Annotated in this window: 100 protein-coding genes (1 of these 100 running past the window's edge); 63 read left to right on the top strand and 37 right to left on the bottom strand. The window is 64.1% G+C overall.

Annotated elements, in window-relative coordinates:
* Positions 1-137 precede the first annotated feature (137 nt).
* Complete coding sequence (locus tag BLR71_RS02565) at positions 138-587, bottom strand: MerR family transcriptional regulator (protein ID WP_092522852.1); 450 nt, start codon at positions 585-587, stop codon at positions 138-140.
* Positions 588-893: 306 nt separating this feature from the next.
* Here BLR71_RS02565 and BLR71_RS02570 point away from each other — a divergent pair, with 306 nt between their 5' ends.
* The 8 genes from BLR71_RS02570 (at position 894) to rimI (ending at position 9,253) form a co-directional block, all read left to right on the top strand.
* Entirely contained in the window at positions 894-2,249 is a 1,356-nt protein-coding gene (locus tag BLR71_RS02570) for an OmpP1/FadL family transporter (protein ID WP_092522854.1), read from the top strand.
* Between the two features lie 180 nt (positions 2,250-2,429).
* Positions 2,430-3,528 (top strand): peptide chain release factor 2 gene (prfB, locus tag BLR71_RS02575; RefSeq protein WP_139172528.1). Its coding sequence is split into 2 segments (ribosomal slippage): positions 2,430-2,504 and positions 2,506-3,528, totalling 1,098 coding nucleotides; the frame shifts between segments, so codons are not numbered across the junction.
* 66 nt (positions 3,529-3,594) lie between these two features.
* Positions 3,595-5,103, top strand: coding sequence for a lysine--tRNA ligase (gene lysS, locus BLR71_RS02580; RefSeq protein ID WP_092522856.1), 1,509 nt, complete (start codon positions 3,595-3,597; stop codon positions 5,101-5,103).
* Between the two features lie 260 nt (positions 5,104-5,363).
* On the top strand, positions 5,364-5,750 hold the full coding sequence (locus BLR71_RS02585) for a hypothetical protein (protein ID WP_092522858.1): 387 nt from the start codon (positions 5,364-5,366) through the stop codon (positions 5,748-5,750).
* Positions 5,751-5,973: 223 nt separating this feature from the next.
* Positions 5,974-7,359 carry an MFS transporter gene (locus BLR71_RS02590; RefSeq protein WP_092522860.1) on the top strand — a complete coding sequence of 462 codons (1,386 nt, stop codon included), beginning with the start codon at positions 5,974-5,976 and terminating at the stop codon, positions 7,357-7,359.
* Between the two features lie 66 nt (positions 7,360-7,425).
* Positions 7,426-7,737 (top strand): BolA family protein, encoded by a 312-nt coding sequence (locus BLR71_RS02595; RefSeq protein WP_092522862.1) that lies wholly within the window; start codon positions 7,426-7,428, stop codon positions 7,735-7,737.
* Complete coding sequence (locus BLR71_RS02600; RefSeq protein WP_092522864.1) at positions 7,734-8,765, top strand: hypothetical protein; 1,032 nt, start codon at positions 7,734-7,736, stop codon at positions 8,763-8,765. The genes BLR71_RS02595 and BLR71_RS02600 overlap by 4 nt, the downstream gene beginning before the upstream one ends.
* Positions 8,762-9,253 carry a ribosomal protein S18-alanine N-acetyltransferase gene (gene rimI, locus BLR71_RS02605; RefSeq protein WP_245696321.1) on the top strand — a complete coding sequence of 164 codons (492 nt, stop codon included), beginning with the start codon at positions 8,762-8,764 and terminating at the stop codon, positions 9,251-9,253. Before BLR71_RS02600 ends, rimI begins: the two co-directional genes overlap by 4 nt.
* Positions 9,254-9,420: 167 nt before the next feature.
* On the opposite strand, the gene BLR71_RS02610 is transcribed toward rimI, so the two are convergent.
* Positions 9,421-9,630, bottom strand: coding sequence for a cell division protein ZapB (locus BLR71_RS02610; protein WP_092522866.1), 210 nt, complete (start codon positions 9,628-9,630; stop codon positions 9,421-9,423).
* Positions 9,631-9,723: 93 nt separating this feature from the next.
* Entirely contained in the window at positions 9,724-10,389 is a 666-nt protein-coding gene (gene rsmD / locus BLR71_RS02615) for a 16S rRNA (guanine(966)-N(2))-methyltransferase RsmD (protein WP_092522868.1), read from the bottom strand.
* A gap of 92 nt (positions 10,390-10,481) precedes the next feature.
* Here rsmD and ftsY point away from each other — a divergent pair, with 92 nt between their 5' ends.
* From ftsY to rpoH, 4 genes are all read left to right on the top strand, one after another.
* Complete coding sequence (gene ftsY / locus BLR71_RS02620) at positions 10,482-12,062, top strand: signal recognition particle-docking protein FtsY (RefSeq protein ID WP_092522870.1); 1,581 nt, start codon at positions 10,482-10,484, stop codon at positions 12,060-12,062.
* Between the two features lie 11 nt (positions 12,063-12,073).
* Positions 12,074-12,742 (top strand): cell division ATP-binding protein FtsE, encoded by a 669-nt coding sequence (gene ftsE, locus BLR71_RS02625; RefSeq protein WP_092522872.1) that lies wholly within the window; start codon positions 12,074-12,076, stop codon positions 12,740-12,742.
* Positions 12,739-13,731 (top strand): permease-like cell division protein FtsX, encoded by a 993-nt coding sequence (gene ftsX / locus BLR71_RS02630; RefSeq protein ID WP_092522874.1) that lies wholly within the window; start codon positions 12,739-12,741, stop codon positions 13,729-13,731. The genes ftsE and ftsX overlap by 4 nt, the downstream gene beginning before the upstream one ends.
* A 215-nt stretch (positions 13,732-13,946) precedes the next feature.
* Positions 13,947-14,816 carry an RNA polymerase sigma factor RpoH gene (gene rpoH / locus BLR71_RS02635; protein WP_092522876.1) on the top strand — a complete coding sequence of 290 codons (870 nt, stop codon included), beginning with the start codon at positions 13,947-13,949 and terminating at the stop codon, positions 14,814-14,816.
* 173 nt (positions 14,817-14,989) lie between these two features.
* On the opposite strand, the gene slmA is transcribed toward rpoH, so the two are convergent.
* The 5 genes from slmA to coaBC form a co-directional block, all read right to left on the bottom strand.
* Complete coding sequence (gene slmA, locus BLR71_RS02640; RefSeq protein ID WP_092522878.1) at positions 14,990-15,607, bottom strand: nucleoid occlusion factor SlmA; 618 nt, start codon at positions 15,605-15,607, stop codon at positions 14,990-14,992.
* An 86-nt stretch (positions 15,608-15,693) separates the two neighbouring features.
* Positions 15,694-16,596: an acetylglutamate kinase gene (argB, locus tag BLR71_RS02645; protein ID WP_092522880.1), complete on the bottom strand. Its 903-nt coding sequence runs from the start codon at positions 16,594-16,596 to the stop codon at positions 15,694-15,696.
* Positions 16,597-16,712: 116 nt separating this feature from the next.
* Positions 16,713-18,101, bottom strand: coding sequence for a phosphomannomutase/phosphoglucomutase (locus tag BLR71_RS02650; RefSeq protein ID WP_092522882.1), 1,389 nt, complete (start codon positions 18,099-18,101; stop codon positions 16,713-16,715).
* Positions 18,102-18,172: 71 nt separating this feature from the next.
* The gene (gene dut, locus BLR71_RS02655; protein WP_092522884.1) at positions 18,173-18,670 is read right to left on the bottom strand and encodes a dUTP diphosphatase; all 498 of its coding nucleotides are present in this window, start codon (positions 18,668-18,670) and stop codon (positions 18,173-18,175) included.
* A complete protein-coding gene (gene coaBC, locus BLR71_RS02660) occupies positions 18,667-19,998 on the bottom strand; it encodes a bifunctional phosphopantothenoylcysteine decarboxylase/phosphopantothenate--cysteine ligase CoaBC (RefSeq protein WP_092522886.1) in 1,332 nt (443 codons plus the stop codon). The genes dut and coaBC overlap by 4 nt, the downstream gene beginning before the upstream one ends.
* Before the next feature lie 400 nt (positions 19,999-20,398).
* On the opposite strand from coaBC, the gene radC reads away from it, so the two are divergent.
* The 9 genes from radC (at position 20,399) to BLR71_RS02705 (ending at position 28,753) form a co-directional block, all read left to right on the top strand.
* Positions 20,399-21,073: a RadC family protein gene (gene radC, locus BLR71_RS02665; protein WP_092522888.1), complete on the top strand. Its 675-nt coding sequence runs from the start codon at positions 20,399-20,401 to the stop codon at positions 21,071-21,073.
* A gap of 358 nt (positions 21,074-21,431) precedes the next feature.
* Positions 21,432-21,668 (top strand): 50S ribosomal protein L28, encoded by a 237-nt coding sequence (gene rpmB, locus BLR71_RS02670; protein ID WP_092522890.1) that lies wholly within the window; start codon positions 21,432-21,434, stop codon positions 21,666-21,668.
* Positions 21,669-21,693: 25 nt separating this feature from the next.
* The gene (gene rpmG / locus BLR71_RS02675; protein ID WP_092522892.1) at positions 21,694-21,849 is read left to right on the top strand and encodes a 50S ribosomal protein L33; all 156 of its coding nucleotides are present in this window, start codon (positions 21,694-21,696) and stop codon (positions 21,847-21,849) included.
* A 121-nt stretch (positions 21,850-21,970) separates the two neighbouring features.
* Positions 21,971-22,825 carry a bifunctional DNA-formamidopyrimidine glycosylase/DNA-(apurinic or apyrimidinic site) lyase gene (gene mutM, locus BLR71_RS02680; RefSeq protein ID WP_092522894.1) on the top strand — a complete coding sequence of 285 codons (855 nt, stop codon included), beginning with the start codon at positions 21,971-21,973 and terminating at the stop codon, positions 22,823-22,825.
* Between the two features lie 87 nt (positions 22,826-22,912).
* A complete protein-coding gene (locus BLR71_RS02685; protein WP_092522897.1) occupies positions 22,913-24,103 on the top strand; it encodes a class I SAM-dependent rRNA methyltransferase in 1,191 nt (396 codons plus the stop codon).
* A complete protein-coding gene (locus tag BLR71_RS02690; RefSeq protein ID WP_092522899.1) occupies positions 24,103-24,423 on the top strand; it encodes a putative signal transducing protein in 321 nt (106 codons plus the stop codon). The genes BLR71_RS02685 and BLR71_RS02690 overlap by 1 nt, the downstream gene beginning before the upstream one ends.
* 226 nt (positions 24,424-24,649) lie before the next feature.
* Complete coding sequence (gene ald, locus BLR71_RS02695; RefSeq protein ID WP_092522901.1) at positions 24,650-25,765, top strand: alanine dehydrogenase; 1,116 nt, start codon at positions 24,650-24,652, stop codon at positions 25,763-25,765.
* A gap of 176 nt (positions 25,766-25,941) precedes the next feature.
* On the top strand, positions 25,942-26,955 hold the full coding sequence (gene trpS, locus BLR71_RS02700; RefSeq protein ID WP_092522903.1) for a tryptophan--tRNA ligase: 1,014 nt from the start codon (positions 25,942-25,944) through the stop codon (positions 26,953-26,955).
* Positions 26,956-27,082: 127 nt separating this feature from the next.
* Entirely contained in the window at positions 27,083-28,753 is a 1,671-nt protein-coding gene (locus BLR71_RS02705; RefSeq protein ID WP_092522905.1) for an NAD-dependent malic enzyme, read from the top strand.
* 214 nt (positions 28,754-28,967) lie between these two features.
* Here the strand turns inward: BLR71_RS02705 and acnA are convergent, their stop codons facing one another.
* Positions 28,968-31,706: an aconitate hydratase AcnA gene (acnA, locus tag BLR71_RS02710; protein ID WP_092522907.1), complete on the bottom strand. Its 2,739-nt coding sequence runs from the start codon at positions 31,704-31,706 to the stop codon at positions 28,968-28,970.
* Positions 31,707-31,954: 248 nt separating this feature from the next.
* Between acnA and BLR71_RS02715 the strand changes: the two genes are divergently transcribed.
* From BLR71_RS02715 to trxB, 3 genes are all read left to right on the top strand, one after another.
* Positions 31,955-32,164, top strand: coding sequence for a zinc ribbon domain-containing protein (locus tag BLR71_RS02715; protein ID WP_092522909.1), 210 nt, complete (start codon positions 31,955-31,957; stop codon positions 32,162-32,164).
* Between the two features lie 224 nt (positions 32,165-32,388).
* Positions 32,389-32,991, top strand: coding sequence for a peroxiredoxin (locus BLR71_RS02720; RefSeq protein WP_092522911.1), 603 nt, complete (start codon positions 32,389-32,391; stop codon positions 32,989-32,991).
* Positions 32,992-33,230: 239 nt separating this feature from the next.
* Positions 33,231-34,184: a thioredoxin-disulfide reductase gene (gene trxB, locus BLR71_RS02725; protein WP_092522913.1), complete on the top strand. Its 954-nt coding sequence runs from the start codon at positions 33,231-33,233 to the stop codon at positions 34,182-34,184.
* A gap of 91 nt (positions 34,185-34,275) precedes the next feature.
* On the opposite strand, the gene BLR71_RS02730 is transcribed toward trxB, so the two are convergent.
* The gene (locus BLR71_RS02730) at positions 34,276-34,509 is read right to left on the bottom strand and encodes a SlyX family protein (protein WP_340147954.1); all 234 of its coding nucleotides are present in this window, start codon (positions 34,507-34,509) and stop codon (positions 34,276-34,278) included.
* A gap of 136 nt (positions 34,510-34,645) precedes the next feature.
* Between BLR71_RS02730 and BLR71_RS17980 the strand changes: the two genes are divergently transcribed.
* The gene (locus BLR71_RS17980; RefSeq protein WP_092522917.1) at positions 34,646-35,110 is read left to right on the top strand and encodes a cold-shock protein; all 465 of its coding nucleotides are present in this window, start codon (positions 34,646-34,648) and stop codon (positions 35,108-35,110) included.
* 124 nt (positions 35,111-35,234) lie between these two features.
* Here BLR71_RS17980 and BLR71_RS02740 read toward each other — a convergent pair whose 3' ends face one another.
* The 7 genes from BLR71_RS02740 to map form a co-directional block, all read right to left on the bottom strand.
* Positions 35,235-35,621, bottom strand: coding sequence for a hypothetical protein (locus BLR71_RS02740; protein WP_092522919.1), 387 nt, complete (start codon positions 35,619-35,621; stop codon positions 35,235-35,237).
* Between the two features lie 28 nt (positions 35,622-35,649).
* Positions 35,650-36,819, bottom strand: a complete 1,170-nt coding sequence (gene dapE, locus BLR71_RS02745) for a succinyl-diaminopimelate desuccinylase (RefSeq protein ID WP_092522920.1) — start codon at positions 36,817-36,819, stop codon at positions 35,650-35,652.
* Positions 36,820-36,877: 58 nt separating this feature from the next.
* Positions 36,878-37,903 (bottom strand): 2,3,4,5-tetrahydropyridine-2,6-dicarboxylate N-succinyltransferase, encoded by a 1,026-nt coding sequence (dapD, locus tag BLR71_RS02750; RefSeq protein WP_092522921.1) that lies wholly within the window; start codon positions 37,901-37,903, stop codon positions 36,878-36,880.
* An 88-nt stretch (positions 37,904-37,991) separates the two neighbouring features.
* Positions 37,992-38,342: an ArsC family reductase gene (locus tag BLR71_RS02755; protein WP_092522922.1), complete on the bottom strand. Its 351-nt coding sequence runs from the start codon at positions 38,340-38,342 to the stop codon at positions 37,992-37,994.
* Positions 38,339-39,598: a succinyldiaminopimelate transaminase gene (dapC, locus tag BLR71_RS02760; protein ID WP_092522923.1), complete on the bottom strand. Its 1,260-nt coding sequence runs from the start codon at positions 39,596-39,598 to the stop codon at positions 38,339-38,341. The genes BLR71_RS02755 and dapC overlap by 4 nt, the downstream gene beginning before the upstream one ends.
* Before the next feature lie 249 nt (positions 39,599-39,847).
* Positions 39,848-42,523: a [protein-PII] uridylyltransferase gene (locus tag BLR71_RS02765; protein WP_092522924.1), complete on the bottom strand. Its 2,676-nt coding sequence runs from the start codon at positions 42,521-42,523 to the stop codon at positions 39,848-39,850.
* A 1-nt stretch (position 42,524) separates the two neighbouring features.
* On the bottom strand, positions 42,525-43,316 hold the full coding sequence (gene map / locus BLR71_RS02770) for a type I methionyl aminopeptidase (protein WP_092522925.1): 792 nt from the start codon (positions 43,314-43,316) through the stop codon (positions 42,525-42,527).
* Positions 43,317-43,677: 361 nt separating this feature from the next.
* Here map and rpsB point away from each other — a divergent pair, with 361 nt between their 5' ends.
* From rpsB to tilS, 18 genes are all read left to right on the top strand, one after another.
* Complete coding sequence (rpsB, locus tag BLR71_RS02775; protein ID WP_092522926.1) at positions 43,678-44,409, top strand: 30S ribosomal protein S2; 732 nt, start codon at positions 43,678-43,680, stop codon at positions 44,407-44,409.
* Between the two features lie 185 nt (positions 44,410-44,594).
* Positions 44,595-45,464 carry a translation elongation factor Ts gene (tsf, locus tag BLR71_RS02780; RefSeq protein ID WP_092522928.1) on the top strand — a complete coding sequence of 290 codons (870 nt, stop codon included), beginning with the start codon at positions 44,595-44,597 and terminating at the stop codon, positions 45,462-45,464.
* A 117-nt stretch (positions 45,465-45,581) separates the two neighbouring features.
* Positions 45,582-46,349, top strand: a complete 768-nt coding sequence (pyrH, locus tag BLR71_RS02785) for a UMP kinase (RefSeq protein ID WP_092522930.1) — start codon at positions 45,582-45,584, stop codon at positions 46,347-46,349.
* 4 nt (positions 46,350-46,353) lie between these two features.
* Entirely contained in the window at positions 46,354-46,911 is a 558-nt protein-coding gene (gene frr / locus BLR71_RS02790; protein WP_092522932.1) for a ribosome recycling factor, read from the top strand.
* Positions 46,912-46,968: 57 nt separating this feature from the next.
* Positions 46,969-47,727, top strand: a complete 759-nt coding sequence (uppS, locus tag BLR71_RS02795) for a polyprenyl diphosphate synthase (RefSeq protein ID WP_092522934.1) — start codon at positions 46,969-46,971, stop codon at positions 47,725-47,727.
* Positions 47,720-48,517: a phosphatidate cytidylyltransferase gene (locus BLR71_RS02800; RefSeq protein ID WP_092522936.1), complete on the top strand. Its 798-nt coding sequence runs from the start codon at positions 47,720-47,722 to the stop codon at positions 48,515-48,517. The genes uppS and BLR71_RS02800 overlap by 8 nt, the downstream gene beginning before the upstream one ends.
* Complete coding sequence (gene ispC / locus BLR71_RS02805) at positions 48,514-49,728, top strand: 1-deoxy-D-xylulose-5-phosphate reductoisomerase (RefSeq protein ID WP_092522939.1); 1,215 nt, start codon at positions 48,514-48,516, stop codon at positions 49,726-49,728. The genes BLR71_RS02800 and ispC overlap by 4 nt, the downstream gene beginning before the upstream one ends.
* Positions 49,729-49,734: 6 nt before the next feature.
* A complete protein-coding gene (gene rseP / locus BLR71_RS02810; protein WP_092522941.1) occupies positions 49,735-51,093 on the top strand; it encodes a sigma E protease regulator RseP in 1,359 nt (452 codons plus the stop codon).
* Between the two features lie 111 nt (positions 51,094-51,204).
* A complete protein-coding gene (gene bamA / locus BLR71_RS02815) occupies positions 51,205-53,541 on the top strand; it encodes an outer membrane protein assembly factor BamA (protein WP_092522943.1) in 2,337 nt (778 codons plus the stop codon).
* A gap of 47 nt (positions 53,542-53,588) precedes the next feature.
* A complete protein-coding gene (locus tag BLR71_RS02820) occupies positions 53,589-54,095 on the top strand; it encodes an OmpH/Skp family outer membrane protein (protein ID WP_092522945.1) in 507 nt (168 codons plus the stop codon).
* Between the two features lie 45 nt (positions 54,096-54,140).
* Complete coding sequence (gene lpxD / locus BLR71_RS02825) at positions 54,141-55,169, top strand: UDP-3-O-(3-hydroxymyristoyl)glucosamine N-acyltransferase (RefSeq protein ID WP_092522947.1); 1,029 nt, start codon at positions 54,141-54,143, stop codon at positions 55,167-55,169.
* A gap of 121 nt (positions 55,170-55,290) precedes the next feature.
* Positions 55,291-55,734, top strand: coding sequence for a 3-hydroxyacyl-ACP dehydratase FabZ (gene fabZ, locus BLR71_RS02830; protein ID WP_092522949.1), 444 nt, complete (start codon positions 55,291-55,293; stop codon positions 55,732-55,734).
* On the top strand, positions 55,731-56,498 hold the full coding sequence (lpxA, locus tag BLR71_RS02835; RefSeq protein WP_092522951.1) for an acyl-ACP--UDP-N-acetylglucosamine O-acyltransferase: 768 nt from the start codon (positions 55,731-55,733) through the stop codon (positions 56,496-56,498). Before fabZ ends, lpxA begins: the two co-directional genes overlap by 4 nt.
* Positions 56,499-56,501: 3 nt before the next feature.
* A complete protein-coding gene (gene lpxB / locus BLR71_RS02840) occupies positions 56,502-57,662 on the top strand; it encodes a lipid-A-disaccharide synthase (protein WP_092522953.1) in 1,161 nt (386 codons plus the stop codon).
* Positions 57,655-58,269: a ribonuclease HII gene (gene rnhB, locus BLR71_RS02845; RefSeq protein ID WP_092522955.1), complete on the top strand. Its 615-nt coding sequence runs from the start codon at positions 57,655-57,657 to the stop codon at positions 58,267-58,269. The genes lpxB and rnhB overlap by 8 nt, the downstream gene beginning before the upstream one ends.
* 133 nt (positions 58,270-58,402) lie before the next feature.
* The gene (gene dnaE / locus BLR71_RS02850) at positions 58,403-61,906 is read left to right on the top strand and encodes a DNA polymerase III subunit alpha (protein WP_092522957.1); all 3,504 of its coding nucleotides are present in this window, start codon (positions 58,403-58,405) and stop codon (positions 61,904-61,906) included.
* 148 nt (positions 61,907-62,054) lie between these two features.
* Positions 62,055-63,008, top strand: a complete 954-nt coding sequence (locus tag BLR71_RS02855; protein ID WP_092523555.1) for an acetyl-CoA carboxylase carboxyltransferase subunit alpha — start codon at positions 62,055-62,057, stop codon at positions 63,006-63,008.
* A gap of 54 nt (positions 63,009-63,062) precedes the next feature.
* Complete coding sequence (gene tilS, locus BLR71_RS02860; protein WP_092522959.1) at positions 63,063-64,394, top strand: tRNA lysidine(34) synthetase TilS; 1,332 nt, start codon at positions 63,063-63,065, stop codon at positions 64,392-64,394.
* Here tilS and ppx read toward each other — a convergent pair.
* The gene (ppx, locus tag BLR71_RS02865) at positions 64,391-65,947 is read right to left on the bottom strand and encodes an exopolyphosphatase (RefSeq protein WP_092522962.1); all 1,557 of its coding nucleotides are present in this window, start codon (positions 65,945-65,947) and stop codon (positions 64,391-64,393) included. The genes tilS and ppx overlap by 4 nt on opposite strands.
* A 467-nt stretch (positions 65,948-66,414) precedes the next feature.
* Between ppx and rho the strand changes: the two genes are divergently transcribed.
* The 6 genes from rho to BLR71_RS02890 all read left to right on the top strand — a co-directional run bounded on the left by rho (position 66,415) and on the right by BLR71_RS02890 (position 72,923).
* Positions 66,415-67,674 (top strand): transcription termination factor Rho, encoded by a 1,260-nt coding sequence (gene rho / locus BLR71_RS02870; RefSeq protein WP_092522964.1) that lies wholly within the window; start codon positions 66,415-66,417, stop codon positions 67,672-67,674.
* A gap of 104 nt (positions 67,675-67,778) precedes the next feature.
* A complete protein-coding gene (ubiD, locus tag BLR71_RS02875; protein WP_092523556.1) occupies positions 67,779-69,272 on the top strand; it encodes a 4-hydroxy-3-polyprenylbenzoate decarboxylase in 1,494 nt (497 codons plus the stop codon).
* Positions 69,273-69,314: 42 nt separating this feature from the next.
* Positions 69,315-70,100 carry an NAD(P)H-flavin reductase gene (locus tag BLR71_RS02880; protein WP_092522965.1) on the top strand — a complete coding sequence of 262 codons (786 nt, stop codon included), beginning with the start codon at positions 69,315-69,317 and terminating at the stop codon, positions 70,098-70,100.
* Positions 70,097-70,810, top strand: a complete 714-nt coding sequence (gene folM, locus BLR71_RS02885) for a dihydromonapterin reductase (RefSeq protein WP_092522967.1) — start codon at positions 70,097-70,099, stop codon at positions 70,808-70,810. The genes BLR71_RS02880 and folM overlap by 4 nt, the downstream gene beginning before the upstream one ends.
* Before the next feature lie 36 nt (positions 70,811-70,846).
* On the top strand, positions 70,847-70,972 hold the full coding sequence (locus BLR71_RS17985) for a hypothetical protein (RefSeq protein ID WP_281241746.1): 126 nt from the start codon (positions 70,847-70,849) through the stop codon (positions 70,970-70,972).
* A gap of 790 nt (positions 70,973-71,762) precedes the next feature.
* On the top strand, positions 71,763-72,923 hold the full coding sequence (locus BLR71_RS02890; RefSeq protein WP_092522968.1) for a 3-deoxy-7-phosphoheptulonate synthase: 1,161 nt from the start codon (positions 71,763-71,765) through the stop codon (positions 72,921-72,923).
* Positions 72,924-73,058: 135 nt separating this feature from the next.
* Here the strand turns inward: BLR71_RS02890 and ppk1 are convergent, their stop codons facing one another.
* From ppk1 to BLR71_RS02965, 15 genes are all read right to left on the bottom strand, one after another.
* Positions 73,059-75,266, bottom strand: coding sequence for a polyphosphate kinase 1 (ppk1, locus tag BLR71_RS02895; RefSeq protein WP_092522970.1), 2,208 nt, complete (start codon positions 75,264-75,266; stop codon positions 73,059-73,061).
* A gap of 43 nt (positions 75,267-75,309) precedes the next feature.
* Positions 75,310-76,278 carry a porphobilinogen synthase gene (gene hemB, locus BLR71_RS02900; protein ID WP_175491609.1) on the bottom strand — a complete coding sequence of 323 codons (969 nt, stop codon included), beginning with the start codon at positions 76,276-76,278 and terminating at the stop codon, positions 75,310-75,312.
* A 306-nt stretch (positions 76,279-76,584) separates the two neighbouring features.
* The gene (tatC, locus tag BLR71_RS02905) at positions 76,585-77,385 is read right to left on the bottom strand and encodes a twin-arginine translocase subunit TatC (RefSeq protein ID WP_092522973.1); all 801 of its coding nucleotides are present in this window, start codon (positions 77,383-77,385) and stop codon (positions 76,585-76,587) included.
* Entirely contained in the window at positions 77,382-77,843 is a 462-nt protein-coding gene (tatB, locus tag BLR71_RS02910) for a Sec-independent protein translocase protein TatB (RefSeq protein WP_092522974.1), read from the bottom strand. Before tatB ends, tatC begins: the two co-directional genes overlap by 4 nt.
* Before the next feature lie 6 nt (positions 77,844-77,849).
* Positions 77,850-78,119 (bottom strand): Sec-independent protein translocase subunit TatA, encoded by a 270-nt coding sequence (tatA, locus tag BLR71_RS02915; RefSeq protein ID WP_092522976.1) that lies wholly within the window; start codon positions 78,117-78,119, stop codon positions 77,850-77,852.
* Between the two features lie 30 nt (positions 78,120-78,149).
* The gene (locus BLR71_RS02920; protein ID WP_092522977.1) at positions 78,150-78,491 is read right to left on the bottom strand and encodes a phosphoribosyl-ATP diphosphatase; all 342 of its coding nucleotides are present in this window, start codon (positions 78,489-78,491) and stop codon (positions 78,150-78,152) included.
* Between the two features lie 78 nt (positions 78,492-78,569).
* Complete coding sequence (gene ubiB / locus BLR71_RS02925; protein WP_092522979.1) at positions 78,570-80,189, bottom strand: ubiquinone biosynthesis regulatory protein kinase UbiB; 1,620 nt, start codon at positions 80,187-80,189, stop codon at positions 78,570-78,572.
* Positions 80,186-80,848, bottom strand: a complete 663-nt coding sequence (locus BLR71_RS02930) for a ubiquinone biosynthesis accessory factor UbiJ (protein WP_092522981.1) — start codon at positions 80,846-80,848, stop codon at positions 80,186-80,188. Before BLR71_RS02930 ends, ubiB begins: the two co-directional genes overlap by 4 nt.
* Complete coding sequence (ubiE, locus tag BLR71_RS02935) at positions 80,848-81,594, bottom strand: bifunctional demethylmenaquinone methyltransferase/2-methoxy-6-polyprenyl-1,4-benzoquinol methylase UbiE (protein ID WP_175491605.1); 747 nt, start codon at positions 81,592-81,594, stop codon at positions 80,848-80,850. Before ubiE ends, BLR71_RS02930 begins: the two co-directional genes overlap by 1 nt.
* Positions 81,595-81,787: 193 nt before the next feature.
* Entirely contained in the window at positions 81,788-82,171 is a 384-nt protein-coding gene (locus BLR71_RS02940) for a gamma-butyrobetaine hydroxylase family protein (RefSeq protein ID WP_092522985.1), read from the bottom strand.
* A gap of 137 nt (positions 82,172-82,308) precedes the next feature.
* A complete protein-coding gene (gene hslU / locus BLR71_RS02945; RefSeq protein ID WP_092522986.1) occupies positions 82,309-83,631 on the bottom strand; it encodes an ATP-dependent protease ATPase subunit HslU in 1,323 nt (440 codons plus the stop codon).
* A gap of 3 nt (positions 83,632-83,634) precedes the next feature.
* Positions 83,635-84,153, bottom strand: coding sequence for an ATP-dependent protease subunit HslV (hslV, locus tag BLR71_RS02950; RefSeq protein WP_092522988.1), 519 nt, complete (start codon positions 84,151-84,153; stop codon positions 83,635-83,637).
* A gap of 207 nt (positions 84,154-84,360) precedes the next feature.
* A complete protein-coding gene (locus tag BLR71_RS02955; RefSeq protein WP_092522990.1) occupies positions 84,361-85,044 on the bottom strand; it encodes an SPOR domain-containing protein in 684 nt (227 codons plus the stop codon).
* A gap of 3 nt (positions 85,045-85,047) precedes the next feature.
* Positions 85,048-86,733 (bottom strand): arginine--tRNA ligase, encoded by a 1,686-nt coding sequence (argS, locus tag BLR71_RS02960; RefSeq protein ID WP_092522992.1) that lies wholly within the window; start codon positions 86,731-86,733, stop codon positions 85,048-85,050.
* 213 nt (positions 86,734-86,946) lie between these two features.
* Positions 86,947-89,196, bottom strand: coding sequence for a primosomal protein N' (locus tag BLR71_RS02965; RefSeq protein ID WP_245696322.1), 2,250 nt, complete (start codon positions 89,194-89,196; stop codon positions 86,947-86,949).
* Positions 89,197-89,406: 210 nt separating this feature from the next.
* Here BLR71_RS02965 and rpmE point away from each other — a divergent pair, with 210 nt between their 5' ends.
* Positions 89,407-89,622 (top strand): 50S ribosomal protein L31, encoded by a 216-nt coding sequence (gene rpmE, locus BLR71_RS02970; RefSeq protein WP_092522994.1) that lies wholly within the window; start codon positions 89,407-89,409, stop codon positions 89,620-89,622.
* Positions 89,623-89,902: 280 nt separating this feature from the next.
* Entirely contained in the window at positions 89,903-91,171 is a 1,269-nt protein-coding gene (locus BLR71_RS02975) for a malic enzyme-like NAD(P)-binding protein (protein ID WP_092522996.1), read from the top strand.
* A gap of 108 nt (positions 91,172-91,279) precedes the next feature.
* Here the strand turns inward: BLR71_RS02975 and BLR71_RS02980 are convergent, their stop codons facing one another.
* Positions 91,280-91,966, bottom strand: a complete 687-nt coding sequence (locus BLR71_RS02980; RefSeq protein ID WP_245696339.1) for a DUF481 domain-containing protein — start codon at positions 91,964-91,966, stop codon at positions 91,280-91,282.
* Between the two features lie 210 nt (positions 91,967-92,176).
* Positions 92,177-94,690, bottom strand: a complete 2,514-nt coding sequence (locus BLR71_RS02985; RefSeq protein WP_092522998.1) for a penicillin-binding protein 1A — start codon at positions 94,688-94,690, stop codon at positions 92,177-92,179.
* 246 nt (positions 94,691-94,936) lie between these two features.
* On the opposite strand from BLR71_RS02985, the gene pilM reads away from it, so the two are divergent.
* From pilM to eno, 12 genes are all read left to right on the top strand, one after another.
* On the top strand, positions 94,937-95,995 hold the full coding sequence (gene pilM, locus BLR71_RS02990) for a type IV pilus assembly protein PilM (protein WP_092523000.1): 1,059 nt from the start codon (positions 94,937-94,939) through the stop codon (positions 95,993-95,995).
* Positions 95,995-96,552, top strand: coding sequence for a PilN domain-containing protein (locus BLR71_RS02995; RefSeq protein ID WP_092523002.1), 558 nt, complete (start codon positions 95,995-95,997; stop codon positions 96,550-96,552). The genes pilM and BLR71_RS02995 overlap by 1 nt, the downstream gene beginning before the upstream one ends.
* Complete coding sequence (locus BLR71_RS03000) at positions 96,549-97,184, top strand: type IV pilus inner membrane component PilO (protein ID WP_092523004.1); 636 nt, start codon at positions 96,549-96,551, stop codon at positions 97,182-97,184. The genes BLR71_RS02995 and BLR71_RS03000 overlap by 4 nt, the downstream gene beginning before the upstream one ends.
* Entirely contained in the window at positions 97,181-97,855 is a 675-nt protein-coding gene (locus BLR71_RS03005; RefSeq protein ID WP_245696323.1) for a pilus assembly protein PilP, read from the top strand. Before BLR71_RS03000 ends, BLR71_RS03005 begins: the two co-directional genes overlap by 4 nt.
* Positions 97,856-97,882: 27 nt before the next feature.
* Positions 97,883-99,937 carry a type IV pilus secretin PilQ gene (locus BLR71_RS03010; RefSeq protein WP_092523009.1) on the top strand — a complete coding sequence of 685 codons (2,055 nt, stop codon included), beginning with the start codon at positions 97,883-97,885 and terminating at the stop codon, positions 99,935-99,937.
* Positions 99,937-100,485 carry a shikimate kinase AroK gene (gene aroK, locus BLR71_RS03015; RefSeq protein WP_092523011.1) on the top strand — a complete coding sequence of 183 codons (549 nt, stop codon included), beginning with the start codon at positions 99,937-99,939 and terminating at the stop codon, positions 100,483-100,485. Before BLR71_RS03010 ends, aroK begins: the two co-directional genes overlap by 1 nt.
* Before the next feature lie 45 nt (positions 100,486-100,530).
* Positions 100,531-101,634, top strand: a complete 1,104-nt coding sequence (gene aroB / locus BLR71_RS03020) for a 3-dehydroquinate synthase (RefSeq protein ID WP_092523013.1) — start codon at positions 100,531-100,533, stop codon at positions 101,632-101,634.
* 507 nt (positions 101,635-102,141) lie between these two features.
* Complete coding sequence (gltB, locus tag BLR71_RS03025) at positions 102,142-106,593, top strand: glutamate synthase large subunit (protein ID WP_092523015.1); 4,452 nt, start codon at positions 102,142-102,144, stop codon at positions 106,591-106,593.
* Positions 106,594-106,684: 91 nt separating this feature from the next.
* Positions 106,685-108,106 carry an FAD-dependent oxidoreductase gene (locus BLR71_RS03030; RefSeq protein ID WP_092523017.1) on the top strand — a complete coding sequence of 474 codons (1,422 nt, stop codon included), beginning with the start codon at positions 106,685-106,687 and terminating at the stop codon, positions 108,104-108,106.
* A gap of 386 nt (positions 108,107-108,492) precedes the next feature.
* Positions 108,493-110,154, top strand: a complete 1,662-nt coding sequence (locus tag BLR71_RS03035) for a CTP synthase (RefSeq protein ID WP_092523019.1) — start codon at positions 108,493-108,495, stop codon at positions 110,152-110,154.
* A 9-nt stretch (positions 110,155-110,163) separates the two neighbouring features.
* Positions 110,164-111,015 (top strand): 3-deoxy-8-phosphooctulonate synthase, encoded by an 852-nt coding sequence (kdsA, locus tag BLR71_RS03040; RefSeq protein WP_092523021.1) that lies wholly within the window; start codon positions 110,164-110,166, stop codon positions 111,013-111,015.
* A gap of 175 nt (positions 111,016-111,190) precedes the next feature.
* Positions 111,191-112,486, top strand: coding sequence for a phosphopyruvate hydratase (eno, locus tag BLR71_RS03045; RefSeq protein WP_092523023.1), 1,296 nt, complete (start codon positions 111,191-111,193; stop codon positions 112,484-112,486).
* Positions 112,487-113,237: 751 nt separating this feature from the next.
* Here eno and fdxA read toward each other — a convergent pair.
* Positions 113,238-113,561, bottom strand: a complete 324-nt coding sequence (fdxA, locus tag BLR71_RS03050) for a ferredoxin FdxA (RefSeq protein WP_092523025.1) — start codon at positions 113,559-113,561, stop codon at positions 113,238-113,240.
* A 443-nt stretch (positions 113,562-114,004) separates the two neighbouring features.
* Positions 114,005-115,343, bottom strand: the 3' portion of a protein-coding gene (gene mutS, locus BLR71_RS03055; RefSeq protein ID WP_092523027.1) for a DNA mismatch repair protein MutS. Its footprint extends 1,265 nt past the window's final position; 1,339 of the gene's 2,604 nt are visible here — the last part of the coding sequence; its start codon lies off the right edge, out of view — the gene reads right to left on this strand; the stop codon is at positions 114,005-114,007.

Genomic DNA, 115,343 nt, shown 5'->3' on the forward strand with positions numbered 1-115,343 from the left:
GGGCTCGCCGCTGACCTCGGCGTCCGGATCTTCTGCCTGGATGGCCTTGCGCATGGTCGCGACGCAGCCCTGACAGCTCATGCCGGGAATCTGACGCTCAAGCCTATGTGCTGTTGTCGTCTGTACGTTGTGCTGAATCATGCCTCCTCCTTGGCGGAGGTGGCGTCCGCCTGGTCAGTGGATGGGGCGGGCAGGCTTTCGATCAGCCGGCAAAGGCTGTGGCCGTCCGGGATGCCATCGGGCATGTCGGCCCAGGCGTTCAGTGCCTCTTCCATTCGTGCGGCCAGCGCCTCGAGCTCTTGGATGCGCTCGCGAATCTCCGGCAAACGCTGGGCCAGCAGGTCGCGCACCAGCGGGCAGGGCGAGTCGCCGTGGTCGGCGTGGGCTAGGATGTCGCGGACTTCCTTGATGCTGAACCCCAGGGTACGTGCGCGCTGGATAAAGGCCAGCCGCTCGAGATCCTGGCCATCGAAGCAGTGGTAACCGTTGCTGGGGTCCCGGGTCGGGGCCAGCAAGCCCTCGCGGGTGTAGTGCCGTACCGTTTCGGCGGTCACGCCGGCGGCCTTGGCCAGTTCGCTGACTTTCATGTACCTCTCCTGGTACTGACTCCCAGTACTGACAAGTGTTTTATGTCAGCAGTGTAAAACCTTTGGGTTACACAAAGGTCAAGCGAGGCGTGGGGCTCTTTTCGGGTAATGAGGCAGGTTTTATAAGTCTATGAAAGTTAGAAGAGAATGGCTCTCTTGCTTCTAAAGTATTAGTAAATACCGGATTAAAACGATCGTTTGTCCTTGATCCCGGCTGAACTTTACGCCACAAGTAAGGTATCCGCCCGCCCGACGCGGGAGAGGAACACCAGCCACGCCAGCCTTTCCTGAAAAGGACGACAAACGATGCATCACAAGACCAACAAACTCGCCATCGCCATTGCCATCGCCTCTGTCACCTTGGTTGCCAGTCAGGCCCAAGCCGGGGGCTTCCAATTGAATGAGCAGAGCGTTAGTGGCCAGGGGTATGGCCATGCCGGTCGTAGCTCAAACGTCAACGATGCCACCATCGTTTATGGCAACCCTGCGGGGATGTCGTTTCTGAAGCGTGCCCAGTTCTCGGCCGGTGCCACTTACTTGATGGTCAATAACGACATCAGCAATGTAACCGCAAATCGCAATATTGATTCCGGCGTTGCTGCGGGAGGGGCACCGAATGGTACACAGGTGACAGTAGGAGAAATTCCCGGTGGTAACGAGGGGGATATGGTGGGCAATAAAGCGATCCCGTTTGCTTTTTATGCCCAACCGGTCAATGAAAAGTTAGCCTTTGGCTTCGGGGTCTACGCACCTTTTGGCTCTAAGACGGACTACGAAGATGACTTTCAGGGCCGCTACTTCGGTAATTACACTGAGGTGAAGGTTATTAGCGCGCAGCCGACGGTCTCCTATCGCTTCAACGACAAGTGGTCGGTCGGCGCCGGGGTCACTTACAACCGAGTGGAGGGTGAGCTACGCCGCCAGATCCCTACTGGCGCGAGCTATGATCCCGCAAGCGATGTCGATGCACGTGTCGATGGTGACGATGAGGCTTGGGGTTATAATCTCGGTGTTATCTATCAACCGGTCCCCGAGACCACGCTGGGTCTGACGTACCGCTCCGAGGTCGAGTATGAGCTCGAGGGAGACTTCAAGGCCATCGACGCGTCGGGCAATGTGGTTAGGTCTGACAATGCCTATCTCGACCTGACCACCCCCGAGACCGTCAACTTCTCCGTGACCCAGCAGATGAGCGAAAGGCTCAAGCTGATGTTTGGTGCTTCCTGGTCTCGGTGGAGCAAGTTTCAGGAGATTCGTGTCACCGGTGACAACATCGATGAAATCACCAATGAAACGCAGAACTACAGTAACTCCTGGGCCTTCGCGGTGGGGAGCGAGTATCAGTTGAATCCGCAATGGGTGCTGCGAGCTGGTCTGACGCTTGATGAGACGCCAAGCAACGACGAGCACCGTAGCGTGCGCATTCCCTCCGATGACCGCCGCATTTTCTCGCTCGGGGCCGGCTGGACGCCGATGGATGACCTGACCATCGACTTTGCGTACTCCTACCTCACCGAGCACACGACGCGTGTCGAGCAGAGTCGCTCTGACCACCTGGCAAGCTCGGCGACTGGCAATGTTCCAGTGGGCGGGACTGACTACTACGCTGACTACAAGAACGAGGCTCATGGCATCGGTGCACAGCTGACCTATCGCTTCTAGGCGATAAATCTGCCTCGCATGGTATAGCGACCCCGGCCATTGGCCGGGGTCGCTGCGTTTGGGCCCTCCGCGTTGGGATGGCCGGGTGCGGCGGGGTTCGCTACAATGGAGCGCTTTTTCGCCCGGCACGCGTTGACGTCCCGGGGTCTTTACTTGTTAGAGAACTCAGGCAGCGTATCCATGCTAGAGACCAACCCGATTCATACCCAGATCAAGGACCTGTCCGAACGGACAGACGTCCTGAGGGGGTATCTTTGACTATGCCGAGAAGAAAGATCGGCTAGAGGAAGTGACCCGCGAGCTCGAGGACCCCAACGTCTGGAGCGATCCGGACTATGCCCAGAAGCTCGGCAAGGAGCGGGCCTCGCTGGAAGCCGTCGTCCAAACCATCGAAACGCTTGAGCAGGGTCTGGCCGATAACGGCGACCTGCTGGAGCTTGCCGAGATGGAAGAAGACCAGGATACCGTCGATGAGGTCAGCCGTGAGTTGGCTGGCTTGCAGGAGAGCCTGGCGAAGCTTGAATTCCGGCGGATGTTTTCCGGCGAGATGGACGAGAACAACGCCTATCTCGATATCCAGGCCGGCTCCGGCGGCACCGAGGCCCAAGACTGGGGTAACATACTGCTGCGCATGTACCTGCGCTGGGCCGAACATCATGGCTTCAAGGCCGATATCATCGAGGTCTCGGCGGGTGACGTAGCGGGCATCAAGTCGGCGACGATTCACGTACAGGGCGACCACGCCTTCGGCTGGCTGCGCACCGAAACCGGCGTGCATCGCCTGGTTCGCAAGAGTCCGTTCGACTCCGGCGGCCGTCGGCATACCTCTTTTGCCTCGGTGTTCGTGTCCCCGGAGATCGATGACAGCTTCGAGGTCGATATCAATCCCTCGGACCTGCGCACCGACACCTATCGCTCCAGTGGCGCCGGCGGCCAGCACGTCAACACCACCGACTCGGCGGTGCGTATCACCCACGAGCCGACAGGTATCGTGGTGGCCTGTCAGAACCAGCGCAGCCAGCACGCCAACCGTGACCAGGCCATGAAGATGCTCAAGGCCCGGCTCTACGAGCGTGAGATGCAGGAGCGCAATGCCGCCAAGCAGCAGGCCGAAGAAGCCAAGGCCGATATCGGCTGGGGCAGTCAGATCCGCTCCTACGTGCTCGACGATCAGCGGATCAAAGACCTGCGCACCGGCGTGCAGTCCAGTAACTGTGAAAAGGTCCTCGACGGGGATCTGGATCAGTTCATCGAAGCCAGTCTCAAGCAGGGGCTGTGATGGCGGCGGGCAGTGCCATGCTGCCCGCCCGTCACCCCCGCCGCCCATCACATTTCAGGTAGCGTAATGGCCCATCAAGATCCCACTTCGCCCGATGAGAATCACCTGATCGCCGAGCGCCGCGCCAAGCTGGCCGAGCGCCGCGAGCATGCGCAGCGCACCGGCGCGAGCGCCTTCCCTAACGACTTCCGCCGCGACAGCCTAGCCGCTGAGCTCGACGCCGAGCTTGGCGACAAGGACAAGGCCGAGCTCGAGACGCTGGACCGTCAGGCGGCCGTGGCCGGGCGCATCATGCGCAAGCGCGGCCCCTTTATCGTCATCCAAGACTCCTCCGGTCAGATCCAGCTCTATGTCGACAAGAAGGGCCTGCCCGCCGAGGTGCTCGAGGACATCAAGGGCTGGGACATCGGCGATATCGTCGCCGGGTGTGGCCCGGTGCATAAGTCCGGCAAGGGCGATCTGTACGTGATGATGCGCGAGGCCAAGCTCTTGACCAAGAGCCTGCGCCCGCTGCCCGACAAGTTCCACGGCCTCACTGACCAGGAAGCCCGCTACCGTCAGCGCTACGTCGACCTGATCATGAATCAGGACTCGCGGCGTACCTTCGAGGTGCGGGCCGGCGTCATCGCCTCGATCCGTCGTTTCTTCGAGACTCGCGGCTTCATGGAAGTCGAGACGCCGATGCTGCAGGCGATCCCCGGCGGCGCCACCGCGCGTCCCTTCACGACCCACCATAATGCGCTGGATATCGACATGTTCTTGCGCGTGGCGCCGGAGCTGTATCTGAAGCGTCTGGTGGTCGGCGGCTTCGAGCGGGTCTTCGAGATCAACCGCAACTTCCGTAACGAGGGGCTGTCCACCCGGCATAACCCCGAGTTCACCATGCTCGAGTTCTACTGGGCCTATGCGGACTATCGCGATCTGCTCGATCTGACCGAGGAGATGATTCGCAACGCCGCGAACGAAGTGCTCGGCACCACCACGCTCGAGTATCAGGGCACCACCTTCGAGCTTTCCAAGCCCTTCAAGCGCCTGACCATGCGCCAAGCCATCCTCGAGCACGGCGAGGGCATCCAGGATGCCGACCTCGACAGTCTCGAGGCCGCCAGCGCGCTGGCCAAGCGTCTGGGTATCCAGGTCAAGGAAGGCTGGGGTCTTGGCAAGCTGCACACCGAGATCTTCGAGGAAGTCGCCGAGGAGAAGCTTGAGCAGCCGACCTTCATCACCGCCTATCCGGCCGAGGTCAGCCCGCTGGCGCGTCGCAACGACGAAGATCCCTTCGTCACCGACCGCTTCGAGTTCTTTATCGGCGGGCGCGAGATCGCCAACGGTTTCTCGGAGCTCAATGACGCCGAGGACCAGGCCGAGCGCTTCAAGGCCCAAGTCGCCGAGAAGGACGCCGGCGACCTGGAAGCCATGTACTATGACGCCGACTATGTGCGTGCGCTCGAGTACGGCCTGCCGCCGACCGCCGGCGAAGGCATCGGCATCGATCGCCTGGTGATGCTGTTTACCGACAGCGCCTCGATTCGTGACGTACTGCTGTTCCCGGCGATGCGCCCCGAGGTGGAATGATCGACCGGGGAGGAGCCGCCCGGGGATAACACCATCGCGAACACGCGGTGACCCCTTCCAGGGGCGCTCCTTTTTCATCCCTGAAAAAAGAGGCTCGCTCCGGTGCCGTCTCGGTCGTCGGGAGGCGTCGGGAGAGGCGGTCGCTTGGGCTCGGCGGCTCGGATTCGCCGAGCGCGCCGGGAAGTGTTGGTAACGCGAGGTCACAGCACCCATAATGGGCAGCGTTTCGCCGTCGTGGCAGGCAAGTCGAGGAGAGTCCAATGAAACTGCTAAACCGCTCCGCTTTGAGCGTCAAGCCGACCCAGCTGTTCGTGGACTGGATCAACTCGCTGGAACCGACGGTAGGCGATGACGACCTGACGCTCGAGGACGTCGATCGCGAGAACACCGTCTACCTGATTCCTGAAATGGACTCGCCGGAGGCCCTCGAAGGTTTCGTGCGCGAGCGTTATCTGGAAATCCTCGAGTCCGAGCTGCAGGCCTGGGAGGAAGATCGGCGACAGTGGCCCGAGACCCTCGACTGGGCGCTGTTCCAGCGCTTCGTGTGCGTCGAGCATAGCTACCTGGCGGTCGACCTGGATGACGAGGCACCGCTGGAAGTCGCCGAGATCGATGACGACTTGCTGCTCGAGCACGAGCAAGACTAGCCACCAGAACTAGCAGCAGCACTTGCGAGCAGGGCGTATGAGCTGGGTTTGCTAGCACGGTCTTTAGCATAGTCTTTCGCATGGACCCGACGGCACTAGCCGGCATCAAAGGCGCGCTTGGCGCCTCGTCCCTCGTCTCGATGAAGACCGGCCGCGGCCGGTTTTTTCGTTCTAGCCCCGCATGGCGGTGCGCCACCCACCTTGTTGGCATGGCAGATGGCCCATGAGTCGATTGTTCGAGACCCGACCCGAGGATGATGGTTTACCCGGCCCGCAGCGCCGCCTGGCGATGCTGGTCTTGGTGTTGGGCACCCTGATGGCGGTGCTAGACGGCGGCATCGTCAACATTGCGTTGCCGACCCTGGCCCGTGAGCTCGACATCAGCGAATCCCGCGCGGTGTGGATCACCAATATCTACCAGTTGGTGAGTGCCTCGACGCTGCTGGCGTTTGCTGCACTTAGCCGATTGATTGGCCGTCACCGTCTCTATATCGGCGGGCTAGGCGTGTTCACGCTGGCGTCATTGGCTTGTGCGCTGTCGAATAGCATTGAATGGCTGCTGGCCTCGCGGATGGTTCAAGGGCTCGGCGCGGCGGCCATGCTGAGTATCGGCCCGTCGATGTATCGGGTGATCTTTCCCTCGCGCCTGCTGGGATCGGCCATCGGTCTCGGGGCGCTGGTGGTGGCGTTCGGCATTGCCTTCGGGCCGTCGCTTGGTGGGGGCATCCTCTACTTGGCGAGCTGGCCGTGGCTCTTCGCCATCAACGTGCCGATCGGTATCACGGCGCTGGTGTTGGCGCTGCAGGCACTCCCACGCGAGGCGCGCGAAGCGGGGCGTTTCGACTGGCCCGGTGCGCTGTTGTCCATGGTCATGGTCAGCGGTTTCGTGTTTGCCCTCGACCGGGCCGGCCACGGCAATGCCAGTACCGCCATGCTCTTGCCGCTTGCGGTTAGCCTGGGCTGCCTGGCGCTGTTTGTCTGGCGGCAGCGCCGGGCGATCAGCCCGCTGGTGCCGCTTGTGATCTTTCGCGAGCCGCGCTTCAGCGTGGCGGCGATCATCTCGATGCTGGCGTTCATCGCCCAGGGGGCCTCCTTCGTCGGCCTGCCCTTTCTGTTTCAGAGTGGAATGGGCCTTAGCCCGATCGCTGCGGCGCTTTTGTTTACGCCCTGGCCGATGGCGTTGATGCTGACCGGCCCATTCGCCGGGCGCCTGGCGGATCGCTTCAACCCGACGCTGATTTCATCGCTGGGGCTTTCGATCTTCCTACTCGGCATGCTGTCGCTGGCGATGCTTGGTGAGGCGGCGAGCGCCACGGACATCGTCTGGCGCGTGGCTCTGTGCGGGATCGGTTACGGCATCTTCCAGGCGCCCAACAACCGCGAAATGATCGGCAGCGTGGCGCTCGAGCACAGCGCCAATGCCTCTGGCGTGCTGGCCTCGGTACGCACCTTCGGCCAGGCGCTGGGGACCGCGATGGTGGGGATGATGCTGGCGCTGTCGGCCGGCTCGCTGTCTCTGGCGCTCTGGGTATGCTGCGCCTGCGTCGTGGTGGCGCTGATGCTCAGCCTGTGGCGCGTACCGTTGGCGAGAGGCGACCGTGCGGCCTGAGCGAGCCTTATCCAGCGCGCGGCGAAGACGTTACAATACAAGGCTTGCGACCCGGGAGGAAACACCATGAGCGTTCAGGCGCGCATCGAAGACACGCTTAAGACCCTCGAGCCGGTCCACATGACGGTCGAGAACGAGAGCCACATGCACAATGTGCCAGCCAACTCCGAGACTCACTTCAAGGTCACCCTGGTATCCGAGCGCTTCGCCGGTCTGATGCCGGTCAAGCGTCATCAGATGATCTATGCACTGTTGGCCGACGAGCTGGCAGGTCCGGTGCATGCGCTGGCGCTGCATCTCTATACCGACGAAGAGTGGCAGAGCCGTGGCGAAGCACGCCCCGAGTCACCCAATTGCCGGGGTGGCGGTCGCTCGTGAACGAACCGCAGCGCCTGCAGTATCTCGAGGCGATGGGCCTGACCGCCTGGGTCGGGCGCTATCGCCTGCCCAATGCTGCCCCAACCGAGGCCTGTGACTGGGAGGAGCCTGCGGCGACTACTGCCAAGGCGCCGGCCGCGCGTCTACAGGCGCTGATCGATGATGTCGCCGCCCCTGTGCGGCCCGCACCGACGGCCGGCGCGAGTGCGCGGGCGGATCAGCCGTCTGCCGAGCCACCACCCGGCCAAGATGAGGTCAAGGGCGTCAGCCGGGCGAGGGCGCTGCTGACCGGGGAGGCATCTGCCAAGGCCTCGCCCCAGGATCATCTGGGCACGGGCAGTGAAGAGCCCCCTAACGCCCGGTCTTCTCAAGAGGCACTGCCACAGCAGGGCCTTTCCGGTCAGGGCCACTCTCATCAGGCCAGCGCCGATGCGCCTGCTGCCTCAGCGGACCAAGCAACCCGCTCGGCACCCGCCGAGGCGCTGCGTTTCTCGCTGCAGCTGGCCGCCCTCGAGGGACGCTGGCTGTTGCTGCTCCCCGCCGAGACCCCGCCCAACGAGATGCACAAGCGTCTGCTGGCCAACCTGCTGCGTGCCGCCGGGATTCGTCCGTCCGAGATGCCGGCCTTCCAGCATTTCCGCTGGCCGATGATGGACGAGCTGCCGGTCTCGGCTCCCCTCGATGAGGCCCGCGATGGCCTGCGAGCCTTCCTTGACGGTCGCCGTCGCCAAGGCTGGCGGCCCGAGCGGCTGCTGGTGTTCGGTGAGGACGCGACTCTTTCCCGGGTGCTGGCCCTCGAGGGAGATGACTGCACTCTGCTCGAGCTGCCCGCCTGGCAGCTGCCGTCGCTCGAGGCGCTGGCTACCGACGCCGAGGCCAAGCGCGCCCTGTGGCCACTACTGCGCCAGTGGGCAGAGGCCTGGCATAGGCCTTCATTGCAGCAGGAAGGCGGTCGGGGCGATAGGCGCGATCAAAAGCCCGGTAGTGATGGTGGCGACGGTGTGGATCGACAGGGTGGCGAGCAGTGAGCCCCGACTCCCGGATCATGGTACTGACGCCCGACTGGCATGAGGCTGTGATGTCCGTGGAGCGCGCCGGCCAGCCGCACCCCTGGACGGCGCGTCAGCTCGCCGAGGCGCTGGCCGCCGAGGATCATGAGGTCGTGGGGGTGGTGCCGCGGGATAGGGGCGGTGACAAGGGCAACGGCGATGCTCTTCTGGGCTTCGCCGTGCTGGCCCGCTTGCCCTTCGAAGCCGAACTTCAAGCGATTACCGTGGCTCCCGCGGCGCGCCGCCAGGGCGTGGCTCGAGCGCTGCTCGAACGGCTGATTGCCACGGCGACAGCCTGGGGCAGTGAACGGCTGCTGCTCGAGGTCCGGGCCAGCAATGCACCGGCGCTGGGGCTCTATCGGCAGCTTGGCTTCATCGAGGAGGGGCGGCGTCGCGGTTATTACCCCGCCGCAGCGTCGTCATCACCCCGCGAGGATGCGCTGCTGATGGGCCGCGCCTTAGGCTAGAACAGCTGCACGTCAACTGGCCCTGTGCGCCTGCTGGTGAAGCACCTGGGCTAGAGCCGACGATCCATGCCCCTGCCATGCATGCCACATGGATATCACATGCAAACCAAGGCGCCACCCGAAAGGGTGGCGCCTTGTGCTTTCTTGAGCGTCTTTACGCCAATCGATCAGGAGGCGTTGGTGTCGCTGCCGTCGCCAGTGTCGAGGGCTTGGAACTTGGTCAGCAGGCCGTTCAGGCGCTGCTCCCACTCGTCGTGTTCCTGCTTGAGTCGGGTGTTCTCCTCGCGCAGCTCCTCGGCTTCCATCTTCAGCATTTCGATCGCTTCGACGGCATTGTTGACCTGCTGCTCGAGCTGATTGAAGAGTTCGATGCTCATCCTGTATCTCCTGGTGACAGTCTACCTTCACTGGCAGACGGGTAATGGTCAGGGCGCAGCGTACGACGGGTGGCGCGGCGCGGCAAGCGTCGTCTAGAGCAGACGGTAGAGCCGCCCGCAGCTGTCGCCGGCACGCACCTCGCGATGCAGCATCCAGTCCGCCGGCACGCTGGGCGTCAGCTCCGCCTCGACTTCCAGATAGACCCAGGCGCCGGCGGCCACAAAGCCGCCGTCGACCAGCTGGCGACAGCTCGCTTCGGCCAGGCCCTGGCGGAAGGGCGGGTCCAGAAAGACCAGGTCGAAGGCGCCGTCAGCGCGGCCTAGCCTGTCGTCCAGGGTGTCGCCGAGAAAAGCCTTGGCGTCGGCGGTGATGACGCGGCCATTGGCCCCCAGGGTGGCGATGTTGGCCTCCAGCGCTCGCGCGACCGGGGCGTTCTGTTCGATAAATAGCGCTTCCCGGGCGCCGCGGGATAGCGCCTCGAGGCCCAGCGCGCCGGTGCCGGCGAAGAGGTCCAGCACCCGTGCCCCGCCAGTGGCGCTGGCCAGCCAGTTGAACAGGGTCTCGCGGACGCGGTCCGGCGTCGGGCGTAGGCCTGGGTGGTCGAGCACCGGTAGCTGGCGGCGGCGGAAGTCACCGCCGATGATTCTCAGGCGGCCGGCGCTCAGGCGGCCGGCGTCCCGGCGACCGGCATTCGAGCCGTTGCCCTGGGCCTTGCCCTGGCGGCGGGAGCGTGATGAGGAGGATCGACGTTGTTTCATGATCGGCTAATTGTACCCGGGGGCTTGTCCACAGTCATGGTCGGCGATGGTACGATGAGCTGATTCTCCGCACTCGAGACCAGATCACGCCCATGTTCGGATTTTTCAAGCGCAAGAAGAAGCAGGACCCGGCCCAGCAAGAGCCCTCGTCGGACCAGGACGTTACCCCCGGCGCGGAAGAAAGCGCCGAGGATGACGGTTCCCCGACGAAGGCCGATACCGCAGAGCGGCCCGCCGATGCCCAGCCGTCGCAGGACTACTCGTCTCAGGCCGAGGCTGCCGAGGTGCGGCGAGAGACGCCGGCCGAGCAGGATTCTGAGAGCGCTCCGCGCCAGGACGAGGCGCCTGAGCAGACCTCTGATCCGAGGGTCGAGCCGAACGTAGAACAGACCACTGAGCAGGCGGAGGACGTCAGCACTGAGTCCGAGACAGCAGAGCTTGATACCGAGGCGCTTAATAGAGGGGCGCTTGGTAGAGAGACGCTTGAGAAAGGAAAAGCCGATGTAGATAGCAGCGAGAGTGACGAGTGCGCGGCCGCAGCGCTAGCACCCGAGCCCGCAGCGGAGACCTCAGCGCCAGAAACGCCGTCTTCTGAGCCCGAGGCCGCCCCCGATCCTCGCGCCGACGATCTCGATGCCCAGCCTCAGCAGGCCGAAGAGCCACAGGCAGCCCATCCGCCAGAGACGGACGCATCCGAGAAGGGGTCGCCAGAAAAGGATTCGCCAGAGAAAGGCAAGAAGAAAGGCTGGTTCGCCCGTATCAAGGAAGGTCTGGGCAAGACCCGCGCCAACCTGAGTGAAGGCATCTCCGACCTGTTCCTCGGCAAGAAGCAGATCGACGATGAGCTGATGGAAGACCTCGAGACCCAGCTGCTGATGGCGGATGTGGGCATCGAGGCGACCACCGAGATCATCGACCGCCTGACCGCCCGGGTCTCACGCAAGGAGCTCAAGGAGCCGCAGGCGCTCTATGACGCCCTGCAAGAGGAGCTGGCCGCACTGCTCGAGCCGGTGGCCAAGGATCTGGTGCTGCCCGAAAAAGGGCAGGGGCCCTTCGTTATCCTGATGGTCGGCGTCAACGGCGTTGGCAAGACCACTACCATCGGCAAGCTGGCCAAGCGTTTCCAGGGGCAGGGGCGCAGCGTGATGCTGGCCGCCGGCGATACCTTCCGTGCCGCCGCCGTCGAGCAGCTCAAGGTGTGGGGGGATCGCAACAGCGTGCCGGTGATTGCCCAGCACACCGGTGCCGACAGTGCCTCGGTGATCTATGACGCGCTCTCCGCCGCCAAGGCCCGGGGCGTCGATGTGCTGATTGCCGATACCGCCGGGCGCCTGCACAACAAGGGCCACCTGATGGAGGAACTCAAGAAGGTGCAGCGCGTGATGGCCAAGCTCGACGCCGCCGCCCCCCACGAGGTGATGCTGGTGCTCGATGCCGGCACCGGTCAGAACGCCCTGTCACAGGCGGCCACCTTCAACGAGGCGGTGCCGGTCACAGGCATCACCCTGACCAAGCTCGATGGCACCGCCAAGGGCGGCATCATCTTCGCTCTGGCCAAGCAGCTCGGCACGCCGATCCGCTATATCGGCGTCGGCGAGACCGTCGACGACCTGCGGCCCTTTGCCGGCCGTGACTTCGTCGATGCGCTCTTCAATACGTCGCGCAGCGAATGAGACGCTAAGCGATGATCGCCTTCGAACATGTCGGCAAGCGCTATGGTGGGCGCTTCGAGGCCCTGGCCAATATCGACTTTCGGGTCCAGCGCGGCGAGATGGTCTTCTTGACCGGCCACTCCGGGGCCGGCAAGAGCTCGCTGCTGCGCCTGATCATGCGTCTGGAGCGCCCGTCCCGTGGCAAGGTGCGGGTGGCCGGCCATGATATCGCTGGCCTGCATGCCAGCCAGGTGCCCTTCTATCGACGCCAGATCGGCGTGGTCTTTCAGGATCACCAGCTGCTCTTTGATCGGGATGTCTTCGCCAATGTGGCCCTGCCGCTCGAGATTCAGGGCGCCGAGCCTCGCGAGATAGCGCGCCGCACGCGTGCGGCGCTGGACAAGGTGGGCCTGCTGCATCGGGAAAAAGCGCTGCCTATCGAGCTTTCCGGCGGCGAGCAGCAGCGGGTCGGTATCGCCCGGGCGGTGGTCAACAAGCCATCGCTGCTGCTGGCCGATGAGCCGACCGGCAACCTCGACCCCCAGCTCTCCGCCGACATCATGACGCTGTTCGAGGACTTCAACCGCATTGGCACCACGGTGCTGATCGCCAGCCACGACCTAGCGCTCATCGCCAGGCTGCGCCACCGGGTGCTGCGCCTGCGTGACGGGCGTCTGGTCGGCGACCAGGAGGCCACATGAGCGAGCGCGAGAACGCTAAAGCAGCGCGTTCGGCCTCGCCGCGCGGCGCACGCAGCCAGCGTACCGTGATGCGTAGCCGGTTCAGTGCCTGGGCGCGCCACCACCGGGCCATGTGCCTGGATAGCGCCGGCCGGCTGATTCGCACCCCCGTTGCCAGCCTGCTGACCATGCTGGCCATCGCCATTGCCTTGATACTGCCAACCGCCCTCTGGCTGTCCCTGGACGGCGCCAGGCTGTTGGATGCCGAGCTCGATGAAAGCGCCACCCTGACGGCCTACTTGGATAGCGACGTCGATGAAGGCGAAGCGATGCGGGTGGCCGAGGCGCTGGGCGCCTCTCCGGACGTCGAGGCGGTACGGTTGATTACCGCCGCCGAAGGCATGGCCGAGTTTCAGCAGGCGCTGGGTCTCGAGGATGCCCTCGATCGGCTTGAGACCAACCCGCTCCCGGCAAGCATCGTCGTCTCGCCAGAGGATGCATCGCCCGAGGCGATGCGCAGCCTGGCGACCCAGCTGGAGGCGGTCGGCGGTGTCGACGAGGTGCGCCTGGACCTGGCCTGGCTCGAGCGCCTCAAGCGCCTCGCCGAGCTTGGCCGGCGGGTGACGCTGGCGCTGGGTGTGCTGTTTGGCCTGGGCGTGCTGCTGGTCGTGGGTAACACCATTCGTTTGGCGGTTGAGAGCCGCCGTCAGGAAATCGAGGTCGTGACCCTGATCGGCGCTACACACGGTTTCGTGCGGCGCCCCTTCCTGTACAGCGGCGCCTGGTATGGCCTGGGGGGCGGGCTGCTGGCTTGGGTGCTGCTGGCGCTGGGCAGGCAGTGGCTGAGCGCGCCGGCAACGGCGCTGGCCGAGAGTTACGGCGCCAGTTTCACGATGCCAGGGCTGGATGGCGCCGGCTCGGCAACGCTGCTAGTTTCGAGTACACTATTGGGTTTGCTGGGTGCCTGGATGGCAGTATCGCGTCATCTGGCTGACATTCGGCCCCGGTAAGCTACACTGCGTGGCGATGCGGATATCGTATGGCGATAGACTGGCATTCACCGGAACTTTATGGTCTGGTGGGCGTCAGACATGTGAAACGTTAGTCATCTAATGATCAAGGCTTCACCCCCAGCCTTGACCATGGCGTCCGCTCCCGCGCGCAAGCGATTCATTTTTATGTTCTTGTGCGCACGATACTGAGGGCAAACTTGGAGACATCCTGCATGAGCACCAGTCTTCTGCCTGCTGGCCATCTTTCCCCGGGCCACGATCTGAATGGTTACATTCAGGCGGTGAACGGCATTGCCGTTTTGACCGCCGAAGAAGAGCGCGAATTGGCCTTCCGCCTTCACGATGAAAATGACCTCGAGGCGGCGCGTCGGCTCGTCATGTCGCACCTGCGCTTCGTGGTTCACATTGCCCGCAGCTATTCCGGCTACGGCCTGCCCCAGGCAGACCTGATCCAAGAGGGCAACGTGGGCCTGATGAAAGCGGTCAAGCGCTTCGATCCGCACCAGGGCGTGCGTCTGGTGTCCTTCGCGGTCCACTGGATCAAGGCCGAGATCCACGAGTTCGTGCTTCGTAACTGGCGCATCGTCAAGATCGCCACCACCAAGGCCCAGCGCAAACTGTTCTTCAACCTGCGCAGCGCCAAGAAGCGCCTGGCCTGGCTGAACAATGACGAAGTCGATGCCATCGCCAAGGATCTCGACGTCAAGCCGCATGTGGTGCGCGACATGGAAGGGCGGCTGTCGTCTTACGATGCCGGCTTCGATGCGTCGCCGAGCGATGACGATGAGTCCTCGTCCTATCAGGCGCCGGTTAACTTCCTCGATGACGGCCGCTATGACCCGGCGACTCAGCTCGAGGACAGCGACTGGGAGGAAGACTCCACCCGTCGCCTGCGCGAAGCGCTGGGCGAGCTCGACGAGCGCTCTCAGGACATCCTGACCCGTCGCTGGCTCAATGAGCCCAAGGCAACCTTGCACGATCTGGCCGACGTTTATGGCGTGTCCGCCGAGCGTATCCGTCAGCTCGAAAAGAACGCCATGAAGAAGATCAAGCAGCAGATCGGCGACGCCCTGGTGGCATAACCCTTCGGGTAGCCCTCAGGCGCCTAGTCGCTGTTGACTAGCGTTCTGTGCGCAACCCTCGCCGCCCTGAGTTAGCGGTAGGCGGGAGCCGACAAGAAAACCCCCGGTGCCTTGGCATCGGGGGTTTTTGCGTTTCAGGGACGTTGTTGCGGGCTCAGTGGCATCAGCCGCTGTCAGGCGCGAGCGAGCTCCGGGACGTCGACAAGCAGGCGCTCGGCGAGCAGTGTCCACTGGTCATCCCAGAATTCGGTGGGGCGACGCTTGAAGTCGCTCCTGACGTACTGGGAGATCTGGCCCTCCACGTGCACCATCAGCAGGTTGGCGCTGGCCGAGGCAGAGACCCGCGGTCGGCGACGTTCGCTAAGCTCGGCTTCGCGAAGGACCTGCTTGAGCTGCGTTTCCAGGCGCTCGAAGAGCTGGTGGATGCGCAGGCGTAGACGCGCCGTCTCGCCTGTCAGGGCGTCGCCGCCAAGCAGTCGCGACAGGCCCGGATTCTTCTCGGCGAAGCCTAGCAGCAGTGTGATGATCTGCTGGCAGCGCGACAGGGTCTCCGGGGTCTCGTCGAGGATGCGACGAATGCGTTCGAACAGGCTCTCCTCGATGAACTCGATCAGCCCTTCGAACATGCGCGCCTTGCTCGGGAAGTGGCGATACAGCGCAGCCTCCGATACGCCGACCTGGCGAGCCAGGGCGGCGATGGTGATGCGCTTGCCGCTGTCTTCCTCGAGCATCAGTGCCAGCGCCTGGAGGATCTGCTCGCGGCGATTGGGTTTGTTGGTTTCCTGCGTCATGAGCTTCTTCTAATAATATTTTGGGATCTTCATCTCATCCTACTGAGCCTCCGCAAACGGGGCAAACCGTAAAGAAAGGCTCGTGATCAGTGCTCGCTTTCAAGAATCTGGGTGCCGACACCGGCCTTGGTGAAAATCTCCAATAGGGTGGCGTGCGGAACGCGACCGTCGATGATGTGCGCGCTGGCCACGCCGCCCTTGACCGCCTCGAGGGCGCAGCGGATCTTCGGCAGCATGCCGCCGTGGATGGTGCCATCGGCGATCAGGTTGTCCACGTCCTGGGTCGAGAGCCCGGTGAGTACCTCGCCCTCGGCATTCATCAGGCCGGCGACATTGGTCAGCAGCATCAGCTTCTCGGCGGACAGCGCCTCGGCGACCTTGCCGGCCACCAGGTCGGCATTGATATTGTAGCTGCGGCCGTTCTCGTCGACGCCGATCGGCGCGATCACCGGGATGAAGTCGCGCGCGGTCAGCATCTCGATCAGGTCGGTGGAGACGTGCTCGACCTCGCCGACATGGCCGATATCGATGATCTCGGAGGCGGTCATCTCCGGGGTCTTCTGTTCGACCTTGAGCTGGCGAGCGCGGATCTGAGCGCCGTCCTTGCCGGTCATGCCGATGGCCTTGCCGCCGCACTGGTTGATCAGGTTGACGATGCCCTTGTTGACCAGGCCGCCCAACACCATTTCGACCACGTCCATGGTCTCGGCGTCGGTGACCCGCATGCCGTTGACGAAGCGCGACTCGATCTTGAGCTTGTCGAGCAGCTCGCCTATCTGCGGGCCGCCGCCGTGGACCACCACTGGATTGATGCCGACTTCTTTCATCAACACCATGTCGCGGGCGAAGGAGTCGATCAGGGTGTCCTCGGTCATGGCGTTGCCGCCGTACTTGACCACTACGGTCTTGCCGGAGAAGCGCTGGATATAGGGCAGGGCCTCGGAGAGGACCTCGACGACCTGGCGGGGGTCGCGGCTGTGTTCACTCATGGGGATATCTCTCGTGGCAGCGCCCCCGGTATGGTCGGGGGCGTGATCGGGCGGCGCCGCTGGTTCGGCGCCGCGTTCTACGGAGTTCTCGGATCGACGTCATCCGAGCCGGTGACTCAGAACGGCAGCGCGATGCTCGGCTCAATCTGCTTCAGGGCATCGCCGAAGCGTGCCTGGATGCGCTCGAGTGCTGCCTGGCTCTTGCCCTCGAAGCGCAGCACCAGCACCGGCGTGGTGTTGGAGGCGCGGCATAGACCCCAGCCATCAGGATAGTCGACACGGATGCCGTCCAGGGTCGTCTTGACCCCGTCTTCACCGAAGTCTGCCTCCCGAGCTAGGCGCTCGACCAGGGCGAACTTGGTCTCGTCGGTGACGGTGATGTTGAGCTCCGGGGTGCCCAGGTCCTGCGGGAAGCGGGCGAAGAAGTCGTCGGCATCCTGTCCTTCGGGCTGTTTGGCCAGGATCTCGAGCAGGCGGGCGGCGCCGTAGAGGCCGTCGTCGAAGCCGTACCAGCGTTCCTGGAAGAAGATATGGCCGCTCATCTCGCCGGCGAGCTGGGCGCCGGTCTCCTTCATGCGGGCCTTGATCAGCGAGTGGCCGGTGCGCCACATCTCCGGGGTACCGCCGGCGGCCTCGATCACCTGCGCTAGGTTGCCGGTGCATTTGACGTCGAAGATCACCTTGGCGCCGGGATTGCGCTCCAGCATGTCCTCGGCGAAGGCCATCATCAGTCGGTCCGGGTAGATCAGCTCGCCGGCTGGGGTGATCACGCCCAGGCGGTCGCCGTCGCCATCGAAGGCCAGGCCGATGTCGGCGCCGGTTTCCTTGACGGTGCGAATCAGGTCGGTGAGGTTCTCGGGCTTGCCCGGGTCCGGGTGGTGGTTGGGGAAGGTGCCGTCGATCTCGGCGAACAGCGGGACGGTCTCGATGCCCAGGCGCTCGACGAGCTGGGGGCCGAGTTCGCCGGCCACGCCGTTGCCACAGTCGACCACGGCCTTGAGCCGCCGCGCCGGCGCCACGTCGCCCAGAATGCGCCCCAGGTACTGCTCGCGCACGTCGGCCTCGCGAATGCTGCCCTGGCCGCTTGTCAGGTCATCTGCGGCGATTCGGGTGTGCAGGGCGGTGATGGCCTCGCCGGACAGGGTCTCGCCGGCGAGCACGATCTTAAGGCCGTTGTAGTCAGGCGGGTTGTGGCTGCCGGTGACCATCACGCCGGAGTCGGTGCCGTCGAGCACGTGGGTGGCGTAGTAGAGCACCGGGGTCGGCACCATGCCGATGTCGATGACGTTCTGGCCAGCGGCGGCCAGGCCGCGCATCAGGGCAGCGGCCAGGCGCGGGCCGGAGAGGCGACCGTCGCGGGCTACCACCACGGTGGATTCGCCACGTGCGGCGGCCTCGCTGCCGATGGCGCGACCGATCTGCTCGACGCCGGCTTCGGTAAGGGTGTCATCGACGATGCCGCGGATGTCATAAGCGCGGAAGATCGAAGCGGGTACCTGTGTCATGAGGCCATTCCTTCGCTAGAGGCGTGTATGGGTAACGGGGCATCCGGGCCCCGCGTGCAGTAAGCGACTATTCAGTGGCGCCCGGAGCTGCCGAAGCCGCCGGTGCCACGTTGGCCGGTGCCAACCTGACTATCGTTGGCCAGGCCAGCATCGAAGTCGTCGACGATTTCGAGTTCTGCCTGTACCACGGGGACTAGCACGTACTGTGCCAGACGCTCGAAGGGCTCGAGCACGAAGCTTGTCTGACCGCGATTCCATACCGAGATCATCAACTCGCCCTGGTAGTCGGAGTCGATCAGCCCGACCAAGTTGCCGAGCACGATGCCGTGCTTGTGGCCGAGGCCTGAGCGGGGAAGAATCATGCCGGCGAGTGCGGGGTCGGCAATATGCACGGCAAGCCCGGTACGCACCAGTTCACAATCGCCCGGCTCCAGGGTTAGCGGGGCGTCGAGCAGGGCGCGCAGATCCATGCCGGCGCTACCGGCGGTGGCATAGTGAGGCAGATGATCGCGGACGCGCTCGTCGAGAATCTTGACGGCCAGGCGCGGGGCGGAAGGAGTCGCGGTCATTGGGGGTCCTGTGGTGAATACGGTGTGGCGGCAAGGGGAGATGCTGTCGCATCGGCCTGTTCGAGACGCTCGAGCAGGCAGTCGAGGATCGCCGTGGCTAGGGTGGCCTTGCTCTGGGCGGGTAGGGCGCGGCGGCCGAGCGCTTGGCCGGCCTCATCGGCGCTTGGCCACAGCAGCAGGGCGGCGTTGTGGTCGGCACCGAAGCCGAGCCCGGCCAGGGAGACATCGTTGGCAACGATCATGTCGAGTCCCTTGCGGGTCAGCTTGTCGCGAGCATAGGCCTCGACATCGCGGGTCTCGGCGGCGAAACCCACCATAAAGGGGCGGAGTGCACCAGCGCGGTGCTTGGCGACCTCGGCGATGATGTCGGGATTCTTGACCAAGGTGAGCTTCAGCTCGTCACTGTTCGCGGTCTTCTTGATCTTGTGTTCGCTGACGTTGGCGGCCCGGTAGTCGGCAACGGCCGCGCAGCCGATGAAGACGTCGCTTTGCGCTGCCAGGCGATAGGCAGCCTCGGCCATCTCGTTGGCCGAGGTCACATCGAGGCGGTTAACGCCGCTGGGTGTGGCGAGGCTCACCGGGCCGCTGATCAAGTGCACGGTGGCGCCCAGTGCGGCGGCCGCCTCGGCCAGCGCATAGCCCATCTTTCCCGAGCTGTGGTTGGACAGATAGCGTACCGGGTCCAACGGCTCGCGAGTCGGGCCCGCCGTGATGGTCACCGTCAGGCCCTTGGCCGGGCGTGCTTCGTCAGGCGTGGCATCGGGCGCCATTAAGGGCGCGGCATCGGGCGCCTTGAAGAGCGCATCGACGATGGCTTCGGGTTCGAGCATGCGCCCGGGGCCGACATCGCCGCAGGCCTGGTCACCGGCATCCGGGCCCAGCAGCCGCCAGCCATCGGCCTCGAGCTGGCGAGTGTTGCGGGCCGTGGCCGGGTGACGCCACATGGCCTGATTCATGGCGGGGGCCATGGCCTTATCGGCATCGCTGGCTAGGCACAGGGTGGTCAGGAGGTCGTCGGCATGACCGTGCACGAGGCGCGCCATCAGGTCCGCGGTGGCCGGGGCGATCAAGATCAGCTCGGCCCAGCGGGCCAGCTCGATGTGGCCCATGCCGGCCTCTGCCTCGGGGTCGAGCAGTGAGGTGCGCACCGGCTCGCCGGTGAGGGCCTGTAGGGTCAGTGGGGTGATGAAGGCCTGGGCGCCGTCGGTCATGACCACGCGCACCTCATGGCCGGCCTTCTTCAAAAGGCGGGCCAGGTGGGCGCTCTTGTAGGCGGCGATGCCGGCGCTAATGCCCAGCAGAATGCGCTTGCCTGAGGGTGTTGCCATCTCAGTATCCGAGCAGTGAGCGAGGCCATTACCTTACCACTCGCAGCATTTCTTGCGTAGCGCCCGGCCTGCCCTTAAGCGTTGCCCGCGTGACGGTATCCTGTCTTCCCCTCGGCCTTTCCCTTTATCGTTTCGTCAGCCTTTGCGTTTTAGCCTATCCGTGCCATGGGTCGACTATCGTGCAGCGTTAAGTGTCTGCGTGCCGGGTGACTGGCGGGGGTTGGGCGCCTCTGTTAATACTTTCTAATACTCCTTTTTACTTGGCGGGGTCTTCCTTTTAGGCGGGGGTATGGGCGGGGCTGCTGTATGGATGGGACTCTGGACGGGAGGCCGGCTTGCCGCTTTCGGCATGGCGGGGATAAGGCGGCGATAGCGTGAACCGGACGCAGGGAGGCGTCATATGGCGATTCGAGATTGGCCCGAGGGTGAGCGGCCGCGAGAGAAACTGATGAGCCTGGGGCCCGCGGCCCTGTCTGATGCGGAGCTGCTGGCGATATTTCTGCGCGTCGGCGTGAAAGGACGCTCGGCGGTGGACCTGGCGCGGGATCTGTTGTCGAGCTTTGGCGGGCTGCGTCCGCTGCTCGAGGCCGACCGAGCGCGCTTCTGTGCCGAACATGGGCTGGGTGATGCCAGCTTCGTGCAGCTTCAGGCGGTGCTCGAAATGTCGCGTCGCCACCTGGCAAGCCAGCTCACCCGAGGCGATGCGCTGACCTCGCCTTCGCTGGTGCGGGCCTTCCTGGCCTCCAAGCTGCGCCATCTAGGTCATGAAGAGTTCGCGGTCATGTTCCTGGATAGCCAGCATCGCGTGATTCACTTCGAGTCGCTGTTTCGCGGCACCCTCGACAGCGCGTCGGTCTACCCTCGGGAAGTGGCCCGCCGTGCCCTGGCGCTGGGCGCCGGGGCCACCATCCTGGCGCACAACCACCCGTCCGGAGTGGCCGAGCCCAGCGATGCCGACCGGCGCATCACGCAGCGCCTCAAGGCGGCGCTGGAGCTCTTCGAGATTCGGGTGCTCGACCACTTCGTGGTCGGTGACGGCGAAGTGGTGTCCTTCGCCGAGCGAGGCTGGCTGTAGGCCGAATCGGCTTCTTCCCTGGGGCGTTTCGCCGAGGGGAAAGGTGCGGTATCATTCGCCGCCGAGCGTGACGGCCCCGAGTGGTCGCCGTCGCGTCCGGTCACACAGCACCTGTCTGTCGTGTAGGTGTCGTGCCAACAGAGAAGCCCGTCTTGACGTCCAGGCCAGCGCTCATGGGGGTGCAGGGGTAGGTTGTTGTGCCGTTGATGCTTGCCGCGCGTGCCGGCCTCTGGTATAACATGCACCCTTTAGAATTCCCTGGGTTAAATAAGGGGGCATCGAGGCGGTGGCCAGCCGTTCGCCCTACCCGGTTTGCCCGACAGGTTTTGAACAACTCGCCAAGCGGTTGGAGGCTCCCATGTCCAATGTATGTCAGGTTACCGGCAAGCGTCCGGTAACAGGTAACAACGTATCTCACTCCCAGCGCAAGACCCGTCGTCGTTTCTTGCCGAACCTGCATTCCCACCGTTTTTGGGTGGAGTCAGAGAAGCGCTTCATCAAACTGCGCCTCTCCTCCAAGGGTATGCGCATTATCGACAAGAAAGGCATCGAAGCGGTGCTGTCTGATATCCGCAAGCGCGGCGAACGCGTCTAAGCAGCCTTCTAGGGAGAACTGAGTCATGCGCGATAAGATTCGTATGGTGTCCAGCGCCGGTACCGGCCACTTCTACACCACCGATAAGAACAAGCGGAACACCCCGGACAAACTGGAAATGAAAAAGTTTGATCCGACGATCCGCAAGCACGTGATGTACAAGGAAGCCAAGATCAAGTAAATCTTGATGGCTCCTGCCGCAGGCGCAAGCCTGTCGCCTAAACCCGGTTAGCGCCGGGTTTTTGCGTCTCTGGACGCTCACACTTCGCCCTACGCCTATCGCTTCACGGACCCGTTGTGCCATGCCCGAACTTCCCGAAGTCGAGACCACGCGCCGCGGCATTGCGCCTCATCTGGAGGGGCGTGAGATCCATGAGGTGATCGTGCGTAACCGTCGCCTGCGCCTGCCGGTGCCGGAAGGGCTCGAAAACGCGCTGGTAGGCTCGCGGATAGGCCCGCTTTCGCGTCGTGCCAAATACCTGATCCTACCCATCGAGACGCCGGCAGGCGATGCGGTGCCTGCCGAGGTGGCGGTTGGGCCGGCGTTGCTCTGGCATCTGGGCATGTCCGGTAGCCTGCGCATTGCCCGCCTTGGCGACCCGCCGAAGAAGCATGATCATGTCGACCTGGTGATGGAGAATGGCGCTATTCTGCGCTATCACGACCCGCGTCGATTTGGCTTCCTCGACTGGCTTCAGGAGGATGTCGCAAGTGACCGGCGTCTCGTTCGGCTAGGCCCCGAGCCGCTGTCGCCGGCCTTCGATGACGAGCGGTTGTTCCAGTGCTCGCGCAAGCGGCGCCTGGCCGTGAAGCCTTTCCTGATGGATAACGCCGTGGTGGTCGGTGTGGGCAATATTTATGCCGCCGAGGCGCTGTTCCTTGCCGGCATCGACCCGCGCCGCGCCGCCGGCCAGATTTCCCGCGAGCGCTACGTGCGGCTTACCGCCGCCATCCGCGAGGTGCTGTCGGCGGCCATTACCCAGGGCGGCACGACCCTGCGCGACTTCGTCAGCGGTACCGGGGAGCCGGGTTACTTCGCCCAGCGCCTCAACGTCTACGGTCGTGATGGTGAGCCGTGCCGGCGCTGTGGCAGGGAGTTGCGCTTAGTGACCCTTGGCCAGCGTGCCAGTGTCTTTTGCCCCACCTGCCAGACTTGATTCGATTCACCCTTGGGCCCGCGCGTTGCCGGGCTCGTCAGGGTAGACTGTCCTTACTTTCCTGTTGTCTGTTTGACGGAGACCTCCGTGACCGAACGCCTGCGCCTGAAGAAGAACGCCGACCGCCGCCTGAAAGCGGGTCATTTGTGGCTGTACTCCAACGAGATCGACACCGACGCGACGCCGCTCAAGACCTTTGAGCCGGGTGCTCAGGCGGTGGTCGAGGCCAGCAATGGCCGCGCCATGGCGGTCGCTTACGTCAACCCGCATTCGCTGATCTGTGCCCGAGTGGTGTCCCGGGACCCGGAAATGCGCCTCGACCGCTCGCTGTTGGTGCATCGCTTCAAGCAGGCCCTGGGCCTGCGCCAGCGACTCTTCGCCAAGCCCTTCTACCGGCTGGTGCATGGCGAGGGTGACCTGCTGCCCGGTCTGATCGTCGACCGCTTCGACGACGTACTGGTGGTCCAGCTCAACACCCTAGGCATGGAGCGCATGGCCGAGCAGGTGATCGATGCCCTGGACAAGGTGCTGTCGCCGCGCGCCATCGTCTTCAAGAATGATTCCTCCGGGCGCCGTCAGGAGCAGCTCGACCGCCAGGTCGAAGTGGTCAAGGGCGAGCTGCCCGAGGAAGTACTGCTCGAGGAAAACGGCGTGCGGTTCGTCGCTCGGGTGCTCGACGGCCAGAAGACCGGCTGGTTCTATGATCACCGCGACAACCGTGCCTGGCTCAACAAGCTGGTGGCCGGCAAGCGCGTGCTGGACGTGTTCAGCTACGTGGGTGGCTGGGGCGTGCAGGCGGCGGCCCACGGAGCCAGCGAGGTGCTGTGCGTGGATGCCTCCAGTGATGCCCTCGAGCACGTGGCCGCGAACGCCGCCCTCAATGGCCTCACCGATCAGGTGGCCATCGGCGAGGGGGATGCCTTCGAGGCCATGGCGGCGCTCAAGGCCGATGGCGAGCAGTTCGATGTGGTGATCCTCGACCCGCCGGCCTTCATCAAGAAGCGTAAAGACATTCCCAGCGGCGAGCGGGCCTACTCGCGGCTCAACCGTGAGGCCATGCGTCTACTGGGCCGTGACGGTTTGCTGATGAGCGCTTCCTGCTCGATGCACCTGGCGCCGGAGCGCCTCGTCGAGTGCGTGCGCGGTGCGGTGCGCCACCAGGACCGCCATGGCCAGGTGATCTATCAGGGGCATCAGGGCAGCGATCATCCGGTGCATCCGTCGATTCCCGAGACTAACTACCTGAAGGCGCTCGGCGTGAGGGTCTTCCGCGACTGATGAGTGGCTGGGTACGAGTCTTTGCCCACCCCAATGCGCTGCTGGTCAGCCATGTGCACAACGTGCTGGAAAGCGCCGGGGTGCCGACCGAGCTGAGAAACCTGACCCTCGGTGGTGGGGCAGGGGAGTTACCGCTGGGTGAGTGTGAGCCCGAGGTGTGGGTGGCGCCGCATAATGCTGCCCGCGCCGGGGTGCTGGTACGCGAGGCCCTCGAAGGGCCGGCAGAACGCCGCTCTGCCTGGCGCTGTCCGAGCTGCGCTGAGCGCCTCGAGGGCGTCTTCGAGACCTGCTGGTCCTGCGGTGCGCATCGTCGCGATTGAACCGCCAGCGGGGCCGGCTCTGTGAGAGGCGTCCAGAAATATTTGTTTTTAACGCCCGGCTGACAACGGCTTTCGTTGTCAGTCGGGCGTTTTTCTTTGGGATCTTTCTAAAGTTTTGCTTGGCCTTGGGGAGTCTTGTGCCGCTGTGCTGTACTGATACGACGTGCAGGGTCCGTCGTGACCCGTCTTGCGCCTCGGGCGCGCCCGTTACTCCTTAGGAGGTGCCATGAAGATCGCTGTGCCGAAGGAAATCAAGAATCATGAATACCGCGTGGCACTGACGCCGTCGGGTGTGCGCGAGCTGACCGGACGCGGCCACCAGGTGGTGGTGCAGGCAGGCGCAGGCGAAGGTGCCGGCTTCCCGGATGCTGATTACGAGGCGGCCGGTGCGACCCTCGAGGCCAATCTGGCGACGCTCTGGCAGAACGCCGAGCTGATCATCAAGGTCAAGGAGCCTCAGCCGGAAGAGGTCGAGCGGCTGTCGCCCGACCAGATCCTCTTCACCTACTTGCACCTGGCCGCCGAGGAGTCGCTGACTCAAGGACTGATCAACAGCGGTGCGACTTGCATCGCCTACGAGACCATCACCGGGGCCGGCGGTGGCCTGCCGCTGCTGGCGCCGATGAGCGCGGTGGCCGGTCGCATGGCGGTGCAGGCCGGTGCGCACAGTCTGGAGAAGGCTCAGGGCGGTGCCGGCATTCTGCTGCCGGGGGTGCCTGGCGTTGCGCCGGCCAAGGTGACGGTGATCGGGGGTGGCGTGGTCGGTGAGAATGCGGCGCGCATGGCGCTGGGCCTGGGCGCCGAGGTGACCATCCTCGACAAGTCCCTGGCGCGTCTCGAGGCGCTCGATCACCGTTACCAGGGGCGTATCAAGGCCGTCTATTCGACCGCCGATACCCTGGACGAGGCGGTGCGCGAGTCCGACCTGATCATCGGTGCCGTACTGGTACCGGGAGCCGCCGCGCCCAAGTTGATCTCGCGTGCCCAGCTTGCCGAAATGAAGCCTGGCAGCGTGCTGGTGGACGTGGCGATCGACCAGGGCGGGTGCTTCGAGACCAGCCATGCCACCACCCATGCCGCGCCGACCTATGCGGTCGACGGCGTGGTGCACTATTGCGTGGCTAACATGCCTGGCGCCGTGGCCCGCACCTCGACCCAGGCGCTGACCAATGCCACCTTGCCGTTCGTGATGGCGCTGGCCGACAAGGGCTGGAAGCAGGCGCTGGCCGACGATCCGCACTTCCTGGCCGGGCTCAATGTTCACGCCGGTCAGGTGACCTATCCGGCGGTGGCCAAGGCCTTTGGCCTGGAAAGCGTCGAGGCGGCGACGCTTCTGAGCTAAGGCCAGCCCTCGCGTGCAGCGCAGCGAGGGAGGCAATCGTACAGGGCGGCCCGTTGGCATGGCGCTTCGATGGCGGTCACCGGGCCGTCCCCAGCGGGCCGTCCTGTTAGCCTTGATCGGGGCGGCGCGGTAGACTGGGGCCACTTGCCATTTACTCAGTGGACCCGTCCGAATTCATGAACAAGACACGCGTTCTCACCGGCATTACCACCACCGGTACGCCTCACCTCGGTAACTACGTCGGGGCCATCAAACCGGCCATTGCCGCAAGCCAGGACCCCAACGTCCAGTCCTTCTACTTCCTTGCCGACCTGCATGCCCTGATCAAGTGTCAGGATCCCAAGCGTGTGCAGGAGTCGCGGCTGGAAATCGCGGCCACTTGGTTGGCGCTGGGGCTCGATACCGATAACGCCATCTTCTACCGCCAGTCGGATATCCCCGAGATCCCCGAGTTGACCTGGATGCTGTCCTGCGTCTGCGCCAAGGGGCTGATGAACCGGGCGCACGCCTATAAGGCGGCGGTGGCCGATAACGAGACTGCCGGGTCACCGGACCCGGACAAGGGCATCACCATGGGGCTGTTCGGCTATCCGGTGCTGATGGCCGCCGACATCCTGATGTTCAACGCCCACAAGGTCCCGGTCGGTCGCGACCAGATTCAGCATATCGAGATGGCCCGCGATATCGGTGGCCGCTTCAACCACCTCTACAAGGGCCAGTTCTTTACTCAGCCCGAGGCGGTGGTCGACGACAAGGTGGAAGTGTTGAACGGTCTCGACGGGCGTAAAATGTCCAAGAGCTATAACAACACCATTCCGCTGTTCGTTTCCGAGAAGAAGCTCCAGAAGCTGGTACGCAAGATCAAGACCAACTCGCTGGAACCCGGCGAACCCAAGGATCCGGACACCTGCACGCTGTTCCAGATCTATTCGGCCTTCGCGAGCGCCGAGGATACCGCCGACCTGCGCCGTGAGTACGAGAACGGCATCGGCTGGGGCGTGGCCAAAGACCGGGTCTTTGAGTACCTGAATGCCCATCTGCGCGAACCTCGTGAGCGCTACCAGGCGCTGATGGAGGACCCGGGGCACATCGAGCAGGTGTTGGCCAAGGGTGCCGAGCGGGCGCGGGCCGAAGCGGCCCCTTTCATGGATCGCCTGCGTGAGGCGGCAGGCCTCGGCCGCTTCGTCTGAACGCAAGCCGTTGGCACTTTCCGCCATCCCGTACCGGCCGAGTGCCGGGATCGGTCGTGGTGGTTCGTGCCAAGCTCCCAATCATCGGGCGGCGATGCTCGCCCACTGCCAGTCAAAGGATGAGACGATGACCACACTTCCCAAGCGCCCCCTCTATGTTCCTTATGCCGGGCCGTCGCTGCTTGAGATGCCGCTGCTCAACAAGGGCAGTGCCTTCACCCTACAAGAGCGCATGGCCTTCAACCTGGTCGGCCTGCTGCCGCAGAACGTCGAATCCATCGAAGAGCAGGCCTCGCGGGCTTACCGCCAGTACTGCCAGTGCCAGACCGACCTGGACCGTCATATCTACCTGCGTGCCATTCAGGACGATAACGAAACGCTGTTCTTCCGCCTGCTCGAGGAGCACCTCGAGGAAATGCTGCCGATCATCTACACCCCGACCGTCGGTGAGGCCTGCGAAGAGTTTTCCAATATCTATCGCAATCATCGCGGCCTGTTCATTTCCTATCCCGACCGGGAATACATGGATGACATCCTGCGCTCCGCGACCAAGGACAACGTCAAGGTGATCGTGGCCACCGATGGCGAACGTATCCTGGGACTGGGTGACCAGGGCATCGGGGGCATGGGTATCCCCATCGGCAAGCTGTCGCTGTATACCGCCTGTGGCGGTATCAGCCCGGCCTATACGCTGCCGATCACCCTGGATGTGGGCACCAATAACCAGGCCCTGCTCGATGACCCCATGTACATGGGCTGGCGCCACAAGCGCGTCTCTCAGGACGAGTACAACGCCTTCATGGCCGACTTCATTACCGCCGTGAAGCGTCGTTGGCCCAATGTGCTGCTGCAGTTCGAAGACTTTGCCCAGACCAATGCCATGCCGCTGCTCGAACGTTATCGGGACGAGCTGTGCTGCTTCAACGACGATATCCAGGGCACCGCGGCGGTTTGCGTAGGCACCCTGCTTGCCGCCTGTAAGGCCAAGAAAGAGAGCGTGGCCGAGCAGCGGGTCGCCTTCGTCGGCGCCGGCTCCGCCGGTTGCGGCATCGCCGAGCAGATCGTGGTGGCCATGTGTGCCGAAGGCCTGTCGGAAGCCGAGGCCCGGTCGCGGATCTTCATGATCGACCGCCATGGCCTGTTGACCCGCGACATGGAAGGCCTCTACGACTTCCAGAGCCGGCTTGCCCATGATGCAGCGGACTTCGCCGATACCAGCCTGCTCGGCGTCGTGAAGCAGGCCAAGCCCTCCGTGCTGATTGGTGTGTCCGGCCAGCGTGGCCTGTTCAACCAGGAGCTGATCGAGGAGCTGCACGCCGGCTGTAAGGCGCCGCTGGTGATGCCGCTGTCCAACCCCACCTCGAAGGTCGAAGCGACCCCAGAAGAGGTCCTCACCTGGACCAAGGGCCAGGCGCTGGTCGCCACCGGCAGCCCCTTCAAGCCGGTCGAGCTCGACGGTGAGACCTATCCCATCGCCCAGTGCAACAATGCCTATATCTTCCCAGGCATTGGCCTTGGGGTCATCGCCGCCCGTGCGAGCCGCATCACCGATGCGATGCTGATGGCGGCCTCCAATGCCCTGGCCAAGCATGCGCCGATGGTGCAGCACGGCGAAGGCGCGCTGTTGCCGGCCCTGTCGGACATTCGCGAGATCAGCCAGTCCATCGCCTTCGATGTGGCGAAGATGGCGCAGCACGAGGGCAAGGCGCTCGAGTGCGATGATGATGTGCTCTGGGCGTCCATCGAGCGCAACTTCTGGTACCCGCGCTATCGCGAGTATCGTCGCCGGGCCTTCTAAGCTGTGAGCGACCCGATGGCAGGCGCATGAAGATGACGCCTGCCTGTTGCCGCAGCCCGGCGGCGTCGCCCTCTCCGAGTGGTCGCCCGTCGACGTTATCCGGTGACTGACGCAAAAAAGACGGAAAAAAAGGGCCCGCCGGCAATGCCGGCGGGCCTTCGTTTATGGCGCCGATAGATATCGACGCCGGCTTTGGCTTTTCAGCCTAGGCCAATCAGGCTTCCCCGATCATCTTGCGCAGCACGTAGTGCAGGATGCCGCCGTGGCGGTAGTACTCGAGCTCGTTGGCGGTATCGATGCGGCACAGGGCGTCGATATGCTTCTCGCCCTTGTCGCTCTTGATGGTGACCTTCACTTGGCTGCCTGGGCTAAGGTCGTCGAGCCCCTCGATGGAGACCGTCTCGTCGCCGGTCATGCCCAGCGACTTGCGGGTCTCGCCTTCGGGGAACTGCAGCGGTACCACACCCATGCCGATCAGGTTGGAGCGGTGGATACGCTCGTAGGACTCGGCCAGTACCGCACGCACGCCGAGCAGGCGCGTGCCCTTGGCCGCCCAGTCGCGGCTGGAGCCGGTGCCGTATTCCTTGCCGGCGACGACCACCAGCGGAGTGTCTTCCTGCTGATACTGCATGGCGGCGTCATAGATCGCCATCTGTTCGCCGGAAGGCACATGACGGGTCTCGCCGCCCACTACGCCGTCGAGCATCTCGTTCTGGATGCGCACGTTGGCGAAGGTGCCGCGCATCATCACCTCGTGGTTACCGCGACGCGAGCCGTAGGAGTTGAAGTCGGCGGGTTTGACGCCGCGCTCCTGCAGGTAGCGACCGGCGGGGCTATCGGGCTTGATGGCGCCGGCCGGCGAGATGTGGTCGGTGGTCACCGAGTCGCCGAGCATGGCCAGCACTCGGGCGTCCTTGACGTCGTCGATGGCGTCAGGGGTGCGGCCCATGCCTTCGAAGAAGGGCGGATGCTGAATGTAGGTGGACGCGTCGGACCATTCGTAGACCTCGCTCTGGGGCACGTCGATAGCCTGCCAGACCTCGTCGCCGTCGAAGACCTCGGCATACTCCTTGCGGTACATCTCGGTCTTGACCTTCTCGACCGCCTCGGCGATCTCGGCCTGAGACGGCCAGATGTCGGATAGATAGACCGGTTCGCCGTCGCTGCCGGTGCCCAGCGGCTCTGATGACAGATCCGTGCGCACGTTACCGGCCAGGGCGTAGGCCACCACCAGGGGCGGTGATGCGAGCCAGTTGGTCTTGACCAGCGGATGGACCCGGCCTTCGAAGTTGCGGTTGCCCGACAGCACCGAGGCCACGGTCATGTCGCCATCGTTGATGGCCTTCTCGATGGGGTCGGCCAGCGGCCCGGAGTTACCGATGCAGGTGGTGCAGCCATAGCCCACCAGGTTAAAACCGAGCGCATCCAGGTCATCATCGACGCCGCCGGCGGCCAGGTAGTCGGTCACCACCTTGGAGCCCGGCGCCAGCGAGGTCTTGACCCAGGGCTGGGTCTTGAGCCCCTTGGCCAGGGCGTTACGCGCCAGCAGGCCGGCGGCCATCATCACGCTGGGGTTCGAGGTGTTGGTACAGGAGGTAATGGCGGCAATGACCACGGCACCCGGGTTGAGCCTGAATTTCTCGCCGTCGAGATCGACGTCCTGACTGGTGGGGTGTTCGTAGCTGTCCTTGACGCCGACGGCGGTCTGGCCGCCCTCGGACTGCCATTTGCCCTGCTCTTCTTCCGAGGCCTTGCTGCCACTGGCGGCCAGCAGTTCTTCGAAGGTGGACTTCATGTCTTTCAGGGCGACGCGGTCCTGCGGGCGCTTGGGCCCGGCCAGGCTGGCTTGGACCTCGCCCATGTCGAGTGCCAGGGTGTCGCTGAAGATCGGCTCGTCGCCGGCTTCGCGCCACAGGCCCTGAGCCTTGCTGTAGGCCTCGACCAGCTCGACCTGCTCATCCTCACGGCCGGTCAGGCGCAGGTAGTTGAGGGTCTCGTCGTCGACCGGGAAGAAGCCGCAGGTGGCGCCGTATTCCGGGGCCATGTTGGCGATGGTGGCACGGTCGGCCAGCGGCAGATCGTCCAGGCCGTCGCCGTAGAATTCGACGAACTTGCCGACCACGCCGCGGCTGCGCAGCATCTGCGTCACCGTCAGCACCAGATCGGTGGCGGTGATGCCTTCCTTGAGCTTGCCGGTCAGCTTGAAGCCGACCACCTCGGGAATCAGCATCGACACCGGCTGGCCGAGCATCGCCGCTTCGGCCTCAATGCCGCCGACGCCCCAGCCCAGTATGCCTAGGCCGTTGATCATGGTGGTGTGGGAGTCGGTGCCCACCAAGGTGTCCGGATAGGCAAAGGTCTTGCCGTCCTCTTCCTTGGTCCACACCGTCTTGCCCAGATACTCCAGGTTGACCTGGTGGCAGATGCCGGTACCCGGGGGAACCACGCGGAAGTTATCGAAGGCCTCCTGGCCCCAGCGCAGGAACTCGTAGCGCTCCCGATTGCGCTCCATCTCGATGGCCACGTTGTCCTTGAAGGCGCTCTGGTCACCGAATTTGTCGACCATCACCGAGTGGTCGATGACCAGATCGACCGGCGACAGCGGATTGATGCGCTCAGGGTCTTCGCCAAGCTTGGCCACGGCGGCACGCATCGAGGCAAGGTCGACCACCCCGGGCACGCCAGTGAAGTCCTGCATCAGCACGCGTGCCGGGCGGTAGCCGATCTCGCGGTCGGACGAGGCCTTCTTCTGCCAGTCGACCAGCGCCTGGAGGTCGTCGTTAGAGACGCTTTCGTCATCGGCGAAGCGCAGCTGGTTTTCGAGCAACACCTTGAGGGTCTTGGGCAGACGGGAGATGTCGCCCAGCGTATCGGCGGCCTTGGGCAGGCTATAGTAATGGTAGCTTTGGCTGCCTAGTTTGAGGGTATCAAGCGAGTCAGGGGTGGTGCTCATGGTTTTCTCCTCGTGTCGAGCGAAAGGTCATGACGCAAGCATGCAGCATGCGACCATCCATGTGACATATTCAGGACATGGCTACGACGATGGCTGCTTTCAAGCCTAGCCTATGGGAACCGAAGAAAAGGTGACAGGCCGAACTCATTATGTCCCAGGAGAATCTTGGTCGCGTGCGTTCTTGAAACAAGGCGCCTTCGGCCCCATAAAGTAATTAAGAGCGTGACGATCACCGTCGGGAGACAAGCATGCATGAAGAAATGTTGAATTCACATGCGGTGAGCTGCCCTTACTGCGATACAGGCTTCGAGCTGCTCGTCGACGCCAGTCAGGGCAGCCACATCACCTGGGAAGATTGTCCACGCTGCTGTGCGCCGATTCAGGTGCAGGTGGCAGTGTCGGCGTTCAGCGGTGAGATCGAGGGCGTGACCCTTGGCCGTGACGATGATGTCGTTTAGGCATCACGTGTTCGTCACGTTTTAGGCGTAATACCCTGTGAGGTCGATGCGTCAGAGAATCTAGGCGATGGCGATATCGCTGCGCCCTGACTATCACGAAAGCAAAACCCTATAGACAAACGCTATATTGGCCATTGGCCTTATCAACTTGGCAGATTCATGAGGTCGGCCTTAGGCTGGACCTCGATTCATCAATCATCATTCATTTCAGCAAGGAGAATGGTATGAGCGTACTGGTAGGCCGTCAGGCTCCCGACTTCGAAACCGCCGCAGTTCTGGGCAACGGTGAAATCGTCGACAACTTCAAGCTGTCCGACAGCAACGGCAAGCTGCGCGTGCTGTTCTTCTGGCCGCTTGACTTCACCTTCGTCTGCCCGTCAGAGATCATCGCCCACGACAACCGTCTGCAGGCATTCAAGGATCTGGGCGTCGAAGTCATCGGGGTCTCCATCGATTCTCAGTTCACTCACCACGCGTGGCGCAAGACTTCCCCGGATGCTGGCGGCATCGGCGAAGTCGGCTTCCCGATCGTTGCTGACGTCAAGCACGAAGTCACTCAGGCCTATGGTATCGAGCACCCGGACGCCGGTGTGGCCATGCGTGCTTCCTTCCTGATCGACGAGCACGGCGTTGTTCAGCACCAGGTCGTCAATAACCTGCCGCTGGGCCGTAACGTTGATGAGATGCTGCGCATGGTCAAGGCGCTCAAGCACCACAACGAGCACGGCGAAGTTTGCCCGGCCGGCTGGGATGAAGGCGAAGAAGGCATGAAAGACACCGCCGAGGGCGTGGCCAAGTACCTGGGCGCGCACGCCGAAGCGCTGTAAGCGTTTAGGTGCATGAAGAGGCGGCCTGCGGGCCGCCTCTTTTGTATCTGACTTTTGTGCGGATGCCTTTCCTGGCCGCTGGCCTTGGGGTGTTACACTGCCGTGCAAATTTACCCATTCAGCAAGCGTGCTGTGGCCTGGATTCCATGAGGGCTCAGAGAGCCCTTCGGTCTCTCGTTGAACCCAGGCCAGAGAGCGTTTCCGGCCGGATATCGGCCGTCATTTTGTGAGGACCCGACATGAGCGAAGTGCGCCACGAACGCCTGATCATCCTGGGCTCCGGCCCTGCCGGTTACACTGCCGCCGTCTATGCGGCCCGTGCCAACCTCAAGCCGCTGTTGATCACCGGCATGCAGGCCGGCGGACAGTTGACCACCACCACCGACGTCGATAACTGGCCCGGGGATGCGCAGGGCGTTCAGGGCCCTGAGCTGATGGAGCGCATGCGCGCCCATGCCGAACGCTTCGACACCGAGGTGCTGTTCGATCACATCGAGGAAGTCGAGCTTCGCGAGAAGCCCTTTACCCTGAAGGGCAACAGCGGGACCTATACCTGCGATGCGCTGATCATTTCCACCGGCGCCAGCGCCCGCTATCTGGGCCTTGAGTCCGAGCAGAAGTTCATGGGCCAGGGCGTCTCGGCCTGCGCGACCTGCGACGGTTTCTTCTATCGCAACCAGGAAGTGGTGGTGATCGGCGGTGGCAATACCGCGGTGGAAGAAGCGCTGTATCTGTCGAATATCGCCTCCAAGGTGACCCTGGTGCATCGCCGCGACAGCCTGCGCGCCGAGAAAATCCTCCAGGACAAGCTGTTCGAGAAGGTCGAGAACGGCAATATGGCCGTCGAGTGGAACCATACTCTGGATGAGGTGTTGGGCGACAACACCGGAGTGACCGGCGCGCGCCTCAAGTCCACCTTGGATGGCAGTACCAAGGAGCTGGCGGCGCCGGGGGTGTTCATTGCCATTGGCCATACCCCCAATACCGGCATCTTCGAGGGCCAGTTGGACATGGCCGGCGGCTATATCAAGGTGCAATCGGGGCTAGAGGGCAACGCCACCGCCACCAGCATTCCGGGCGTGTTTGCCTCGGGTGACGTGATGGATCACGTCTACCGCCAGGCCATCACCTCCGCAGGGAGCGGCTGCATGGCGGCCCTGGATGCCGAGCGCTACCTGGATGAAATGAGCTAGAAGTCGGAAGAGCGCCGCTTCGCGGCTGGAAGAGGGAAGTAGCCCCCGGGAAAGCTGAAGTGGCTTCCAGCTTCCAGCTGTCGCGAAGCGACTAGTAGTGGGGAGGGCGCTCGTCTTCAGGGCTCGCCTGCTCTCCCGCTGCATCGTCGAGGGCATGCTGCTGCTGGCGCAGTTTGGTCTGCATCACCTCGCTCATGCGCTCCAGCGCCGACAGGCGAGTTTCCTGGGCGGCGACCGCCTGGTCCAGGGTGTCTAGCCAATGTTCCTGATAGGCGATGCGGCTTTCGATGCCTTCCAGGCGGGCGAGCCAGTCGTGTTCTTGCATGGTAGTATCCTCTTGTGGCGTGTTGCCGTTCATCGCGACCGTCTCATCCTGTCAGCCTGTTCCCGCCAGCTTTATAGCCGGTGGGGTTTTGTCATGACCCCTTCACCCATTGCCATTACAAGAGAAACCGAGGTCCATGAATCAAAAGGTCTTACTTCGTTGTAGTCTGATCAGCGTGCTGTTGGCCGCGCCAGCGCCCCTGCTGATCGCCCTGTTCATCTATCTGACCGGCGGGGATCTTTCCCGCGAGCTGTTCGCCAGCCTGGAAGTGGGCGGTGTTGCCCTCGTCTATCTGGCCACGGCCGTTGCCGTCTTTCTGGTCACCCTGATCGCGACCGTCGCGGTCCATGTGCTTACGCCCACTCTGGTCAACCTGGCCGACGTCGAGGACGACGACCGCGAGATTGGCGAGGTCAAGTGGTTCAACGTCAACAAGGGGTACGGCTTCATCACCCGCGACGGTGGGGATGATGTGTTCGTGCACTTTCGGGCTATCCGCGGCAAGGGGCATCGTACCCTGGCCGAGGGCCAGAAGGTGCGCTACCACGTGATCGAAAACGAGCGCGGCTATCAGGCCGATGACGTCACCGTCATTACCTGAGCCAATGGCCTGCCTTCGGTCAGGCTAGTCACGCTGTCCGGCCGTACCGCTACACACAACGTCCCGCCTGGTTTCCAGGCGGGACGTTGTCGTTTCGGCTGTTGGCCAGCCTCATTTTCCAGCCTCATTTGCCAGAGTCAGGCCAGGTGATGGCATCTTCCTGACCGTCGGGCTGCACGCGCCAGAAGCGGTCCGGGTCGTCGCCGGGCTGCCAGCCCCCCAGTGAACAGCGCACTTCGACGTCCAGGGCACTGGCAGCCGACCGGGCGCAGTCGGCATCGCGGGGCCAGGGGGTGGCATCGCTGTCGAACCACAGGCTGGCGAAGCCGTCGGCGGCCTGTTCGACGAGCAGCACCGGCACCTTCTTGCCGTCCAGGTGGCCAGTGGTGCGCCATTGGCGCTTGCCCGCACGAGACAGCGGCGGCGCGTCCAGGCTGGCGGCCAGCCAGGCGTCCAGGGCCTCGATGGGGGCCTGGGCCAGGTAAATCTCGATATCCGGATAGCGTTGCATGCTTGGCTCTCGGTAGCGGGCGGCAGGTTCAGTCGAGGTGAGCGAACAGCCGCGTGAGGATGGCCTCGTAAATCTCGCTGAGGGTGTCCAGGTCGGCGGCCCGCACTCGCTCGTTGACCTTGTGAATGGTGTCGTTGCGCGGCCCCAGTTCGACTACCTGGCTGCCCAGTGTGGCAATGAAGCGCCCATCCGAGGTGCCGCCAGCGGTGGAGAGCGTCGGCCGCTCACCGGTCACGCCTTCGACGCCGGCCACGGCAGCCTCGACCAGTTGACCTTCAGCGGTCAGGAAGGGCTCGCCGTTGAGCGTCCAGTCGAGGTGGTAGTCGAGGCCATGGGCATCGAGAATCGCCTCGGTGCGGCGGCGCAGTTCCTCGTGGGTCAACTCGGTGGAGTAGCGGAAGTTGAACACGACCTCGAGCTCACCCGGGATCACGTTGGTGGCGCCGGTACCCGAACGGATGTTGGAAATCTGGAAGCTGGTCGCGGGGAAGAAGTCGTTGCCCGTGTCCCAGTGCTCCCGAGCCAAGGCGTCCAGCGCGGGTGCGGCCTCATGGATGGGATTGCGCGCCATGTGCGGGTAGGCGACATGGCCCTGCACGCCCTTGACGCGCAGCACCGCGCCCAGCGAACCGCGGCGACCGTTCTTGATCACGTCACCGACGCGCTCGGTGGAGGACGGCTCGCCGACGATGCAGTAATCCAGGCGCTGGTGAGTCTCGCGCAGGTGCTCGACCACCGCCTTGGTGCCGTCAACGGCCGGGCCTTCCTCGTCTGAGGTGATCAAAAAGGCGATCTTGCCATCGTGGTCCGGATGGGCGGTGACGAAGCGTTCCACGGCGGTGATCATCGCCGCCAGGCTGCCCTTCATATCGGCGGCGCCGCGACCCAGCAGCATGCCGTCGTCGTCGATGAAAGGGGCGAAAGGCGGGTGGTCCCACTGGCTCTCGGGGCCGCTCGGCACCACATCGGTGTGGCCGGCGAAGGCCAGCACCGGGCCCTGGTGGCCGCGTACAGCCCAGAAGTTCTCGACGTCGCCGAACGGCAGCCGTTCGATATGGAAGCCGAGGCGTTCGAGGCGCTCGATCATCAGCGCCTGGCAGCCGACGTCAGCGGGCGTCACCGAGGCGCGGCCCATCAGGTCGATGGCCAGGTCGAGTGTCGCGGAAGGCGTCGCAGAAGGCGTGGTGGTATCGGGCATGCGTCATCCTGGTAAGCGAAGGGGCAAAGCGCCCGCCGGCGGCGGGCGCAGCGAGGGCTCAGTTGTGAGCGTGAAGCGCCTCGTTGAGTGCGATGGCACTCTTGTTGGTCAGGCACTCGATGCGTCCGGTCTGCGAATTACGGCGCAGCAGCAGATCGTCTTGGCCTGCCAGGGCGCGGGCGGCGACGGTCTCGGCGACCTGGCCCTGGTCATCCAGCACCGCGACCTTGGCGCCGGCGGTGAGGTAGAGGCCTGCCTCGACGGTGCAGCGGTCGCCCAGCGGGATGCCGATGCCGGCATTGGCACCGATCAGACAGCCTTCGCCGACCTTGATGATGATGTTGCCACCGCCGGACAGGGTGCCCATGGTCGAGCAGCCGCCGCCCAGGTCCGAGCCCTTGCCGACCATCACGCCCGCGGAGATGCGGCCTTCGACCATGCCCGGCCCTTCGGTGCCGGCATTGAAGTTGACGAAGCCTTCGTGCATCACGGTGGTGCCTTCGCCGAGATGGGCCCCCAGGCGCACGCGGGCGGTGTCGCCGATGCGCACGCCGCTCGGTACCACGTAGTCGGCCATCTTGGGGAACTTGTCGACGCAGTCGACGGAAAGCGCGCGGCCCGCTAGGCGCGCACGCAGGCGCCGGGCCGCCAGCTCTTCGACGTCGATCGGGCCTTCGTTGGTCCAGGCGACGTTGCGCAGCAGGCCGAACATGCCGCTCAGATCCAGGTCGTGCGGCTTGACCAGGCGGTGGGACAGCAGGTGCAGCTTCAGGTAGACCTCAGGAGCACTTTCCGGCGCCTGGTCGGTCTCGAGGAAGGTCGCGACCAGCGGGCGCTGGCTGGCGGCGAGGCTTGCCGCCAGCTCGGCCTGCTCGGCGTGGCCGGCGGCCTTGAGCGCCTCGGAGAGATCGGCGCAGTGCTCCGGCAGGAAGCTGACCGCCACATTGCCGGCGGGGGCGCCGAGAACCTGGCGTGCTGCATCGACCAGGCTGGCCTCGGGCTCAAACAGTGGGGCCGGATAGTAGACGTCCAGCCAGTCGCCTTGGGTGTTCTGGTGTCCGGTTCCGAGTGCGAAGCTCAGCATGGGAAGGGTCCTTTTGATCGAAGGTGAGCGAGGCGCCAAAGCCTCGGGCAAGAAGAAATCGTGACTGACATCACAGCCGTTCAGCCGGTCAGTTTACCGTGGTCAGGTCGTCGTAGTCGCCGTTTCGGAAGCCGACCCGAACCTCCTCGCCGGTGTCCAGCAAGGGGCGCTTGATCAGGGTCGGATGCTCGAGCATCAGGGCGCGGGCCGAATTGGCATCTACCTCGGTCTTGGTCGCCTCGTCTAACTGGCGCCAGGTGGTGCTGCGCTTGTTGAGCAGGGTCATCACCGGCACCCGCTCGAGCAGGTGTTCGAGCAGCGACGCCGACAGGCCGTCTTCGCGCAGGTCATGCACCTTGAAGGGGACTCCCTGCGCTTCCAGTGCTTTGCGTGCCTTGCGGCAGGTGTCGCAGGACTTGATGCCATAGAGCGTGATCATGGGTGACTTCCCTCCTGGTCGGCGGTGGCGGTGGCGGCCCGCCAGCGTTCGGTAAAGCGGCGCAGGCGTCGAGCAGCTTCGACGGTAGCGTCGAGGTCAGCGACCAATGCCAGGCGGATACGGCCTGAGCCGGGGTTCACGCCCTCATCATTGGCCTCGCCGTCACCGCTAGTGGCGCGGCCCATGTAGCTGCCCGGCAGCACGCTGACGTTCTCCTCGGCGAACAGCGCTCGGGTGAAGGCCTCATCGTCGCCGCCCGGTACCGCCGGCCACAGGTAGAAGCTGGCCTCAGGCGTGGGGAAGTCCATTACCGGGGCGAGAATCTCAGTGACGGCAGCGAACTTCTCGCGGTAGGCATCCCGGTTGGCCCGCACGTGGGCCTCGTCGCGCCAGGCGGTGATCGAGGCCTGCTGCAGCGGCAGTGACATGGCGCAGCCATGGTAGGTGCGATAGCGCTTGAAGGGCGCGATCAGGTCGGCATCACCGGCGACGAAGCCCGAGCGCAGCCCCGGCAGGTTGGAGCGCTTGGAGAGCGAGTGGAAGACCAGACAGCGACGATAGTCGTGGCGGCCCAGTCGAGCACAGGCCTCAAGCAGCCCTGGCGGGGGCGTGGCTTCGTCGAGATAGAGTTCGGAGTAGCACTCGTCCGAGGCGATGATGAAGTCATGCTCGTCGGCAAGCTCGATCAGTCGCGTGAAGTCCTCAAGCGGCGTCACCGCTCCGGTGGGGTTACCCGGCGAGCACAGGAACACCAACTGCACGTCGCGCCAGGTTTCCGCCGGCACCGCATCGAAATCCGGGCGGAAGCCGTTGTCGGCCTGGCAGTCCAGGTACAGCGGAGTGCCGCCGGCCAGCAGGGTGGCGCCCTCGTAGATCTGGTAGAAGGGGTTGGGCACGGCGACCCTGGCCGGCCGGCTGCGATCGATGGCGGCCTGCACGAAGGCGAAGATGGCCTCGCGGGTGCCGTTGACCGGCAGTACCTGGCTGGCCGGGTCGAGGCCTTGCAGGCCAAAACGCTGCATCGCCCAGTCGGCGATCGTCTGGCGAAGCTCCGGCAGGCCGGCGGTGGCCGGATAGCGCGCCATCTCGTCGCGGTGAGCGCTCAGGGTGTCGAGGGCCGCGGCGAAGGGCGGGTGCTGGGGCTCGCCGATGGTCAGCGGGATATGCGACAGCGCCGCGGCGGGCGTGACATCGGTTTTGAGGGCGGCGAGCTTCTCGAAGGGATAGGGCTTGAGCGCATCGAGATCGGGATTCATGGCTGTCCTGGCCGCCTCGCGGGCGTTGTCGTGGTCGTGGTGGCGGCATGGGCCTGAGTCGGTCGAGTCGACGGGCCTGTATGAAAGGCGCTATCGATAGGCCTCAGTCGCTAGTGCTGCATCGATGAGCCCGGGTGTCGCATGATGATACCCGCCGCGTCAGGTCAGCGATTATAGGGAAGCCGGCAAGGCGCCTCAATGTCGGCGCCTGTCGCTGGCTTGCCTGGGTATGGCGTGGTCGTTGGTCCGCTAGACATCGAGCACGTCGACCAGCCGTTCGCGCAGGCGCTGCTGGCGTTCGGTATCGGTGATCGGCGCGCCGTTGCGGTCGGTGATGAAGAAGACGTCTTCGACCTTTTCGCCGAGGGTGGCGATCTTGGCCGCTGAAAGGGCGATGCCCTGTTCCATGAAGATGCGGCCGACCCGAGCCAGCAGGCCAGGGCGGTCGGGCGCGGTCAGTTCGAGCATGGTGCGCTCGTTGGCCGGGTCCTGTTCGATCGCCACCCGGGTCGGCACCTTGAAGTGCTTGAGCTGGCGCGGCGTGTGGCGGGTAACGATCTGCGGATAGTCGTCCGGGTCGTCGAGCTCCTCGACCAGATGATGCCGCATGGTCGCGAGTCGCTCCTGATCGCGGATCGGCTGGCCGTCCTCGTCGAGCACGATGAAGGTGTTGAGGGTCCAGTCGCTGCTGGAGGTGGCGATGCGGGCATCGTGGATCGACAGCCCGAGCTGTTCCATGGCGGCGGCGGTGGCCGCGAACAGGTCGTCCACCGAGCGGGTGTGGATGAACACCTTGGTGCCACCCTCGGTCATGTCTTCTGCCGGTGCGCTGATCAGGATCAGCGGCAGGTCCGAGCCATCATGATCGAGGATGCCCTGAGTCTGCCAGACGATTTCGCTGGGGGCGTACTGCACGAAGTAGTCCTCGCCCAGTGACTCCCAGAGGGGCTCGAAGCGCGAAGGATCGATGCCCATGGTGGCCAGCAGGCTGCGCGCCTCTTCACGGGTTTCGCGCACCCAGTCATCACGGTCCAGCGGGTTCTCCAGGCCCCGGCGCAGCGCGCGCTTGGTCTCGGCGTGCAGCTGACGCAGCAGCGAGGCCCGCCAGCCGTTCCACAGGGTCGGGTTGGTGGCGTTGATGTCGGCCACGGTCAGCACGTAGAGGTAGTCGAGGTGGACCTCGTCGCGCATCTGGGTGGCGAACTCGCGGATAACATCGGGGTCGGTGATATCGCGCTTCTGGGAGGTCTTCGACATCAAAAGGTGATGCTCGACCAGCCAGCTGACCAGCCGGGTGTCTCGAGGCGAGAGGCCGTGGCGCTCGCAGAACGCCTCGGCGTCGCGGGCGCCGAGCAGGGAGTGGTCGCCACCGCGCCCCTTGCCGATGTCGTGATAGAGCCCGGCGATCCATAGAAGCTCAAGCTTGGGCAGCTGGTGCACCAGCGCCGCAGCAACAGGGAATTCCTCGCGGCAGCGCGGCTCGCGGAAGCGCTGCACGAACTTCAAAAGGCCCAGGGTGTGGGCGTCGACCGTGTAGCTGTGGAACAGGTCGTGCTGCATCAGGCCCACGGCCTGGCCGAATTCCGGCAGGTACTTGCCGAGCACGCCGTAGCGGTTCATGCGCCTTAGCTGGCGAGCGACGTTGCCACTGGAGCGCAACAGCTCCATGAACAGGCTCTGGTGGCGCACGTCGTCGCGGTACAGGTCGTCCATCAGGTGGCGATGATCGCGAATCAGGCGGATGGTGGAGGCGCGTACGCCCTCGATCTCCGGGTGCTGAGCCATCAGCAGGAACAGTTCGAGCAGGGCCGCGGGACGATAGCGGAAGACCCGCTCGTCGCGGGCCTGGATATAGCCGCCCTTGACCTCGAAGCGGTCATTGAGGGAGCGGGTCTCGAGCACCTCGTCGGCGCGCAGGATTACCTCGTCGAAGTGCTGCAGCAGCATGTCGTTGAGGCCCGCCAGGGCGGTGACGTGGCGGTAGTAGCGCTTCATGAACTGCTCGACGGCCAGGCGGCCGGGGATATCGCGGTAGCCGAACAGGGTGGCGATGGTGCGCTGATGATCGAACAGCAGGCGATCCTCGGCGCGTCCGGTGAGCATGTGCAGCGCATAGCGCACCTGCCACAGGAAGGCCTGGCCCTGGCTCAGGATGCGCAGCTCGGCATCGTTCATGAAGCCGTTGTCGACCACCTCCTCGTAGCGCAGCTCGCCAAACTGGCGTTTGGCGACCCAGCCGATCATCTGAATGTCCCGAAGCCCGCCGGGAGAGCTCTTGATGTTCGGCTCGAGGTGATACTCGGAGTTGTTGTATCGGTAGTGGCGGGCGATCTGCTCCTGCCACTTGGCCTCGAAGAAGTCATCCGCCGGCCACAGCCGGTCGGTCTGGAGGCGCTCGCGCATCGCGTCGCGCAGGTGGGCGCCGCCTGCCAGGGTGCGGGTTTCCAGCAGGTTGGTGATCACCGTGACGTCGGCACGAGCCTCGCGCTCGCAGTCGTTCAGCGAGCGCACGCTATGGCCGATTTCCAGCCCGATATCCCACAGGAAGGTGATGAAGTCGGTCAGCGGCTCCCGGTAGGGGGTGTCGTCGTCGTTCTCGAGCAGCAGCAGGAGGTCTATATCCGAGTGCGGGTGCAGCTCGCCGCGACCATAGCCGCCGACGGCCAGCAGGGCGACGCCGTCGTCCGGCCAGGTGTGGCGCTTCCAAGCGATCTCGAGCAGGCGATCGAGGCACCAGGCGCGGCCATGCACCAGGTCGCGGATGTCGGCACCGGCGCGAAAGCGCTCGTCGAGGCGTTCCTGAATCTCGCGCAGCGCCTGCTTGAAGGGCGCAATCGGCGATCGCTCCCCCTCTAGCTCGGTGCAGAAGGCCGCGACATCGAAGAGGCTCTCGTCGGGCTGGAAGCGGTAATGATGCAGCAGCATGTCAGTTCGAAAGGAAGCTCAGGTCTTCCTCGTCGCGTACGGTCAGTACCTCGACGCCCGTGGCGGTGACCAGCAAGGTGTGCTCCCACTGGGCCGACAGGCTCTTGTCTTTGGTGACGGCGGTCCAGTTGTCGCGCAGTACCTTGGTGCGGTGGTCGCCGACGTTGATCATTGGCTCGATGGTGAAACACATGCCTTCTTCGAGGGCGATGTCGGCCTCGGGGGCATAGCCGTCGTAGTGCAGCACCTGAGGCTCTTCATGGAAGACCGCGCCGATGCCGTGACCACAGAAGTCACGCACGACGCTATAGCCGTTGGCCTCGGCGTGCTGCTGGATGACGCGAGCCAGCTGGGATAGGCGGACACCGGGCTTGACCTCGGCGATGCTCTTGTAGAGGCATTCCTGGGTGATGCGGGCCAGTCGCTCGCCCTGGATGCTTTCGCCGATGATGAACATCTTGCTGGTGTCGCCGTGGTAGCCGTCGGCCGTCTTGACGGTGATGTCGATGTTCATCACGTCGCCCTTCTTGAGCTTCTTGGCGTCGTCGGGGATGCCGTGGCAAACCACATGGTTGATCGAGGTGCAGATCGACTTGGGGAAGCCGTGGTAGTTCAGCGGAGCCGGCACGGAGCCCAGTTCGTTGACGATGAAGTCATGGCAGAGACGGTCGAGTTCGCCGGTGCTGACGCCGGCCTGTACGTGGGGCGTGATCATTTCCAGTACGCGGGCGGCCTGCTTGCCGGCTTCGCGCATCTTGACGATTTCGTCGGCGGTCTTGATGGATACGTTCATGGAATCTCGAGTCTTGAAGGGGAGGGCGCTCGCGAGCGGCCGCGTTAACTGACGCAATATATAAGAGGCGGTCAGGGGACGGGCAGGGCGCTTGCGACTTCATCTTGATATTGATCTATGGTATAAAGCTGCGCGCTTTCCTGCAATGCGTTGTGCCGAGTGCATCGCTTCCTCTATTCGTCCGGCGACACAGCCTGTCCCGCGATGGTGGAGTGGCGTTATTCGCATGGCCAGCGGCAAGGCGTTAAATAGCCTGAAAAACACACATGCACCGACACATGGTCCCGGGTGCCGTCGGCGAGTCCGAGGGTCGGATCCATGGGGTGCGTGGAGGCCCAACCCGATAGTCCAGGAGTCATCCATGACACAAGTCAATATGCGTGACCTGCTCAAGGCAGGCGCTCACTTCGGTCACCAGACCAAGTACTGGAACCCGAAGATGTCCAAGTTCATCTTCGGCGCTCGCAACAAGATCCACATCATCAACCTCGAGCACACCCTGCCGGCGCTGAATGAAGCGATCAGCGTGGTCGAGAAGATGGCGGAGACCAACAACAAGATCCTGTTCGTTGGTACCAAGCGTGCGGCGGCCAAGGTGATCAAGGAAGAGGCCAACCGTGTTGGCATGCCCTTCGTCAACCATCGCTGGTTGGGCGGCATGCTGACCAACTACAAGACCATTCGCGTGTCTATCAAGCGTCTGCGCGAACTCGAGTCTATGCACGAAGACGGCACCTTCGAGAAGCTGACCAAGAAAGAAGTCCTGATGGCCACTCGCGAGCAAGACAAGCTTGAGCGCAGCGTGGGCGGTATCAAGGAAATGGGCGGCCTGCCGGACGCGCTGTTCGTGGTTGATGTCGATCATGAGCGCATCGCCATCAACGAAGCCAACAAGCTTGGCATTCCGGTCATCGGGGTGGTCGATACCAACTCCAATCCGGACGGCGTCGACTACGTGATCCCGGGCAACGATGACTCCATCCGCGCCATCCAGATCTACGTCCAGGCCATCGCCAACGCCTGTGCCAAGGCGAAGGAAGGTCGTCCCGACGAGTTCGTTGAAGTCACCGAAGGCGAACAAGTCGCCGAGTGATGATGCTGGTCTACCCCAAGCTGTCATCCGGGCCTGTCAGACTGATGGCGGCCCGGTCGGTGGGCCTGGCTCACCGGACACAAGGGTAGACAGAGGAGGGGGCTTGGCCCCCTTCTTTCCGTCCCCCGCCCGGGTGACGGAAACGCTTTGATTATCGACGTCGAATCATTTCAGAGGTTATTACCATGGCAGCTATCAGCGCGTCTCAGGTAAAAGAACTGCGCGAGCGCACCGGGCTCGGCATGATGGAGTGCAAGAAGGCACTCACCGAAGCCGGTGGCGACATCGAAACCGCCATCGAGAACCTGCGCAAGAACTCCGGCCTCAAGGCCGCCAAGAAGGCAGGCCGCACCGCTGCTGAAGGCGCCATCGTGGTCAAGCTGGCCGATGACGCTAGCTATGGCCTGATGCTTGAAGTTAACTCCGAGACCGATTTCGTGGCTCGTGACGACAACTTCATCGCCTTTGCCGACAAGGTCGCCGAGCAGGCTTTCGCCAGCAAGACCACCGACATCGCGGCCCTGATGGAAGGTGAGCTGGAAAACGCTCGCGAACAGCTGGTCCAGAAGATCGGTGAGAACATCAGCGTGCGTCGCGCGGCATTGGTCGAAGCGCCGGCTGACGGCACCGTGGGTGGCTATGTCCACGGCGGCCGCATCGCGGCACTGACCGTGCTGAGCGGCGGCACCGCCGAGGCAGCCAAGGACGTGTCCATGCACGTTGCGGCCATCAACCCGGTCGTGGCCCTGCCGGAGAACATGCCGCAGGAACAGCTGGACAAGGAAAAGGCGATCATTCTGGCGCAGCCGGATATGGCTGGTAAGCCGGAAAACATCGCCGAGAAGATGGTCCAGGGCCGTCTGAAGAAGTACCTGGCTGAGAACAGCCTGACCGAGCAGGCCTTCGTCAAGAACCCGGACCAGACCGTGGCCGAGTTCGTCAAGGCAGCCGGTGGCGAAGTGGTCAGCTTCACTCGCTTCGAAGTGGGTGAAGGCATCGAGAAAGAAGAAGTCGACTTCGCCAAGGAAGTAATGGAGCAGGCCGGCCGCAGCTAAGGCTTGGTACTGTGAGTTCGTGATGGCGTGCGCGCGAGCGCACGCCTTCGCGTATCCGGCGGATAGAAAAGCCGCCAAGAATTCCTCCCCCCTGTCGCTGTCATCAGGAGACGCCCCATGTCCGATCTCACTGCTACGCCCGAACGCCCTGCCAAGCCTGAGCGCGCGGCGAAAAGCAAGTACAAGCGTATTCTGCTCAAGCTGTCCGGCGAGGCCCTGACCGGTGATGCCGAGTTCGGCATCGATCCTCAGGTGCTTGATCGGATGGCGCTGGAGATCGGTCAACTGGTCGGCATCGGCGTTCAGGTCGGCATCGTGGTCGGCGGCGGCAACCTCTTCCGTGGTGCCGCTCTGCACGAGGCGGGCATGGAGCGAGTGACCGGCGATCACATGGGGATGCTGGCGACGGTGATGAATGCCCTGGCCATGCGTGATGCCCTAGAGCGCTCCAATATCCGTTCGCGGGTGATGTCAGCGATCCCGATGAGCGGCGTGGTCGAGCACTACGACCGTCGCACGGGCATCCGCTACCTGACGTCGGGCGATGTGGTATTGTTTTCCGCCGGTACCGGCAATCCCTTCTTCACCACCGATTCCGCGGCCTGTCTGCGCGGCATCGAGATCGATGCCGATGTGGTGATCAAGGCCACCAAGGTCGACGGCGTCTACGATCGCGACCCGGTCAAGCATCCCGAGGCCCAGAAATACGAGCGCCTGACCTATGATGAGTGCTTGGATCAGAAACTCGGGGTAATGGATTTGACCGCCATCTGCCTGGTGCGTGACCATGACATGCCGGTCCGCGTATTCAACATGAACAAGCCCGGTGCCCTGCTCAATCTGGTGATGGGCGGCAAGGAAGGCACGCTGATAGACAGAGGTTGAAACCGTGATCAACGATATCCAGAAAGACGCTGAAGCCCGCATGCACAAGACCATCGAGTCGCTGCATACGAACTTCAACAAGATCCGCACCGGCCGCGCCCATCCCAGCATTCTCGATGCGGTCACCGTGGAGTACTACGGCGCCCAGATGCCGCTGAACCAGGTCGCCAGCGTCAACGTCGAAGACGCGCGTACCTTGGCGGTCGTGCCCTGGGAAAAGACCATGGTGCCCAAGGTCGAGAAAGCCATCATGACCGCGGATCTGGGCCTCAATCCGGCCACCGCGGGCAGCGTGATTCGCGTGCCGATGCCGATGCTGACCGAAGAAACCCGCAAGGGCTACATCAAGCAGGCTCGCTCCGAGGCCGAGAACGCTCGTGTGGCGGTGCGCAACGTGCGCCGCGATGCCAATGGCGATATCAAGGCGCTGCTCAAGGAGAAAGAAATCTCCGAAGATGAAGAGCATGGCGGTACGGATGCCATCCAGAAGCTGACTGACAAGCATATCGCTGAGATCGACAAGCTGTTGGAAGCCAAGGAAAAGGACCTGATGACGGTCTGAGGCCTGGCGGGCGACTTCGCATCGCCCGCCTATCGTTTTACTGCAATGCGAGCCCCCATGACATCACCGCAGTCCCCTGAATCGCATCGCCGGGCGACCCCGCGTCATCTGGCGATCATCATGGATGGCAACAACCGCTGGGCCAAGGCCCATGGCCTGTCCGGAGTGCGTGGACATCGTGCGGGCGTCGAATCGGTGCGCTCGGTGATCCGTCGCGCGGCCGAGCACGGGGTCGAGGTGTTGACCCTGTTCGCCTTCTCCAGTGAGAACTGGAAGCGTCCGCCCGCCGAGGTCAATGCCCTGATGGAGCTGTTTCTGATCGCCCTGAAGCGGGAGGTCAAGAAGCTGCACGAGCATGACATTCGTCTGACCATCATCGGTGAGCGCGAGGGCTTCTCGGCGTCTATCCAGAAGCACATCGACCGCGCCGAGACGCTGACAGCCGATAACCGCGGCATGCATCTGGTGATTGCCGCCAATTACGGTGGCCGCTGGGACATCGCTCAGGCGGCGCAGCGTCTCGCGACGCGGGTCGCCGACGGCGAGCTCACCGCCGAACAGGTGAATGAACAGACGCTGGGGCGTGAGGTTTGCCTGGCCGATGCGCCGGAGGTGGACCTCTGCATCCGCACCAGCGGCGAGCAGCGTCTGTCCAACTTTCTGCTGTGGCAGTTGGCCTATGCCGAGCTGTATTTCTCTCCCCTGCTGTGGCCGGATTTCGGCGCCGAAGCGCTCGATGAGGCCTTCGCCGACTTCGCGCGGCGCCAGCGCCGTTTCGGCATGACGCACGAGCAAGTCGAGGCCCAGGGTGCTTAAGCAACGAATTCTTACCGCCGTCATCCTGGTGCCGCTGGCTCTGGCCGGGCTCTTCCTGCTCGAAGGCGGCGCCTTCGCGCTCTTCACCGGCGCCGTCGTGCTGCTCGCGGCCTGGGAGTGGACCAATCTTGCCGGCCTTTCGAGCCTGGCGACCCGCTTCGCGATCACTGCGGGCCTGGGGCTTGCCATGCTGCTGCTGTGGGTGGTCGGCAGTGCCCAGGCAGCCGGCCTGCTGTGGCTTGGCGCGGCTGCCTGGCTTGCCAACCTCTACTGGGTCACCCATTACCCCGAGCGCCGGGCGCAATGGGCGACCCCCGCTCGCCGCCTGGTCATGGGCCTTGCGGTGCTGCTGCCCTGCTGGGTCGGTTTCAACAGCCTGCGTGCCAGCGGCGTCGAGTGGCTCCTCTTCGTGCTGCTGCTGGTGTGGCTCGCCGATACCGGCGCCTATTTCGCCGGCCGAGCCTTCGGGCGCCGCAAGCTGGCGCCTGCCGTCAGCCCCGGCAAGACCTGGGAAGGCGTGGCGGGCGGGGTGGTCGCTACCCTGGTGCTAGCCCTATGCTATGCCGTCTGGCTGTCGCTTGGCCTTGGCGAAACCCTGGGGCTGATGCTTGCCACCGTGCTGGTCACGCTGGTCTCGGTGCTTGGCGATCTGTTCGAGAGCATGTTGAAGCGTACCCGGGGGATCAAGGATTCCGGTGTGTTGCTTCCCGGTCACGGCGGCGTGCTGGATCGCATCGATAGCCTGACCGCGGCGATTCCCGTCTTTGCCCTGCTGTGGGTGTGGCTATGAGCCTCTCTGCCTCCATCGCCACGCGCCCTCAGCGCGTTACCGTGCTGGGCGCCACCGGCTCCATCGGCACCAGCACGCTCGATGTGATTGCGCGCCATCCCGAGCGCTACCAGGTGCATGCGTTGACCGCGCAGCGCTCCAAGGAAGCCCTGCTGGCGCTGTGTCAGACCCATCTACCTGCCCAGGCGGTGATCGGTAGCGAAGCCGATGCCGCCTGGCTGCGCGAGCGGCTGGCCGCGGCGCGCGTGAATACCGAGGTGCGCGCGGGTGAAGCCTCGCTGGTCGAAGTCGCCCAGGCGTCCGAGGTCGAAGTGGTGATGGCGGCCATCGTCGGTGCCGCCGGGCTGATGCCAACGCTTGCTGCCGTGCGCGCCGGCAAGCGGGTACTGCTGGCCAACAAGGAAGCCCTGGTGATGAGTGGCGGCCTCTTCATGGATGCCGTCGCGAGACATGGCGCCGTGCTGTTGCCGATCGATTCCGAACATAATGCCATCTACCAGTGTCTACCTCCTGAGCATCGGGGCGGTCTGGATCGTATCGGCGTCAGTCAGCTGCTGCTGACGGCCTCGGGCGGGCCCTTCCTGGGCTGGTCGGCCGATGCCTTGGCTGGGGTCACACCCGACCAGGCCTGTGCCCATCCCAACTGGTCGATGGGCCGCAAGATTTCGGTGGATAGTGCGACCCTGATGAACAAGGGGCTGGAACTGATCGAGGCCTGCTGGCTTTTCGATGCCGGCCCCGAACAGATCCAGGTGGTCGTGCATCCACAAAGCGTGATCCATTCGATGGCGGCATATCGAGACGGCTCGGTGCTCGCCCAGCTCGGCAATCCGGACATGCGCACGCCCATTGCCTATGGCCTGTCCTGGCCGGAGCGCGTCGATGCCGGCGTTGCACCGCTTGACCTGTTTCAGGTCGCCAGGCTCGATTTCCAGGCTCCCGATGAGGCGGCTTTTCCCTGTCTGCGGCTGGCTCGAGAGGCGATGGCGGTAGGTGGAAGCGCGCCGGCGCTGCTCAATGCCGCCAACGAGGTGGCCGTGGAGGCTTTCCTCGAGGGGCGGTTATCCTTCCCGGGAATTGCCGAGCTCAATGAGGCGGTACTGTCGGCCTGTGCGCCCTCGGCGGCCGACGAACTCGAGGGTATCCTCGCCGAGGATGATCGGGGCCGTCGGGCGGCCCGTCATCACCTGGAACGCTATGGGCGGGAGTAAACTGCGATGAGCGTGATACAGGATGTGCTGGCGGTGATCGTGGTTCTCGGACTGCTGGTCACCTTCCATGAGTTTGGCCACTTTTGGGTGGCCAGGCGCTGCGGCGTCAAGGTACTGCGCTTCTCGGTGGGCTTTGGCAAGCCGCTATGGTCGCGGGTCGATCGCCACGGGACCGAATTTGCCGTGGCGGCCATTCCCCTGGGCGGCTACGTCAAGATGCTCGACGAGCGGGAAGGGCCGGTCGACCCCGATGAAGCGCACCTGGCCTTCAACCGCAAGGGGGTGTGGTCGCGTATCGCCATCGTGGCCGCCGGGCCGCTGGCCAACTTCCTACTGGCGATCGTCGCCTACTGGCTGCTGTTCGTGATCGGCATCACCACCGTCGCTCCGGTAGTTGGCGATGTGGCGCCGGATTCGCCAGCCGCAAGCGGCGGGCTCTCAAATGGCCAGGAAATCGTCGCCGTGCAGGGCGAGCCGGTGCGCTCCTGGGATGATATCAATCTGAAGCTGGTCGCGGCGATTGGTGAGACCGGTGATATCCGCATGACCACGCGTCCGGAAGACGCCACGGCAGAGCGCGAACATCGTCTGCCCGTCGAGGATTGGCTGGTCGGCCAGGACCCGCCTCGGCCGCTGGCTACTCTGGGCCTCACGCCCTGGCGGCCGGCGCTGCCGGCGGTGCTGGGGCAGGTGCTTGACGGCGAGGCGGCGGCCAGCGCCGGCCTGCAGGCGGGTGATCGGATCCTCGAGGTCGATGGCACGCCGATCGATGATTGGATGGCCTTCGTCGACCGAGTTCGCGCCAGCCCCGGCGAGCCGCTCGCGGTTGAGATCGAGCGCGGCGGCGAACGCCAGACCCTGACGCTGACGCCGGGCGCGAGTGCCGCTGAGGGCGGCCAAGCCATCGGCTACATCGGTGCCGGCGTGGCTAGCGCCGAGTGGCCGGCCAAATACCAGCGTGAGATTCATTACGGCCCCCTCGAAGCGGTCGGGCAGTCGCTCAACAAGACCGCCGAGATGTCCGTATTGACCCTGGACGCGATGCGCAAGATGCTGGTGGGGCTGATTTCGCCATCGAATCTTTCCGGACCGATCACCATCGCCCGCATCGCCGGTGATACGGCGCGGACCGGCGTCGAGAGTTTCATTGGCTTCCTGGCCTATCTCTCGATCAGTCTGGGTATTCTCAATCTGCTACCGATCCCGGTGCTCGACGGCGGGCATCTGGTCTATTACCTCATCGAGGCGGTGCGCGGGCGCCCCGTCTCCGAGCAGGTTCAGGCGGTGGGCTTCAAGATCGGCCTGGCGCTGGTGGGTAGCATGATGATGATGGCGGTGTACTTCGACCTGATGCGGCTCTGGTAGCCGCCCGGGAGCGGTCCACGCCGGCTGGGGGCTGACCTTGCCAGTGGGCCGAACAAATGTATAAGGTGCTCGTTTGATAAGCGGGCAGACCAACGCGAGCGAACCGACTGCATGAAACTCAAGATTCTAGGCGTTGCGGCGCTGTTGCTGTCTGGCGCCCCGGTGGCGCTGGCCGATGCGTTTACCGTTTCCGATATCCGTGTGGAGGGCCTCAAGCGGGTCTCGGCGGCGTCCGTATTCAATGCTTTTCCGGTCAGTGCCCGCGACTCCGTCGACGAGCGCGAGCTGGCCGAGGCAGCCAAGACGCTATTTGCGACCGGCCTCTTCGAGGACGTGCGTCTGGCTCGTGAGGGCGATGTACTGGTGGTAGAGGTTGACGAGCGACCCTTCATCACCGATCTCGAGATCACCGGCAACTCCCAGATCTCCGAAGAGGAGCTTCGCCAGGGGCTGCGCGATGCGGGGCTGGCAGAGGGCCAGGCGCTCCAGCGCTCGACGCTTGACGAGATGCAGCGCGAGCTCGAGCAGCTTTATCACGGCCAGGGCCGCTATAGCGCTCGTATCGATGCCGAGGTCGAGGAGATCGACGCGAGCCGAGTCCGCGTCAAGATCGATATCGACGAAGGCGCGGTGGCCAAGATTCGCCAGATCAACGTGGTCGGCAATCAGGCCTTCGATGACGACACCCTGCGCGATGTCTTCGAGCTCGAGGATCGTCCGAGCTGGTTCTTCGGCTGGTTCTCGAGCGACGAGTACTCCCGCCAACAGCTCTCCGGTGACCTAGAGCGGCTGCGCTCCTGGTACCTGGACCGCGGTTACGTCAACTTCGCGATCACCTCGACCCAGGTGTCGATCAGCCCCGACAAGTCGCGCATCTTCGTCACCGTCAACGTCGAGGAAGGCAAGCAGTACCGCCTGGGCGAGATCCACTTCGCCGGCGATCTGAAGATTCCTCCCTCCGAGGCGCGCAATCTGGTCGAGGCCACGCCCGGCGAGATATTCTCCCGCAGCGACATCACCGCCTCCTCCGAGGCGCTGCGCTCCCGTCTGGGCGCTGAGGGTTACGCCTTCGCCAGCGTCGAAGGGGTGCCGGAAATTACCGCCGACGGCGAGCGTGTCGACGTTACCTTCCAGGTCGACCCCGGCCGCCGCGCCTATGTGCGCCGGGTCGACTTCGTCGGCAACACCACCACCATGGACGAGGTGCTACGGCGCGAGATGATCCAGATGGAGGGCGCGCCGGCCTCCACCGAGCAGATCAGCCAGTCCCGTCAGCGCCTCGAGCGCCTGGGCTTCTTCAAGCAGGTCGATGTCGAGACGCGTCCGGTCGCCGGTGAGCCCGACCAGCTGGATGTGACCTACAACGTCGAGGAACAGCCGTCCGGCTCGATCTCGGCCAGTATCGGCTTTTCCCAGAGCGATGGCGTCATCTACGGCGCCTCCCTGTCCCAGAACAACTTCCTGGGGACCGGCAACCGGGTCAATATCGGTGCCCAGAAGGGCGATACCTACACCAGCCTCAATTTTGGCTTTACCGACCCTTACTGGACGCTGGACGGCATCTCGCGCGGCTATAACCTCTACTACCGCGAGACGGACTACGAAGACTCCGATATCTCGACCTATTCCACCGACTCGGTCGGCGGCAGCATCAACTTCGGCTACCCCATCGATGAAGTCACGCGTCTCAACTTCGGGGTCGGCGTCGAGCAGCTGGAAGTGCAGACCTATACCGATACGCCATCGGAGATCGTCCAGTACGTCGATGACGAAGGCGACAGCGCTCAGAGCTTCAAACTGACGGCAAGCTGGACCCGCAACAAACTCAATCGCGGTGTCATGCCCACGGCGGGTAACTACCAGCGTCTGTCGCTGGAGACGGCGGCACCGGGAAGCGATGCCATCTACTACAAGCTGCGCTACAAGGGCCAGCAGCTGTTTGCCCTCAATGACGCCTGGTCATTGAAGTTCGGTACCAACCTCGGCTATGCCGATTCACCGGGGAGTGATCCCTATCCGTTCTACGAGAACTTCCTGACCGGTGGCCTGGGATCGGTACGAGGCTTCACCTCCAGCACGCTTGGCCCGGCGACCACGCCGCGCAACAACGGTGACGACCAGACCCTGGGCGGTAACGTGCTGGTCAGCGGTTCAGCGGAACTGCTGTTCCCGGTGCCCTTCGTCGAGGATCAGCGCAGCGTTCAGTCGTCGCTGTTCATCGATGGCGGTAACACCTTCCTCACCGACTGCTATGCCGTGCTGCCCGCTGACAGGCCGTCCAACTGCAGCTCGGGTGTCGATCTGGCCGATCTACGTTACAGTGTGGGCCTGGGCCTTTCCTGGCTGACGCCGGTAGGGCCGCTGACCTTCAGCGTGGCCGAACCGCTCAACGACGAGAAAGGCGACGACACCCAGTTCTTCCAGTTCTCGCTGGGCCAGACGTTCTAGGTTCGCGGACGGATGCCAGATCACCGATCTCGAGGAGTTTTTACAAGATGCGCAAGTTGACCGGAGCCCTGTGCCTCGGCCTGTTCGCGGCCATGAGCACCCCTGCACTGGCCGCCGATATCGCCGTGCTGGATTGGCGCCAGGCCCTGCTGGAAAGCGATGACGCCCAGCAGTCGATGAACGAGCTGCAAAATCAGATCGGCAGTCAGCAGCAAGAGGCCGAGGCCCTGGGCCAGGAAGTCCAGCAGCTTCAGCAGCGCCTGCAGCGTGACGGCGCGACCATGTCCGAGTCGCAGCGCCAGGAGGCCGTGCAGGAACTGCAGGAAAAAGGCGGCCGCTTCCAGCAGCTGCGCAGCCAGGTTATTCAGGCGCGCCAGCAGTCGGAGCAGCAGTTCATGCAGCAGGCTCAGCCACGGCTCGAGAGTGCCGTGGATCAGATCATGGCGCGTCATGACATCGAGGTGCTGGTGGACCGCAACGGGGTCATCCAGGCCAAAGGCGACCTCCTCGACGTGACCGATGAGGTCACCGAGATTCTCAATTCGTCCAACTGAGGCCGGCGGCGCGCTCCGGCGCGCCGTCCGCGATGACCTGCGTCCATGACAATCGTCCAATATCCCACTTATACCCTCGATGAGCTCGCCGATCGCCTGAATGCGCGTGTGATCGGCGATGGCCAGCGCACCGTGAGCGGATTGGCGACGCTGAGCGATGCCGGTCCTCACGAGCTGACTTTCCTCGCCAACCGGGCCTATCTGAAGTATCTGCCCGCCACGAAGGCGGCAGCGGTGCTTCTGCACCCGGATCATGCCGAGGAGTGCCCCACGGCCTGTCTCACCCTCGACAATCCCTATCTGGGATATGCCGAGCTGTCACGCCTGTTCGACCCCCTGGCCGCGAGGTATCGGCCGGGGGTGCACGCCTCAGCGGTGATCGCCGAGAGCGCCAAGCTCGGTGACAACGTCGAGATCGGCCCCCAGGTGGTGATCGAAGACGGTGCGGTGATCGGCGATGACGTGGTCATCGGCCCGGGGAGCGTGGTCGGGGCTGACAGCGTGATCGGTGCCGGCTCGCGGCTGCACGCCCACGTCAGCGTCTGTCACGGCGTGGTGGTCGGCGAGCGGGTAGTGCTCAATAGCCACTGCGTGATCGGGGGTGACGGCTTCGGCTTCGCCCACGACGGCAGCCGCTGGCACAAGATCGCCCAGCTCGGCGGCGTGGTGCTGGGTAACGATGTCGAGGTCGGCAGCTGTTCCAGCATCGACCGCGGCGCGCTCGGTGACACCGTGATCGGTAACGATGTCAAGATCGATAGTCAGGTGCAGATCGCTCATAATGTCCAGATCGGCGATCATAGCGCTCTGGCTGGCTGCGTGGGCATTGCCGGTTCCACCAAGGTGGGCCGCCACTGCATGCTCGGTGGCGGTGTCGGGCTCTCCGGCCACCTGACTCTCTGTGATGGGGTGCAGGTCACCGGCATGAGCCTGGTCACCAACTCGATTCATGAGCCTGGGGTCTACTCTTCCGGTACCGGTTCGATGCGCAACGCTCTATGGCGCAAGAATGCGGTGCGCTTCAAGCAGCTGGATGAGCTCGCCAAGCGGGTGACCCGTCTGGAAAAGAAGTAGCCAGACGTTGAGTCGCCCCCGGCGAGCGCTATAATCCGCCCACCCTAATCATGGCGGCGGCCCTGCCGCCCCAGCATGCTCGCCTCCGGTTGAGCATTTTGTCATTTCAGAGGTCGCATCGATGGTAATGGACATCAACGAGATCCGTGAGTATCTCCCCCACCGCTACCCCTTCCTGCTGGTCGACCGGGTCATGGAACTCGAAAACGGTGCGCGCATCGTGGCCCACAAGAATGTCAGCATCAACGAGCCGTTCTTCAATGGCCATTTCCCGCATCATCCGATCATGCCGGGCGTGCTGGTCATCGAAGCGCTGGCTCAGGCCTGCGGTATTCTGGGCTTCAAGACCGTCAACAAGTTGCCCGCCGATGGCTACGTCTATTACCTCGTAGGCAGTGACAACGTGCGCTTCAAGCGCCCGGTGATGCCCGGCGACCAGCTGCGCCTCGAAGCCAACGTGATCCGTACCAAGCGCGGTATCTGGAAGTTTCAGTGTACCGCCAGCGTTGACGGCGAGGTGGCCTGCGAGGCCGATATCATCTGTGCCGAGAGGAAGGTCGCTTGATACATCCCACTGCTATCGTTGATCCAAAGGCGCGCCTCGCCGAGGACGTCGAAGTGGGCCCGTTCAGCGTGATTGGCCCCGACGTCGAGATCGGCGCCGGAAGCGTGATTGGCCCGCATGTGGTGGTCAAGGGGCCGACGGTGCTCGGTGAGCGCACGCGCATCTTCCAGTTCGCATCGGTTGGCGAGGACTGCCAGGACAAGAAGTACGCCGGCGAGCCGACGCGCCTGGTCATGGGCGACGACAACGTCATTCGCGAGGGCGTGACCCTGCATCGCGGTACCGTTCAGGACCGCGGCGAAACCACTATCGGCAGCCGTAACCTGTTCATGGCCTATGTGCATGTCGGCCACGACTGTGTGGTCGGCAACGACTGCATCCTGGCCAACCAGGTGACGCTTGCCGGCCACGTCACGCTTGGCGATGCCGCGATCATCGGCGGTTTGTCGGCGATCCATCAGTTCTGCCATTTCGGCACTCAGGCCATGGCAGGCGGTGGCTCGATCATCACCAAGGACACACCGGCCTATGTGATGATCAACGGCAACCCGGCCCAGCCGCATGGCCTCAATCTGGTGGGCCTCAAGCGTCGCGGCGTCTCCCGCGAGGCGATCAAGGCGCTTACCGAGTCCTACAAGATGGTCTATCGCAAAGGCCTGACCGTCGACCAGGCGCTTGCCGCGATCGATGCCGAATACGCGCTACCCGAAACCAAGATCTTCACCGATTCCATCCGCGTTTCCACCCGCGGCATCCTGCGCTAGGTCATGGCAGACACCTCTCAGGAGCAGCGCCCGCTGCGGGTCTACCTGGTGGCCGGAGAGCTCTCCGGTGATCTGCTGGGCGCAGGCTTGATGCGCGCGCTCAGGGCGCTGCATCCCGACATCGAGTTTCGTGGTGTCGGCGGGCCGCGCATGGCCAGCGAAGGGTTGGAGAGCCAGATTCCGCTCGAGCGGCTGGCCATCATGGGGCTGGTGGAAGTCCTTCGCCACCTTCCGGCGCTCTTTGGCTTTCGGCGCCAGCTCAGAGAAGACGCGCTCGCCTGGCAGGCCGACATCATGGTCGGTATCGACTACCCTGATTTCAATTTGCGGCTGGCGCGTCAGTTGCGAGACGCCGGTATGAAAACCGTTCATTACGTCAGCCCCTCGGTCTGGGCCTGGCGACAGGGGCGGGTCAAGGGTATTCGGGCCGCCGTTGATCGCATGTTGACGTTTTTGCCCTTCGAAGCCTCCTTCTACCAAGCCCATCAGGTGCCGGTTACCTTTGTCGGTCACCCTCTGGCGGAAGAGTTGCCGCTGGACGATGATCGCGAGGCGGCCCGAGAACAGCTGGCACTGCCCGAAGCGGCCCGGGTGCTGGCCGTCTTGCCCGGCTCTCGTCGCCAGGAAATTGCGTTCAATGCGCCCACGTTTCGTGATGCGGTTGCGCTGCTGCGACAGCGTGACCCGGAATTGCAGGTCGTGATCCCGGCGGCCAATGCCCAGCGGCGGGATGAACTGGCGGCATTGGGAATCGATCAGGCCGGCGGTTTTACGGTGCTGGATGGTGAGGCCTGGGCGGCCATGACGGCTGCGGACGCTGTCCTGTTGACGTCTGGCACCGCCGCACTGGAAGCCATGCTTTGTCATCGGCCGATGGTGGTGGCCTATCGCCATGGCCGGCTTACGCACTGGATGGCGCAGCGACTGGTCAAGACCCGCTGGATTTCGCTGCCCAACCTCATTGCGCAGGAAGACATCGTGCCGGAATTGATTCAGGAGGCAGCGACCTCCGAGGCGTTGGCCGACACCCTGTGGCCCATGCTTGAACGGCAGGCCGAACGCCGGCAGATCGAAGAGCGGTTCAAGGCCCTGCACGAAGCGCTGCAGTGCGGTGCCAGCGAGCGAGCGGCCAGAGCGGTACTCGAGGTAGCTGAGCATGGCTGAGAAAGTGCAATGGCCACCGCTGGTGATTGATTACCAGGGCGAGCGTCTGGCCGGTGTCGACGAGGTCGGCCGCGGCCCGCTGGTCGGCGCGGTCGTTGCGGCCGCGGTGATTCTCGACCCCGATCGGCCCATCGAGGGGTTGAACGATTCCAAGACGCTGACCGCGCGTCGCCGCGAGGCTCTGGACGCCGAGGTTCGTGCGAGGGCCTTGGCCTACTGCGTCGCTGAGGCCTCGCCGCTGGAAGTCGATCGACTCAACATCTACCATGCCACCCATCTGGCCATGCGACGCGCCATCGATGGCCTGGCGCCAGCAGCCGAATACCTGCTGGTAGACGGCAATCGCCTGCCGGGTCACCATCTGCCCGGCCAGCCCGTGGTCAAGGGCGATGCGCGCCACCCGGCCATCGCCGCCGCCTCGATTCTGGCCAAGGTGGCCCGGGATGCCCAGATGGTGGCCCTGGATGCCCGGCATCCTGATTACGGTTTCGCCCGCCATAAGGGCTATCCGACCAAGGAGCACCTAGCGGCACTGGAGCGCATGGGACCGCTGCCCGAGCACCGTCGCTCCTTCGCGCCGGTCAAGAAGCAGCTGGACCTGATCTAGTCGACGGCCGTTGCCGTGTCAGCCATGGCGCGTCGGTCCGACGCTCTTGAGTTGCTCGCCGGGGCCGTCCTCGATATCGCTCCTGATACCGCCCTCGACACTGCCTTTGAAATAGCCAAGCCACGAGTTCGCCATGACCCCTTCTTTCGTTCACCTTCGCGTGCATACCGAGTATTCCCTCGTCGACGGCCTGGTGCGCCTCAAACCGCTGGTCAAGCAGACGGCACAGGCGGGTATGCCGGCTCTGGCGATGACCGACGAGGCCAATCTGTTTGGCTTGGTGAAGGGCTACCGGGCGGCTCAGGGCGCCGGGCTCAAGCCGATCATCGGTGCCGACCTGTGGCTCAGCAACCCCCATGACGATGCGCACCCGTACCGGCTGACCCTGCTGGCCATGAATAGCGACGGCTATCGCAACCTCACGGAACTGATCTCGAAGGGGTGGATGGAAGGCCAGCGGCAGGGGCGGGCGATTCTCGACAAGGCCTGGGTGTTTGCCCAGAGCGAAGGGCTGATTGCGCTCTCTGGCGGTCGCGACGGCGAGATCGGCCGCCACCTGTTGAGTGAGCATGGCGATACCGCCCGCTCACTGCTTGCGGAATGGAATCGGTATTTCCCCGGGCGCTTTTATCTCGAACTCAATCGCACCTCGCGGCCCTTCGAGGAGGAATGCCTTCACCTGTCGGTCGAGCTTGCCGGCGAGACCAACACCCCGGTGGTGGCCACCAATGACGTGCGCTTCCTGGCCCGCGAGGATTTCTGGGCCCACGAGACGCGGGTCGCCATCGGCGAGGGCAAGGCGCTGGATGATCCGCGTCGCGAGCGCCGCTACAGCGAAGAGCAGTACCTCAAGAGCCCGCAGGAAATGGCCGAGCTGTTCGCGGATATCCCCGAGGCGCTGGAGAACAGCGTGATGATCGCCGCGCGCTGCAACGTCGACGTGCGGCTGGGGGAGATATTTCTGCCCGAGTTCGAGATTCCCGATGGCATGACCCAGGAGGAATTCTTCCGCAAGGTCTCCCACGATGGCCTCACCGAGCGCCTCGATGCCCTCTATCCGCGGGAGCGTTACCCCCGCGACGGTGACGATTGGGCGCCCATCGAACAGCGCTACCGGGAGCGGCTCGACTTCGAGCTCAACATCATTCTGCAGATGGGCTTCCCCGGCTACTTCCTGATCGTGATGGACTTCATTCAGTGGGCCAAGGACAACAACGTGCCGGTGGGGCCGGGCCGCGGCTCCGGTGCCGGCTCGCTGGTCGCCTATGCCCAGAAGATCACCGACCTCGACCCGATTCAGTATGACCTGCTGTTCGAGCGCTTCCTGAACCCCGAGCGTGTCTCGATGCCCGACTTCGACGTCGACTTCTGCATGGAGAAGCGCGACCGGGTCATCGACTACGTGGCCGAGCGCTACGGCCGCGACGCGGTCTCGCAGATCGTCACCTTCGGCACCATGGCCGCCAAGGCGGTGGTGCGCGACGTGGCCCGTGCCCAGGGCAAGCCCTACTCGTTGGGCGACAAGCTGTCCAAACTGATTCCCTTCGAGGTCGGCATGACCCTCGAGAAGGCCCACGAGCAGGAGGAGCCGCTGCGCGAGTACCTCGAGGCCGACGAGGAGGCCGCCGAGATCTGGGAGATGGCCCAGCGGCTCGAAGGCATTACCCGCGGTACCGGTAAGCACGCCGGCGGCGTAGTGATTGCACCGACCAAACTCACCGACTTCTCGCCGCTGCTGTGCGACGAGGAGGGCAACGGCCTGGTGGTGCAGTTCGACAAGAACGACATCGAGGAGGCCGGGCTGGTCAAGTTCGACTTCCTGGGCCTCCGCACGCTTACCATCATCGACTGGGCGCTGGAGATGGTCGACAAGGTGCGCGCCGTGGAAGGGCAGGGCCCGCTGAACATCGACACCATTCCGCTGGACGACGCCCCGACCTTCGACATGCTCAAGAAGGCCGAGACCACCGCGGTCTTCCAGCTCGAATCCCGGGGCATGAAGGAGCTGATCAAGCGCCTGCTGCCGGACTCCCTCGAGGACATGATCGCCCTGGTGGCGTTGTTCCGCCCCGGCCCGCTACAGTCGGGCATGGTGGATGACTTCATCAACCGTAAGCACGGCCGGGCCGAGATTTCCTACCCGCACCCGGACTATCAGCACGAGCTCCTCAAGCCGGTCCTCGGGCCCACCTATGGCATCATCCTCTATCAAGAGCAGGTGATGCAGATCGCCCAGGTGATGGCCGGCTACTCCCTGGGCCAGGCCGACATGCTGCGCCGCGCCATGGGCAAGAAGAAGCCCGAGGAAATGGCCAAGCAGCGCGCCGGCTTCATGGAGGGCTGTGCGGAAAACGGCATCGACAAGGATCTGGCCGGTAACATCTTCGACCTGGTGGAGAAGTTCGCCGGCTACGGCTTCAACAAGTCGCACTCGGCGGCCTACGCCCTGGTCTCCTACCAGACCGCTTGGCTCAAGGCCCATTACCCGGGGCCCTTCATGGCCGCGGTGATGTCCACCGAGATGGACAACCTCGACAAGGTGGTGCCGCTGATCGAGGAGTGCCGCCACCAGGGGCTGACCGTGACCCCGCCGGACGTCAACGTCGGCGGCTACAAGTTCACCGTCGATACCGAAGGCCGGGTGGTCTACGGTCTCGGTGCCATTCGCGGCGTCGGCGAGGGCCCGATCGGTGCCATCGTCGAGGCCCGCCAGGAGGGCGGGGCCTTCAGCGATCTCTTCGACTTCTGTCGTCGGGTCGATCCCAAGCGGATGAACAAGCGGACCCTCGAGGCGCTGATCCGCTCCGGGGCGCTCGACAATCTGGGGGCGGCCCGTGCGGTGCTCACGGCCTCCATGGAAGCGGCCCTGAAGGCGGCGTCTCAGAACCTGGCCAACCAGAACCAGGGCATGATGGACATGTTCGGCGAGGCCTTCAGCGAGCCCGAAGCGGGCGACGTCTATGCCGATTACCGGGGCGTGCGCGACTGGAGCGACAAGGAGCGCCTGGCCGGCGAGAAGGACACCCTGGGTCTCTATCTCACCGGACATCCGATCGACGAGTATGAGCAGGAGCTTGCGCGCTTCGTTTCGACGCGCATCAGCGAACTGCGGCCATCTCGTGAGCCCCAGCGGGTGGCTGGCCTGGTGGTGGCGATGCGCACCATGAAGTCCAAGCGCGGCGACACCATGGCCTTCGTGACCCTCGATGATCGCACCGGGCGTATCGAGGCCTCGTTGTTTGGCGATCTCTACGAGCGCCTGCGGGGCCGCCTGGAGGCCGATCAGGTGATGATCGTCGAGGGCGAAGTGTCCAGCGATGATTATTCCGGCGGCCTGCGCCTGCGGGGCAAGGAGGTCACGCCGATGGTCGAGGCCCGGGCCCGCTTCGGGCAAGCCGTCGAGCTGGCCGTTGATGGCGCCCAGGCCAACGGGAAGCTGATCGACAGCCTGCGGGACAGCCTGACGCCTTACCGTGACGCCAATGGCCTGCCCGTGCGCCTCAAGTATCGCAATGCCGAGGCCTCCGGCTGGCTGGAGCTTGACGAGGAGTGGAAGGTGGCGCCGTCGGACGAGCTGATGATCGCCCTGCGCGACGTTCAGGGCCAGGACGGCGTGCGCCTCAAGTACCGACGCTGACTCGGCTGGTTGGCGCAAGGCGAGGAGGTGCCTTGCGCCGGACTGACAAGCTGCGATAATGAGCGGCTATATTTCACTAGTTCCTTTTGAACGTTCCCGCGACAGCCGTGGCCTCCAGGCTGCCCCGATTGCTAACAAGCTGAAGCCTATGAACCCCAATTATCTGGATTTCGAACAGCCCATTGCCGAGTTGCAGGCGAAGATCGAGGAACTGCGGCTCGTCGGCAATGACAGCAAGATCAACATCAACGAAGAGGTCGCCAAGCTTCAGGAGAAGAGCAAGAAGCTCACCGAGTCGATCTTCAAAGACCTTACCGCCTGGCAGGTGTCCCAGCTCTCGCGTCATCCGCAGCGCCCATACACCCTCGACTATCTCGAGCACGTCTTTACCGACTTCGACGAGCTGCACGGCGATCGTCATTTCGCCGATGATGCGGCGCTGGTCGGCGGCGTGGCGCGCCTCGACGACAAGCCGGTGATGGTCATCGGCCATCAGAAGGGTCGCGACGTCAAGGAGAAGGTGCGCCGCAACTTTGGCATGCCGCGCCCCGAGGGCTATCGCAAGGCATGCCGCCTGATGGAGATGGCCGAGCGCTTCAAGATGCCAGTGCTGACCTTCATCGACACCCCCGGCGCCTATCCGGGCATCGATGCCGAGGAACGCGGCCAGTCGGAAGCCATCGCCTACAACCTGGCGGTGATGTCGCGGCTCAAGACACCGATCATCTCCACCGTGGTCGGCGAAGGTGGCTCCGGTGGCGCACTGGCCATCGGCGTCTGCGACGAACTGCAGATGCTGCAGTACTCCACCTACTCGGTCATCTCGCCGGAAGGCTGCGCCTCGATCCTGTGGAAGAGCGCCGAGCGTGCCTCCGAGGCGGCCCACGCCATGGGCATCACCGCCGAGCGTCTGCAGGAACTCGGCTTCGTCGATACCCTGATCAAGGAGCCGTTGGGCGGTGCCCACCGTCATCCGGCGGCAACCTCTGAGCGTATCAAGACCTCGCTGGTCGAGAGCCTCGATCGTTTGCAGAGCATGGATACCGATGCCCTGCTCGAGCGCCGCTATGCGCGCCTGATGAGCTACGGCGCCCCGGTCTGATCGATCAAAAAGGCCGCTTTTATTGAAGCGGCCTCTCAGTGCGGTGGACGCCTGATGCTCGAGGATGTGCAGAGGTCAATCGATGACGCCCTGGCGGAAACCCCGCCGGGGCGTTGCGTTTGGGTGGCCCTTTCGGGCGGGCTTGACTCGAGCCTGCTGCTGACGCTCGCCGCCCGTGCGACTCATCGTCATCCCCGTCCGCTTTATGCCTTGCACGTCGACCACGGCTTGCAGGCAGCATCGGCCGAGTTCGTGCGGCACTGCCGCCGGCTCTGCGGCCGCTTGGGGGTGCCGCTGTTCATCGAGCGGGTGAGTGTCGATCTGGCGGCCGGTCGCGGGCTCGAAGGTGCCGCCCGGCAGGCCCGCTATGGTGCCTTCGCCGCCCGGCTTAGCGACGGGGACACCCTGTGGCTCGCCCAGCATCGTCGCGACCAGGCGGAGACCTGGTTGCTGGCCGCGCTGCGCGGCAGCGGGATACGGGGGCTAGCGGCCATGCCCCGGGCGCGTGGCTGGGCTGGGAGTCGTATTGCGCGCCCCCTGCGTGACGTGCCGCGGATGCGCCTGGAGGACGCCGCTAAGGCGTTGGGCGTCGCCTGGGTCGAGGACCCGAGCAACGCGGATGAGGCGCTCGATCGTAACTTTCTTCGCCGGCGGGTGCTGCCGCTGCTCGAGTCTCGCTGGCCCCGCGCCGAGGCGAGCCTGGCCCGCAGCGCGACCCTTGCCGGCGAGGCGGATGATCTGCTCGCGGAGTTGGCGGTGCTGGATCTGGCCGCCTGCGGCAACGATCCCGGCCGGCTGGCGCTGCCGGCACTCAAGGCGCTGAGTGCGCCGCGTCGGCGCCTGTTGATTCGCTACGCCTGCCAACGCCTGGGGCTGCCCACTCCGCCGACAGCACGCCTGCGGGCCCTCGAGGCGCAGCTTACCGCGCGACGTGATGCCCAGGTGCAGGTCAGCTGGCCAGGCGCAGAGGCGCGTTGCTGGCGTGAGCGTCTCTATCTGCAGCGCCCCTTGGCCGACCTGCCAGCAGGCTGGCAGGTCGACTGGGATGGCCAGGCGGTACTGGAAACGCCGCTGGGAGAGCTTGCGCTGCGACTCGCGCGATGCCCCGCCGGTGGCCTTTCTGGAGAGAGTGCGCGCTACCGGGTGCGGGCGCGTCAGGGCGGCGAGGTGCTGCGCTTGGCCGAGCGCGGCCGGCGGGATCTCAAGCGGCTCTTGCAGGAAGCGAGCCTGCCGCCCTGGCGGCGACAGGGCCTGCTGGTGGTGTGGGATGGCGATACGGTGGCGGCGGTCCTCGACCCTCAGCAGCCAGGCGTGGTGGCCTGTGCAGCGGGCTATTGGGCCGAGGGCGAGGGCACCGTATCGCCAGCGCCGGGCGCCAGCGGCTAGCTGGCCGACACCTCGGCGGTATCCATGGTTTCGATGGCCAGCGTAAAGCCGGCGGCCCGCTGATATTCCTGTTCCTGCTCCAGGTCATTGACCAGCAGCGCCTGCTCGGCGAGTTCAGCGCTCAGTGACAGCGACAGCTGCTCGCCATCGGCGTCGAGGCGAAAGCCGGTCGGCGGGTGCTCCGGGCGGGAGTGATTGAGAATCACCGCCAGCCGCAGCAGCCGGGCCAGGCGGCTAAGCGTCGGTTGCACCGCGGCGGGCAGGGCGTCGAGCTCCTTGACCGGGAACTTGCGCCGGTGGGCCCGCACCAGGAATGCCAGGGCCTGCTGCTCGGGACGTGACAGCCCGGCAAGGTCGGAGTTGGCCAGCAGATAGGCGCCGTGGCGATGGAACTGGCTGTGGGAGATGGCAAGGCCGATCTCGTGAAGCTGGGCCGCCCAGTCGAGGAACTGAGCGTTGCTGGCGCTCAACTGCCAGGTGGGCACCACTTGCGTCAGACATTGCTTGGCGCTTGCGGCGACCTGGTCGGCCTGGCGGGCGTCGACCTGGTAGCGCCGGCGCAGCCCGTCGAGCGTCTGCAAGCGGGAGTCCTCGGCGGTGTTGCGTCCGATCATGTCGTAGAGCACCCCTTCGCGCAGGGCACCGTCGGAATAGCGCATCTGCTCGAGGCCGAAGGCCTCGAAGACCGCCGATAGCACCGCGATGCCGGCGGGGAAGACGCTGGCGCGATCTTCCTTGAGCCCGTCCATGGCGACCTTGTCGAGCCGCTTCATCTTGATCAGGCGCTTGCGTAGGGTGGCCAGGCTCTTGCGGTCGATGATGCCATCGGGCGCCTGGCCACTGGCGGCGAGCACCGACGCGGCGGCCTTGATGGTGCCGCTGGAGCCGACCGGGTCGGCCCAGCCCAGCTCCTCGAAGGGACGGCGAATGTTGGCCAACTCCGAGAGGGCGGCGAGCTCGGCCTTGCGAAAGCGTTTCTCGGAGATGTCGCCATCGGGGAAGAAGCGTTTGGTGAAGGTCACGCAGCCCATTTCCAGACTCTCGAGCGCCAGGGGCTCGAAGTTCTCGCCGATGATGAACTCCGTGGAGCCGCCGCCGATGTCGACGATCAGGCGCCGGCCGTGAACCTCGGCCAGGGCATGAGCCGCACCCAGATAAATCAGGCGGGCTTCCTCGCGCCCGGCGATGATCTCGATCTCATGGCCGAGCAATGCCTCGGCGCGTTCGATCAGCACCTGGCTGTTGGTCGCCGCGCGCAGCGCGTTGGTGCCCACCACCCTGAGCTGAGTGTTGGGCGTTTCCTCGAGAAAGGGCGCGAAGCGGGCCAGGCAGTCCAGGGCGCGCTGCATGGCGTCTTCGCTCAGGGCGCCTTCGTCATCGAGACCCGCGCCCAGTTGGACCTTCTCACCGAGCTTGGCCACGACCTGCAACTGACCGTCGACGTTATTGGCGACCAGCAGATGAAAACTGTTGGAGCCAAGGTCGATGGCCGCCAGACGCTGGGGCGCTTGGGGATCGTCAGGCGTGTCGCCGAAGCCCGGAGAGTTGTTCATGAAAAGGTTCCTCGGTGTCACTTGGCCCCAAGGTTGCGGTCCGCCCCGGGGGTTGTCAATCGCCGCCATGGTGGCGAAGCGTTACTGGGGCTTGCGTTTGCCGATTCGCTTGACTACCATCGAGTCGTTCGCCTGTTCCGAATACTTCCCGACTGCTTCACGGTGACCGCTAAACGGCATCTCACGCCGCGGTCAAACTCCAAGTCGTCAGTCAGCCCGCTGATTCCTTACGATGACGCTTCGCCATCATGACTAGCTATTCAGGCGACACGAATACGGCTACATGAACAGCGCTTCCCTCTTAGTTCGATATCGTCCATGGCTTCCCCGCAAGCAGCGGTCGGCTGATCATATCTCGAGAGTGGATGTCCCAGGGCTCTGAACGCACCACGCGGCGCATCGTCACCGCCTCCTGTCGTTTTCCGGCTTCGTTGCCACGCTGACACGAGCTATTTCTGATCAAACCGATGAATCTTACCGAACTCAAGCAAAAGACCGTGCCGGAACTGCTGGATATCGCCCAAGAAATGGGGATCGATAATCTGGCCCGCTCGCGCAAGCAGGACATTATCTTTGCCATCCTCAAGAAGCACGCCAAGAGCGGCGAGGACATCTATGGCGATGGTGTACTGGAGATTCTCCAGGATGGCTTCGGCTTTCTGCGCAGCGCCGACTCTTCCTATCTCGCCGGTCCCGATGACATCTACGTCTCGCCGTCTCAAATTCGTCGTTTCAACCTGCGCAAGGGTGATTCGATTGCCGGCAAGATTCGTCCACCCAAGGAAGGTGAGCGTTATTTCGCCCTGTTGAAGGTCAACGAGATCAATTTCGACCGGCCGGAAAACGCCAAGCACAAGATCCTGTTCGAGAACCTCACTCCGCTGTTCCCTCAGGAACGCATGGTGATGGAGATCGGCAACGGTTCCACCGAGGATCTGACGTCGCGCATCATCGACCTGACGGCCCCCATCGGCAAAGGCCAGCGCGGCCTGATCGTCTCGCCTCCCAAGGCGGGTAAGACGCTGATGCTGCAGAACATCGCGACCTCGATCACGCGTAACAACCCCGAGTGCCACCTGATCGTGCTGCTGATCGACGAGCGTCCGGAAGAGGTGACCGAAATGTCCCGCACCGTGCGTGGCGAGGTCGTGGCCTCTACCTTCGATGAGCCGCCGGCACGCCACGTGCAGGTCGCCGAGATGGTGATCGAGAAGGCCAAGCGCCTGGTCGAGCACAAGAAGGACGTGGTGATCCTGCTGGACTCCATCACCCGTCTGGCCCGCGCCTACAACACCGTGGTGCCGTCTTCCGGCAAGGTGCTGACCGGCGGTGTCGATGCCCACGCCCTCGAGAAGCCCAAGCGCTTCTTCGGTGCCGCGCGCAACATCGAGGAAGGTGGCAGCCTGACCATCCTCGCCACCGCGCTGGTCGACACCGGCTCCAAGATGGACGAGGTGATCTTCGAGGAGTTCAAGGGGACCGGTAACATGGAAGCCCACCTCGACCGCAAGCTGGCCGAGAAACGGGTCTATCCGGCGATGAACATTCGTCGCAGTGGTACCCGCCGCGAGGATCTGATCGCCTCCGAGGATGAAATGCAGCGCATGTGGATCCTGCGCAAGCTGCTCAACCCGATGGACGACGTGGCGGCCACCGAGTTCCTGATCGATCGCCTGAAGGACACCAAGACCAACCTCGAGTTTTTCGAGGCAATGAAGCGGCGCTGAAGCCAGTCGTCAGGCCCGGCGACGGCTGGGCCTGAATCGCTAATGAGTCCGAGGGGCGGCATGCTATGCTGCCCCTTTTGTCGTTTTGGGAGCGCAACAACCGCATGAAGTATAAAGACTTGCGTGAGTTTATCGCCGCCCTGGAAGCGCAGGGAGAACTCCAGCGGGTGACCGCCGAGGTGGACCCTTACCTCGAGATCACCGAGATCTGTGACCGCACGCTCAAGGCCGGCGGCCCGGCGCTCCTGTTCGAGAACGTCAAGGGCCATGACATGCCGCTGCTGGGCAATCTGTTCGGTACGCCGCGGCGAGTAGCCCTGGGCATGGGCCAGGAGTCGGTGAGTGCCCTGCGCGAGGTAGGCAAGCTGCTGGCCTTCCTCAAGGAACCCGATCCCCCCAAGGGCTTTCGCGATGCCTGGGAGAAGCTGCCGATCTTCAAGCAGGTGATGAGCATGGGGCCCAAGGTCCTGCGCAAGGCGCCGGTGCAGGAGGTGGTGCTCGACGGCGAGGCGGTGGATCTCGACCGCATTCCCATCCAGCACTGCTGGCCTGGCGATGCCGCGCCGCTGGTCACCTGGGCGCTGGTGGTCACCAAGGGGCCCGACAAGGAGCGTCAGAATCTCGGTATCTATCGCCAGCAGAAACTCTCCAAGAACCGCCTGATCATGCGCTGGCTTTCCCATCGCGGCGGCGCGCTGGATTTCCAGGAATTCCAGCGGGCGCATCCCGGCGAGCCCTTCCCGGTGGCGGTGGCGTTGGGGGCCGATCCGGCGACCATCCTCGGCGCGGTGACTCCGGTGCCGGACACGCTCTCCGAGTACGCCTTCGCCGGGCTGCTCAGGGGGTCGCGCACCGAGCTGGTCAAGTGCGGCCATGCTGACCTGAATGTGCCGGCCTCCAGCGAGATTATTCTCGAAGGCTTCATCTATCCCGACGACATGGCACCCGAGGGCCCTTACGGCGATCACACCGGCTATTACAACGAAGTCGAGCATTTCCCGGTCTTCACCGTCGAGCGCATCACCCATCGCCGCGACCCTATTTATCATTCGACCTATACCGGTCGGCCGCCCGACGAGCCCGCGATCCTGGGCCTCGCCCTCAACGAGGTCTTCGTGCCGATCCTGCGCAAGCAGTTTCCGGAAATCGTCGACTTCTATCTGCCGCCGGAGGGTTGCTCTTACCGCATGGCGGTGGTGACGATGAAGAAGCAGTACCCGGGCCATGCCAAGCGGGTGATGATGGGGGTGTGGAGCTTCCTGCGCCAGTTCATGTACACCAAGTTCGTGGTGGTTCTCGATGACGACGTCGATGCCCGCAACTGGGAAGACGTGATCTGGGCCATCACCACTCGCATGGACCCGGCCCGTGATACGGTGATGGTCGAGAACACGCCCATCGACTATCTGGACTTTGCTTCGCCCAGTGCCGGACTCGGCTCCAAGATGGGCCTGGATGCGACCAACAAGTGGCCGGGCGAGACCGACCGCGAATGGGGCGAGCCGATCGTCATGGACGCGGCCATCAAGTCGCGGGTCGATGATCGCTGGGCCGAGCTCGGGATCACCCTGCCGGCGGGCCCCGCGCCACGCTCCTGACGCTTCTAACTACGCCCATGCTCCTGACAACGAGAGGCGCTTATGACCGCAAGGACTCTGACCTGCCAAGTGACGGCGGTGGAGGATCTCAATCCCGATGTCTTTCGGGTACGCCTGGAAGGGCGCCCCGAGGCCATGGCACATGCTCCGGGCCAGTACCTGGAGCTGGCGCTGGACGACGAGACCTGGGTGCCGTTCTCGATCGCCAATGCTCATGCCGGCGACGGCTCACTCGAACTGCATATCCAGCACTGGCCCGAGCGCTCCAATTCGGCGCGTCTGCGTGAGCTCATGCAGCACGCCGCGAACCTGACGCTGCGCCTGCCAAGCGGCGACTGTGTGCTGGATCCCGACAGCCGCCGCCCCTTGCTGCTGGTGGCCGCCGGCACCGGCTTCGCGCAGATGAAGGCGATCATCGAGGCGGCGCTGCACGCTGACCCCGAGCGCGAGATTGACCTGTGGTGGGCGGCCAAGGAGCGTCGCGAGTTCTATCTGGAGAGCCTGGCCCGGGAGTGGGTCGCCCGCTACCCGAACCTGACCTTCCATGGGGTCAGCGAGCAGGGCATGAGCGACGACTTTGTCGATCAACGTATCCACGGGCATGCCGGTCGTATCGACGCCGCCCTGGGGGAGGCCCTGGACGATGTCGATGTCTCGGGCCACGACGTTTATCTTTCGGGGTCGCCGGGCATGGTTTATGCCTGCGTCGATGTGCTGGCCTCACTGGGGCTCGAACCCACGCGCGTGTTCTCGGATGTCTTCGCCTATGCGCCGCGTGATCCCTTGGTGCCCACCGTGGGCAGCCTGGTGAGGGCCGACGGAGCATGAGCAGCGCGCCGATCCTGATCACCGGCGGGGCGCAGCGGCTGGGCCGTCACTGTGCCGAGCGCCTGATCGATGACGGCCACCCGGTCATCATCAGCTACCGTCGCGAGCGTCCCGAACTCGAGGCCCTGCGCGAGAAGGGTATCGTCACTCTGGCCGCGGATTTCTCCAGCGAAGCCGGCATTCTCGACTTCATCGCAAGGCTCAAGGCCACGACGCCTGCGCTGCGGGCGATCGTCCACAACGCCAGCGACTGGGCGCCGGATAGCCGCGGCGACGATGCCGGTGCCAGTTTCGAGCGTCTGTTTCGGGTCCATATGCAGGCGCCGTACCTGATCAATCTGCATGCGCAGGCGCTGCTCGAGGCGGGGGACGAGCCGCTAGCCGACATTGTGCACATGACCGACTATGTGGCGGTCAAGGGCTCGAAGAAGCACGCCGCCTATGCGGCGACCAAGGCCGGGCTCGACAACCTGACGCTGTCATTCGCCGCCATGTACGCGCCGCGCATCCAGGTCAACGCCATTGCGCCGGCGATGATCATGCTCAACGAGGGTGACGATGAGGCCTACGCCGAAAAGGCCAGGGCCAAGTCGGCCATGCAGATGATCCCTGGCCCTGGGGTGATCTATGAGAGCCTGCGCTATCTGCTCGATAATCGCTTCGTTACCGGCGTGACCCTGCCGGTCGATGGTGGGCGACACCTGCGCTAGACTCTGACTATCGGCTGACGCCCCTTGAGGTCACGCATGGCTGAGCATGATCCTAACTTCAAAGACGACTCGGGGTTTCTGACCCTGTTTCTCGGGGTCGTCGTGCTGGTCGGCATGGCCGGCCTGCCGGCAACCATCGCCTGGGCCCAGTACTTTGGTTGAGAGCACTTCGGCTGAGAGTACTTTGCCTGAGAGCGCTTTGGCTGAGAGTGCTTCGGCTTAGAGCGCTTTGGGCCGAGCGCTGACGCCAGGCATCCAGGCGCTGTCGGTGAGACGGAGCCTGAAAGCGGCCGACGTGGTCCTCAGGCTTATGGCATAGCCTGTCGACACAGGCCCGTATCCCCTCTGACGGGCTTGCCAAGTCCGTCAGGGTGTGTAGGATGAAACTTCGTCATTAGCAACACCGTCATCAGTAATACAGTTTTTAGAAACGCAGTTACCCGGCACCTTGACCCGAACCCAAAGCAGACAGCCGACATCCCATGACCCATTCCACGCTTGAACCCAATACTGCTCGCATCGCCCTCCCGGGCGAGGCGCGCGGCATGGCGTACCAGCCTGTGGGCGGGCTTGAGACCGGCGCTTGGCAAGGGTTCTGGAGCTATTGGTTTAGCGCCGGCGTGCCGGTGGCCAGGTCTCACTGACCCACGCCACGAGGTACGCCCCACTCAGGGTTGCCTCCGATGTCTTGAGACCCCCGGTCGGCAACCCGACCGGGGGTTTTCGTTTCTGGATGCTTTGACCTCACATACAGGGCCTCAGGCCCACAAGGAAGAGACGCGATGTTCGACCGCCATTCAGCTTTTGCCATGACCCTATCGCCCCGCTACCCGAGCGCGTATGGCTATTGGCGATTTAGCGATGCCAGGTCGGCACAATCCGCCACCTCCGACCGGCATGCCCTTGGTGGCCTCACGACTCGACGCCAATCGCCTAGCCGGAGCCTTACCCCATGAATGCCAGTCTTTCTGCCCTAGATACCCTTGCTGACACCGCCGCCATCGAAACCGGTGCCGGTACTCCCGAAGACAGCCCGCGTGCCGCCGCCTCAGCTCAGGTAGTCGATACTCGCGCTGAGGCCGCGCCGGCCCCTACACACGCGGAAAGTGCCCTGCCAACCCCCGCTGAGCTGCGCCACGAGCTGCCGCTGTCGCCGGCCTTGGCCGAGCGAGTCGAGGGTCAGCGCGAGGCCATTCGCGCCATTCTCGACGGCCGCGACGATCGCCTGCTGGTCGTGGTGGGCCCCTGCTCGATCCATGATCCCAAGGCCGCCCGTGATTATGCCGAGAGACTTGCGGCCTTGGCCCATCAGCTCGAAGACCGCCTGCTGCTGGTGATGCGGGTCTATGTCGAGAAGCCGCGCACCACCGTGGGCTGGAAGGGGCTCGCCTACGACCCTGGCCTCGAGGGCGCCGACGACATGGCCACTGGCCTGACCCTATCTCGGTCGCTGATGCGCGAAATCGTGGCATTGGGCCTGCCGGTCGCCACCGAGCTTCTGCAGCCGATGCTGGCGCCCTACCTCGATGACCTGCTGGCCTGGACGGCGATCGGCGCGCGCACCACCGAATCCCAGATCCACCGTGAACTGGCCAGCGGCCTCGGCGCCGTGGTCGGCTTCAAGAACGGCACCGATGGCGGCGTTCAGGTGGCCATCGATGCCATTCGCGCCAGTGCCCACCCGCACCATCACCCAGCCATCGCCGCCGATGGCCGCCCGGTGATGCGCCGTACGCCGGGGAACCCTCATACCCACGTCGTGCTGCGTGGCGGGCATGGCGAGCCCAATTTCCGGGCGCCGGAAGTGGCCGCCTGTCGTCGGGCGCTGCAGGAGGCGGGGCTGGCGCCTCGGATCATGGTCGACTGCAGTCATGCCAATTCGCGCAAGGACCATCGGCGTCAGGGCGAGGTGCTGCTCGATGTGCTGGGCCAGCGCCTGGCCGGCGATACCGGCCTGGTCGGGGTGATGCTGGAGAGCCATCTTCACGAAGGCAAACAGCCCTTGAAGCCCGGCGCGCTGCGCTACGGCGTCTCGGTAACCGATGCCTGCCTGGGCTGGGAGACCACCGAACATTTGCTGGTGACGGCTGCCGAGCGGTTGCGGGACGCCTGATTCGTCTCAGTGTGTTGACGCAACATCCTGGAGAGACGCCAGACACAAGAACGCCGGGCCCAGGCCCGGCGTTCTTGTGTCGGTGCAAGGCATCCGCCTTTGGGGTGATGCTGCCTTGCATTGCCTATGCCTGACTTATGCCTTGGTGGCGTAAGCGTAGAGCAGGGTCTCCTGGACGCTGATCGGCGCGCTATCGCCGACTTCCTGCTTGATGTAGCTGCCGTCGGACTGCAAGAGCCAGCTCTGGCAGTTATCGACCAGATAGGTTTCCAGGTCCTTACGCACTCGGGCGGCAATTTTCTTGTCGAGGAAGGGGAAGCAGGTCTCGACCCGATGGAACATGTTGCGGGCCATGAAGTCTGCGCTCGAGCCCCATAGTTCTGGCTTGCCGCCATTGTGGAAGTAGAACACCCGGGTGTGTTCGAGGAAGCGTCCGATCACCGAGCGTACCCGTATGTTGTCGGAAATTCCCGGGATGCCGGGGCGCAGGCAGCACATGCCGCGGATGATCAGGTCGCACTCGACGCCTGCTTGCGAGGCGCGGTAGAGCGCACGGATCAGCTGCGGTTCGGTCAGCGAATTGCACTTGATGATCAGGTGGCCGCGCTTGCCTTTCTCGGCATTCTTGGCCTCCCGGTCGATCATTTCCACCATCTTGGGATGCAGGGTGAAGGGCGCGTGCAGTAGCGTTTCGATCTTGCGGGCCTGCCCCATGCCGGAGAGCTGCTGGAAGACCTTGTGGACGTCTTCGCACAGCGTCGGGTTGGCGGTTAGCAGGCTGTAATCGGTGTACAGTTTGGCGGTCTTGGAATGGTAGTTGCCCGTCCCCAGATGCGCGTAGTAGCAAAGATCGCCCTTTTCGCGGCGCACGATGTGGATCATCTTGGCGTGGGTCTTATAGGCCATCACGCCATAGATGACGATGGCGCCGGCCTCCTGCAGCCTCGAGGCCAGGGTCAGATTGTCGGCCTCGTCGAAGCGGGCCCGTAGCTCGATCACCACCGTGACTTCCTTGCCGTTACGCGCCGCTTCCACCAGGGCGCTGACGATCGGGGAGTCGGCACCGGTTCGATAAAGGGTCTGCTTGATCGCCAGTACCGCCGGGTCGCGAGCGGCTTCGGCGAGCAGGTCCTCGATGGGCTTGAAGGACTGGAAGGGATGGTGGAGCAGGATGTCCTGGCTACTAATGGCGTCGAACAGGCTGCCGCTCTTGTTGAGGGGCTTGGGTACGCCGGGCGTAAAGGGACGATAGCTGAGGTCGGGGCGATCGATATCACTCAGCACCGCCATCATACGCGTCAGGTTGACCGGGCCGTGGACCCGGTACAAGTCGGCTTCCTCGAGCTCGAACTGCTTGAGCAGGAAGGCTGAGAGGTCATCCGGGCAGTTGTCGGCGACTTCCAGTCGCACGCCGCTGCCATAGCGCCGGGCCAGCAGCTCGCCGCGTAGCGCCGTGGCCAGGTCGGAGACCTCTTCCGGGTCGACGGCCAGGTCGGCGTTGCGGGTCAGGCGGAACTGATAGCAGCCGCGCACCTTCATGCCCGGGAAGACCTCCTGGGCATGGGCGTGGATCATCGAGGACAGGAACACATACTCGGTGAAACCTTCGGCGCAGAGTCCGTCGGGCAGCGCGATCACGCGCGGCAGCGAGCGCGGTGCCGGCAGGATGGCCAAGCCCCCCTCACGGCCGAAGGCATCCTTGCCTTCCAGCTCGACGATGAAATTGAGGCTCTTGTTGACCAGCCGCGGGAAGGGGTGGGAGGGGTCCAGCCCGATGGGGCTGATCACCGGCACGATCTCTTCCTCGAAGTAGTCCTTGACCCAGTTGGCCTGGGCCTCGCTCCAGTCGTCTCGGCGACGGAAACGCAGGCCCTTTTCTTCCAGCGCCGGGATCAGCTGTTCGTTGAGTATCTGGTACTGGCGTTCGACCTGGGCATGGGCGATCTGGGAAATTTCATCAAGGATAGAACGGGGCAGACGACCGTCAGCCCCGGTATCGTCGTTGCCCAGCATCAACTGGTGCTTGAGGCCCGCGACGCGAATCTCGAAGAACTCGTCCATGTTGGAGGAGAATATCAGCAGGAACATCACCCGGTTCAGCAGCGGGTGCGATGGGTCGAGGGCCTGCTCGAGCACGCGAATGTTGAACTGGAGGTGCGACAGTTCGCGATTGAAGTACAGGCGCGGGTCGCTGAGGTCGGCCTCGGGGTCTGGCACCACCTTGGCCTGAATGCCGGTGCGGGTCCGGTTGACCCGCAGCGGTGGCGCTTCGGCGGAGCTATTCTCGTCGAAAGCTGTCTCGGGCAGCGCGCTACCGATATCAGGGGTGCGAGAGTCTTCCATCTTGCCTCCGGAAAGCCAAGGAAGGGCACTCTCGCCCTCCCTGTTATTGTGCGAGCAGTCGCGCCGCGCGTTTGGCGAAGTAGGTCAGCACGGCGTCGGCCCCTGCGCGCTTGAAACACATTAGTGATTCTAGAATGACCCTATCATCCTCGAGCCAACCACGTTCGAAGGCCGCCATGTGCATGGCATATTCACCGCTGACTTGGTAGGCATAGGTCGGGACACGTAGCTCGTCCTTGACCCGCCGAACCACGTCCAGGTAGGGCATGCCAGGCTTGATCATGACCATATCGGCGCCTTCGGCAAGATCCATCGCTACCTCCTGGAGGGCCTCATCGCCGTTGGCCGGGTCCATCTGGTAGGTGCTCTTGTCCGCCTTGCCCAGGTTGCCTGCCGAGCCCACCGCATCGCGGAAGGGGCCGTAATAGCGCGAGGCATACTTGGCGCTGTAGGCCATGATGCGTGTGTTATGTAGCCGTTCCTGTTCAAGGATTCGGCGAATCTCGCCAATGCGCCCATCCATCATGTCCGAAGGCGCTACCACGTCGGCACCGGCCTCGGCATGCGACAAGGCCTGCTTGATGAGGACCTCGACGGTACGGTCATTCTGAACGTAGCCCGCTTCGTCCAGGATGCCGTCCTGGCCGTGACTGGTATAAGGGTCGAGCGCCACATCGGTGATGATGCCAAGCGCCGGACACGCCGCCTTGAGCTCACGCACGCAGCGCTGCACCAGGCCGTTGGCGTTGTAGGCCTCCTCGGCCAGCTCGTTCTTGAGCTCTGGGTCGATCACCGGGAAGAGTGCCAGTGCCGGAATCCCCAATGCCTGCGCTTCACGGGCTTCTTCGATCAACAGATCGATCGATAGACGCTCGACTCCGGGCATAGAAGGAACTGCTTCACGTCGGTTGCTGCCCTCGAGCACGAATACTGGCCAGATCAGATCGGCAGCCGTCAGGGTATTCTCGGCCATCAGGCGGCGCGAGAAGTCGTCTTTGCGCATGCGACGCATGCGGGTACCGGGATACTGGCGAGGAATGGTGAAGCTCAATCTCTATCTCCAATCAGGGCTCGCCATTGGCGCCTGGTCATCTGGGAACAGATAGTCGCAGGCGATGATGACGAGAAGATGACAACCGGTTTCAGCCCGGGCGAGTGCCCGCACCTGTCCTGGCAGTATATTCAGTGTGCACCAGTGCCGGAAGCGTTGACTTGTCGCACCTCGCCTGGCCGGCATCGAGGCGCACGGTGACGTTGCTGTGGCCATGAAAAACCCCGCCTCGGCGGGGTTTTCAGAGCGGTGAGCGGCATACAGGCGTCAGGCGCTGTCGTCGTCGCTGGGACGTGGCTGGCGCTTGACCAGACGTCCAAACAGGATGCCTACCTCATAGAGCAGGTACATCGGCACGGCCAGCAGGCTCTGGGAAATCACGTCCGGCGGCGTCATCAGCATGCCCACCACGAAGCAGCCCAGCACGACATAGGGGCGCTTCTTCGACAGGCTCTCCACCGTGGTGGCGCCGGAGAAGATCAGCAGGAAGGTGGCGATCGGAATCTCGAAGGCGACGCCGAAGGCGAAGAAGAGTTTGAGGACGAAGTTAAGGTACTGATTGATATCGGTCATCACCGTGACCCCCGCCGGCCCGGTCTGGGTGAAGAACTCGAACAGCAGGGGAAAGACCACGTAATAGGCGAAAGCCGCGCCGCCATAGAAGAGGGCGACGCTCGAGGCCAGCAGCGGGATGGCGAGACGCTTCTCGTTGTCGTAGAGGCCGGGTGCGATGAAGGCCCAGGCCTGGTGAAGCACGAAGGGCACGGCGATGAACACCGAGACGACCAGCGTCAGCTTGAAGGGCGCCAGGAAGGGCGAGGCGACCTCGGTGGCGATCATCTGCGAGCCTTCCGGCAGCAGCGCCATCAGCGGCTTGGCGACGAAGGTATAGATGTCGTTGGAAAAGGCGTACAGGGCCAGAAAGATCACCAGGATCGCCAGCACCGCGTGCATCAATCGCGAACGCAGCTCGATCAGGTGCTCGATCAGGGGCGCCTGGTTAGGATCCTGGCCGCTCTTTTGGCTGTCGTGAGACTGACTGTCCTGCGGGTCGGGGGTGGCGCTCATCGGGGGCTTTGATCCTTGTCACTGTCCGCGGACGCCTCGCGAGGGGCCTCTGCGGCCGCTGTGGCCTCGTCATGGCCTTGAGCCCGGTCGTTGGTCTGCTGGCCGGTGGCGCTGGCCGGTGGGGCATTTTCCTGGGGACCGCCCTGGCGAGTGCCCTGGGCGTTGCCCGGGCTGGCATGGCCAGCGTCGACCCTGTCGGGCTCGGCGTAACGCTCCACGTCCTGCTTGGCCTTGTTGAGGCTGGCATCGAGCTTTTTCTGCTGCTCGTTGAGCTTCTGACGCAGTTCCTCGGCCTCGAGCTGAGCCGAGATATCCCGCTGCATGCCGGAGACCGTGCGCTTGATCTTGCCGATCCACAGCCCCGTGGTGCGCGCTGCCCGGGGCAGGCGCTCGGGGCCGAGGACCAGCAGGCCGACCACGCCGATGATCAGCAGTTCGAGGAAACCGATATCGAACATGGGCGGTTACTTGCGCTCGTCCGGTTCCTGCACCTTGGTCTCGGCTTCGACGTCATAGGTCTTGCCGGTCTCGTCATGGGCGACACGCTGTTGAGCGGCGTCGTCCTGTTCTTTTTTCTCGTCTTCGCCCTTCTCGCCGTCATTCATGGCTTTCTTGAATCCCTTCACGGCGCCACCAAGATCTCCGCCGACGTTGCGCAGTTTCTTGGTGCCGAAGACCAGAATGATGATGCCCAGCACGATCAAGAGTTGCCAGATACTGATGCCACCTAACATGGAGTCTCTCCCTTCAATGGGCCCTTGGGCCTAAGCGTCCGTCGGGCGGGCGGCTTTCTCGTCCAGCCCTGATATTCCGAAGCGACGCGCCAGTTCATCGAGCACGTCCTGATGGTCGATCCCGAGATGCGACAGCATCACTAGGCTATGAAACCACAGGTCGGCCGTTTCAGCGACTACTGCCTCACGGTTCTTCTCTGAGCCATTCGCCGCATCCTTGGCGGCCAGCAGGGTCTCGGTGGCTTCCTCGCCAACCTTCTCGAGAATCTTATTGAGCCCCTTGCGATGTAGCGAGGCCACATAGCTGCTGTCGGGGTCCGCTTGGCGGCGCTGCTCGAGCACCTCGGCGAGCTGGTTGAGAATATCGCTCATCGATGACATTCCTGAGTCAGTGGATCGAAAAATCTTATTATTCAGTGGCCTGTAATGCGTTTTTGCCCCAGCCGGCGCTTATTGCCAGGCAAGCAGCAGGATGCCAAGACCAGCCACCACCAGCACCGGCCATGGCTGATCGCCGGCCCAGTCGAACAGCGGCTGCCAGGCCACCGCCAGGCCGACCAGCAGTGCGCCCAGGCGCAGGCGCCGGGCGCCGCGGGCAGAGGCGGCAATATTGCGGCTCAGGCCCGAGAGCGACTCGGTCTGGCGGTGGCGCTGCTTGTGTTCGGCCTCGACCCTGGATAGCGCCTGGTGGGCGAGCACCGGCAGTTCGGGTAGTTGGCGTGCCAGTTCCGGCGCCTGGCGCTGCAGAGAGTCCCAGAGCCCGCGGGGACCTGCGCGCTCCTTCATCCAACGCTCCAGGTACGGCTTGGCGGTATGCCAAAGGTCCAGGTCCGGATAGAGCTGGCGTCCCAGGCCCTCGATATTGAGCAGGGTCTTTTGCAGCAGTACCAACTGCGGCTGAACCTCCATATTGAAGCGCCGCGCGGTCTGGAAGAGTCCCAGCAGCACCTGGCCGAAGGAGATGTCCTTTAACGGCTTTTCGAGAATCGGCTCGCATACCGAGCGAATCGCCGAGGCGAACTCGTTGGCGCGGGTCCCTTCGCCGACCCAGCCGGATTCGATATGCAGCGCGGCGACCTCGTAGTAGTCCTGGTGGAAGAAGGCCAGCAGGTTGCGGGCTAGATAGTCCTGGTCTTCGCGGGTCAGGCTGCCGACGATGCCGCAGTCGATGGCGATGTACTGAGGGTCGTGGGGTTTGCCGTGGGCAACGAAGATGTTGCCCGGGTGCATGTCGGCATGGAAGAAGTTGTCGCGAAACACCTGGGTGAAGAAGATCTCTACGCCGCGCTCGGCCAGCTTCCTGAGATCGGTACCCTGGGCCTCGAGAGCGGCCATATCGGCCACCGGGATGCCATGGATACGCTCCTGTACCATCACTCGACGTCGGGTCAGCGGCCAGTGGATCGCCGGCACGTAGAGCAGCGGTGAGTCCTTGAAGTTGCGCTTGAGCTGGGAGGTGTTGGCGGCTTCCCGGTGCAGGTTCAGCTCGTCGAAGAGGGTTGCTTCGTAGTCGGCAACCACCTCCCGGGGACGTAGGCGCCGGGCCTCGGGGACCTTCGCCAGCAGGCGCGCCGCGCCGTAGAGCAGGGCCATGTCCTGGCGCATGACGCGATCGATGCCGGGGCGGATGATCTTGACCACCACTTCCTGGCCATCGGGTAGTCGGGCGGCATGCACCTGGGCGATCGAGGCCGAGGCCAGTGGTGTCTTATCGAAGCTTGCGAAGGCCTCATCCAGCGGGCACTCGAGCTCTTCCTCGACCAGCGCCGCCGCCTCTTCGCCGGGAAAGGGCGGTACTTGATCCTGAAGGCGTTTGAGCTCGTCGGCGATATCCGGCGGCAGCAAGTCGCGGCGGGTCGAGAGCATCTGGCCGAACTTGACGAATATCGGACCCAGCGCCTCGAGAGCCAGGCGCAGCCGCTCGGCGCGCTCGCCGCGCACCGGGAAAAGCCGCAGGGGTGAAAGCGCGAGCAGTACCCGCAGCGGCCAGGGCAGCCGCTCGCGTGGAATCAGGGTGTCGAGGCGATATCGGGTAATGACCCAGCCAATCCGTGCCAGGCGCAGACTCATGGGCAGGGCTCCTCGGCCATTGCGTCGCGCCTGTCGTCATCCAGGCGGCATGTCTCCAGGCGTCGCTTGAGGCGTTCGAGTCGGGCCTCGAGGCGGTCACTGGCGATCTCTAGCTCGGTCAGCTGGTCGCGCATCACCTCGAGCTGGTGGCGTCCGGGCAGTAGCTTGGCCTCTTCGAAGACGTATTCGCCGAGGTCGGCGGTTAGCTCCTGTCGGGTGCGTAGCCCCCAGCGGGCCAGGCGGCGCATGCCCTCGGCCAGGCTGTTGGCCGGCCTGTCGCCGAGCCAGTGAGCGAGCTCGCCTTCCCAGTCGAAGTCCAGGTCAAGCAGCAGGTCTCTCGCCTGCTCGAGCACCTGAGCGCGTCCGCGTACCGCGAGGCGGCCCCGGAACATCAGGCGCTCGGCGGACTCGCCGCCGATCAGCTCACCCAGTGCTTCGCTGTCGGCCTCGACGATCACATCGGCGTCTTCATCGGCGAGGCCCTCGCCCCGGGACAGCGACAGGCCATGGGTGTGGAAACTCACCAGCAGGGCGTAGGCCGGGCGCTCCAGGCGTACCAGCAAGCGCGAACCGTCGAGCGCGGCCAGCCGGGTGGCCGCGGCGGGATCCCGGGCGAGCAGGGCGTTCAGGGTGCGTTCGAAACCGGCGAGGACCATCATCAGAGCTTGATGCCTCGGTGCAGGGCGACGATGCCGCCGGTCAGGTTGGTGTACTCGACGCGCTCTAGCCCGGCCGCTTCCATCATGCCCTTGAGGGTCTCTTGGTCCGGGTGCATGCGAATCGACTCGGCCAGGTAGCGGTAGCTGTCGGCGTCGCCGGCCACCCACTGGCCCATCTTCGGCAGCAGATGGAAGGAGTAATCGTCGTAGGCCTTCGACAGCAGCGGGTTGTCGGGCTTGGAGAACTCCAGCACCAGCAGCCGACCGCCGGGCTTGAGCACCCGGGTCATGGAGCGCAGGGCGGCATCCTTGTCGGTGACGTTGCGCAGGCCGAAGGCGATGGTAATGCAGTCGAAGCTGTTGTCCGGGAAGGGCAGGCACTCGGCGTTGGCCTGGACATATTCGACGTTGCCGCCGACGCCGTGGTCGAGCAGCTTGTCGCGGCCGACACGCAGCATGGAGGCGTTGATGTCGGCGAGAACCACCTGGCCGCGAGGACCCACCTTGCGCGAGAACTTCAGCGTCAGATCGCCGGTGCCACCGGCGATGTCGAGCACCCGCTGACCGGGGCGTACACCGGCGCGCTCCAGGGTCAGGCGTTTCCAGACCCGGTGGATGCCGAAGGACATCAGGTCGTTCATGACGTCATAGCGTGCCGCCACCGAGTGGAAGACATCGGCAACCCGCGAGGCCTTTTCGTCGACCGGGACTTCCTGATAGCCGAAGTGAGTGGTGCGCTTGTCCATGGGCATCCCTATCAGTCAGTACATCAGTCCGTGCCACTGGTGCGGCACGCACAGGAATAAGAGAGCCGGCAAGGAGCCGGCGGTGGCGCCATTGTAGCGTCACCGCGATGGCCTTGTCTTTGCCGTCACGGACTCGAGCCGTGCTCGATGAGCCACTGAGTTTGCCGACCGGCCTTCAAGGGCGGCGGTTGTCTTACAGCTCCTTGAACTGGATGGTCTTCGGCTCGCGGGACTCGCCGGCCGCCTCGAGTCGCTTGAGGTAGTCCGCCCAGTTGATCTCGGCGTTGGTGGCGAGCGCATACAGGTAGTCCCAACTGAAGAGGCCGCTGTCGTGGCCGTCATCGAAGCTGAGCTTCAGGGCATAGCGTCCGGCCTGAGTGATGTTGGCAAGACCCACGTCCTTCTTGCCAACCTGCAGCACGGCGGTGTCGGGGCCGTGGCCGCGCACCTCGGCGGAGGGCGAGAAGACGCGCAGGTACTCGATCGACAACCGGTAGCTGTCGCCGTTCGGGTAGCCAAGCTCCAGCTCGCGGGCGGACTTGTGGTAGTGAACGCGTGAGGGAATCGGGACAGACATAAGCACCTCCGGTGGGGGAAGGTGGAAGAGGGAAGGCAGGCCAGGCGCCCCTTATCGCCTCGAGGCGCGAAGCGCCGTCCTTCCTTCTTCCAGCGGCGCAGCCGCGCTCTTCCCTCTTTAAGCGGCGAAACCGCGGCTTACAGAATGTAACGGGAAAGATCTTCGTCCATGGCCAGCTCGCCGAGCTGGGAGTCGACGTAGGCGGCGTCGATGGTCAGCGGGCTTTCCATGTCGCCGCCCCTGAAGGAGGCGTCCTCGAGCAGTCGCTCCATGACGGTATGCAGGCGACGGGCGCCGATGTTCTCGGTGCCTTCGTTGACCCGCCAGGCGATCTCGGCGATACGCGCGATGCCGTCGTCGGTGAAGGCGATCTCGAGGCCGTCGGTGGCCATCAGCGCCTGATACTGCTTGGTCAGGGCGGCGGACGGCTCGGTGAGAATGCGCTGGAAGTCATCCGGCGACAGGGCGTTGAGCTCGACCCGGATCGGCAGGCGGCCCTGCAGTTCCGGGATCAAGTCCGAGGGCTTGGCCAGATGGAAGGCGCCGGAGGCGATGAACAGGATGTGGTCGGTCTTGACCATGCCGTGCTTGGTGGAGACCGTGGAGCCCTCGATCAGTGGCAGCAGGTCGCGCTGCACGCCCTCGCGGGAGACTTCGCCGCCGCTGCCCTGCTGGCCCTTGGCGACCTTGTCGATCTCGTCGAGGAAGACGATACCGTGCTGCTCCACCGCCTCGATGGCGCGGTGCTTGATCTCGTCCTCGTTGACCAGCTTGGCGGCTTCCTCGTCGCGCAGCAGCTTCCAGGCATCCTTGACCGCGACGCGCTGGTTCTCGGTCTTCTGCTTGTTCATGTTGGAGAACATGCTCTGCAGCTGGCTTGCCATCTCCTCCATGCCCGGCGGGGTATTGAAGTCCATGCCGCCGCTCTGTGGGGTGACCTCGATGTCGATTTCCTTGTCATCGAGCTGCCCCTCGCGCAACTTCTTGCGGAAGACCTGGCGGGTCGAGGTGTCGTCCCGGGCGCTATCGTACTCGCTGCCCCGTGGGCGCGGCAGCAAGGCGTCGAGGATACGTTCCTCGGCGGCATCGTCGGCCTTGTGACCGACCTCTTCCTTGGCCTGCTCGCGCACCATCTTGATGGCTGCCTCGGTCAGGTCGCGGATGATCGATTCGACGTCGCGACCCACATAGCCCACTTCGGTGAACTTGGTCGCCTCGACCTTGAGGAAGGGTGCCCGGGCCAGCTTGGCCAGGCGGCGAGCGATCTCGGTCTTGCCCACGCCGGTCGGGCCGATCATCAGGATGTTCTTGGGCGTGACTTCCTGGCGCAGCTCTTCATCGAGCTGCATGCGGCGCCAGCGGTTGCGCAGCGCCACGGCCACGGCACGCTTGGCGTCCTGCTGGCCGATGATGAACTGATCGAGGGCGTGAACGATCTCGCGGGGGGTCATCTGGGTCATGGCTCAGAGCTCTTCCAGCGTGATGTGGTGGTTGGTGAAGACGCAGATGTCGCCGGCGATCTCCAGGGATTTCTCGGTAATGTCGCGGGCCGACAGCTCGGTGTTCTCGAGCAGGGCGCGGGCCGAGGACAGCGCGTAATTGCCGCCTGATCCGATGGCAATGATGCCGCGCTCGGGTTCCACGACATCGCCGTTGCCGGTGATGATCAGCGAGGCGTTCTTGTCGGCCACCGCCAGCAGCGCCTCGAGGCGGCGCAGGGCGCGGTCGGTGCGCCATTCCTTGGCAAGCTCGACGGCGGCCTTGGTGAGGTGGCCCTGGTATTTCTCGAGCTGGGCTTCAAAGCGCTCGAACAGGGTGAAGGCGTCGGCGGTACCGCCGGCGAACCCCGCCAGCACCTGGCCGCGGTAGAGGCGACGCACCTTGCTGGCGTTGCCTTTCATGACGGTGTTGCCCAGTGAGACCTGGCCATCGCCGGCCAGGGCGACATGATCGCCGCGGCGCACGGATACGATTGTGGTCATGGAGAAGGACTCCGTAGTGGGAGCGATGACACTCCCGGTGACTTGGGCGTCCGGGATGCGGTGAGCGGTCGGACGGACGCCATGAAAGCTGTCGTTGGTAACGTGAAGGAAAGGTGTGGGCGGGGAGGGGGGAATTCAACCTTGGTCAGGCGGCGGCAGGTGGATGTCTGCCGCCGCGACCACGATCGTCATGGCGGGGGGATCGCTTCAGTTCTGCAGGCGGATGGTCAGCGGCTCGATGCCTTGGGTGATCATCAGATCCTGGGCGCGATTGAGCTCGCGAGCATCGCCGTAGGGGCCGACCTGGACCCGGTGCCAGGTGGCGCCATCGCCGGTTTGCACCTTGCTGATGCTGGCGATCAGCCCGAAGTCGCTGAGCTTTCCCGCCAGGCGCTGGGCATCCGAGGCATCGCGAAACGATGCGGCCTGCAGCATGTAGCGTTCGTCGTCGGCAATCTCGGTGGGCTGGCGGTTCTCGGCACTCTGTGCCTGCTGGCGCGAGATCTGCTCGGCGATGGGGTCCTTGGCCGTCGCAGCGGCCTTGCCCTGGGACTCGCCGCCCGGCGCGATGACTTCCGATTCCGGCAGCAGGGTATAGAACTCGAAGGTCGGCATGCGCGGCTCGTTGGCGCCGGAGGCCTGGCCTCCCGCTTCGCCGTTTGCCGCGTCAGCCGACGGTGCCTGCTCGGCGGCCGGGCGGCTGAACACCTTGGCCAGCGGTTCCGGCGCCGAGTCCTGCAGGTACTGGGAAAGGAAGAAGCCCGCCACCAGGCCACCCAGCCCCCATAGCCAGCCGGGCACGCGGGGGGCTTGGCGCTTGGCCTGTGTGGCGCGCTTGCGGGTCGTCGCGCCCTTGCGGCTGGCGGGTTTGGCGGCTTGGCGTGCGGCCATGGTTTACATCTCCTCGGGGGCGCCGACGCCCAGCAGGTCGAGGCCGTTGCGGATCACCTGGCGGGTCGCGATACCCAGCGCCAGGCGCGCGTTGCGCTGGGCGTCGTCGTCGACCATCACCTTCACTGCGTTGTAGCAGGTGTGGAAATCGGCGGCCAGGTCCTGCAGGTATTGGGCGATCTGCTGCGGTTCGCGATTGCCGGCGGCGATGCGCACCACTTCGGGATAGCGAGCCAGGCGGTTCATCAGCGCCTTTTCCTGGTCTGAGTCGAGCAGGGCCAGGTTGTCGAGCGCCAGGTCGTGCTGGAAGTCGCGGTCGTCGGCGGCAGCCTTACGCAGCACGCTGCAGACCCGGGCGTGGGCATACTGGATGTAATAGACCGGGTTGTCGTTGGACTGCGAGCGGGCCAGGTCGATATCGAAGGTCAACTGGGAGTCGGCTCGCCGCGCGGCCAGGAAGTAGCGGGTAGCGTCGCGGCCGACTTCGTCGATCAGGTCGCGCAGGGTGACGTAGCTACCGGCGCGTTTGGAGAGCTTGACCTCGACGCCCGAACGGGTCACCAGCACCATCTGGTGCAGCACGTAGTCCGGCCAGCCGTTGGGAATGCCCGTCTCGAGAGCCTGCAGCCCGGCGCGTACCCGGGTCACCGTGGAGTGGTGGTCGGCGCCCTGCTCGTTGATCACCTGGGTGAAGCCGCGCTGCCACTTGTCGAGGTGGTAGGCGACGTCAGGCAGGAAGTAGGTGTAGCCGCCGTCCTGCTTGCGCATCACCCGGTCCTTGTCGTCACCGAAGTCTGTGGTGCGCAGCCAGAGGGCGCCGTCCTGCTCGTAGGTATGACCGCCCTCGATCAGCGTCTTGACGGTGGATTCGACCTTGGCCTCTTCGTAGAGCGAGGACTCCAGGAAGTAGACGTCGAAGGCGACGCCGAAGGCCTTGAGGTCCAGGTCCTGTTCGCGGCGTAGGTAGGCCACCGCGAAGTCGCGGATGGCGTCCAGGTCGTCTGGGTCGGCGGCGCCGGTGACGTGACGGTCATCGGCGTGCACGGTGTCGCCTGCCAGGTAGCTCTCGGCCACATCGCGGATATAGTCGCCGCGGTAGCCGTCTTCCGGCCAGCTCGGGTCGTCCGGGGTCAGCCCCTTGGCGCGTGACTGCACGGAGCGGGCCAGGTTACTGATCTGGGCGCCGGCGTCGTTGTAGTAGAACTCGCGGGTCACGTCGTAGCCGGTTGCCTCGAGCAGACGGCACAGGCTGTCGCCGATCGCCGCGCCACGGCCATGGCCGACATGGAGCGGGCCGGTCGGGTTGGCAGAGACGAATTCTACCTGCACCTTCTCGCCCTTGCCGTCGAGGCAGCGGCCATAGGTGTCGCCGGTGTCGAGGATGGTCGACACCACCTGGGCGAGGGCGTCGGTGGCGGCGAAGAAGTTGATGAAGCCCGGGCCGGCGATCTCGGTCTTGCTGATGGCGGGAGAGGCCGGCAGGGCCGCGACCAGCGCCTCGGCCAGGTCACGGGGCTTCTTGCCCGCCGGCTTGGCCAGCATCAGTGCCAGATTGGTGGCGAAGTCGCCGTGGGCCTTGTCCTTGGTGGGGTCGACCTTGATGGTCGGGGCAATGTCCTGGGGCAGTTCGCCCTGCTGCTGAAGGGCGCTCAGGGCCTCTTCGAGCAGTGCAATGATGGTGTCTTTCATGAAAAACCTGATGTCCTGTTGCCTGGCCCGGCAGGCGTGAATGACGGCGAGGAGCGGGCCGCCGGCCGGCGAGTTCGCGTCGCTCTACTCAGCGTGATGGCGCATTATCGGCAATTGGCGGCGCGCTTTAAACCTGAATTCGCAGATTAGCCGCTATGCCAGGGCGCGCACTCGCACAGTGGCACTGATCGGGCGCCAAGTCAGAGCGCCTGGCTAGCTCAGGGTCTGAGGGTCGATATCCAGCGACCAGCGCACGCGTCGGGCGTCGCGACAGGCCTCCAGCCAGGCCACCAGCCAGGCGCTCGCCTCGTGCAACTGGCTGCGCTGTGCGCCGGAGAGCAGCAGCTGTACATGATAGCGGTTCTGGCGACGCTCCATGGGCGCCGGCACCGGGCCCAGGCAGGTCACGGCATTGTCTCGTGCTGCCAGCCACTCACGTAACGCCTCCCCTGCTTCCTTGGCGAGCCCCATGGCCTCGGCCTCTCGGGCGCTCTCGAAACGCGTCAGGGCCAGAAAGCGGAAGGGCGGCAGGGCTGCGCCGCGGCGCTCTTCGAGCAGGGCGTCGGCCAGGGCATCGTAGCCGCGCTCGGCGAGCAGGCGCAGATGCGGGTCGTCGCTGTGCAGGGTCTGCACCAGCACTCGGCCCGGGTGGGCGGCGCGGCCGGCGCGGCCGGCCACCTGGGTCAGTAGCTGAGCCGAGTGCTCCAGCGCCCGGAAGTCGCTGGCATAGAGGCCGGCATCGGCGTTGACCACCACTACCAGGGTGACGTGGGGCAGATGATGGCCCTTGGCGAGCATCTGGGTGCCGACCAAGAGGCTCGGCTCGCCGCGTTTGATCTCGGCGAGCACCTCGCCGAAGGCATCCTTGCGGCGGGTGCTGTCGCGGTCGATGCGGTGGACCGGCACCTCCGGGAAGAGCGCGGCCAGGCTTTCCTCGGTGCGCTCGGTGCCGGCCCCCAGCGGGCGTAGGTCACCGCTCTTGCACTCTGGGCAGGCCGGCGGTAGCGGCTGCTGGCGCTCGCAGTGGTGGCAGGCCAGCAGCGGCGGCTGACGATGCAGCGTCATGCGGGCGTCGCAGTGGTCGCATTCGGCAAGCCAGCCGCAGGCATGGCAGGCAAGGGTCGGCGCGAAGCCGCGCCGGTTGATGAATACCAGCACCTGGTGCCCGGCGGCGAGCGTCTGGCGAATGGCGTCGATCGCCGAGGGAATCAGCCCACCCTGGCGGGGCCGGCCGCGCAGGTCGATCAATTCGAGCTTGGCCGGCGGGTGGCGGCTAGCCCGCTGCGTCAGACGCAGGTGCGTGTAGCGTCCATTCCTGGCCTGGGCCAGGCTTTCCAGCGCCGGGGTGGCGCTGCCCAGCACTATGGGAATGCCGTGGTGATGGGCTCGCGCCACGGCCAGGTCCCGGGCGTGGTAGCGAAGGCCTTCCTGCTGCTTCAGCGAACCGTCGTGCTCCTCGTCGACAATGATGACGCCTGGGGCGGCTAGCGGCGTGAAGATCGCCGAACGGGTGCCGATGATGATCGGTGCGCGACCGCTCATGGCGGCCAGCCAAGCATCCAGGCGCTCGTGGTCGGTGAGACCCGAGTGCAGGGCGACCACCGGCACCCGGAAGCGGCGGCGAAAGCGTTCGAGGGTCTGGGGGGTCAGGCCGATCTCCGGCACCAGAATCAGGGCCTGGCGGCCGCGCTGGATGACTGCCTCGATTAGTTGCAGGTAGACCTCGGTCTTGCCGCTGCCGGTGACGCCCTGCAGCAGGCAGGGGTGATAGCGGTCGAGGCCGTCATGCAGGGTAGACAGGGCTGCCGCCTGCTCGCGATTGAGGTTGAGCGCCGGTTCGGCGAGCAACGCCGTTGGCCGCGGCGGCTCGCTTGCCAGGCGCGGCTCCTCTAGGCAGTCGACCAGCCCTTTGTCGTGCAGCGCCGTCAGTTGCGTGCGGCTGAACTGCTGGGCGGTAACGGCGGCGGTGGGCAGGCCCCGCGGGTGCTGGCGCAAGAGCTCCAGCAGCTCTGCCTGGCGCCGCGCTCGGCCAAGGTCGGCGGCCTGAGTCGCCTGGCCCTGAGCGCTAAGCCGCCAGCGCTCCAGGGTGCGGGGCTCGAGCGGACGCCCCTGGCGAAGCAGTACCGGCAGCGCCTGCTGCAAGGTGTCGCCGAGCGGATGCTGGTAGTAGCGGGCAGTGAAGCGCGTCAACCACAGCCAGTCAGCGGGCAGCGGGCTTCCATCAAGGCATGCTTCTATGGGTTTGAGACGGTCGAGTGCGACCTCGCTGGTGGCACGACATTCGATGACGATGCCGACCACCGAGCGTCGCCCCAGGGCGACCTGGACGCGCAGGCCCGGCTGCCAGCCGCCGGTGGGTGTCTCGGGGCCGGGCAGGTAGTCGAACAGGCGGCGCAGCGGGGTGGGCACGGCCACTCCGAGCACGCGGGGAGCATCGAGAAACGACGAAGCACTGGCGGACAATTGGCCTCCGAGATTGGGTCTGCTAGAATCACCGCCCTCCGCGGCCTCGCTCTCGTTTCCTGGCTTCCCGTTGTGGGTTGATTCAGGGCGTGAGAAGAGTCGGCGGATTCCGGTTCGTTGACGTGGCCACTCGGCCGCGGGCGATCATAACCCGTATGCGGTGCCTGGCAGCAGATCAGGTGGCGGCATACCGCTTAATGAGGCTTCAAGATGAAACAAGGTATCCATCCCGATTACAAGAAGGTCACCGCCACTTGCAGCTGCGGCGCGACCTTTGACGTGGGCACCACCGCGAACCACGAGTTCTATCTGGACGTCTGCTCGCAGTGCCACCCGTTCTACACCGGTAAACAGAAGCAGGCGACCACCGGTGGCCGCGTCGAGCGCTTCAACAAGCGCTTCGGTGCTGCCGTCAAGCGCGGCTAAGCGTTTACGCCGCCAGGTCGGCGACCCGTCGGGTCGCCGATCAGAGCAGAACCCGCCCGGGATGCCCCGCGGCGGGTTTTTTGTGGAAAGGCCACGCTGAGCCCTCAAGGATAAGCTGTGCATTATGGGTGAGGTGTTAGGTATAAACTGCAGCAAATGTGCTGGATCGGCATCAAACGCGCAATAAAAGTTGGAAAAATAGGCCAACTTGGTCTGCGTTGTGGGGGAGGGCATTTTTCTATATTCTTGCGCCACTTCACATGACATCACTGGACTCGACATGACTGATCCGAAGCAGGCGGCACTGGATTACCACTCCCATCCGATTCCCGGCAAGTTGTCCATTGAGCTGACCAAGCCGACGACCTCGGCCAAGCATCTGGCGCTGGCCTACAGCCCGGGTGTGGCGGAGCCCTGCCGCGAAATCGCCAAGGATCCGGAGAATGCCTACCTCTATACCGGCAAGGGCAATCTAGTGGCCGTGATTTCCGACGGTACGGCGATTCTCGGTCTGGGTAATCTGGGACCGCTGGCCAGCAAGCCGGTGATGGAAGGCAAGGGCGTACTGTTCAAGAAGTTCGCCGGCATCAATTCGGTGGACATCGAGGTCGATGCCGAAAGTCCGCAGGCCTTCATCGATACCGTGGCGCGCATCGCCGATACCTGGGGCGGCATCAACCTCGAGGATATCAAGGCACCTGAGTGCTTCGAGATCGAGCGGGCGCTGGTCGAGCGCTGCAGCATCCCGGTCTTCCATGATGATCAGCATGGCACGGCCATTGTCACGGCGGCGGGCATGCTCAACGCCCTGGATATCGCCGGCAAGTCGCTGGATAGCGCCCGCATCGTCTGCCTGGGTGCCGGCGCGGCGGCGATCGCCTGCATGAAGCTGCTGGTTGCCTGTGGTGCTCGGGCCGAGAATATCTTCATGCTCGACCGCAAGGGCGTGATTCACAGCGGCCGTGAAGACCTCAATCAGTACAAGGCGATGTTTGCCACCGAGACCGAGCGCCGGACTCTGGATGATGCCATCGACGGTGCCGATGTCTTCGTGGGCCTGTCCGGCCCCAACCTGCTGTCGCCTGAGCAGCTCAAGACCATGGCGCCGAATCCGGTGGTCTTCGCCTGCTCTAACCCCGACCCGGAAATTCACCCCACTGACGCCAAGGCCGCCCGCGACGATGTGATCATCGCCACCGGTCGCTCGGACTTCCCGAACCAGGTCAATAACGTGCTGGGCTTCCCGTTCATCTTCCGCGGCGCCCTCGACGTGCGTGCCACCGGGATCAACGAGGAAATGAAGGTCGCGGCCGTTCACGCCCTCAAGGATCTGGCCCGGGAGCCGGTCACCGAAGAAGTGCTCAAGGCCTACGACATCGATCACCTCGAGTTCGGTCGCGGCTATATCATTCCGACCCCACTGGACTCTCGCCTGCTGGATCGCGTGTCCTCGGCGGTGGCCCAGGCGGCCGTGGATACCGGCGTGGCGCGCAAGCCCTACCCGGCGCACTACCCGCTGACCAGCGTAGACGGCGTCTACGGCGGCTGATCGCCGCGACGCGCTCCGCTTGCAACACGCCGGCCCTTGGGCCGGCGTGTTGCGTTTGGGGCGTGCTTGGCGAGGTGAAAGGAAGCGCGAGGAGGTAGCGAGCAGCGGCTACCAGCTCAGCTGCAGCGAGGCGCTGGTGGTGGTGTCGGTGCGCGCCTCTGCCTTGTCCGGCGGCTGAGAGTTGTGCTTGATCTCGTGGGACAGGCGCAGTGCCAGGCGTGAGGTGAGCTTGCTAGTGATGGCGCTCAGCGAGCGCAGAGTGGTGTTCTCGCTGGTGGTTTCCACCGACATCTGTTGTTCGAAGTAGCCGGTATCGGAAAGCGTGAAGCGATAATCCATGGCGCCATAGGCGACGGCCAACTGCTGGCTATCCTGATCCTCTAGGCGATCGTCGCGATAACCGGGGCCGGCTTCTAGGGATAGCTCGTGAGTGGGGTTGTCGAGCAGCTGTCGCCCGTAGCCGCCGATGGCGGTCAACTGGCGGTCATAGCCGCTGTCGCGCTCCCGCTCCCAGCGGGTGAAGCCGAACAGGTAGTGCGGTCCGCTAAGGTCGTAGCGCTCGCGCCAGGAGGCCAGGTAGTGCTCGTCTTCGGTGTCTTCGTCTTCGCTGACGGTGCGCGCCTCCAGGCGAAGCGTGTGCAGCCAGTCGCCGTCGAGCCAGGCCAGCCGCGTCTTGGCGATCAGCGTCTGGCTGTTGGTGTTGCCGCTCAGGCGGGTATAGCCCAGCTCGGCGTCGCCGCTCAAAGTCGGGGCATCCGGCTTGGCCTTCGGCGGCGCGTAAAAGGGATAGGCCATGGCGGAGTTACTGGCGATAGCGACGCTCAGGGTGCCGGCCAAGAGGGCGTAACGCAGCAGACGTGACGGCGCCGCCAGCGCCTGCGTTGCGCCCGCTGGCTGATCGGCGCGCTTCATGCGTTGGCCGATGGGGCCATGTCGATCGCTGTGGGGAAGGTGCGGAATCATGGTGCTCGATGCCCGGGGCGGTGCGCCCCGGGTCGCTGGAGGTCAGAAAATGGCGTCGAAGGAACCGGTGCCCTGGGAGCCGCTCTGGGATTCGAGCTCCTGGTCGATGCTGCGCGGCGCGAGCGTCGGCAGCTTGCCGGCCACGAACATCTCCTGGATGCCGCCGGACTGGTCATTGCGCAGCCGCTGACCGGTTTCCGGGTCGATGCGCGCAGTCACGATGTCATCCGGGCGCTCGGGCTGCTGCTCCGGGTGGCCTTCCAGCGCCTTGCCCATGAAATCCATCCAGATGGGCAGGGCGGCCTGACCGCCATACTCGGCGATGGTGTCGTAGTTGTCCTTGCCGACCCACACGGTGGTTACCAGCTCGTCATTGAAGCCGGCGAACCAGGCATCGCGACGATCGTTGGTGGTGCCGGTCTTGCCGACGATGTCGCCGCGGTTGAGGGCCAGGGCGCGGCGGCCGGTGCCGTGCTCGATGACGTCACGCAGCATGCTGCGTAGCAGGTAAACCGAGCTTTCATCGGCGACGCGTTGCGCCAGCGGGTAGCGCTCGCCGTCGCGCTCGACGTGATCGGCATCCGGGGCGCAGGCGCGGCATGCCATCGCCGGCTCGGCCTTTTCGATCACCTTGCCATCCCGTGAGACTTCCTTGATGAACCAGGGCGAGACCTGGAAGCCGCCATTGGCCAGCGTCGAGTAGGCGTTGGTCATGGTCAGGGGTGTCAGGCTGGCGCTACCCAGTGCCAGTGACAGCCCGTTGGGCAGTTGGTCCTTGGCGAAGCCGAACCCGGTCAGGAAGTCGATGGTGCGATTGAGCCCCATGGTGCGCAGAATGCGGATGGTCACCAGGTTGCGCGACTGCGCCAGCGCCTCGCGCAGCCGGGTCGGGCCGCGGAACTCGCCACCGGAGTTGGCGGGCCGCCACAGGCCGTCGTTGGACTCCATGACCACCGGGGCGTCGTTGATCACGGTGGCCGGTGTCATGCCGCCTTCCTGCAGGGCCGCCAGGTAGATGAACGGCTTGAAGGTCGAGCCGGGCTGTCGCTTCGCCTGAGTGGCGCGGTTGAACTTGCTGGAGGCAAAGCTGAAGCCGCCTTGCAGGGCCAGCACGGCGCCGCTGTCAGGGGCCTGGACGATGATCGAGCCCTCGGCGGCAGGGAGCTGGGAAAGGCGCCAGCTGCCATCGTCCTGCTTGAGGATGCGGACCAGTGAGCCGCGATCGGCAATATCGCCAGCAGAGCTCGGCGCCCGCCCACGGCTGTAGGGGCTCAGGTAGGGATCTGCCCACTCGAGGCCGCTCCAGGGCAGCGTGATGGCCTCGCCGTCGCGACTGAGCACGCGCATCTCGCGGCCCTCGGTAGTGACGACGATCGCCGGCTCCAGAGGCCCATAGGCAGGCGTGCGCTCGAGGACGCGCAGCCAATTGCTGACGTCGCCATCGATGCCGCTGACCTGGGTCTGGCTGCGTTCGGCGGCCTGTCGAGCCGTTTCGCGGACCTCGGATTCAGACAGCTCTTCTTCGAGGCCGCTACGCTGGGTGCGGTTCTGGGCTTCCACCAGGCTTGCCGGGATGTCGGTCTCCTCGGCCCCTCGCCAGCCGTGGCGGGTGTCGTACTCGATCAGCCCTTGGGTCAGGGCCTGGCGGGCCAGTGGCTGCAGCTCGCTATCGAGGGTGGTGGTGACCTTGTAGCCGCCGGTGTAGGCGTCGTCATAGCGGTCGACGATGAACTGGCGGGCCATCTCGGCTACGTAATCGGCGTCGACATCGAGCTGAGTGGCGAAGCGACGCGCGGTGATGGGAGCCTGCACGGCGGCCTCGTAGCGCTCGGCATCGATGTGGCCAAGCTCGCGCATGCGATAGAGGATCCAGTTGCGGCGGATCAGCGAGCGCTCGGGGTTGGCCAAGGGGTTGAAGTTCGAGGGCGCCTTGGGCAGGCCGGCAATCATGGCGGTCTGGGCCAGGCTCAGCTCGGAGAGCGGCTTGCCATAGTAGGTTTCGGCGGCGGCACCGATGCCATAGGAGCGGTGGCCGAGGAAGATCTTGTTGACATAGAGGGTGAGGATCTCTTCCTTGCTCAACACCTGCTCCATCTGCAGTGCCAGCAGTATCTCGCGGATCTTGCGGGTGAAGGTCCGGTCAAGGGTCAGCAGATAGTTGCGGGCTACTTGCATGGTAATGGTACTGCCGCCGGACTGAATGTCGCCGCCGCTGGCAACCAGTTCGGTGGCGGCGCGCAGCAGGCCCTTGGGGTCGACGCCGGGATGCTCGAAGAAGCCGGCATCCTCTGCGGACAGCAGGGCGTCGATCATGTCCTTGGGGATCTCGTCGTAGCTGACGGGCAGACGACGTTCCTCGCCGAACTCGCCGATCAGCTTGTCGTCGCGGGTGTAGATGCGCAACGGGGTCTGCAGCTCGAAGTCCTGCAGTTGGCGCACGTCGGGAAGGCCTGGGGCGAAATAAAGAGCGGCGCCGACCAGTGCCAGGGCGCCGGATACGCACAGGGATAGCGTGATCCATATCGCCGATGTGGCAAGCGTTTTGAATAGCTTCATGAAGACGTAGTACTCATGATGAACGGTGGCTGGGCGATGGTGCTGGGAACGAGACTTCCATGGAGGGCCGTATTATAGGAACCCGGGCGTCAGGTAACCAGCGTTGAAGCGCTTGAACGATGGCTAAAGTGTTAGCTTTCGTAGAATCATGTAGTCTGGCCGGGATGAAGGTTTTAGCCTTGGTGGAGCGCAGTCGGCTAATGCATGGGTACGATGAAAATGTAGGCTTGAGTTGGGGGTGAAGCCTTGAGAAGGCTCAGAAGATCCGGAAAAGGGTTGATCGGGGTAGATATTTCCTCGGCGACCGTAAAGCTGATTGAGCTCAAATGCGTGCGTGGTCAGCGCCGGGTTGAGAGTTATGCGGTGCGGCCTTTGCGTGAGGGCACCGTGGTCGAACGGCGCATTCGCGATATGGGCGCCGTGGCCGAAGCACTGCAGCGCGCCGTCGTTCAGGCACAACCTAGCACGGATGAAGCCTGCGTTGCCGTGCCAGCAAGCGCCGCCATCACCAAGACGCTGATCCTGCCTGCCTCCCTCAATGATGAGGAAATCGAGGCTCGCATCGAACTCGAATCCGACAAGCATATTCCTTTTCCGTTCAACGAGGTCTCCTTCGACTTTCAGCGGCTGGGCATCAATGAGCGCTATACCGACCAGCAGGACGTGCTGCTGGTCGCCTGTCGCAACCGAGACGTCAACCAGTTGACCGAGGCGTTGCTTCAAGCCGGCTTGACGCCTGCAGCGGTCGATGTCGAGACCTTCGCCATGGAGCGCGCCTTCCATGAGCTCCAGCAGCAAACGATGGCCAGCAGCGACGACGAGTGCGTCGCACTGGTCGATATCGGGGCCAACATGAATGCCTTCCATGTGCTCAAGGGCGGGCGCATCGTCTATAGCCGCGACACCGTCTTTGGCGGACGGCGCCTGACCGATGAAATTGCCAGTCGCTACGAGCTTACCTTGGAAGAAGCCGGGCTTGCCAAGAAGCGCGGCGGACTGCCCGAGGACTACGCCAGTAACGTCTTGATGCCCTTCATCGAGACGCTGGTGCAGCAGGTTGGGCGCTCACTGCAGCTGTATTATACCGCGGGCCGCAAGGAGAAAGTCAGTCGCTTGATGCTGGCCGGCGGGTCCAGCGTGATCCCTGGACTCAAGGAGCGCCTCGTCGAGGAAACCGGCATAGAGGTGCTTAACGTCAACCCGTTTCGACGCATGCAGGTCAATTCGCGCATCAATGCCCAGACGCTGGCCAATGATGCGCCGGCCATGTTGACCGCCTGTGGGCTGGCCATGAGGGGGCGCTGATGGGCATCGAGATCAATCTGCTGCCCTGGCGCCAAGAGCAGCGAGAACGTCGCGGCAAGCGTTTCAACTTGGCATTGGGGCTGATGGCCGTCCTCGGGTTGGGGGGCGGCTATGCGATGACCTTCTACTACGATCACCAACTGGACGTGCAGCAGCAGCGCAATGAGCATATCCGCGCCGAGTCTGCCCAGCTCAAGCAGGACATTCGTCATATGCAAGATGACGAAAAGAGTCGCGGCGTCATACGCAACAAGATCGATATCTTCAGTCAGCTTCAGCAAGGGCGCGGCCAGACGGTGCGTGTCTTCAATGCCCTCAGCGCCAGTCTTCAAGAGGGGGTGTACTACTCCAAGCTGTCCCGTACGGGCCAGCGGCTGAGCCTTGATGGCTTGGCCGAGGATAACTATCAGGTCTCCGATCAACTACGCGCTCTGGAGGCGATGCCGGTGTTGGGTGTGCCCGTGCTTTCGCAGGTAGAGGGCGATGAGCAAGGACATAGGCGCTTTTCGCTGAGTGTGGAGCAACAAGTACCCGCTGCGGTCGGGGAGGCGCCATGAATCTATCGGCCGAGTGGCGCCGCCTGCGTGAGCTGGACTGGCGTGAGCTGGACATAAAGGAGGCCGGCGGCTGGCCCTGGTCGCTGCAGTTGGCCTGTTGCTTGCTGGTGCTGGGACTGACCTGCTTTGCCATGGACTGGTACTTGGCGGCTCCCAAAGTGGAAGCCCTCGAGCAGGCGCGCCGCGAAGAGGCGCAATTGCTAAACGCCTTTGGTCGAGAGGCGGCGCAAGCGGCGAGGCTGCCGGCCATGGAAGAGCAGGTGGCGACCCTCAATGCTCGTCTCGACAGTTTGCTGGAGATGCTACCCAGCGGTGCCGAGATTCCGGCGCTGATCGACGATATCAGCAAGACGGCTCTGGACAATCAGCTCTCCATCGAGGCGATTCGCCTGCGAGAGCCAGTGCCCAATGAGCATTACATCGAACGGCCCTTCGACATTCGTGTGCGCGGCGAGTACCACCGCATCGGTGCTTTCCTGGCTGGGGTGGCGGCTCTGCCGCGTATCGTCACGCTGCATGATTTCAGCCTGTCACCGGTTGGCGATAGTGATCAGCTGGAGCTCTCCATGCTGGCGCGCACCTACAGCTATGCCCCTGGTGCCAACGCGAGCGACGAGGAGGTGGCGCCATGAGTCCGCGTATGGATAGCGATGCCGGCGCTCTCTTGGGCCGCGCTACCCTGCAACAGGGCGGCAAGGTGCTCAAGCGTTCGCCGTGGCGTTGGTGGCCCCGTTCATGGGTGAGTTCGGCGTCGCGGAAGGGCTTGTCACGCGCTTTCGCGCTTTCGCTGGCGCTTGGCTTGTCGTTGACGGGATGTAGCGAACCCGATATTGCCGGGCTGGATAAGAAGCTGAGTGAGCTGCAAGCCGACCCCAGTGGCATCAAGCTTCCGCCGGTTCCTGAGCTGCCCCGGTACGTTGCCGTGGCCTACGATCAGTCGGGCCGGCGTAGCCCCTTCCTGGCCCGCCAGCCGGAGGCCGAGGCGGCGCCCGCGGGCGCTAGCGATCTGGCTCCTGACCCGGACCGGCCGTTGGACCCACTCGAGGCTTACCCCCTCGACCAGCTCGAGCTGGTGGGTACCTTAAGTGTGGGCAATCAGCCTTCGGCGCTGGTGCGGGCGCCCAATGGCGAAGTGCATCGGCTGACCAGCGGTGATCATATGGGCACCGATTACGGCCGCATCGTCAGCATCACCGAGGCCTCCGTCCAGCTGGTCGAGGTGGTCAACAATGGGCGCGGTGGTTGGGTGGAGCGCACGCGCCGGTTATTGCTGGACGATCCTACAACGAATCAGGCCGGCTGAGTCACGCAGGAAACAAGGGACACGACGATGCAAATCATGATGCGGGTATCGCTGGCACTCATGCTGGTCTGTGGCCTCCCGGCCACGGCCCTGGGCGCGTCGACGCTAACAGGTTTAGAGGTTAGCCAGGGCAGTACCGGTGAGCTAGAGGTCGACATGCGCTTCGACGGCGAGGTCCCCCAGGTGCGCGGCTACCGGCTCGATTCCCCTCCCCGGCTGAGTATCGACCTGGTCGACACCGCCAATGGCCTCGCCGAGCGGCGTCGTGAGATTGGGCTGGCCGGCGTCGATCGCCTGATCACGCTGGAGGCGGGGTCGCGCACCCGGCTGGTATTCGATCTCGACGCTCCGCTGGCCTATCGCACGCGGCAGATCGGCAATCGTCTCGAGCTGATAATCGGCGACGCCGCCGCGCCCGCCACCGCTTCGGCGAGTGCACCAGCCGCATCGACCTCGGCGTCTGACGATGTCAGCACTGATCCGCAGATCTCGAGCTTCGACTTTCAGCGCGGCGTCGAAGGCGGCGGAAGGCTGGTGGTCAACTTCGACCGGGCCGGGGTCGCCTCAACGGTGCGAGAGTCCGGAAACAGCATCATCGCCGAGCTTCCCGGTGTCGAATTGCCCGCGGCCCAGGATCAGGTGCTCGACGTCACCGACTTCGGCACGCCGATGACGCGCGTGGTGCCGAGCCGAGTTGCCAATGGGGTGCGCCTGTCGATCGACACCCAGGGCAACTATGCGATGTTCTCGACGCTTCAAGGTCGCCAGCTGATCGTTGAGGCGCGTCCCATTACCCGCGAGCAGCGGGTGGATCGCGACGAGACGCGTGCCAGCTACGACGGCGAGCGCATCAGCCTGAACTTCCAGGACATTGAGGTGCGGGCGGTACTTGCGATCATCGCTGATGTCAGCGGCCTCAATCTGGTGGCAAGCGACAGCGTCAGTGGTCGCGTCACCCTCAATCTTGATGACGTGCCCTGGGATCAAGCCCTTGACCTGGTCCTTCAGAGTCACGGCCTTTCCAGTCGTCGTGAAGGCAACGTGATCGTGGTGGCGCCGGCCAGTGAGCTTGCCAACATCGAGCGCCAGGAAATCGAGGCCCGGGAGCAGATGCAGGTGCTCGCCCCGTTGACCACCGAATACCTGCAGGTCAAATACGCCAAGGCCTCTGAGCTTGCCAAGTTGCTGCGTGGCGGTGAAGGCTTCGGCTTGCTCACCGAGCGCGGCCGGGTCAGCGTCGATGAGCGCACCAACACCCTGCTGATCCAGGACACCGCCGATCAGATCCGCGAGATCCTGCGTACCGTCGAGAAGCTCGACGTTGCCGTGCGCCAGGTGCAGATCGAGGCGCGAATCGTGATTGCCCGAGATGGGGTGACCCAGGAGCTGGGCGTCAACTGGGGGATGTCGTCGGCCGATAGCATCAACGGCGTGCTGGGCAACGGCAGCAGCGCCAATCTGAGTGGCGCCTCTACCGGCGTTGCCAGCAACGGGGGCTTGGCGGTCGATTTGGGAAGCGCTAACTCAGCTTCGACCAGCTTCTCCTTCGGTTACCTGTCGGGCGACGTGCTGCTCGACCTCGAGCTCAATGCGCTGGAGACCGAGAACAAGAGCCAGACCATCTCCCAGCCACGGGTGATCACCGCCAACCAGCGCACCGCGATCATCAAGCAGGGCCAGGAGATTCCCTATCAGGAGGCGACCTCCAGCGGGGCGACCAACATTGAGTTCAAGGAGGCGGTGTTGTCGCTCGAGGTGACGCCGCAGATCACACCGGACAACCGGGTGATCATGGATCTTGCCATCAACAACGATACCGTCTCCGATCAGAGCTTCGCTGGCGCCCCCGCCATCGATACCAATCAGATCGAGACCCAGGTGCTGGTGGATAACGGCGAAACGGTGGTGCTGGGTGGCATCCTGACTCAGGAAGAGCTGCGCAGCCTGTCCAAGACGCCCTTCCTGGGCGATCTACCGGTGCTCGGCCATCTGTTCCGCTATACCCAAGAACAGAACGAGAAGGTAGAGTTGCTGATATTCATTACTCCCAGGATTCTCGAGGACAGGCTGGCCCTTCGCTGATGCAGGATGATCTTCCCAACGTTTTCTTGATCGGCCCCATGGGGGCCGGTAAAAGCACCATCGGCCGCCTGTTGGCGGCCGAGCTGCACCGCGAGTTCTTCGATAGCGACCACGAGATTCAGGCGCGCTGCGGCGCCGATATTCCCTGGATCTTCGATGTGGAAGGTGAGGCGGGCTTTCGCGAGCGCGAGCAGCAGGTGATCGGCGAGCTGACGCAGTACCCCCGCGTGGTCATGGCCACCGGGGGTGGCGCCGTGATGCGGGAGGCCAATCGCCGTGCGCTGCGCGAGCGCGGTACGGTGATCTATCTCTACACGACCGTTGAGCAGCAGCTAAAGCGCACCGCTCGCGACCGTAATCGGCCGCTATTGCAGCGAGACGATCGTGAAGAGGTGCTGCGAACCCTGTTCACCCGCCGCGATCCCCTGTATCGAGCGACCGCTGATTTGGTGGTGCGCACCGATCGCCGCGGCCCCAAGGCGGTGGTGGGTGAAATCGTGCGCCGCGTGAGCCGCCAGGTCGACCCGCTGATGTCCTGCAAGGCCTGAGGGCGCTCTTGCTTCTAACCGAGTCTTTCTGACCGAGTCTGTTTCATGCCCCAATCCGATGCTATCCGTACGTTAAGCGTGGCGCTCGACGAGCGCAGTTATCCGATTCATATCGGTCCCGGTCTGCTGAGTCATGCCGATGTCATTGCTCCTTATCTGGCCGGTCGTCAGGTGATGATCGTCACCAACGAGACAATCGCGCCGCTCTATCTCGAGGCCTTCAAGCGGGGGCTGCCCGAGGGGCTCGAGGTCGAGGAGGTGGTGCTGCCTGACGGTGAACACACCAAGACCCTGGATTCCGTGTCCCGTATCTGGGATGCCCTGCTGGCCGCCGGTTTCAACCGTCGTTGCACCCTGATTGCCCTGGGAGGCGGCGTGATCGGCGACATGACCGGCTATGCCGCGGCCTGTTATCAGCGGGGCGTAGCCTTCGTTCAGGTGCCGACGACGCTGCTTTCCCAGGTCGATTCCTCGGTGGGAGGCAAGACCGGGGTCAACCACCCTCGTGGCAAGAACATGATTGGCGCCTTCTGGCAGCCCAAGGCGGTGCTGATCGATACCGAGACCCTATCCACTCTGCCGGCTCGGGAGCTCTCGGCGGGGCTCGCCGAGGTGATCAAGTACGGCCTGATACGCGACCTCGAGTTTCTGGCCTGGCTCGAGGCGCGGATGGATGCGCTGCGCGGCCTTGATGGCGAGGCGCTGCGCGAGGCGATCTACAGAAGCTGTGCCATCAAGGCCGAGGTAGTGGCCGCCGACGAGACCGAGCAGGGTGCCCGGGCGCTGCTCAACTTGGGGCACACCTTTGGTCATGCCATCGAGGCGCATCAGGGCTATGGGGCCTGGCTGCACGGCGAGGCGGTGGGAACCGGTATGCTGATGGCTGCCGAGCTCTCGCAGCGTCTGGGGTGGCTGACTCAGGACGAGGTGGATCGTACGGCGGCGGTCATCGCTGCCGCCGGCCTTCCGCCGGCGGCGCCCGATGACATGGGCGTGGAGGACTTCCTGGCGGTGATGCGACTGGACAAGAAGAACATCGATACTCGGCTCCGGCTGGTGCTATTGCGAAGTCTCGGTGATGCCTGTCTGTACGATTCGACCCCGCCTGAGATGCTCGAGAGTCTGCTGACGGACTTCCCTCGTCGCTAGAGGGTGGCTCACTGGGCTGGAAACTAGGCGTCCGTGTTTCACGGGCGCCTTTTTTGTGGCATGACTGGTCGTTGAGTCGATGCGTGATAGGCGACAGCAATTTTTGCCAAGGCTTCGCTGCCGAGCGTCTGGCAGGGGCTGTCGTAATGGCCGGCTGTCGACGATCAGAAAGTAATTCGCATGCCTTATGCATGATTGGCATGCCCTTGAGCGGTTTTTTGCGACTAAGGTCTAATATGCTCGACCTGTCGTGCAAGCCGAATACAAGTGGTTGACCTGTCAGGGTTTTTTATCTGTCGAGCGCGCTAAGGTGCCGTTTTTCGGCGGTTTTTTAGACATCGATGCGGGCGGGGAATTGCGCAGGGGGAGGGTGGTGGCTATGCTAGGTACCCTTTTTCGGCGCCAGAAAGCGGCATTTTGCAGCGGCATATAAATAAAGAAAAACCGATAACTATATCGCTGAAGCCGTCTGGACACAAGACTACTGAATATTGATGAGGCGCGCCCATGAGACAAGGTCTCCACCAGCCCGGTGAATTTCGCGACAACTGCGGCTTCGGCCTGATTGCGCATATGGAAGGGCAGGCCAGCCATGACCTGCTAAAGACGGCCATCGAGTCACTGACCTGCATGACCCATCGTGGCGGCATCGCCGCCGACGGCAAGACCGGCGATGGCTGCGGCCTGCTGCTGAAGATGCCCAGCGACTTCATGCGGGCCGTTGCCCAGGAGTCATTGGGCGTCGAGCTCGGCGAGCGCTTTGCCGTCGGTAGCCTCTTCCTGCCGGACGACGATGCCCGTGAGCAGGCCGCCCGTGAGGTGCTCAGTGGCGAACTCGAAGCCCGCGGCCTCACCGTGCAGGGCTGGCGCGACGTACCCACCGATTCAAGCGTCTGTGGCCCCATGGCGCTGGACTGCCTGCCGCGCATCCGTCAGGTCTTCATTACCGCCGACGACAATCGCCTCGAGGCCGAGCTGGGCGTCGACCTGTTCATGGCCCGGCGCCGCGCCGAGGAAAAACTGGCCGGTGAGCCGGAGTTCTACGTCTGCTCCCTGTCTTCCCAGGTGGTGTCCTACAAGGGCCTGATGATGCCGGTGGATCTGCCCACCTTCTATCAGGACCTGGGCGACGAACGCCTCGAAACCGCCATCTGCGTCTTTCACCAGCGTTTCTCGACCAACACCGCACCGCGCTGGCCGTTGGCCCAGCCGTTCCGCCTGCTGGCCCACAACGGTGAGATCAACACCATTGAGGCCAACCGTGGCTGGGCGAACTCGCGCAAGGAAAACTTCGTCAATGATCGGCTCAGCGAAATCGCCGAGCTCGATGAGATCGTCAATACCTCCGGCTCTGACTCCTCCAGCATGGATAACATGCTCGAGGTACTGATGGCCGGCGGCATGGATATTTACAACGCCGTGCGCATGATGGTGCCGCCGGCTTGGCAGAACGTGGAAACCATGGACGGCGATCTGCGCGCCTTCTATGAGTACAACTCCATGCATATGGAGCCCTGGGATGGCCCCGCCGGCATGGTGATGACCGACGGTCGTCACGCCGTCTGCATGCTGGATCGCAACGGCCTGCGCCCGGCCCGCTGGGTGATCACCAAGAATGGCTATATTACTCTGGCTTCCGAGATCGGTACCTACGGCTATCGGCCCGAAGACGTGGTGGCCAAGGGCCGTGTCGGCCCGGGGCAGGTGCTGGGTATCGACACCCAGACCGGTGAGATCCTGCACACCGAAGACATCGATAATCGCCTGAAGTCGGCGTTTCCCTATCGTCGCTGGCTCAAGGACGAGGCCAGCTATCTGGAGTCGGCACTGACCGAGCTGGCCCGCTTCCAGCCCATGGGCACCGACGAGCTCAACGTTCACCAGAAGCTCTTCCAGATCACCTTCGAGGAGCGCGATCAGTTGCTGCGCCCGCTGGCCGAAAGCGGCCAGGAGGCCGTGGGCTCGATGGGCGATGACACGCCCATGGCGGTGCTGTCGCGCCACGAGCGCCTGCTCACCGACCACTTCCGCCAGAAGTTCGCCCAGGTCACCAATCCGCCCATCGACCCGCTGCGCGAAGCGATCGTGATGTCGCTGGAGACCATCTGCGGTGCCGAACTCAACGTCTTCGATGCCACGCCCGAGCACGCACATCGTCTGATCCTGACGACCCCGGTGCTGTCACCGCGCAAGTTCACCGCGCTGGTCAGTCAGGACGATCCGGCCTTCGTAAGCCAGCACCTGTCCCTGGCTTACGATCCCGAGACCATCGGGCTCAAGCAGGCCATCCAGGTGCTGTGCCGTCAGGCCGAAGATGCCGCCCGCAGCGGCAAGGTGATCCTGGTGCTGAGTGACGCCGGACTGGAGAAGGGCCAACTGCCGATTCAGGCCGCGCTGGCCGTGGGTGCCGTGCATCATCACCTGGGGCGCCAGGCGTTGCGCCCGCGGGTCAACCTGGTCGTCGAGACCGGCTATGCCCGCGACGCTCACCAGATGGCGGTGCTGTTCGGGGTCGGGGCCACGGCGGTCTATCCGTATCTCGCCTACCAGGTGATGGCCGACATGCATCGCACCGGCGAGCTGACCGGCAACCCGGCAGACGCCCGCGAGAATTATCGCAAGGGCCTACAGAAGGGGCTTTACAAGATTCTCTCCAAGATGGGGATCTCGACCCTGGCGTCTTACCGTGGTGCCCAGCTGTTCGAGGCGGTGGGACTTGGCAGCGAGGTCATGGACCTGTGCTTCACCAACATGGCGTCGCGCATCGAGGGGGCTGGTTTCAGCGAGCTGCAGATGCAGCAGGAGCTGCTGGCACGCCGTGCCTGGACGCCACGCAAGGGCATTGGCCAGGGCGGCCTGGTCAAGTATGTCCACGGCAAGGAATACCACGCCTACAACCCAGACGTGGTGACCACGCTGCAGCAAGCGGTGCAGCAGGGCGATTACCAGAAGTGGAAGAAGTTTGCCGCCCTGGTCAACGAGCGTCCGGTGGCGACCATTCGTGACCTGCTGACCCTGAAGCCCGCCGCCGAGCCGGTGCCGCTCGAGGAAGTCGAGGCCATTGAGGACTTGATCCCGCGTTTCGACAGCGCCGGGATGTCGCTGGGTGCGCTGTCGCCGGAGGCTCACGAGGCCCTGGCTCAGGCCATGAACGAGGCCGGCGGACGCTCCAACTCTGGTGAAGGCGGTGAGGACCCGGCACGCTACGGCACCATCCGCTCATCGAAGATCAAGCAGATCGCCTCAGGGCGCTTCGGCGTTACCCCGGCCTACCTGGTCAATGCCGAGGTACTGCAGATCAAGGTCGCCCAGGGCGCCAAGCCTGGCGAGGGCGGCCAGCTGCCCGGGGGTAAGGTCAACGAGCTGATCGCGCGGCTGCGCTATGCGGTGCCCGGCGTGACACTGATCTCGCCGCCGCCGCACCACGACATCTACTCGATCGAGGATTTGGCCCAGCTGATCTTCGACCTCAAACAGGTCAACCCGGACGCCCAGGTGTCGGTGAAGTTGGTCTCCGAGCCCGGCATCGGCACCATCGCCACCGGTGTGGCCAAGGCCTATGCCGACCTGATCACCGTGTCCGGCTACGATGGCGGTACCGCAGCGAGCCCGCTGACCTCGATCAAGCACGCCGGCAGCCCCTGGGAGCTCGGCCTGCCCGAGGTGCATCAGGCGCTGCGCATCAATGGCCTGCGTGACAAGATTCGCCTGCAGACCGACGGTGGCCTCAAGACCGGCCTCGACGTGGTCAAGGCGGCGATTCTCGGTGCCGAGAGCTTCGGCTTTGGCACCGCGCCGATGGTCGCGCTGGGCTGCAAGTACCTGCGGATCTGCCACCTCAACAACTGTGCGACCGGTGTGGCCACCCAGGATCAGTACCTGCGCGACGAGCATTTCCGCGGCACCGTGGACATGGTCAAGCACTACTTCCGCTTCATCGCTGAAGAAGTGCGCGAGCTGATGGCGCTGCTCGGAGTGCGCAAGCTCACCGATCTGATCGGGCGCACCGACCTGCTCGAGGTCCTCGAGGGCCAAACCAGCGCCCAGCGCAAGCTCGACCTGACGCCGCTGCTCGAGAACGACCACGTGCCGGCCGAGGCGCCGCAGTTCTGCCGTGTCAATCGCAACGTACCCCATGATCCGGGCGCCAAGAACCTGGAAGTGCTCGAGGCGCTGCGCTCGGCCATCGACGACAAGTCCGGCGGCGAGTTCGACTTCACCATTACCAACTGCGATCGCAGCGTGGCGGCCATGACCTCCGGGGCCATTGCCAAGCGCTATGGCGAGGCCGGTCTCGAGGACGCGCCGATCACCGCGCGCTTCAAGGGCGTGGCCGGCCAGAGCTTCGGGGTCTGGAACGCACGCGGCCTGAACCTGTATCTCGAGGGCGATGCCAACGACTACGTCGGCAAGGGCATGAACGGGGGCTCGATCACTATCGTGCCGCCCCAGAATAGCCACTTCGAGAGCCATAAGACGGCGATCATCGGCAATACCTGCCTGTATGGCGCCACTGGCGGCACCCTCTACGCCGCCGGTACCGCCGGCGAGCGCTTCGGGGTGCGTAACTCCGGGGCGACGGCGGTCATCGAGGGCGCCGGCGACCACTGCTGCGAGTACATGACCGGCGGCCTGGTCACAGTGCTTGGCGAGACCGGCGTCAACTTCGGCGCGGGCATGACCGGCGGTTTCGCCTACGTGATCGACGAGGATCGCACCTTCGTCGACAAGTACAATCACGAACTGGTGGAGATCCATCGGATCAACACCGAAGCCATGGAGGCGTACCGGCGCCACCTGAGGGAGGTCATCGAGGACTATGTCGCCACCACCGGCTCGGCGCGAGGCGAGGCGATTCTCGAGGACTTTGGCCACTTCATCCGCCATTTCTGGCTGGTGAAGCCCAAGGCCGCGAGTCTTGGCAGTTTGCTCGCCGAGTCCCGGCGGCGACCCGAGTAAGCCGAGTCCCGGCGGCCCTGATAAGGGCCGTGTCCCGGCGGGGCGCCAAGCGGCCCCGCCCTGACCTTCCAGTTTTCGAGGAGAGACGACCATGGCAGAGCGTCTTCAGCACAACGATTTTCAGTTTATCGACGTGGGTCGCCAGGACCCGCAGAAGAAGGCGGCGCGCACCCGTTCGCGGGAGTTTGCCGAGATCTATGAGCCCTTCCAGCCGGGCGAAGCCGCCAGTCAGGCAGATCGCTGCCTGGGCTGCGGTAACCCCTATTGCGAGTGGAAGTGCCCGGTCCACAACTATATTCCCAACTGGCTGAAACTGGTGGCCGAGGGCAATATCCTCAAGGCCGCCGAGCTGTCCCATGAGACCAACTCGCTGCCCGAAGTGTGTGGGCGGGTGTGCCCGCAGGACCGTCTCTGCGAGGGCGACTGTACCCTCAATGACGGCTTCGGCGCGGTGACCATCGGTTCGGTGGAGAAGTACATCACCGATACCGCCTTCGCCATGGGCTGGCGCCCCGACATGTCGCAGGTCAAGCGTACCGACAAGCGGGTGGCCATCGTCGGCGCCGGCCCGGCAGGCCTTGGCTGTGCCGATATTCTGGTGCGCAACGGCGTCACGCCGGTGGTGTTCGACAAGTACCCCGAAATTGGCGGCCTGCTGACCTTCGGCATTCCGGAGTTCAAACTCGAGAAGAGCGTGATGGAGCGCCGTCGGGCGGTCTTCGAGGAAATGGGAGTGGAATTCCGCCTCAATACCGAGATCGGTCGTGACATCACCATCGATGACCTGATGGAAGACTACGACGCCGTCTTCCTCGGCATGGGCACCTACAAGTACATGCAGGGTGGCTTCCCGGGCGAGGATCTGCCGGGCGTGCACAAGGCGCTGGATTTCCTGATCGCCAACGTCAATCACTGCCTGGGCTTCGAGAAGGATGCGGCCGACTACGTCTCTTTCGAAGGCCAGCGGGTGGTCGTGCTGGGCGGCGGCGACACGGCCATGGACTGCAACCGCACCTCCATTCGCCAGGGGGCGGCCAGCGTGTCCTGCGCCTACCGTCGTGACGAAGAGAACATGCCGGGCTCCAAGCGTGAGGTGGCCAACGCCCGCGAGGAAGGCGTGGAGTTCCTGTTTAACCGCCAGCCGGTGGCAGTGGTCGGCGAGGAGCGGGTCGAAGGCATCAAGGTCGTGCGTACCCGCATGGGCGAGCCCGACGAGAATGGCCGTCGGCGTCCCGAGGTGGTGCCGGGCTCCGAAGAAGTCCTGCCGGCGGATGCGGTGGTGATTGCCTTCGGTTTCCAGCCCACCGACATCGACTGGCTCGAGCCGAGCAACATCGCGACCGACGAGCGTGGCCGCATTACCGCTCCGGAACACGGCCGCTACCCCTTCCAGACCAGCAACGCCAAGGTGTTTGCCGGGGGCGACATGGTGCGCGGCTCCGACCTGGTGGTCACTGCCGTGTATGAAGGCCGTCAGGCCGGCGAGGGCATCCTCGATTATCTCGAGGTGTAGCCTCTGCGGCGATGCTGGCGAGGGGCGCGACCAGTGTCGTGACTCGCAAGGGCGCTAGCCGCGTGTGAGGTGGCAGGGTTTCGCCTCTGTGCGTCGCGACACGGCTGGGCTGCGAGCGTCTCCGGCGACAGGCCCGCGAGGAGGCGCTGTGCCCCCGTCCCTGGGCACTTCCTCTGCCATCCATGGCAGAGGACCTCCTCTTCGGCCTGTCCCCGGCGTCGCGGCCCCGTCAGCGTCCTTGCGACGTTGATCGGCCTGCCAGTCCTGTTTCCATCATTTCCAGGCAGGGGCCGAAATTGAGCCGCCAAGGCGACTCTGCTATTCTGTCGTCCCATCCTGGTGCGGTTTCCTGCCGCGCCTTCTGATCACGTTTCGACAGGTTCTCCATGACACGATATATCTTCGTGACCGGCGGCGTTGTGTCTTCTCTAGGCAAGGGCATCGCGTCCGCTTCGCTGGCGGCGATTCTCGAGGCGCGTGGCCTCAAGGTCACCATGCTCAAGCTGGATCCGTACATCAACGTCGATCCGGGCACCATGAGCCCCTTCCAGCATGGCGAAGTATTCGTCACCGAGGATGGCGCTGAAACCGACCTGGACCTGGGCCATTACGAGCGCTTCATCCGCACCAAGATGACCCAGAGCAACAACTTCACCACCGGCCGCGTCTACGAGCACGTGCTGCGCAAGGAGCGCCGTGGCGACTACCTGGGCGGCACGGTGCAGGTGATTCCGCATATCACCGACGAGATCAAGCGTCGGGTCTATGAAGGCGGGGAAGGCTTCGATGTGGCCCTGGTCGAGATCGGCGGCACCGTCGGCGATATCGAGTCGCTGCCGTTCCTGGAGTCGATCCGTCAGATCAGAAGCGAGCTGGGGGCCAACCGCGCCATCTTCATGCACCTGACTCTGGTGCCCTATATCCAGACCGCCGGCGAGACCAAGACCAAGCCGACCCAGCACAGCGTCAAGGAGCTGCGCTCGATCGGTATCCAGCCGGATATCCTGATCTGTCGCAGCGAAGTCGAGCTCGAAGAGACCGAGCGGCGCAAAATCGCCCTGTTCACCAACGTCGAAGAGCGGGCGGTGGTGCCGCTGCAGGATGCCGATACCATCTATCGCATTCCGCTGATGCTGCACGAGCACGGCCTCGACGAGATCGTCTGTGACAAGCTGCGTCTGGAAGCCGATGAGGCCGAGCTGGATGAATGGGTGCGCGTGCTCGATGCCAAGCTCAATCCGCTTAAGTCGGTCAACATCGCCATGGTCGGCAAGTACATGGAACTGCTGGATGCCTACAAGTCACTGAATGAGGCGCTGATCCACGCCGGCATCCAGAACCGCATCAAGGTCAACATCGACTACATCGATTCCGAAGACATCGAGCGCCATGGCCCGGAGCGGCTGGCCGGCAAGGATGCCATCCTGGTACCTGGCGGTTTCGGTGAGCGGGGTGTGGAAGGCAAGATCGCCACCGCTCGCTTCGCCCGCGAGCAGAAGATCCCCTACTTGGGCATCTGCCTTGGCATGCAGGTGGCGGTGATCGAGTTTGCGCGTCACGTCGCTGGCTGGACGGATGCCAACTCCACCGAGTTTACCCACGACACCAAGCATCCGGTGGTCGGCCTGATCACCGAGTGGCTGAATGCCGAAGGCAAGATCGAGCTGCGCGACGAGGCCTCCGATCTCGGCGGCACCATGCGCCTCGGTGGCCAGGTCTGTCATCTGAAGCCGGGCTCCAAGGCCCGCGAGGCCTACGGCAACGACGAGATCGTCGAGCGCCACCGCCACCGCTTCGAGGTCAACAACCAGTTCATTGGCGAGCTGGAGAAGGCCGGCCTGGTGATTTCCGGCAAGAGCGTCGATGAGTCGCTGGTGGAAATGGTCGAGCTGCCGGACCACCCCTGGTTCGTGGCCTGCCAGTTCCACCCGGAATTTACCTCTACGCCCCGCGATGGCCATCCGCTGTTCAGTGGCTTTATCCAGGCGGCCCTCGAGCACAAGCAGATGCGCGCCCGGCAGCAGGCCCAGGCCCAGCCGCAGGGCTAAGGAGCTCAGATGAGCGAACCACAGAAAATCATCGAGGTTGCCGGCCTACGGGCCGGCAACGCCCTGCCGCTGACCCTGTTTGGCGGCATGAACGTGCTCGAATCCCGCGAGATGGCCCTCGAGGTCGCCGAGCGCTACGTCGAGGTGACCGGCAAGCTCGGTATGCCCTATGTCTTCAAGGCCAGCTTCGACAAGGCTAACCGCAGCTCGATCCATTCCTACCGCGGGCCGGGGCTCGAGAAGGGGCTCGAGATCCTCGCCGAGGTCAAGGAGCGTTTCCAGGTCCCGGTGATCACCGACGTTCACGAGCCCTGGCAGGCCGCGCCGGTGGCCGAGGTCGCCGACATCATCCAACTGCCGGCCTTCCTGGCCCGTCAGACCGACCTGGTAGTGGCCATGGCCGAGACCGGCGCGGTGATCAATATCAAGAAGCCGCAGTTCCTGGCGCCCCATGAGATGCGCCACATCACGCGCAAATGCGAGGAAGCGGGCAATGATCGCCTGATCCTCTGCGAGCGCGGCTCGAGCTTCGGCTACAACAACCTGGTGGTCGACATGCTCGGCTTCGGTGACATGAAGGCCACCGGCTATCCGCTGTTCTTCGACGTCACCCATGCCCTGCAGCGCCCCGGTGGGCGGGCCGACAGCGCCGACGGGCGTCGCGCCCAGGTCGCCGAATTGGCGCGTGCCGGTGTCGCCGTGGGTCTGGCGGGACTCTTTCTGGAAGCCCATCCCGATCCCGACAATGCCAAGTGCGACGGCCCCTGTGCCCTGCCGCTGGATCAGTTGGAGCCGTTCCTTACCCAGCTCAAGGCGCTGGATGATCTGGTCAAAGGTTTTCCGGCTTTGACGATTTCCTGAACCAGGCAAGAGCGGCCCGGCGGTCCGCCGGGTCGTCTATCCGCTCTTGCATGCAGTTCCCGATAGACGTCTGTTTTCGACGAGACGGTGGTCGATAGACCCTTTACGAGCGGAGCCGTGACTCCCTCCAGGCACGCCGACTGGATCAACGCTTAGCGATAATAAGGACGAGATCATGACCAAGATTGTTGATATTCGCGCCCTCGAGGTGCTGGACTCCCGCGGTAATCCCACCGTGCAGGCCGAGGTGGTGCTGGACAGCGGCGCCAAGGGCGTGGCCTGTGCGCCGAGTGGCGCCTCCACCGGCTCTCGCGAGGCACTGGAGCTGCGTGACGGCGACAAGAGCCGCTATCTGGGCAAGGGCGTGCTGAAGGCCGTTGAGGCCGTCAATGGCGCCATTCGTGAGCGACTGACGGGGCTCGACGCCCTCGACCAGCGCGGCCTGGACAACGCCATGCTCGAACTCGACGGCACCGAGAACAAGGAAAGCCTCGGCGCCAACGCCATCCTCGCCGTTTCCCTGGCTGCCGCCAAGGCTGCCGCCAGCGCCAAGGGCACCGAGCTCTACGCGCATATCGCCGAGCTCTATGGCCAGCCGGGCCAGTACCTGATGCCGGTGCCGATGATGAACATCCTCAACGGCGGCGAGCATGCCGACAACAACGTCGACATCCAGGAATTCATGATCCAGCCGGTAGGTGCGCCGTCCTTCCGTGAAGGCCTGCGCATGGGCGCCGAGATCTTCCACGCCCTGAAGAAAGTGCTGGCGGGCCGTGGCCTTTCTACCTCGGTGGGTGACGAGGGCGGCTTCGCGCCTAACCTCGCCTCCAACGCCGAAGCCCTGGCGGTGATCAAGCAGGCGGTGTCCGATGCCGGCTACACCCTGGGCAGCGATATCACCCTGGCACTCGACTGCGCCTCCAGCGAGTTCTTCAAGGACGGCCAGTACAGCCTGTCTGGTGAAGGCAAGAGCTATGACGCCGCGGGCTTTGTCGACTACCTGGCCGAGCTTGCCGACCAGTACCCGATCGTTTCCATCGAAGACGGCATGGACGAGTCCGACTGGGCCGGCTGGAAGGCGCTCACCGACAAGCTCGGTGACAAGGTGCAGCTGGTCGGTGACGACCTGTTCGTGACCAACACCAAAATCCTCAAGCGCGGCATCGACGAGAAGATCGGCAACTCCATTCTGATCAAGTTCAACCAGATCGGCTCGCTGTCCGAGACGCTGGATGCGATCAAGATGGCGCAGGATGCCGGCTTCACCGCGGTCATCTCGCACCGCTCCGGCGAGACCGAGGACACCACCATTGCCGATCTGGCCGTGGCGACCTCGGCGGGGCAGATCAAGACCGGCTCGCTGTGCCGCTCCGATCGCGTCGCCAAGTACAACCGCCTGCTGGTAATCGAGCAACAGCTGGGTGAGGCGGTGCGCTATCCGGGTCTTGCGGCCATCAAGGGGCAGGGATGAGCTCGCTACGCTCAGTGACATGACATGAAAGGTAAGACGAAAAGGCGCCCGTGGGCGCCTTTTTTTTGTGTCTGGCGATGCTATGCGCTATAGCGAGTGCGCATCATGTCTTCATTGCTTGTAAGAGATTACCGACAACTTGAGCCCGATATACTCGACATTGATCAGGAAATGATCGCTTCTGAAGCACTATTGTTTACTTAAATATTTGAAAATAATGAGTTTTTGGAAAACGGTGCGTAGGAGGTAAGGTATCTTTGCCTTCATTGGCCGACTTGAGAACCCCGTCATAGCTGCCACACTGTGCTTGGGATGTGGGGAAGCAGGATGCTTTCCCGGCAGGATGCAACGGGATGGTAGTCGGGTGCGCTCGGTGCGACAGGACGTCGTTCCCGGGCAAGGAAGTCACCTCAGGAGTCGAGCATAAGGACATGCTCAAGGAACAGCTAGGAGCGGGCGACCTTCGGGTCGCCTTTTTTATGTGCGTTTTTTAGGCGTGCCTGCACGCGGGTCGAGGCGTTCCAGGTAAGCAACCAACGGCGCGAATCGGTGGCGGGTGGCACGGCTTGCCGCGTCGTACAGGCCTCTGCGCCACTAGATGGTTTCAATAGACGCCTTTGCCAATCGCCGCGCTCTCGGCTCTATCTGGCACGGGTGCATGACAGGCGCATAAATCACGGGCGCATAAAAAAGGGCCGGCGATGTCTCGCCGGCCCTTTTTTGCCTTCCAGGCTGCATCAAGCGCAGGGGCTCAACGCTCGAGCAGTTCCTTCTTGCCGCTCTTGCCATCCCATTCCTCGGCATCGGGCAGCGGGTCTGTCTTCTCGGCGATATTCGGCCAAACTTCGGCCAGCTCGGCGTTGAGCTCGATGAACTCCTGCTGGCCCTCGGGGAGCTCGTCCTCGGAGAAGATGGCCTCGGCCGGGCACTCCGGTTCACAGAGGGCGCAATCGATGCACTCGTCGGGGTGGATGACCAGGAAGTTGGGACCTTCGTAGAAGCAGTCTACCGGGCAGACCTCCACGCAGTCGGTGTACTTGCACTTGATGCAGTTCTCGGTGACGACGAATGTCATGGGGCTTCCTCGATCGTTAGCTGTCAGGGGTCGATGGTGCGCCTTGTCCCTGAATGTGTCGTTTGGCCAGGCTTCGTGCGAAAACTACCTGCGCTCGGCAATACGGTGTTAAAAATTGGCTCAAAATACTCATTTACACCCGTAAACTGGAGCGCCAGCCCGGTCCGCTTCTTCGCCAATTTTTGCCTTGTCTTGCCTTCGCTCGCTGACGTTTCGCACAAACCCTTGTCTAGTTATAAGCGGCTCGATCATTAGAAGCCGCCATTCTAATTGGGCGAATATTTTAGTCGTGGCGTGCAGGGCCAGCAAGTCATCGCGGCGGTCGGCGGGCAGAACGTTTCGGCATTTATTCATGCCCGTTGTGCTGCGTTGTGGACGCTTTCACCGTCGATCGTGTCAGCCCGCTCAACTACCCTTGGCATGTCTAGGCCTCTTGCTAGGCCTCAGACCTTCTCACGCCATGTATACAGCAGTTCCAGGGCCTGGCGTGGACTCAGGCCGTCGACATCCAGGCTGGACAGTTCGTCGAGCAGCGGGTGCGGCGTGCTGGCGAACAGGTCGTCCTGGCGCGGTGCCGAAGGTGCTGCGCTCGCGCCGGTATCCGCTGCCGGGTCGGCCAGGGGCGTCTGGCGCTGGCCCTGATCGATTTCCTGCTGTTCAAGCAAGGCTAGCTTCTCGCGTGCCCGGGCGATCACGTGCTGGGGCACCCCGGCCAGCTGAGCGACCTGCAGGCCATAGCTCTGGCTCGCCGGGCCATCTTCCACCCGGTGCATGAAGACGATGCCGTCCTTGTGCTCGGCGGCGGTCAGGTGCACGTTGGCGACGCCCGGTGCCTGATCGGGCAGGGCGGTCATCTCGAAATAGTGGGTGGCAAAGAGCGTGAAAGCTCGCGAGCGAGTCAGGTGCTCGGCGCTGGCCCAAGCAAGCGACAGGCCGTCGAAGGTCGAGGTGCCACGCCCGATCTCGTCCATCAGCACCAGGCTCTTGTCGCTGGCGTTATGCAGGATATTGGCGGTCTCGGTCATCTCGACCATGAAGGTCGAGCGGCCGCCGGCCAGATCGTCCGAGGAACCGATGCGGGTGAAGATGCGATCCACCGGGCCGATCTCAGCCGCATCGGCGGGTACGAAGCTGCCGGTGTGGGCCATCAGGGTGATCAGTGCGGCCTGGCGCATGTAGGTCGACTTACCGCCCATGTTGGGGCCGGTGATCACCAGCATGCGTCGGCTGTCGTCCAGCGCCAGGTCGTTGGGCACGAAGGGCGCCTCGCTGACATGCTCGACCACCGGATGGCGACCGCCCTGAATATTGATGCCCGGCGCCTCGGTGAGGGTCGGGCGCACGAAGTCGAGCGCCTGGGCACGCTCGGCGAAGCTTGCCAGCACATCGAGGCTGGCAAGCGCCCGGCCGGACTGCTGCAGGGCGTCGAGCTCGGCGCCCAGGGTGTCGAGCAGGGCTTCGTAAAGCAGTTTCTCGCGGCCCAGCGCCCGGGACTTGGCCGATAGCGCCTTGTCCTCGAACTCCTTGAGCTCGGGAATGATGAAGCGCTCGGCGTTCTTCAGCGTTTGGCGGCGGATATAGTCCGCCGGCGCCTCTCGAGCCTGAGCGCGGGGAATCTCGATATAGTAGCCGTGCACGCGGTTATAGCCGACCTTGAGGCCGGCAAGGCCGGTGCGCTCGCGTTCGCGAGTCTCCAGCTGGATCAGGTAGTCTCCGGCGTTTTCGGCCAGGCCCCGCTGTTCGTCGAGCTCTTCGTCATAGCCGCTGGCGATCACACCGCCA

This window comes from Onishia taeanensis (assembly GCF_900100755.1).
In the GTDB taxonomy this organism is placed as follows: domain Bacteria; phylum Pseudomonadota; class Gammaproteobacteria; order Pseudomonadales; family Halomonadaceae; genus Onishia; species Onishia taeanensis.

Bases quoted from the DNA above. Each gene is read 5' to 3' on its own strand.
- BLR71_RS02565 (WP_092522852.1), bottom strand. From the start codon at position 587: ATGAAAGTCAGCGAACTGGCCAAGGCCGCCGGCGTGACCGCCGAAACG.
- BLR71_RS02570 (WP_092522854.1), top strand. From the start codon at position 894: ATGCATCACAAGACCAACAAACTCGCCATCGCCATTGCCATCGCCTCT.
- lysS (WP_092522856.1), top strand. From the start codon at position 3,595: ATGGCCCATCAAGATCCCACTTCGCCCGATGAGAATCACCTGATCGCC.
- BLR71_RS02585 (WP_092522858.1), top strand. From the start codon at position 5,364: ATGAAACTGCTAAACCGCTCCGCTTTGAGCGTCAAGCCGACCCAGCTG.
- BLR71_RS02590 (WP_092522860.1), top strand. From the start codon at position 5,974: ATGAGTCGATTGTTCGAGACCCGACCCGAGGATGATGGTTTACCCGGC.
- BLR71_RS02595 (WP_092522862.1), top strand. From the start codon at position 7,426: ATGAGCGTTCAGGCGCGCATCGAAGACACGCTTAAGACCCTCGAGCCG.
- BLR71_RS02610 (WP_092522866.1), bottom strand. From the start codon at position 9,630: ATGAGCATCGAACTCTTCAATCAGCTCGAGCAGCAGGTCAACAATGCC.
- rsmD (WP_092522868.1), bottom strand. From the start codon at position 10,389: ATGAAACAACGTCGATCCTCCTCATCACGCTCCCGCCGCCAGGGCAAG.
- ftsY (WP_092522870.1), top strand. From the start codon at position 10,482: ATGTTCGGATTTTTCAAGCGCAAGAAGAAGCAGGACCCGGCCCAGCAA.
- ftsE (WP_092522872.1), top strand. From the start codon at position 12,074: ATGATCGCCTTCGAACATGTCGGCAAGCGCTATGGTGGGCGCTTCGAG.
- ftsX (WP_092522874.1), top strand. From the start codon at position 12,739: ATGAGCGAGCGCGAGAACGCTAAAGCAGCGCGTTCGGCCTCGCCGCGC.
- rpoH (WP_092522876.1), top strand. From the start codon at position 13,947: ATGAGCACCAGTCTTCTGCCTGCTGGCCATCTTTCCCCGGGCCACGAT.
- slmA (WP_092522878.1), bottom strand. From the start codon at position 15,607: ATGACGCAGGAAACCAACAAACCCAATCGCCGCGAGCAGATCCTCCAG.
- argB (WP_092522880.1), bottom strand. From the start codon at position 16,596: ATGAGTGAACACAGCCGCGACCCCCGCCAGGTCGTCGAGGTCCTCTCC.
- BLR71_RS02650 (WP_092522882.1), bottom strand. From the start codon at position 18,101: ATGACACAGGTACCCGCTTCGATCTTCCGCGCTTATGACATCCGCGGC.
- dut (WP_092522884.1), bottom strand. From the start codon at position 18,670: ATGACCGCGACTCCTTCCGCCCCGCGCCTGGCCGTCAAGATTCTCGAC.
- coaBC (WP_092522886.1), bottom strand. From the start codon at position 19,998: ATGGCAACACCCTCAGGCAAGCGCATTCTGCTGGGCATTAGCGCCGGC.
- radC (WP_092522888.1), top strand. From the start codon at position 20,399: ATGGCGATTCGAGATTGGCCCGAGGGTGAGCGGCCGCGAGAGAAACTG.
- rpmB (WP_092522890.1), top strand. From the start codon at position 21,432: ATGTCCAATGTATGTCAGGTTACCGGCAAGCGTCCGGTAACAGGTAAC.
- rpmG (WP_092522892.1), top strand. From the start codon at position 21,694: ATGCGCGATAAGATTCGTATGGTGTCCAGCGCCGGTACCGGCCACTTC.
- mutM (WP_092522894.1), top strand. From the start codon at position 21,971: ATGCCCGAACTTCCCGAAGTCGAGACCACGCGCCGCGGCATTGCGCCT.
- BLR71_RS02690 (WP_092522899.1), top strand. From the start codon at position 24,103: ATGAGTGGCTGGGTACGAGTCTTTGCCCACCCCAATGCGCTGCTGGTC.
- ald (WP_092522901.1), top strand. From the start codon at position 24,650: ATGAAGATCGCTGTGCCGAAGGAAATCAAGAATCATGAATACCGCGTG.
- trpS (WP_092522903.1), top strand. From the start codon at position 25,942: ATGAACAAGACACGCGTTCTCACCGGCATTACCACCACCGGTACGCCT.
- BLR71_RS02705 (WP_092522905.1), top strand. From the start codon at position 27,083: ATGACCACACTTCCCAAGCGCCCCCTCTATGTTCCTTATGCCGGGCCG.
- acnA (WP_092522907.1), bottom strand. From the start codon at position 31,706: ATGAGCACCACCCCTGACTCGCTTGATACCCTCAAACTAGGCAGCCAA.
- BLR71_RS02715 (WP_092522909.1), top strand. From the start codon at position 31,955: ATGCATGAAGAAATGTTGAATTCACATGCGGTGAGCTGCCCTTACTGC.
- BLR71_RS02720 (WP_092522911.1), top strand. From the start codon at position 32,389: ATGAGCGTACTGGTAGGCCGTCAGGCTCCCGACTTCGAAACCGCCGCA.
- trxB (WP_092522913.1), top strand. From the start codon at position 33,231: ATGAGCGAAGTGCGCCACGAACGCCTGATCATCCTGGGCTCCGGCCCT.
- BLR71_RS02730 (WP_340147954.1), bottom strand. From the start codon at position 34,509: ATGCAAGAACACGACTGGCTCGCCCGCCTGGAAGGCATCGAAAGCCGC.
- BLR71_RS17980 (WP_092522917.1), top strand. From the start codon at position 34,646: ATGAATCAAAAGGTCTTACTTCGTTGTAGTCTGATCAGCGTGCTGTTG.
- BLR71_RS02740 (WP_092522919.1), bottom strand. From the start codon at position 35,621: ATGCAACGCTATCCGGATATCGAGATTTACCTGGCCCAGGCCCCCATC.
- dapE (WP_092522920.1), bottom strand. From the start codon at position 36,819: ATGCCCGATACCACCACGCCTTCTGCGACGCCTTCCGCGACACTCGAC.
- dapD (WP_092522921.1), bottom strand. From the start codon at position 37,903: ATGCTGAGCTTCGCACTCGGAACCGGACACCAGAACACCCAAGGCGAC.
- BLR71_RS02755 (WP_092522922.1), bottom strand. From the start codon at position 38,342: ATGATCACGCTCTATGGCATCAAGTCCTGCGACACCTGCCGCAAGGCA.
- dapC (WP_092522923.1), bottom strand. From the start codon at position 39,598: ATGAATCCCGATCTCGATGCGCTCAAGCCCTATCCCTTCGAGAAGCTC.
- BLR71_RS02765 (WP_092522924.1), bottom strand. From the start codon at position 42,523: ATGCTGCTGCATCATTACCGCTTCCAGCCCGACGAGAGCCTCTTCGAT.
- map (WP_092522925.1), bottom strand. From the start codon at position 43,316: ATGAACGTATCCATCAAGACCGCCGACGAAATCGTCAAGATGCGCGAA.
- rpsB (WP_092522926.1), top strand. From the start codon at position 43,678: ATGACACAAGTCAATATGCGTGACCTGCTCAAGGCAGGCGCTCACTTC.
- tsf (WP_092522928.1), top strand. From the start codon at position 44,595: ATGGCAGCTATCAGCGCGTCTCAGGTAAAAGAACTGCGCGAGCGCACC.
- pyrH (WP_092522930.1), top strand. From the start codon at position 45,582: ATGTCCGATCTCACTGCTACGCCCGAACGCCCTGCCAAGCCTGAGCGC.
- uppS (WP_092522934.1), top strand. From the start codon at position 46,969: ATGACATCACCGCAGTCCCCTGAATCGCATCGCCGGGCGACCCCGCGT.
- ispC (WP_092522939.1), top strand. From the start codon at position 48,514: ATGAGCCTCTCTGCCTCCATCGCCACGCGCCCTCAGCGCGTTACCGTG.
- rseP (WP_092522941.1), top strand. From the start codon at position 49,735: ATGAGCGTGATACAGGATGTGCTGGCGGTGATCGTGGTTCTCGGACTG.
- bamA (WP_092522943.1), top strand. From the start codon at position 51,205: ATGAAACTCAAGATTCTAGGCGTTGCGGCGCTGTTGCTGTCTGGCGCC.
- BLR71_RS02820 (WP_092522945.1), top strand. From the start codon at position 53,589: ATGCGCAAGTTGACCGGAGCCCTGTGCCTCGGCCTGTTCGCGGCCATG.
- lpxD (WP_092522947.1), top strand. From the start codon at position 54,141: ATGACAATCGTCCAATATCCCACTTATACCCTCGATGAGCTCGCCGAT.
- fabZ (WP_092522949.1), top strand. From the start codon at position 55,291: ATGGTAATGGACATCAACGAGATCCGTGAGTATCTCCCCCACCGCTAC.
- lpxB (WP_092522953.1), top strand. From the start codon at position 56,502: ATGGCAGACACCTCTCAGGAGCAGCGCCCGCTGCGGGTCTACCTGGTG.
- rnhB (WP_092522955.1), top strand. From the start codon at position 57,655: ATGGCTGAGAAAGTGCAATGGCCACCGCTGGTGATTGATTACCAGGGC.
- dnaE (WP_092522957.1), top strand. From the start codon at position 58,403: ATGACCCCTTCTTTCGTTCACCTTCGCGTGCATACCGAGTATTCCCTC.
- BLR71_RS02855 (WP_092523555.1), top strand. From the start codon at position 62,055: ATGAACCCCAATTATCTGGATTTCGAACAGCCCATTGCCGAGTTGCAG.
- tilS (WP_092522959.1), top strand. From the start codon at position 63,063: ATGCTCGAGGATGTGCAGAGGTCAATCGATGACGCCCTGGCGGAAACC.
- ppx (WP_092522962.1), bottom strand. From the start codon at position 65,947: ATGAACAACTCTCCGGGCTTCGGCGACACGCCTGACGATCCCCAAGCG.
- rho (WP_092522964.1), top strand. From the start codon at position 66,415: ATGAATCTTACCGAACTCAAGCAAAAGACCGTGCCGGAACTGCTGGAT.
- ubiD (WP_092523556.1), top strand. From the start codon at position 67,779: ATGAAGTATAAAGACTTGCGTGAGTTTATCGCCGCCCTGGAAGCGCAG.
- BLR71_RS02880 (WP_092522965.1), top strand. From the start codon at position 69,315: ATGACCGCAAGGACTCTGACCTGCCAAGTGACGGCGGTGGAGGATCTC.
- folM (WP_092522967.1), top strand. From the start codon at position 70,097: ATGAGCAGCGCGCCGATCCTGATCACCGGCGGGGCGCAGCGGCTGGGC.
- BLR71_RS17985 (WP_281241746.1), top strand. From the start codon at position 70,847: ATGGCTGAGCATGATCCTAACTTCAAAGACGACTCGGGGTTTCTGACC.
- BLR71_RS02890 (WP_092522968.1), top strand. From the start codon at position 71,763: ATGAATGCCAGTCTTTCTGCCCTAGATACCCTTGCTGACACCGCCGCC.
- ppk1 (WP_092522970.1), bottom strand. From the start codon at position 75,266: ATGGAAGACTCTCGCACCCCTGATATCGGTAGCGCGCTGCCCGAGACA.
- hemB (WP_175491609.1), bottom strand. From the start codon at position 76,278: ATGCGTCGCATGCGCAAAGACGACTTCTCGCGCCGCCTGATGGCCGAG.
- tatC (WP_092522973.1), bottom strand. From the start codon at position 77,385: ATGAGCGCCACCCCCGACCCGCAGGACAGTCAGTCTCACGACAGCCAA.
- tatB (WP_092522974.1), bottom strand. From the start codon at position 77,843: ATGTTCGATATCGGTTTCCTCGAACTGCTGATCATCGGCGTGGTCGGC.
- tatA (WP_092522976.1), bottom strand. From the start codon at position 78,119: ATGTTAGGTGGCATCAGTATCTGGCAACTCTTGATCGTGCTGGGCATC.
- BLR71_RS02920 (WP_092522977.1), bottom strand. From the start codon at position 78,491: ATGAGCGATATTCTCAACCAGCTCGCCGAGGTGCTCGAGCAGCGCCGC.
- ubiB (WP_092522979.1), bottom strand. From the start codon at position 80,189: ATGAGTCTGCGCCTGGCACGGATTGGCTGGGTCATTACCCGATATCGC.
- BLR71_RS02930 (WP_092522981.1), bottom strand. From the start codon at position 80,848: ATGATGGTCCTCGCCGGTTTCGAACGCACCCTGAACGCCCTGCTCGCC.
- ubiE (WP_175491605.1), bottom strand. From the start codon at position 81,594: ATGGACAAGCGCACCACTCACTTCGGCTATCAGGAAGTCCCGGTCGAC.
- BLR71_RS02940 (WP_092522985.1), bottom strand. From the start codon at position 82,171: ATGTCTGTCCCGATTCCCTCACGCGTTCACTACCACAAGTCCGCCCGC.
- hslU (WP_092522986.1), bottom strand. From the start codon at position 83,631: ATGACCCAGATGACCCCCCGCGAGATCGTTCACGCCCTCGATCAGTTC.
- hslV (WP_092522988.1), bottom strand. From the start codon at position 84,153: ATGACCACAATCGTATCCGTGCGCCGCGGCGATCATGTCGCCCTGGCC.
- BLR71_RS02955 (WP_092522990.1), bottom strand. From the start codon at position 85,044: ATGGCCGCACGCCAAGCCGCCAAACCCGCCAGCCGCAAGGGCGCGACG.
- argS (WP_092522992.1), bottom strand. From the start codon at position 86,733: ATGAAAGACACCATCATTGCACTGCTCGAAGAGGCCCTGAGCGCCCTT.
- rpmE (WP_092522994.1), top strand. From the start codon at position 89,407: ATGAAACAAGGTATCCATCCCGATTACAAGAAGGTCACCGCCACTTGC.
- BLR71_RS02975 (WP_092522996.1), top strand. From the start codon at position 89,903: ATGACTGATCCGAAGCAGGCGGCACTGGATTACCACTCCCATCCGATT.
- BLR71_RS02980 (WP_245696339.1), bottom strand. From the start codon at position 91,966: ATGGCCTATCCCTTTTACGCGCCGCCGAAGGCCAAGCCGGATGCCCCG.
- BLR71_RS02985 (WP_092522998.1), bottom strand. From the start codon at position 94,690: ATGAAGCTATTCAAAACGCTTGCCACATCGGCGATATGGATCACGCTA.
- BLR71_RS02995 (WP_092523002.1), top strand. From the start codon at position 95,995: ATGGGCATCGAGATCAATCTGCTGCCCTGGCGCCAAGAGCAGCGAGAA.
- BLR71_RS03000 (WP_092523004.1), top strand. From the start codon at position 96,549: ATGAATCTATCGGCCGAGTGGCGCCGCCTGCGTGAGCTGGACTGGCGT.
- BLR71_RS03005 (WP_245696323.1), top strand. From the start codon at position 97,181: ATGAGTCCGCGTATGGATAGCGATGCCGGCGCTCTCTTGGGCCGCGCT.
- BLR71_RS03010 (WP_092523009.1), top strand. From the start codon at position 97,883: ATGCAAATCATGATGCGGGTATCGCTGGCACTCATGCTGGTCTGTGGC.
- aroK (WP_092523011.1), top strand. From the start codon at position 99,937: ATGCAGGATGATCTTCCCAACGTTTTCTTGATCGGCCCCATGGGGGCC.
- aroB (WP_092523013.1), top strand. From the start codon at position 100,531: ATGCCCCAATCCGATGCTATCCGTACGTTAAGCGTGGCGCTCGACGAG.
- gltB (WP_092523015.1), top strand. From the start codon at position 102,142: ATGAGACAAGGTCTCCACCAGCCCGGTGAATTTCGCGACAACTGCGGC.
- BLR71_RS03030 (WP_092523017.1), top strand. From the start codon at position 106,685: ATGGCAGAGCGTCTTCAGCACAACGATTTTCAGTTTATCGACGTGGGT.
- BLR71_RS03035 (WP_092523019.1), top strand. From the start codon at position 108,493: ATGACACGATATATCTTCGTGACCGGCGGCGTTGTGTCTTCTCTAGGC.
- kdsA (WP_092523021.1), top strand. From the start codon at position 110,164: ATGAGCGAACCACAGAAAATCATCGAGGTTGCCGGCCTACGGGCCGGC.
- eno (WP_092523023.1), top strand. From the start codon at position 111,191: ATGACCAAGATTGTTGATATTCGCGCCCTCGAGGTGCTGGACTCCCGC.
- fdxA (WP_092523025.1), bottom strand. From the start codon at position 113,561: ATGACATTCGTCGTCACCGAGAACTGCATCAAGTGCAAGTACACCGAC.